104 protein-coding genes and 1 pseudogene (2 of these 105 only partly in view) are annotated in these 113,272 nt (G+C 63.6%); 51 read left to right on the forward strand and 54 right to left on the reverse strand.

What is annotated here, in order from left to right:
* Nucleotides 1-415 carry the 3' portion of a GNAT family N-acetyltransferase gene (locus tag ACR30Z_RS07205; RefSeq protein WP_144648218.1) on the forward strand. It extends 98 nt beyond the left edge of the window, so 415 of the gene's 513 nt are visible here — the last part of the coding sequence; its start codon lies off the left edge, out of view; its stop codon occupies nt 413-415.
* Nucleotides 408-1,745, forward strand: coding sequence for an alpha/beta fold hydrolase (locus ACR30Z_RS07210; RefSeq protein WP_144648217.1), 1,338 nt, complete (start codon nt 408-410; stop codon nt 1,743-1,745). Before ACR30Z_RS07205 ends, ACR30Z_RS07210 begins: the two co-directional genes overlap by 8 nt.
* Here ACR30Z_RS07210 and ACR30Z_RS07215 read toward each other — a convergent pair.
* The 4 genes from ACR30Z_RS07215 to coaE all read right to left on the reverse strand — a co-directional run bounded on the left by ACR30Z_RS07215 (nt 1,742) and on the right by coaE (nt 7,686).
* Nucleotides 1,742-3,094, reverse strand: a complete 1,353-nt coding sequence (locus ACR30Z_RS07215) for an MFS transporter (RefSeq protein ID WP_434371794.1) — start codon at nt 3,092-3,094, stop codon at nt 1,742-1,744. The two genes, ACR30Z_RS07210 and ACR30Z_RS07215, sit on opposite strands and share 4 nt — an antisense overlap.
* Before the next feature lie 28 nt (nt 3,095-3,122).
* A complete protein-coding gene (locus tag ACR30Z_RS07220) occupies nt 3,123-4,151 on the reverse strand; it encodes a TerC family protein (protein ID WP_144648215.1) in 1,029 nt (342 codons plus the stop codon).
* A gap of 167 nt (nt 4,152-4,318) precedes the next feature.
* Complete coding sequence (uvrB, locus tag ACR30Z_RS07225; protein WP_144648214.1) at nt 4,319-6,418, reverse strand: excinuclease ABC subunit UvrB; 2,100 nt, start codon at nt 6,416-6,418, stop codon at nt 4,319-4,321.
* Nucleotides 6,419-6,447: 29 nt separating this feature from the next.
* Nucleotides 6,448-7,686 carry a dephospho-CoA kinase gene (gene coaE / locus ACR30Z_RS07230; protein ID WP_434371795.1) on the reverse strand — a complete coding sequence of 413 codons (1,239 nt, stop codon included), beginning with the start codon at nt 7,684-7,686 and terminating at the stop codon, nt 6,448-6,450.
* 22 nt (nt 7,687-7,708) lie between these two features.
* Here coaE and ACR30Z_RS07235 point away from each other — a divergent pair, with 22 nt between their 5' ends.
* A complete protein-coding gene (locus tag ACR30Z_RS07235) occupies nt 7,709-8,398 on the forward strand; it encodes an IMPACT family protein (protein WP_434371796.1) in 690 nt (229 codons plus the stop codon).
* Between the two features lie 87 nt (nt 8,399-8,485).
* On the opposite strand, the gene rpsA is transcribed toward ACR30Z_RS07235, so the two are convergent.
* The 4 genes from rpsA to polA all read right to left on the reverse strand — a co-directional run bounded on the left by rpsA (nt 8,486) and on the right by polA (nt 15,339).
* Nucleotides 8,486-9,961, reverse strand: a complete 1,476-nt coding sequence (rpsA, locus tag ACR30Z_RS07240; RefSeq protein WP_011774756.1) for a 30S ribosomal protein S1 — start codon at nt 9,959-9,961, stop codon at nt 8,486-8,488.
* 184 nt (nt 9,962-10,145) lie between these two features.
* The gene (locus ACR30Z_RS07245; protein WP_434371798.1) at nt 10,146-11,096 is read right to left on the reverse strand and encodes a polysaccharide deacetylase family protein; all 951 of its coding nucleotides are present in this window, start codon (nt 11,094-11,096) and stop codon (nt 10,146-10,148) included.
* A 61-nt stretch (nt 11,097-11,157) separates the two neighbouring features.
* Entirely contained in the window at nt 11,158-12,471 is a 1,314-nt protein-coding gene (locus ACR30Z_RS07250; protein WP_434371799.1) for a GNAT family N-acetyltransferase, read from the reverse strand.
* An 84-nt stretch (nt 12,472-12,555) separates the two neighbouring features.
* Complete coding sequence (gene polA / locus ACR30Z_RS07255) at nt 12,556-15,339, reverse strand: DNA polymerase I (RefSeq protein ID WP_434371801.1); 2,784 nt, start codon at nt 15,337-15,339, stop codon at nt 12,556-12,558.
* A 19-nt stretch (nt 15,340-15,358) separates the two neighbouring features.
* Here polA and ACR30Z_RS07260 point away from each other — a divergent pair, with 19 nt between their 5' ends.
* Nucleotides 15,359-15,823 (forward strand): hotdog fold thioesterase, encoded by a 465-nt coding sequence (locus tag ACR30Z_RS07260; RefSeq protein ID WP_144648208.1) that lies wholly within the window; start codon nt 15,359-15,361, stop codon nt 15,821-15,823.
* A gap of 28 nt (nt 15,824-15,851) precedes the next feature.
* Here the strand turns inward: ACR30Z_RS07260 and ACR30Z_RS07265 are convergent, their stop codons facing one another.
* From ACR30Z_RS07265 to ACR30Z_RS07290, 6 genes are all read right to left on the reverse strand, one after another.
* Complete coding sequence (locus tag ACR30Z_RS07265) at nt 15,852-16,403, reverse strand: dihydrofolate reductase family protein (protein ID WP_434371803.1); 552 nt, start codon at nt 16,401-16,403, stop codon at nt 15,852-15,854.
* Nucleotides 16,404-16,416: 13 nt separating this feature from the next.
* On the reverse strand, nt 16,417-17,307 hold the full coding sequence (locus ACR30Z_RS07270; RefSeq protein ID WP_434371805.1) for a hypothetical protein: 891 nt from the start codon (nt 17,305-17,307) through the stop codon (nt 16,417-16,419).
* Nucleotides 17,304-18,302: a hypothetical protein gene (locus tag ACR30Z_RS07275; protein WP_434371807.1), complete on the reverse strand. Its 999-nt coding sequence runs from the start codon at nt 18,300-18,302 to the stop codon at nt 17,304-17,306. The genes ACR30Z_RS07270 and ACR30Z_RS07275 overlap by 4 nt, the downstream gene beginning before the upstream one ends.
* Nucleotides 18,303-18,398: 96 nt before the next feature.
* Nucleotides 18,399-18,620: a hypothetical protein gene (locus tag ACR30Z_RS07280; RefSeq protein WP_144648205.1), complete on the reverse strand. Its 222-nt coding sequence runs from the start codon at nt 18,618-18,620 to the stop codon at nt 18,399-18,401.
* Nucleotides 18,617-19,822 (reverse strand): inorganic phosphate transporter, encoded by a 1,206-nt coding sequence (locus tag ACR30Z_RS07285; RefSeq protein ID WP_144648204.1) that lies wholly within the window; start codon nt 19,820-19,822, stop codon nt 18,617-18,619. Before ACR30Z_RS07285 ends, ACR30Z_RS07280 begins: the two co-directional genes overlap by 4 nt.
* A 181-nt stretch (nt 19,823-20,003) precedes the next feature.
* Complete coding sequence (locus ACR30Z_RS07290; protein WP_434371809.1) at nt 20,004-20,522, reverse strand: HAD domain-containing protein; 519 nt, start codon at nt 20,520-20,522, stop codon at nt 20,004-20,006.
* A gap of 109 nt (nt 20,523-20,631) precedes the next feature.
* Here ACR30Z_RS07290 and kynA point away from each other — a divergent pair, with 109 nt between their 5' ends.
* From kynA to ACR30Z_RS07305, 3 genes are read left to right on the forward strand one after another with little or no spacing between them, the layout of a single operon-like run.
* Complete coding sequence (gene kynA / locus ACR30Z_RS07295; protein WP_144648202.1) at nt 20,632-21,501, forward strand: tryptophan 2,3-dioxygenase; 870 nt, start codon at nt 20,632-20,634, stop codon at nt 21,499-21,501.
* A gap of 37 nt (nt 21,502-21,538) precedes the next feature.
* Nucleotides 21,539-22,777, forward strand: coding sequence for a kynureninase (gene kynU / locus ACR30Z_RS07300; RefSeq protein ID WP_144648201.1), 1,239 nt, complete (start codon nt 21,539-21,541; stop codon nt 22,775-22,777).
* On the forward strand, nt 22,774-23,637 hold the full coding sequence (locus tag ACR30Z_RS07305) for a PaaX family transcriptional regulator (protein WP_434371812.1): 864 nt from the start codon (nt 22,774-22,776) through the stop codon (nt 23,635-23,637). The genes kynU and ACR30Z_RS07305 overlap by 4 nt, the downstream gene beginning before the upstream one ends.
* 27 nt (nt 23,638-23,664) lie before the next feature.
* Here the strand turns inward: ACR30Z_RS07305 and ACR30Z_RS07310 are convergent, their stop codons facing one another.
* Nucleotides 23,665-24,396, reverse strand: a complete 732-nt coding sequence (locus tag ACR30Z_RS07310) for a GntR family transcriptional regulator (RefSeq protein ID WP_144648422.1) — start codon at nt 24,394-24,396, stop codon at nt 23,665-23,667.
* Nucleotides 24,397-24,508: 112 nt separating this feature from the next.
* Here ACR30Z_RS07310 and ACR30Z_RS07315 point away from each other — a divergent pair, with 112 nt between their 5' ends.
* From ACR30Z_RS07315 to ACR30Z_RS07345, 7 genes are all read left to right on the forward strand, one after another.
* Nucleotides 24,509-25,939 (forward strand): sugar porter family MFS transporter, encoded by a 1,431-nt coding sequence (locus ACR30Z_RS07315; RefSeq protein WP_434371814.1) that lies wholly within the window; start codon nt 24,509-24,511, stop codon nt 25,937-25,939.
* Nucleotides 25,936-26,844 (forward strand): N-acetylglucosamine kinase, encoded by a 909-nt coding sequence (locus ACR30Z_RS07320; protein ID WP_144648198.1) that lies wholly within the window; start codon nt 25,936-25,938, stop codon nt 26,842-26,844. Before ACR30Z_RS07315 ends, ACR30Z_RS07320 begins: the two co-directional genes overlap by 4 nt.
* Nucleotides 26,845-26,873: 29 nt before the next feature.
* On the forward strand, nt 26,874-27,944 hold the full coding sequence (locus ACR30Z_RS07325) for an SIS domain-containing protein (RefSeq protein WP_434371817.1): 1,071 nt from the start codon (nt 26,874-26,876) through the stop codon (nt 27,942-27,944).
* Nucleotides 27,945-28,073: 129 nt separating this feature from the next.
* A complete protein-coding gene (locus ACR30Z_RS07330; protein WP_434371819.1) occupies nt 28,074-29,210 on the forward strand; it encodes a LolA family protein in 1,137 nt (378 codons plus the stop codon).
* Nucleotides 29,207-30,202: an ABC transporter ATP-binding protein gene (locus tag ACR30Z_RS07335; RefSeq protein ID WP_434371821.1), complete on the forward strand. Its 996-nt coding sequence runs from the start codon at nt 29,207-29,209 to the stop codon at nt 30,200-30,202. Before ACR30Z_RS07330 ends, ACR30Z_RS07335 begins: the two co-directional genes overlap by 4 nt.
* The gene (locus tag ACR30Z_RS07340; RefSeq protein ID WP_434371823.1) at nt 30,192-31,058 is read left to right on the forward strand and encodes an ABC transporter permease; all 867 of its coding nucleotides are present in this window, start codon (nt 30,192-30,194) and stop codon (nt 31,056-31,058) included. Before ACR30Z_RS07335 ends, ACR30Z_RS07340 begins: the two co-directional genes overlap by 11 nt.
* A gap of 20 nt (nt 31,059-31,078) precedes the next feature.
* The gene (locus ACR30Z_RS07345; RefSeq protein ID WP_144648194.1) at nt 31,079-31,699 is read left to right on the forward strand and encodes an L-threonylcarbamoyladenylate synthase; all 621 of its coding nucleotides are present in this window, start codon (nt 31,079-31,081) and stop codon (nt 31,697-31,699) included.
* A gap of 6 nt (nt 31,700-31,705) precedes the next feature.
* Here ACR30Z_RS07345 and ACR30Z_RS07350 read toward each other — a convergent pair whose 3' ends face one another.
* Together ACR30Z_RS07350 and ligD (ACR30Z_RS07355) are read right to left on the reverse strand one after the other, a co-directional pair.
* The gene (locus tag ACR30Z_RS07350) at nt 31,706-32,842 is read right to left on the reverse strand and encodes a serine hydrolase domain-containing protein (protein WP_434371825.1); all 1,137 of its coding nucleotides are present in this window, start codon (nt 32,840-32,842) and stop codon (nt 31,706-31,708) included.
* A gap of 14 nt (nt 32,843-32,856) precedes the next feature.
* Complete coding sequence (ligD, locus tag ACR30Z_RS07355) at nt 32,857-33,882, reverse strand: non-homologous end-joining DNA ligase (RefSeq protein WP_434371827.1); 1,026 nt, start codon at nt 33,880-33,882, stop codon at nt 32,857-32,859.
* A 99-nt stretch (nt 33,883-33,981) separates the two neighbouring features.
* On the opposite strand from ligD (ACR30Z_RS07355), the gene ACR30Z_RS07360 reads away from it, so the two are divergent.
* Nucleotides 33,982-34,647, forward strand: coding sequence for an alpha/beta hydrolase family protein (locus ACR30Z_RS07360; protein WP_434371829.1), 666 nt, complete (start codon nt 33,982-33,984; stop codon nt 34,645-34,647).
* A 3-nt stretch (nt 34,648-34,650) separates the two neighbouring features.
* Here ACR30Z_RS07360 and ACR30Z_RS07365 read toward each other — a convergent pair whose 3' ends face one another.
* The 3 genes from ACR30Z_RS07365 to ACR30Z_RS07375 all read right to left on the reverse strand — a co-directional run bounded on the left by ACR30Z_RS07365 (nt 34,651) and on the right by ACR30Z_RS07375 (nt 38,269).
* Nucleotides 34,651-36,741, reverse strand: a complete 2,091-nt coding sequence (locus ACR30Z_RS07365; RefSeq protein WP_434371831.1) for an elongation factor G-like protein EF-G2 — start codon at nt 36,739-36,741, stop codon at nt 34,651-34,653.
* 101 nt (nt 36,742-36,842) lie between these two features.
* Nucleotides 36,843-37,583 carry a M50 family metallopeptidase gene (locus ACR30Z_RS07370; RefSeq protein ID WP_144648189.1) on the reverse strand — a complete coding sequence of 247 codons (741 nt, stop codon included), beginning with the start codon at nt 37,581-37,583 and terminating at the stop codon, nt 36,843-36,845.
* A gap of 68 nt (nt 37,584-37,651) precedes the next feature.
* Nucleotides 37,652-38,269, reverse strand: coding sequence for a TetR/AcrR family transcriptional regulator C-terminal domain-containing protein (locus tag ACR30Z_RS07375; protein ID WP_144648188.1), 618 nt, complete (start codon nt 38,267-38,269; stop codon nt 37,652-37,654).
* A gap of 159 nt (nt 38,270-38,428) precedes the next feature.
* On the opposite strand from ACR30Z_RS07375, the gene ACR30Z_RS07380 reads away from it, so the two are divergent.
* Nucleotides 38,429-39,886: an APC family permease gene (locus ACR30Z_RS07380; protein WP_434371834.1), complete on the forward strand. Its 1,458-nt coding sequence runs from the start codon at nt 38,429-38,431 to the stop codon at nt 39,884-39,886.
* A complete protein-coding gene (locus tag ACR30Z_RS07385) occupies nt 39,876-41,507 on the forward strand; it encodes an amidohydrolase (protein ID WP_434371836.1) in 1,632 nt (543 codons plus the stop codon). Before ACR30Z_RS07380 ends, ACR30Z_RS07385 begins: the two co-directional genes overlap by 11 nt.
* Nucleotides 41,508-41,517: 10 nt before the next feature.
* On the opposite strand, the gene hrpB is transcribed toward ACR30Z_RS07385, so the two are convergent.
* Nucleotides 41,518-44,289 (reverse strand): ATP-dependent helicase HrpB, encoded by a 2,772-nt coding sequence (hrpB, locus tag ACR30Z_RS07390; RefSeq protein ID WP_434371838.1) that lies wholly within the window; start codon nt 44,287-44,289, stop codon nt 41,518-41,520.
* Nucleotides 44,225-45,268 carry an NAD(P)-dependent alcohol dehydrogenase gene (locus ACR30Z_RS07395; protein WP_434371840.1) on the reverse strand — a complete coding sequence of 348 codons (1,044 nt, stop codon included), beginning with the start codon at nt 45,266-45,268 and terminating at the stop codon, nt 44,225-44,227. The genes hrpB and ACR30Z_RS07395 overlap by 65 nt, the downstream gene beginning before the upstream one ends.
* A 130-nt stretch (nt 45,269-45,398) precedes the next feature.
* Here ACR30Z_RS07395 and ACR30Z_RS07400 point away from each other — a divergent pair, with 130 nt between their 5' ends.
* Together ACR30Z_RS07400 and ACR30Z_RS07405 are read left to right on the forward strand one after the other, a co-directional pair.
* A complete protein-coding gene (locus tag ACR30Z_RS07400) occupies nt 45,399-46,292 on the forward strand; it encodes a helix-turn-helix transcriptional regulator (protein WP_434371842.1) in 894 nt (297 codons plus the stop codon).
* A gap of 132 nt (nt 46,293-46,424) precedes the next feature.
* Nucleotides 46,425-48,110 (forward strand): acyltransferase, encoded by a 1,686-nt coding sequence (locus tag ACR30Z_RS07405; protein WP_434371844.1) that lies wholly within the window; start codon nt 46,425-46,427, stop codon nt 48,108-48,110.
* A 48-nt stretch (nt 48,111-48,158) separates the two neighbouring features.
* Here ACR30Z_RS07405 and ACR30Z_RS07410 read toward each other — a convergent pair whose 3' ends face one another.
* From ACR30Z_RS07410 to ACR30Z_RS07425, 4 genes are all read right to left on the reverse strand, one after another.
* Complete coding sequence (locus ACR30Z_RS07410; protein ID WP_434371846.1) at nt 48,159-49,409, reverse strand: RNA polymerase sigma factor; 1,251 nt, start codon at nt 49,407-49,409, stop codon at nt 48,159-48,161.
* 31 nt (nt 49,410-49,440) lie between these two features.
* A complete protein-coding gene (locus ACR30Z_RS07415) occupies nt 49,441-49,860 on the reverse strand; it encodes a YciI family protein (protein ID WP_144648180.1) in 420 nt (139 codons plus the stop codon).
* 174 nt (nt 49,861-50,034) lie between these two features.
* Nucleotides 50,035-50,592 (reverse strand): Clp protease N-terminal domain-containing protein, encoded by a 558-nt coding sequence (locus tag ACR30Z_RS07420; protein ID WP_434371848.1) that lies wholly within the window; start codon nt 50,590-50,592, stop codon nt 50,035-50,037.
* 158 nt (nt 50,593-50,750) lie between these two features.
* A complete protein-coding gene (locus ACR30Z_RS07425; RefSeq protein ID WP_434371850.1) occupies nt 50,751-51,686 on the reverse strand; it encodes a 5'-3' exonuclease in 936 nt (311 codons plus the stop codon).
* Between the two features lie 184 nt (nt 51,687-51,870).
* Here ACR30Z_RS07425 and ACR30Z_RS07430 point away from each other — a divergent pair, with 184 nt between their 5' ends.
* From ACR30Z_RS07430 to ACR30Z_RS07470, 9 genes are all read left to right on the forward strand, one after another.
* Complete coding sequence (locus ACR30Z_RS07430) at nt 51,871-53,805, forward strand: FAD-binding monooxygenase (RefSeq protein WP_434371852.1); 1,935 nt, start codon at nt 51,871-51,873, stop codon at nt 53,803-53,805.
* Between the two features lie 230 nt (nt 53,806-54,035).
* On the forward strand, nt 54,036-54,890 hold the full coding sequence (locus tag ACR30Z_RS07435; protein WP_434372155.1) for a MurR/RpiR family transcriptional regulator: 855 nt from the start codon (nt 54,036-54,038) through the stop codon (nt 54,888-54,890).
* Nucleotides 54,891-54,947: 57 nt separating this feature from the next.
* Nucleotides 54,948-55,853 carry an NAD(P)-dependent oxidoreductase gene (locus ACR30Z_RS07440; protein ID WP_434371854.1) on the forward strand — a complete coding sequence of 302 codons (906 nt, stop codon included), beginning with the start codon at nt 54,948-54,950 and terminating at the stop codon, nt 55,851-55,853.
* A gap of 26 nt (nt 55,854-55,879) precedes the next feature.
* Nucleotides 55,880-57,427 (forward strand): aldehyde dehydrogenase family protein, encoded by a 1,548-nt coding sequence (locus tag ACR30Z_RS07445; RefSeq protein WP_434371856.1) that lies wholly within the window; start codon nt 55,880-55,882, stop codon nt 57,425-57,427.
* An 11-nt stretch (nt 57,428-57,438) separates the two neighbouring features.
* Nucleotides 57,439-58,662, forward strand: a complete 1,224-nt coding sequence (locus ACR30Z_RS07450) for an amidohydrolase (RefSeq protein WP_434371858.1) — start codon at nt 57,439-57,441, stop codon at nt 58,660-58,662.
* The gene (locus ACR30Z_RS07455; protein WP_434371860.1) at nt 58,659-60,029 is read left to right on the forward strand and encodes a DUF3100 domain-containing protein; all 1,371 of its coding nucleotides are present in this window, start codon (nt 58,659-58,661) and stop codon (nt 60,027-60,029) included. The genes ACR30Z_RS07450 and ACR30Z_RS07455 overlap by 4 nt, the downstream gene beginning before the upstream one ends.
* A 95-nt stretch (nt 60,030-60,124) precedes the next feature.
* Nucleotides 60,125-61,291, forward strand: coding sequence for a glycoside hydrolase family 26 protein (locus tag ACR30Z_RS07460; protein ID WP_434371862.1), 1,167 nt, complete (start codon nt 60,125-60,127; stop codon nt 61,289-61,291).
* A gap of 96 nt (nt 61,292-61,387) precedes the next feature.
* Nucleotides 61,388-62,659: an MFS transporter gene (locus ACR30Z_RS07465; protein WP_434372157.1), complete on the forward strand. Its 1,272-nt coding sequence runs from the start codon at nt 61,388-61,390 to the stop codon at nt 62,657-62,659.
* Nucleotides 62,656-63,195 carry a dihydrofolate reductase family protein gene (locus ACR30Z_RS07470; protein WP_434371864.1) on the forward strand — a complete coding sequence of 180 codons (540 nt, stop codon included), beginning with the start codon at nt 62,656-62,658 and terminating at the stop codon, nt 63,193-63,195. The genes ACR30Z_RS07465 and ACR30Z_RS07470 overlap by 4 nt, the downstream gene beginning before the upstream one ends.
* Nucleotides 63,196-63,210: 15 nt before the next feature.
* Here the strand turns inward: ACR30Z_RS07470 and ACR30Z_RS07475 are convergent, their stop codons facing one another.
* Nucleotides 63,211-63,795 (reverse strand): carboxymuconolactone decarboxylase family protein, encoded by a 585-nt coding sequence (locus ACR30Z_RS07475; protein WP_434371866.1) that lies wholly within the window; start codon nt 63,793-63,795, stop codon nt 63,211-63,213.
* Between the two features lie 105 nt (nt 63,796-63,900).
* On the opposite strand from ACR30Z_RS07475, the gene ACR30Z_RS07480 reads away from it, so the two are divergent.
* Nucleotides 63,901-64,161, forward strand: a complete 261-nt coding sequence (locus ACR30Z_RS07480; protein WP_434371868.1) for a hypothetical protein — start codon at nt 63,901-63,903, stop codon at nt 64,159-64,161.
* Here ACR30Z_RS07480 and ACR30Z_RS07485 read toward each other — a convergent pair whose 3' ends face one another.
* Both ACR30Z_RS07485 and ACR30Z_RS07490 read right to left on the reverse strand, forming a co-directional pair.
* Nucleotides 64,162-64,515, reverse strand: a complete 354-nt coding sequence (locus tag ACR30Z_RS07485; RefSeq protein WP_434371870.1) for a TraR/DksA family transcriptional regulator — start codon at nt 64,513-64,515, stop codon at nt 64,162-64,164.
* Nucleotides 64,516-64,521: 6 nt separating this feature from the next.
* On the reverse strand, nt 64,522-65,004 hold the full coding sequence (locus tag ACR30Z_RS07490) for a pyridoxamine 5'-phosphate oxidase family protein (protein WP_434371871.1): 483 nt from the start codon (nt 65,002-65,004) through the stop codon (nt 64,522-64,524).
* A 233-nt stretch (nt 65,005-65,237) separates the two neighbouring features.
* Between ACR30Z_RS07490 and ACR30Z_RS07495 the strand changes: the two genes are divergently transcribed.
* The gene (locus tag ACR30Z_RS07495; protein WP_434371872.1) at nt 65,238-65,657 is read left to right on the forward strand and encodes a hypothetical protein; all 420 of its coding nucleotides are present in this window, start codon (nt 65,238-65,240) and stop codon (nt 65,655-65,657) included.
* A gap of 34 nt (nt 65,658-65,691) precedes the next feature.
* Here the strand turns inward: ACR30Z_RS07495 and ACR30Z_RS07500 are convergent, their stop codons facing one another.
* The 5 genes from ACR30Z_RS07500 to ACR30Z_RS07520 all read right to left on the reverse strand — a co-directional run bounded on the left by ACR30Z_RS07500 (nt 65,692) and on the right by ACR30Z_RS07520 (nt 70,833).
* Entirely contained in the window at nt 65,692-66,306 is a 615-nt protein-coding gene (locus ACR30Z_RS07500; protein ID WP_434371874.1) for a dihydrofolate reductase family protein, read from the reverse strand.
* Between the two features lie 84 nt (nt 66,307-66,390).
* Nucleotides 66,391-66,786, reverse strand: a complete 396-nt coding sequence (locus tag ACR30Z_RS07505; protein ID WP_144648165.1) for a hypothetical protein — start codon at nt 66,784-66,786, stop codon at nt 66,391-66,393.
* Between the two features lie 48 nt (nt 66,787-66,834).
* Entirely contained in the window at nt 66,835-68,976 is a 2,142-nt protein-coding gene (locus ACR30Z_RS07510; RefSeq protein ID WP_434371875.1) for an iron ABC transporter permease, read from the reverse strand.
* 9 nt (nt 68,977-68,985) lie between these two features.
* Complete coding sequence (locus ACR30Z_RS07515; protein ID WP_144648163.1) at nt 68,986-69,966, reverse strand: ABC transporter substrate-binding protein; 981 nt, start codon at nt 69,964-69,966, stop codon at nt 68,986-68,988.
* A 42-nt stretch (nt 69,967-70,008) separates the two neighbouring features.
* Nucleotides 70,009-70,833: an ABC transporter ATP-binding protein gene (locus ACR30Z_RS07520; protein ID WP_208759920.1), complete on the reverse strand. Its 825-nt coding sequence runs from the start codon at nt 70,831-70,833 to the stop codon at nt 70,009-70,011.
* Between the two features lie 104 nt (nt 70,834-70,937).
* Here ACR30Z_RS07520 and arfB point away from each other — a divergent pair, with 104 nt between their 5' ends.
* Together arfB and ACR30Z_RS07530 are read left to right on the forward strand one after the other, a co-directional pair.
* Nucleotides 70,938-71,357 carry an alternative ribosome rescue aminoacyl-tRNA hydrolase ArfB gene (arfB, locus tag ACR30Z_RS07525; protein WP_144648162.1) on the forward strand — a complete coding sequence of 140 codons (420 nt, stop codon included), beginning with the start codon at nt 70,938-70,940 and terminating at the stop codon, nt 71,355-71,357.
* Nucleotides 71,358-71,403: 46 nt separating this feature from the next.
* Nucleotides 71,404-71,808, forward strand: coding sequence for a RidA family protein (locus ACR30Z_RS07530; RefSeq protein WP_144648161.1), 405 nt, complete (start codon nt 71,404-71,406; stop codon nt 71,806-71,808).
* Here ACR30Z_RS07530 and ACR30Z_RS07535 read toward each other — a convergent pair.
* Nucleotides 71,805-72,191: a nuclear transport factor 2 family protein gene (locus tag ACR30Z_RS07535; protein ID WP_208759919.1), complete on the reverse strand. Its 387-nt coding sequence runs from the start codon at nt 72,189-72,191 to the stop codon at nt 71,805-71,807. The genes ACR30Z_RS07530 and ACR30Z_RS07535 overlap by 4 nt on opposite strands.
* Nucleotides 72,192-72,315: 124 nt before the next feature.
* On the opposite strand from ACR30Z_RS07535, the gene uvrA reads away from it, so the two are divergent.
* A complete protein-coding gene (uvrA, locus tag ACR30Z_RS07540; protein WP_434371878.1) occupies nt 72,316-74,838 on the forward strand; it encodes an excinuclease ABC subunit UvrA in 2,523 nt (840 codons plus the stop codon).
* Nucleotide 74,839: 1 nt separating this feature from the next.
* Here the strand turns inward: uvrA and ACR30Z_RS07545 are convergent, their stop codons facing one another.
* Complete coding sequence (locus tag ACR30Z_RS07545; protein WP_434371880.1) at nt 74,840-76,588, reverse strand: pyruvate dehydrogenase; 1,749 nt, start codon at nt 76,586-76,588, stop codon at nt 74,840-74,842.
* Nucleotides 76,589-77,438: 850 nt separating this feature from the next.
* Here ACR30Z_RS07545 and ligD (ACR30Z_RS07550) point away from each other — a divergent pair.
* From ligD (ACR30Z_RS07550) to ACR30Z_RS07560, 3 genes are all read left to right on the forward strand, one after another.
* A complete protein-coding gene (ligD, locus tag ACR30Z_RS07550; protein WP_434371881.1) occupies nt 77,439-78,677 on the forward strand; it encodes a non-homologous end-joining DNA ligase in 1,239 nt (412 codons plus the stop codon).
* A 153-nt stretch (nt 78,678-78,830) separates the two neighbouring features.
* Nucleotides 78,831-80,042, forward strand: a complete 1,212-nt coding sequence (locus ACR30Z_RS07555) for a cation:proton antiporter (protein WP_434371883.1) — start codon at nt 78,831-78,833, stop codon at nt 80,040-80,042.
* A gap of 133 nt (nt 80,043-80,175) precedes the next feature.
* Nucleotides 80,176-80,379 carry a cold-shock protein gene (locus ACR30Z_RS07560; RefSeq protein WP_144648155.1) on the forward strand — a complete coding sequence of 68 codons (204 nt, stop codon included), beginning with the start codon at nt 80,176-80,178 and terminating at the stop codon, nt 80,377-80,379.
* Between the two features lie 50 nt (nt 80,380-80,429).
* Here the strand turns inward: ACR30Z_RS07560 and ACR30Z_RS07565 are convergent, their stop codons facing one another.
* From ACR30Z_RS07565 to ACR30Z_RS07575, 3 genes are all read right to left on the reverse strand, one after another.
* The gene (locus tag ACR30Z_RS07565) at nt 80,430-81,626 is read right to left on the reverse strand and encodes an NAD(P)/FAD-dependent oxidoreductase (RefSeq protein WP_434371885.1); all 1,197 of its coding nucleotides are present in this window, start codon (nt 81,624-81,626) and stop codon (nt 80,430-80,432) included.
* Nucleotides 81,627-81,630: 4 nt separating this feature from the next.
* Nucleotides 81,631-81,837 (reverse strand): DUF2945 domain-containing protein, encoded by a 207-nt coding sequence (locus tag ACR30Z_RS07570; RefSeq protein WP_144648153.1) that lies wholly within the window; start codon nt 81,835-81,837, stop codon nt 81,631-81,633.
* Between the two features lie 100 nt (nt 81,838-81,937).
* Nucleotides 81,938-82,507 carry a DinB family protein gene (locus ACR30Z_RS07575; protein WP_434371888.1) on the reverse strand — a complete coding sequence of 190 codons (570 nt, stop codon included), beginning with the start codon at nt 82,505-82,507 and terminating at the stop codon, nt 81,938-81,940.
* A gap of 178 nt (nt 82,508-82,685) precedes the next feature.
* Between ACR30Z_RS07575 and ACR30Z_RS07580 the strand changes: the two genes are divergently transcribed.
* The 4 genes from ACR30Z_RS07580 (at nt 82,686) to ACR30Z_RS07595 (ending at nt 86,143) form a co-directional block, all read left to right on the forward strand.
* Nucleotides 82,686-83,498 carry an MBL fold metallo-hydrolase gene (locus ACR30Z_RS07580; protein WP_434371890.1) on the forward strand — a complete coding sequence of 271 codons (813 nt, stop codon included), beginning with the start codon at nt 82,686-82,688 and terminating at the stop codon, nt 83,496-83,498.
* Nucleotides 83,499-83,634: 136 nt separating this feature from the next.
* On the forward strand, nt 83,635-85,071 hold the full coding sequence (locus ACR30Z_RS07585) for an APC family permease (protein WP_434371892.1): 1,437 nt from the start codon (nt 83,635-83,637) through the stop codon (nt 85,069-85,071).
* Between the two features lie 108 nt (nt 85,072-85,179).
* On the forward strand, nt 85,180-85,530 hold the full coding sequence (locus ACR30Z_RS07590) for an ArsR/SmtB family transcription factor (protein WP_434371893.1): 351 nt from the start codon (nt 85,180-85,182) through the stop codon (nt 85,528-85,530).
* Between the two features lie 4 nt (nt 85,531-85,534).
* Nucleotides 85,535-86,143, forward strand: coding sequence for an SRPBCC family protein (locus ACR30Z_RS07595; RefSeq protein WP_434371894.1), 609 nt, complete (start codon nt 85,535-85,537; stop codon nt 86,141-86,143).
* A 46-nt stretch (nt 86,144-86,189) separates the two neighbouring features.
* On the opposite strand, the gene ACR30Z_RS07600 is transcribed toward ACR30Z_RS07595, so the two are convergent.
* From ACR30Z_RS07600 to ACR30Z_RS07610, 3 genes are read right to left on the reverse strand one after another with little or no spacing between them, the layout of a single operon-like run.
* Nucleotides 86,190-87,167, reverse strand: coding sequence for an NAD-dependent epimerase/dehydratase family protein (locus tag ACR30Z_RS07600; RefSeq protein ID WP_434371895.1), 978 nt, complete (start codon nt 87,165-87,167; stop codon nt 86,190-86,192).
* On the reverse strand, nt 87,164-89,824 hold the full coding sequence (locus ACR30Z_RS07605; RefSeq protein WP_144648146.1) for an alpha/beta fold hydrolase: 2,661 nt from the start codon (nt 89,822-89,824) through the stop codon (nt 87,164-87,166). The genes ACR30Z_RS07600 and ACR30Z_RS07605 overlap by 4 nt, the downstream gene beginning before the upstream one ends.
* Nucleotides 89,818-90,870, reverse strand: coding sequence for a 3-oxoacyl-ACP synthase III (locus tag ACR30Z_RS07610; protein WP_144648145.1), 1,053 nt, complete (start codon nt 90,868-90,870; stop codon nt 89,818-89,820). Before ACR30Z_RS07610 ends, ACR30Z_RS07605 begins: the two co-directional genes overlap by 7 nt.
* A gap of 196 nt (nt 90,871-91,066) precedes the next feature.
* Between ACR30Z_RS07610 and ACR30Z_RS07615 the strand changes: the two genes are divergently transcribed.
* The 5 genes and pseudogenes from ACR30Z_RS07615 to ACR30Z_RS07635 all read left to right on the forward strand — a co-directional run bounded on the left by ACR30Z_RS07615 (nt 91,067) and on the right by ACR30Z_RS07635 (nt 94,331).
* Nucleotides 91,067-91,846, forward strand: coding sequence for a type 1 glutamine amidotransferase domain-containing protein (locus ACR30Z_RS07615; RefSeq protein ID WP_144648144.1), 780 nt, complete (start codon nt 91,067-91,069; stop codon nt 91,844-91,846).
* A gap of 146 nt (nt 91,847-91,992) precedes the next feature.
* Nucleotides 91,993-92,205, forward strand: a pseudogene (locus ACR30Z_RS07620) (ATP-binding cassette domain-containing protein); the annotation flags it as partial.
* Complete coding sequence (locus ACR30Z_RS07625; protein WP_434371896.1) at nt 92,165-92,359, forward strand: hypothetical protein; 195 nt, start codon at nt 92,165-92,167, stop codon at nt 92,357-92,359. The pseudogene ACR30Z_RS07620 and the gene ACR30Z_RS07625, both read left to right, overlap by 41 nt.
* Nucleotides 92,360-92,554: 195 nt before the next feature.
* On the forward strand, nt 92,555-92,896 hold the full coding sequence (locus ACR30Z_RS07630; protein WP_434371897.1) for an ABC transporter permease: 342 nt from the start codon (nt 92,555-92,557) through the stop codon (nt 92,894-92,896).
* Nucleotides 92,897-93,221: 325 nt separating this feature from the next.
* Entirely contained in the window at nt 93,222-94,331 is a 1,110-nt protein-coding gene (locus ACR30Z_RS07635; RefSeq protein WP_434371899.1) for a fatty acid desaturase family protein, read from the forward strand.
* A 30-nt stretch (nt 94,332-94,361) separates the two neighbouring features.
* Here the strand turns inward: ACR30Z_RS07635 and ACR30Z_RS07640 are convergent, their stop codons facing one another.
* Entirely contained in the window at nt 94,362-94,787 is a 426-nt protein-coding gene (locus ACR30Z_RS07640) for a ChaB family protein (RefSeq protein ID WP_434371901.1), read from the reverse strand.
* 424 nt (nt 94,788-95,211) lie between these two features.
* Here ACR30Z_RS07640 and ACR30Z_RS07645 point away from each other — a divergent pair, with 424 nt between their 5' ends.
* The gene (locus ACR30Z_RS07645; protein WP_434371903.1) at nt 95,212-95,790 is read left to right on the forward strand and encodes a dihydrofolate reductase family protein; all 579 of its coding nucleotides are present in this window, start codon (nt 95,212-95,214) and stop codon (nt 95,788-95,790) included.
* Between the two features lie 164 nt (nt 95,791-95,954).
* Here ACR30Z_RS07645 and ACR30Z_RS07650 read toward each other — a convergent pair whose 3' ends face one another.
* Nucleotides 95,955-96,203: a hypothetical protein gene (locus ACR30Z_RS07650; protein ID WP_434371905.1), complete on the reverse strand. Its 249-nt coding sequence runs from the start codon at nt 96,201-96,203 to the stop codon at nt 95,955-95,957.
* A gap of 71 nt (nt 96,204-96,274) precedes the next feature.
* Nucleotides 96,275-96,415 (reverse strand): hypothetical protein, encoded by a 141-nt coding sequence (locus ACR30Z_RS07655; protein ID WP_167510403.1) that lies wholly within the window; start codon nt 96,413-96,415, stop codon nt 96,275-96,277.
* 231 nt (nt 96,416-96,646) lie between these two features.
* Here ACR30Z_RS07655 and ACR30Z_RS07660 point away from each other — a divergent pair, with 231 nt between their 5' ends.
* The 3 genes from ACR30Z_RS07660 to ACR30Z_RS07670 are packed head-to-tail and all read left to right on the forward strand — an operon-like array spanning nt 96,647 to nt 99,665.
* Nucleotides 96,647-97,756: a FecCD family ABC transporter permease gene (locus ACR30Z_RS07660; RefSeq protein ID WP_434371907.1), complete on the forward strand. Its 1,110-nt coding sequence runs from the start codon at nt 96,647-96,649 to the stop codon at nt 97,754-97,756.
* The gene (locus ACR30Z_RS07665; protein WP_244296449.1) at nt 97,753-98,580 is read left to right on the forward strand and encodes an ABC transporter ATP-binding protein; all 828 of its coding nucleotides are present in this window, start codon (nt 97,753-97,755) and stop codon (nt 98,578-98,580) included. The genes ACR30Z_RS07660 and ACR30Z_RS07665 overlap by 4 nt, the downstream gene beginning before the upstream one ends.
* Nucleotides 98,581-98,609: 29 nt before the next feature.
* Entirely contained in the window at nt 98,610-99,665 is a 1,056-nt protein-coding gene (locus ACR30Z_RS07670) for an ABC transporter substrate-binding protein (RefSeq protein ID WP_434371910.1), read from the forward strand.
* Nucleotides 99,666-99,737: 72 nt separating this feature from the next.
* Here the strand turns inward: ACR30Z_RS07670 and ACR30Z_RS07675 are convergent, their stop codons facing one another.
* From ACR30Z_RS07675 to amiA, 7 genes are all read right to left on the reverse strand, one after another.
* Nucleotides 99,738-101,396, reverse strand: a complete 1,659-nt coding sequence (locus ACR30Z_RS07675; protein WP_434371912.1) for an amino acid ABC transporter ATP-binding/permease protein — start codon at nt 101,394-101,396, stop codon at nt 99,738-99,740.
* Entirely contained in the window at nt 101,393-103,072 is a 1,680-nt protein-coding gene (locus ACR30Z_RS07680; protein WP_434371914.1) for an ABC transporter ATP-binding protein/permease, read from the reverse strand. Before ACR30Z_RS07680 ends, ACR30Z_RS07675 begins: the two co-directional genes overlap by 4 nt.
* 13 nt (nt 103,073-103,085) lie before the next feature.
* Nucleotides 103,086-104,249 carry a hypothetical protein gene (locus tag ACR30Z_RS07685; RefSeq protein ID WP_434371916.1) on the reverse strand — a complete coding sequence of 388 codons (1,164 nt, stop codon included), beginning with the start codon at nt 104,247-104,249 and terminating at the stop codon, nt 103,086-103,088.
* A 3-nt stretch (nt 104,250-104,252) separates the two neighbouring features.
* Complete coding sequence (locus ACR30Z_RS07690) at nt 104,253-105,644, reverse strand: YcaO-like family protein (protein ID WP_434371918.1); 1,392 nt, start codon at nt 105,642-105,644, stop codon at nt 104,253-104,255.
* Entirely contained in the window at nt 105,641-106,693 is a 1,053-nt protein-coding gene (locus ACR30Z_RS07695; protein ID WP_434371920.1) for a CocE/NonD family hydrolase, read from the reverse strand. The genes ACR30Z_RS07690 and ACR30Z_RS07695 overlap by 4 nt, the downstream gene beginning before the upstream one ends.
* On the reverse strand, nt 106,690-107,424 hold the full coding sequence (locus ACR30Z_RS07700) for a hypothetical protein (RefSeq protein WP_434371922.1): 735 nt from the start codon (nt 107,422-107,424) through the stop codon (nt 106,690-106,692). Before ACR30Z_RS07700 ends, ACR30Z_RS07695 begins: the two co-directional genes overlap by 4 nt.
* An 83-nt stretch (nt 107,425-107,507) precedes the next feature.
* Nucleotides 107,508-107,609: a streptamidine family RiPP gene (amiA, locus tag ACR30Z_RS07705; RefSeq protein ID WP_242703463.1), complete on the reverse strand. Its 102-nt coding sequence runs from the start codon at nt 107,607-107,609 to the stop codon at nt 107,508-107,510.
* 104 nt (nt 107,610-107,713) lie between these two features.
* Between amiA and ACR30Z_RS07710 the strand changes: the two genes are divergently transcribed.
* Together ACR30Z_RS07710 and ACR30Z_RS07715 are read left to right on the forward strand one after the other, a co-directional pair.
* The gene (locus ACR30Z_RS07710) at nt 107,714-108,931 is read left to right on the forward strand and encodes a hypothetical protein (protein WP_434371924.1); all 1,218 of its coding nucleotides are present in this window, start codon (nt 107,714-107,716) and stop codon (nt 108,929-108,931) included.
* Nucleotides 108,928-110,664: a prolyl oligopeptidase family serine peptidase gene (locus ACR30Z_RS07715; RefSeq protein WP_434371925.1), complete on the forward strand. Its 1,737-nt coding sequence runs from the start codon at nt 108,928-108,930 to the stop codon at nt 110,662-110,664. Before ACR30Z_RS07710 ends, ACR30Z_RS07715 begins: the two co-directional genes overlap by 4 nt.
* On the opposite strand, the gene ACR30Z_RS07720 is transcribed toward ACR30Z_RS07715, so the two are convergent.
* The gene (locus tag ACR30Z_RS07720) at nt 110,638-111,672 is read right to left on the reverse strand and encodes an AAA family ATPase (RefSeq protein WP_434371927.1); all 1,035 of its coding nucleotides are present in this window, start codon (nt 111,670-111,672) and stop codon (nt 110,638-110,640) included. The genes ACR30Z_RS07715 and ACR30Z_RS07720 overlap by 27 nt on opposite strands.
* Before the next feature lie 126 nt (nt 111,673-111,798).
* Nucleotides 111,799-113,272, reverse strand: partial view of an ATP-binding cassette domain-containing protein gene (locus tag ACR30Z_RS07725; protein ID WP_434371929.1) — the 3' portion only. Its footprint extends 128 nt past the window's final position; only the last 1,474 of its 1,602 coding nucleotides appear in the window; its start codon lies beyond the right edge, outside the window; it ends in the stop codon at nt 111,799-111,801.

Below are 113,272 nucleotides of genomic sequence, written 5' to 3' on the forward strand. Positions count from 1 at the left end.
AAACACCCCGGAATTGTTGACGGAAGTCCTCTTTGGCGAGAATCCCCGCGTTCATGCCACGATGGCTGAGAATGCCGCCGGGGCCGTCCAGGGTTTTGCGCTGTGGTTCCTGAACTACTCCACGTGGGAAGGAGTCCACGGCATCTACCTGGAGGATCTCTATGTGGTTCCTGACGCCCGAGGCGAGGGCCACGGCAAGGCGCTGTTGCAGCACCTGGCCCAAACCGCCGTCGAACGTGGCTATGCCCGGGTGGAGTGGAGCGTCCTGAACTGGAACGAACCGTCCATCAACTTCTACAAGAACCTCGGGGCCTTCCCCATGGAGGAGTGGTCCACCTTCCGATTGACGGGCCACGCGCTCGAAGCATTCGGAGCGAACGCCGACACCTCGAAGGAAGCGCTTGCCCGTGGCTGAACACGTGACTTCCGGCGACGTACACAGCATCCGGGCACGTCACGAGTTCCGTGGCGTCCGGACTGCTGAGCACTACTTCACAGTTCCTTTGGTGCATGCACCCGAGGTGGACAGCGACACCCCTGAGACGATCACCGTGTTCGCCAGGGAGTACTCCTCCACGGAACACACGGCTGAGGAAGCCGGCAGGCTCCCGTGGCTGCTGTTCCTGCAGGGTGGTCCGGGCGGTCGCGGTAACAGGGTCACGTCACTGTCAGGGTGGATGAAGGCGGCTGCAAAAGATTTTCGTATCCTGATGCTTGACCAGCGTGGCACCGGGCTGTCCACGCCTATTGAACGGCAGTCGTTGGAACTCCAAGGAGACGCCAACGCCCAGGCCGACTACTTGACCCACTTCCGCGCCGATTCGATCGTGGCTGACGCTGAATTCATCCGGGGCGTCCTGGACTCCGGACCGTGGACGGTTCTGGGGCAGAGTTTCGGCGGCTTCTGTGCGCTGACCTACCTTTCGTTCGCACCGGAAGGATTGCGGGAAGTCCTGATCACTGGTGGCCTGGCACCGCTCGAAGGTTCCGCCGAGCGGGTGTACCGCGCAACTTTCCGCCGTGTGGCTGCCCGAAACGCCGAGTACTTCTCGTGGTACCCGGAAGACAGGGAGCTGGTCACCCGGATAGCCCGCCACTTGGAGAAACACGCGGAGTTCCTGGCAAGCGGTGAACGGCTCACACCGGAACGGTTCCAGATGGTGGGGTCGTTCCTGGGTGGCAACACCCGTGTGGACTCATTGCACTACCTTTTGGAGGACGCCTTCATCGACACTCCGTCCGGAGAACGGTTGTCCGAGGCGTTCCTCGAGCAGGTCCGGGCACTGGTGAGCAGGGCAGCCAATCCCCTCTACGCGGTCCTGCACGAGTCAATCTACGGTCAGGGCGAGGCGACCAACTGGGCAGCCTGGCGTGTGCTTGAGGAATACCCGGAGTTCAAGCCTGGGGCTGAGGAGCCCCTTCTGACGGGGGAAATGGTGTACCCCTGGTACTTCGAACAGGACCCGTCCTTGGCTCCCCTGCGCGAGGTGGCAGAGTTGCTGGCTGCGAGGAAGGACTGGAAGCCGCTGTATGACACCGAACGGCTGGCAGCCAACACGATTCCGGTTGCCGCGGCCGTCTACAAGGACGACATCTACGTGGACCACGACCTCTCCCTCGAAACCGCCGCTGCGGTGCGCGGGCTCCAACCATGGGTGACGTCCGACTTCCATCACGACGGCATCGGTGAGGACGGTGAAGGGATTTTCGGCCGACTCTTCGCGATGGTGCGCCCTGCACGCTAGTTTGGTGGCTTGCCCGGGGTCCCTTCCACCGCGTTAGGCGACCTCGGGCGGCTTGCCACCAGGGCTGTCAGGGCGAGCACCGCTGCCGCCATGACACTGGAAGCAACGTTGAGTCCTTGGTATCCGATCCATGCGAGAAGCAGTCCGGAGGTTGCGCCGCCGACTGCTCCGGCGGCCCCCATTAACGTGTCCGAGACGCCTTGGACTGTCACCCGCTGGTCAGGAGCAACGCTTTCGGCCAACAAGGTTGAACCGGCAATGGTTGCTGCCGACCATCCCAGGCCGAGCAGGATCAGGCCAGCAGTTACCAGCACAGGTTCACGCTGCCCGAAACCGGCGATAAAGACAGCTACCAGGAGGAGCCCGTGTCCCATGGCTATGGTCTGCAGGCGCCCGGCCTTGTCCGTCAGCCAGCCCCACACCGGAGACAACGCGAACATGCCGGCAATGTGAAGCGAGATGGTGAGTCCAATGACCACCAGCGCGTCGGTGCTGTCGGTGGTTCCGCCATGGTGGCCTTCGTGGGATCCACCCACCAGCTGTTGCAGGTGCAGTGGCGTCATGGACATCACGGCCACCATCACACCGTGGGCAGCGACCACGGCCGCGAGGGCCAGGATCGCCAGTGGCGAGGAGCGGACCGCCCGCAGGCCGGAACGGATGGTGCCCCGGACGGGCTGCTCGCCTGGGTCGCTGGCACCCTTGGCAGTGGACGCCAGGCGGCGTGCCAGCAGCAACGGGTCTGGCCTTAGCCCGACGAACAGCAGGACGGCCGCCAGGAAAAGCCCTGCCGCGGAAAACACGAACGGCCCTGCAATGGGTGGCAGCCCCAGGGCAGCGCCCACCACTGCGCCAGGTTGAATCAAGTTCGGTCCCGCCACTGCGCCGATGGTGATGGCCCAGACAACGGTGGACAGCGACCTCCCGCGGTGCTCAGGATCGGCGAGGTCGACGGCGGCGAATCTCGCCTGAAGATTCGCCGCGGTGCCAAGCCCGAGGAACGCAGCTCCCAGCAATAGCAAGAGGAAGGATTGCGCCATCACGGCAGCCATGATCAGAAGGGCACCGATCATGGCGGCGACCAGACCAGTAACAAGCCCAACACGGCGTCCACGCACCTCAGCCAACCGTGCCAAGGGAAGGGCGAAGACCGCTGCGGCCAGTGTCAGGATGGTGGTGATGGAACCCGCCCAGGCCTCGGAACCTGATAAGTCCACGGCCAGCAACGACCCGATGGAGAGCGTGGCGCCGTTGCCAACGCCGCTAAGGAGCTGGGCCGAACTGAGCAGGAAAACAGAACGGCGCTGAACCCGTTGGGGGTCCAGCGCCGTTCTTGAAGTGGTAGTCACTTCACGAGACTACAACTTTCTGCGTCAGTTACTCTGCCTCGCTCATGCTCTTCTGCGCGTCTTCTTCCAAACGGGCATCCAGCTTGGCCTGGCGGGCAGCCGGGCTCAGGAGGCTGGCGACAACCGCCACGATGATGGTGCCTACGATCACTGCCAGGGACACGTAGGTGGGGATCTCCGGAGCCCACTCAATGTGGTGGCCGCCGTTGATGAACGGAAGCTCATTGACGTGCATGGCGTGAAGAACCAGTTTGACGCCAATGAACGCCAGGATGACCGACAACGCATGCTTGAGGTAGACCAAGCGGGTCATCAATCCACCGAGCAGGAAGTACAGCTGGCGCAGGCCCATCAGCGCAAAGATGTTGGCGGTGAAAACGATGAACGCGCTTTGGGTCAGCCCGAAGATGGCGGGGATGGAGTCAACTGCGAACAAGAGGTCTGTGAGGCCGATCGTAATGAACACAATCAGCATGGGGGTGAAGACCTTCTTGCCGTCCACTACGGTGCGGATCTTGTTGCCGTCAAACTTCTCGGACATCGGCAGGACTTTACGAAGGCGGGCAATGAGCGGGTTTTCCGCGCCCTCTTCCTCGTCCTCACCGGAATCCTTGGCCTGCTTCCAAGCAGTCCAGAGCAGGAACGCGCCGAAGATGTAGAACACCCAGCTGAACTGTTCGATGACCACGGCGCCAAGGGCGATGAAGATACCCCGAAGGATCAGCGCGATGATGATGCCCACCATCAGCACTTCCTGTTGGTACTTACGGGGTACGGAGAAGCGGGCCATGATGATGATGAACACAAACAGGTTGTCGATACTGAGGCTGTACTCAGTAACCCAACCGGCGACGAACTGTCCGCCGTATTCAGCGCCGGCAAAGAAGAACATGGCGACGGCGAAGACCAGCGCCAGGGCAACATAGAAGCCAACCCAGAGGCCGGCCTCCTTCATGGAAGGTTCGTGGGGACGCTTGACGACCAACAGGAGGTCGATCAGCAGGATGATTCCGAGGACGACAAAGGAGCCGACCTCGAACCAGACGGGAAGCTGCATTAAGGTGCCTTTCGCAGGGTACGGGAAAGCGGTGTAAGTCTCTCCGGCCTGCCAGGGTGCGGTGAATGCAGATGTTGGCGGCCCGCTAGATCCGGCGAGGCATCTGTGCCTTGCGTGCTGACGGATGTAGCGCTTGGGATACTCCCCTACGTGACCTCAACCTTACCTTAGGCGTGCCCGGCGGATTGCATCTGCCGTAACTCGCGCTTCAACTCCTTGACTTCGTCGCGAATGCGGGCTGCTACTTCGAACTGGAGTTCAGCGGCTGCACCATGCATTTGCTCCGTGAGCTGCTCGATGAGGCCCACGAGGTCCTCGGCCGGCGCCGCAGCGAGGCCGTCCTGCCGTACGGTGGCCGCGCCCTTGGCAGCAGACTTGCCACGCTTGCCACCCTTGGCCAGGCGGTTGTTGTTGAGCAGCTCCTGGGTATCGGCGTCTTCCTTGGCCAGCTGATCGGTAATATCGGCGATTTTCTTCCGCAGCGGCTGGGGGTCGATGCCATGGTCGGTGTTGTACTGGACCTGGATGGCGCGGCGGCGATTGGTCTCTTCAATGGCGTGAGCCATGGAATCCGTAATGCGGTCTGCGTACATGTGCACCTGGCCCGAAACGTTACGGGCTGCACGTCCGATGGTCTGGATCAGGGAGGTGGAGGACCGCAGGAAGCCTTCCTTATCCGCGTCCAGGATGCTTACCAAGGAGACTTCCGGCAGGTCCAAGCCTTCCCTGAGCAGGTTAATGCCCACGAGGACATCGAAGACGCCCATGCGGAGTTCCCGCAGCAGTTCGACGCGACGCAGGGTGTCGACGTCGGAGTGGAGGTATTCCACCTTGACGCCGTGACCCACCAGGTAATCGGTGAGATCTTCCGCCATCCGCTTGGTCAGCGTCGTCACGAGGACGCGCTCGTTTTTCTCCGTACGGGTCCTGATCTCCCCCAACAGGTCGTCGATCTGGCCCTTGGTGGGCTTGACCACAACCTCGGGATCGATGAGCCCGGTGGGACGGATGATCTGCTGAACGTAGCCGTCTGCCTTGCCAAGCTCATACTTGCCAGGAGTTGCGGACAGGTAGACCGTCTGGCCGATCCGCTCCAGGAATTCGTCCCACTTCAGGGGCCGGTTGTCCATGGCTGACGGCAACCGGAAGCCGAAGTCCACGAGGTTCCGCTTGCGGGACATGTCACCTTCGTACATGGCGCCGATTTGTGGAATGGTGACATGCGACTCATCCACCACCAGTAGGAAGTCGTCGGGGAAATAGTCGATCAGGCAGTGGGGTGCCGTTCCGGGCTCACGGCCGTCAATGTGCACGGAGTAGTTTTCGATGCCGTTGCAGAAGCCCATCTGCTGCATCATTTCGAGATCATAGGTGGTACGCATACGGAGTCGCTGGGCTTCCACCAGTTTGTTCTGGCTTTCCAGGACCTTCAGGCGGTCGGCGAGTTCGTCTTCGATCCGCTTGATGGCGCGCGCCATGCGCTCAGGACCAGCCACATAGTGCGAGGCGGGGAAAACATACATCTCTTCTTCGTCGCGAAGCACCTCGCCGGTCAGTGGATGGAGGGTCTGGATGTTCTCGATCTCATCGCCGAAGAACTCTATCCTGATGGCGAGTTCCTCGTACATGGGGATGATTTCAACAGTGTCACCGCGAACCCGGAAGGTGCCACGGTGGAAGTCCATGTCGTTGCGGGCGTACTGCATGGACACGAACTTCCGCAGCAAGTGGTCGCGGTTCATCTCCGCGCCCTTCCGCAGGGTGACCATTCCGGCGATGTACTCTTCCGGGGTACCAAGGCCATAGATGCACGACACGGTGGCCACCACGATCACATCGCGTCTGGTGAGCAAGGCGTTGGTGGCGGAGTGGCGGAGCCGTTCGACTTCCTCGTTGATGGAGGAATCCTTCTCGATGAAGGTGTCCGTCTGGGCGACGTAGGCCTCAGGCTGGTAGTAGTCGTAGTAGGAAACGAAGTATTCCACTGCGTTGTTCGGCAGGAGCTCCCTGAATTCATTGGCCAACTGCGCGGCGAGGGTCTTGTTCTGGACCATCACCAAGGTGGGCCGCTGAACCTGCTCGATGAGCCACGCCGTGGTGGCACTCTTGCCCGTACCCGTGGCGCCCAGGAGCACAACATCCTTCTCGCCGTTATTGATGCGTTCAGTCAGTTCGGCGATGGCGGTGGGTTGGTCGCCGGCAGGTTTGTATTCACTGACCACTTCAAAAGGCGCGACGACACGGTTGATTTCCTGGGCAAGGCTCATGAAACCAATCTACCCCTGCCCCAGGACAGCTACTGTCCGCGTTTGCGGACAGCAGAAGAGGAATACGACGGCGGCCTCCAACCAGTGCGGTTGGCCCACTCTTCCACGAGGGGCCACGCGATGTCCGTGAACCACGGCTCCTTGGCATCGGCGTAGGCGGCGGTATCCCGGTCCTCCGCATACCGGCCCGCGAGTTCGCGTTTGTGGCTCTCGTACAGCGCGACCGCTGACGGCTCTGCCCGCAACCAGTCGCGGAACAACAACGCATAGTGCCATCCCGGTGAGCCCGCCACCCGTACGTGCAGGTTGACCGGCCGGCCAGGATCGGCATTGGCATGGAATCGTTTCTGCCAGCCTTCAGGCTCGGGGTGCGAGGGTTTCGGCGTGTCCTGACGGACATGGGGCACTGCAGGGAACCCGGCGGCTGCCAGCAGCGGCGCAATTCGGTCCGCTGTGTCAAGGTCCGCCACGGCCACTTGGAGGTCAAGAACGTCCTTCGCGGCCAACCCCGGCACCGAAGTGGACCCTATGTGGTCCACCGCCATAATCTCTTCGGGCGCTGCTGCCATAAGGCGCTCCGCGAGGCGTGCGGCCTGGGATCCCCAGTGCTCCTTCGATGAGGCCATGACAGGGCCGTCGCTTCGAACTGCCCGGACACCACGCTTGATGTTCTCAGCAAAGGGCACCAGGCGTTGTTCCCAGAGGCCGTCGACGGTGGCGAGCAACTCTTCGCGGGTTGCTGCGTTGTCCAGGATAACGTCGGCAGCGGCGTTCCGGTCCTTACGTGTGGCTTGCGCTGCCATGCGGGAACGAGCATCCTCGGGCGTCATCCCGCGGAGTTCCACCATCCGCTGGACGCGAAGGTCGTCGGGTGCATCAACCACCACCACGAGGTGGAACTTGCTGCCCTGCCCGGTCTCAACCAGGAGGGGGATGTCCTGCACCACGATGTCGCCCGCGCCGGCGCCGGCCATCATTGCTGCCGCAGCCTCGCGAACCAAGGGATGGACGATGCCGTTGAGCACTTCGCGTTGGGAAGGGTCGTGAAAAACAATGGAGCCGAGTTTGGGCCGGTCCAGCCGGCCCTCCTCATCCAGAATGCCGCGACCGAACGCCTCGACAATACGATCCAGTCCTGCAGTTCCAGGCTCTACCACCTGCCGTGCGATAAGGTCCGCATCGATAAGGAGTGCACCCAGTTCCTGCAACCTGGAGGCCACCAGTGATTTCCCCGAGGCGATGCCGCCCGTTAGTCCGATTTTCAGCACTCCTCAACACTAGACTGAAGCGGTGGAATTTGAGGAAGACAGCCGTGCGACCAACTACACGACGCTGACGGCAGGTCCTGACTTTCGCCACGAACTGGAAATCCGCCGGTCCCGTTTCATTACCGTTCTCCGGCGCTCACCGGACGAAGAAACCGCTCGTTCCCTGGTGGCTGACCTGCGACGTGAATTCCACGGTGCCCGCCACCATTGCTCGGCGTTCGTCATAGGACCGGACCGCATGATCCAACGCTCCAGTGATGACGGCGAACCGTCCGGCACGGCGGGCATCCCCATGCTGGAAGCCCTCATTAAACGCGAAACAGCGACTGGGGCGACCGACCTCAGCGACGTCAGTGCCGTCGTCGTCCGCTACTTCGGTGGGATCCTTCTGGGCGCCGGCGGGCTGGTACGCGCCTACTCCGAATCGGTCTCCACCGCCTTGGACCTGGCACCGTTGGTCCACAGGCGCCGCCTGCGGCTGTGCGCTGTTGAGGTCCCCCACGCCGACGCCGGCCGCCTGGAAAATGAACTGCGGGGTGCCGGATACGTCATGGCGGAGACTGCATATGAGGCCCGGCACGCCATTCTGCGCGTGGCGCTGCGGGACCAGCCGGAAGCCATCGCCGAAGCCCGGGCACGGGTAGCTTCGTTGACCGCCGGCAATGCGGAGTTGCGCCCCGAAAGAACCGAGTGGATCGACGTCTCCAGCTGACAGCATGCGTTACAACGCAGAAGGACCCCCGCCCGGAGGCAGGGGTCCTTCTTTGGCTATTCAGCACATCCCGTGAGGGCGGCGGAATTAGTTGCCGGTCAGCTTCTCACGCAGTGCGGCGAGTGCTTCGTCGGACGCCAGGGTGCCGGCGTTGGACTCAGCAGCAGCCGGCTCCGAGGAGTAGCTCGTGGTGCCGGAATCGCTCTCACCGGACGTTGCAGCTGCAGCGTCGTCGGCAGCGTGCTGGGCAACCTGCTTCTTGTGGGCTTCCCAGCGGGTCTGGGCGTCAGCGTACTGCTGCTCCCAAGCGGCGCGCTGCGTCTCGTAGCCTTCGAGCCATTCGTTCGACTCGGGGTCGAAGCCCTCAGGGTACTTGTAGTTGCCCTCTTCGTCGTACTCAGCGGCCATGCCGTACAGAGCGGGATCGAACTCGGTGCTGTCAGCGTCAACGCCCTCGTTAGCCTGCTTGAGGGAGAGGGAGATACGGCGACGCTCGAGGTCGATGTCGATGACCTTGACGAACAGTTCGTCGCCAACGGAGACAACCTGCTCGGCGAGCTCAACGTGGCGGACAGCCAGCTCGGAGATGTGAACGAGGCCTTCGATGCCGTCTTCGACGCGAACGAACGCACCGAACGGAACCAGCTTGGTGACCTTACCCGGAACAACCTGGCCGAGGGCGTGGGTGCGGGCGAAGGTCTGCCACGGATCTTCCTGCGTAGCCTTGAGCGACAGGGAGACACGCTCGCGGTCCAGATCCACCTCGAGGACCTCGACGGTGACTTCCTGGCCAACCTCGACAACCTCGGACGGGTGGTCGATGTGCTTCCAAGACAGCTCGGAAACGTGAACGAGGCCGTCTACGCCGCCCAGGTCCACGAAGGCACCGAAGTTGACGATGGAGGAAACAACGCCCGGACGAACCTGGCCCTTTTCCAGCTTGTTGAGGAACGTGGAGCGAACCTCGGACTGGGTCTGCTCGAGCCATGCACGGCGGGACAGCACAACGTTGTTGCGGTTCTTGTCCAGCTCGATGATCTTGGCTTCGATCTGCTGACCGATGTACGGAGCGAGGTCGCGGACACGACGCATCTCCACGAGCGATGCGGGCAGGAAGCCGCGCAGGCCGATGTCCAGGATGAGGCCACCCTTGACAACCTCGATGACGGTACCGGTAACGACGCCGTCTTCTTCCTTGACCTTCTCGATGTCTCCCCAGGCACGCTCGTACTGAGCACGCTTCTTGGAGAGGATCAGACGGCCTTCTTTGTCTTCCTTGGTGAGAACCAAAGCTTCGACCTGATCGCCAACGGCGACGACGTCACCGGGATCAACATCGTGCTTGATGGAAAGCTCGCGGGAAGGGATGACACCTTCGGTCTTGTAACCGATGTCGAGCAGAACTTCGTCGCGGTCGACCTTGACGACGGTACCTTCGACGAGGTCTCCGTCGTTGAAGTACTTGATGGTGGCGTCGACAGCTGCGAGGAAGTCCTCAGCGGTACCGATGTCGTTAATGGCGACTACGGGGGTACCGGGCTTCTCGGTGGAGGTGATGGTCATGTAGTAGGGGCTCCGTTGTGGATAGATAGTCGGTCAGGCAAACCGCTGCCGCCCGGGTCCGGACGGCAGAACACGGCAAATCGCCGGGTCATCCTGATTTGTGGATTAGTACAAAATGGATGCATGCACGTAGTACACGCCCGTTTATTCTAGTCGCATTGGCAAAGCAGGGTCAAAAGGAGTGTTACGGCGCCAGGATGTCGCCTAGACGTCCGAACGGCACCCCGAGGTCCAAGAGTCGTGGCAGGGCCAGCGCGTAGCCTTCCGCGGTTCCGGATGCCGGCCTGTTGAAGTGTGAAATCACGATGTCGCCAGCTCCCGCCCGCCCCACTTCGGTGGCGACCGTGGCCGCCGGATAGGTGGCGCCGCCGTCGCCGTTGACCGAAAAGTTGACCGGCAACATGCCAAGCCTCCGCGTCATCTCCACTGCGACGTCGTCGTAGAACGCAGTCCCGGGCCGGAAGAAGCGCGGAGGCGTTCCTGTCAGTTGCTGCATGATGGCCTGGTTGCCCATGAGTTCGTCGTACGCCGCGGCCGCATTGGCTGTCCCTGCGATCCCGTAGGCGGACTTCCCGGAGACCGACAACGGGAGGTGCGCGGTTCCATGGTTGGCCAGCTCGAACAGCGGGTCGGCGGCCAACTCCACCGAGAGGGACGGGTTGGCCTGGATCCACCGGCTGTTGATGAACAAGGTGGCCTGGACGCTGAGCTTCCGAAGGGTCTGGAGGAGCCTGTGATCGCAGCCTGTCCCGCCCGGACCGCCGCAGGCATCAAAGGTCAGCGCCACTTTGTGGGACGTTGACCTGTTCACGACGCCCGTAATGTGGAGCCCCCACTCCTTGGGATACCTCCCTGCGAACTCGGCAAGGACCTGCTGCTTGTCAGGCGCGGGAGGCGGTGCGGACGCAGTGGCAGGAGCCAAGGCAGCGGCCGCCTGTTGGCTGGATATGGCGGCAATGGACGGCGGCGGGGTTGCCGGGCCTGTTCGCGGTGCCCCCGATTGCTCCCCCGACATCTCCGGCCGGATGCCCTGCCCGCTGTCCGCGCACGCCGCCAGGGCCGCCGACATCAAGCCGGCCATTCCAAGCAGCACTGATCGCCGGCCGGCCAATGGCCGCCGCTTGGAATCCCCCATGGATGTCCTATCTGGTTGTGACTATGTGTTTGTGGTTGTGGTTGTGGTGTTGTGGAGTGGTCTAGAAATGGGTCAGGCAGTGCGCGGAACGTTCCACCGTAAAGAGCTGCTGGGCCTTGAGTGCAGCGCCCGGCGTCATCTCCCGGATGCGTCCGGCTGCGGTCAACGTCACCGGAGACACCGCACCCAGGTAGATGGACGCGAGATCCGCAACGTCCATGCTGAGGTCTGGCGTCGCACCCGACGCGTCATTGACGACGGCGGCAGCACCGCCGTCGGACTCCAGAACCCAGGTGCCTCCGGCCAAACCCAAGGAATCCGTGACCTCAAGCACCAGTTTTCCAGCAACGGGGAAGCTGCGTGCTTGCAGGGCGGCGGCGGTATCCAGGATCCGGAGCCACAGCATGTCGCGGATCTCAGAGGCATCAATACACCTTGGATCCTCGAGTGCCCACACGAGGGGGTCGTCCACGGGGGCCTCAGCCCAGGTCACTTCGTCAATAAGGTCGATGCTGCCCAGGAAGCGCCAAAGGTCAAGATAGCCTGCGTTCCTTGCGGCCACGAGGTCCACGATTTCCATGGTGTATGGCTTGTGGTCCCAGCCCTTGAAACGGTAGGAAACATAGCCATCCAACGTTCCGGACAGGTCGTAGTGCAGGGCGCAGCGGACGCTGGTGTCCGGCTTGCCGTCGTGGCCTATGGAACCGGAGGCCACCAGGCGGTAGTACTCCTGCCGGTCAATGGAACCGGGTGAAAGCCGCTGGACCCGTTCAAATACCTGTGGCGCCACCGTCAACAGCTCAGAGGGATCGGCGACTTCCACAGTGCCTTCAGGCACTCCCCTGAGGCGGAAGCGTGGACCGGTATCAACCTTGATGCTCCGCTCGAATGTAGCCACCCCGAAGCCGAAGCGGCCGTAGATGGAACCCTCGGAGGCCGTGAGGGCCGCCATGGCCAGTCCATCATCCTTGGCAGCTTCCAGATCTGCGGTGATCATGCCGCGAAGGATTCCGTTCCGGCGGTGGGTACCACGGACGGTCACAGCCGTGACCAGATTCGACTCCAGCTGGCGGCCAAAGCCAACGTTCAAGGCCTTGCGCATGGTGGCGTACGTAGCCACGGGCACGTCGGCCGCCAGCGAATGGTCGGGCACGCCGCCGTTGACGTAGACACCTGTCAGCTCGCGTTGATCTGTTTGGTAAGCCTTCAACGTCTTGGCCAGGTATTCGTCATCGCGCCGTTGCTGGTGGAACCCGTGTGACACCGCCTGCACCCATGTGGTGCACCGGTTGTAATCTGCGGCGGTGGAATCGGCTACGGCAGGGAAACGCTGGACGGAGTATTTTTCAAGGTTTCGTTCATTGGGATCAGCCACGCCCTCGAGCCTAGCCAGACGCCGGAGGGCGCGCCACCATCTCGGCGGCGCGCCCTCCGGCGGTCCTTTGAATCCGTGCCTGGACTAATGTCCGGCCTCGTACCAGCTTGACCCGACGCCGATCTGGACGTCGAGGGGCACTGACAATTCGGCGGCCGAGCCCATCTGTTCGATCACCAGCTTCTCCACTGCTTCGCGTTCCCCGGGCGCAACTTCCAGGACGAGTTCGTCGTGGACCTGCAGCAGCATGCGGGACTTCAGGCCCTGGCTCGCAAGCTCTGCAGAAACTCCCAGCATGGCGCGTTTGATGAGGTCCGCTGCTGAGCCCTGGATGGGTGAGTTCAGCGCAATCCGCTCTGCTGCCTCTCGGGCTTGTCGGTTGGTGCTGGTCAGGTCCGGGAGATAACGGCGTCGGCCTTCGATGGTGGCTGTGTAACCGTCGGTCCTGGCTTGGTCCACAACTCCCCGCAGGTAATCACGTACACCCCCGAAGCGGTCGAAGTAGTCCTTCATGAGTGTCCGCGCTTCATCCACGGAGATTTCCAGCTGCTTGGACAAGCCGAAAGACGTTAGGCCGTAGGCCAAGCCATAGGACATGGCCTTTACCTTGGAGCGCATGGCGCTGGTGACCTCGGCTGGTTCAACGTTGAAGATCCGCGACCCAACGAAGCGGTGCAAGTCCTCCCCGTCGCGGTAAGCCTGGATCAGGGCCTCATCCCCCGAAAGGTGCGCCATGATGCGCATTTCGATCTGTGAGTAGTCGGCGGACAGGAGGCATTCGTAGCCTTCACTGACCACGAAGATTCCACGGACGCGCCGGCCCTCCTCGCTGCGGACCGGGATGTTCTGAAGATTGGGGTTGTTGGACGAGATACGGCCGGTGGCTGCGATGTTCTGCGCGTACGTAGTGTGGATACGGGCGTCGTCAGCCACGGATTTCTTGAGGGTCTCCACCATCTGGGCCAGCTTGGAGGACTCACGGTGCGCCATGAGCTGGACCAGGAATTCGTGACCGGTCTTTTCCAACAGCCCCTTCAAGGAAGCCGCGTCGGTGGTGTAGCCGGACTTGATCTTCTTGGTCTTGGGCAGGCCAAGTTCCTCGAAGAGGACTGTCTGCAGTTGCTTGGGGGATCCAAGGTTCACTTCATGCCCGATTGCCGCAAACGCTTGTTCCTGGGCATTCTGGATCACCTTGGTGAGGTCTGCGAGTTGCTCGTCCATGCGGTCCGTGGAAACGAAAATACCGGTAAGTTCCATCTGCGCCAGGACGCGTGCCACCGGCAGTTCCAACGTTGTCAGCAGGGCGTCAGCCTTGATTTCGGCTAGTTCCGTTTCGAAGTGCTTGCTGAGGGCGTGCACGACGGCGGCATGCTGGACCAGCGATGTAGCGGCAACCTGATCAGTATCACCCGAAAGGTCGAGCTCAAGCTGGCCCGACTGTGCTGCAGCGGCAGCCAGTGAGATCTTCAGGTGAACCTGTGCGAGTTCGGCCAGGTCATAGCTGCGGCGGTCCGGTTGGATCAAGTAGCCGGAAATGGACGTGTCATCCACCACGCCTTCGAGCCCCAAGCCCCGATTGTGCAGGGCCTTGAGCGCCGATTTGAACTCGTGGAGGACCTTGGCTTCCTCGGGGTCCTGCAGCCAGCGCGCGAGGACCGCTTCAGCCGCAGCGTCCAAGCCTGCGAGCTCGATGTAGGCCGCTCCGTTGCTCCGGACAACAGCCAGGGCACTGGCATCGTCACCGATCCGGCCCGGGACGAGCTGAACGGCCAATGCCGAACGCACACCTGAACCTGCGGCGAAGAATGCCTCGAGCCCGGCAGCGTCCGTGAGCACGGAAAATTCAGGGGCCTCGATGGTGTCCGGCGCGGCTCCCGCGGTGTCGTCGCCGTAGAGGTCGAAGAGCCGGGTGCGGAGCGTGCGGAATTCGAGTTCTTCAAAGAGGTCCTCGATCGCCTGGCGGTCCGGACGCGGCTCGTGCAGGTCCGCCAGCGTGATTGGCAGGTCCAGATCGGTCAGCAGCTGGTTGAGCCTGCGGTTGCGCTTGACGTTCTCGAGGTTTTCCTTGAGCGCTCCGCCCACTTTGCCGCCGATGGCATCGAGGTTTTCCAGGATTCCTTCCAGGCCGCCATAGAGGTTGATCCACTTTGCAGCGGTCTTGGGGCCAACGCCTGGTACTCCGGGCAAGTTGTCCGCGGTTTCGCCAACAAGGGCGGCGAGATCCGAGTACAAACCGGGTTTGACGAAGTACTTCTCTTCAATGGCTGCGGCGTCCATTTTGGGGATGTTACTGACCCCCTGCTTGGGGTACAGCACAAAGACGTTGTCGTTGATGAGCTGGAAAGCGTCCCTGTCGCCGGAGACCAGCAACACCTCGAAACCGGCAGCGTCAGCCTGTGCGGCCAGGGTTGCCAGGACGTCGTCCGCTTCGTATCCGGGCATGGCGATGGTCCTGATGCCCCAGGCCTCCATCACCCTTGCAATCAGCCCGATCTGGCCTGCGAATTCCGCCGGGGTCGCGTTGCGGCCGCCCTTGTACTCGCTGTATTCGGCTTTGCGGAATGTGGTGTCGTCAGAGACGTCGAAGGCCACGGCGATATGAGTGGGCTTCTGGTCCTTGATCAGGTTGATCAGCATGGAGGTGAAGCCGTGGACGGCGTTGGTGTACTGGCCCCTGGCCGTGGAGAAATTTTCGGCTGGAAGGGCGTAGAAAGCCCGGAACGCCATGGAGTGGCCGTCCAGGACCAGCAGCCTGGGCCGGCCCTCCCCCGTAGTGCTGGTGGATGCCGTGGCAGAGGGGGTGGGTGCTGTAGCGATGGCAGCAGCTTGGGCCGTTGGAACCTGGTCCGGTTTGGTTGTTTCACTCACAGGTGCCAGCCTAGTTGGCATGATGGACAATTTCACGCCGAACCGGTTTGTCGACCAGCTCAACGAGGCAGGTGTGCCGGAAGAATTCCACGATTGGCTCTCAGCGCACGGCGTCGGTGACCTTGTGGTGAAGATGGGGATCCGCTTTACGGAGATGGGTGCCGAGCGCATGGTGGCCACCATGCCGGTGGAGGGGAACACCCAAGTGGCTGGGATTCTGCACGGCGGAGCACACGTGGTCCTCGCGGAGACACTGGGATCGTTTGCTGCTTCGCTGCACGCCGGGAAGGATCGTCACGCCGTGGGCATCGAGGTGGGCGCTACGCACCACCGCTCGGTTGCCAGCGGCACCGTGACGGGCACGTGCACCGCCATCCACCTCGGTGGAACCCTGGCCACGCACGAAATCGTGATCACCGATGAGAAAGGCCGACGGCTCTCAACTGCCCGGATCACCAACATGATCCGGGACAACCGCCACTGAGTCCCCAGCAGGTCCCGGCGCCGGGCGACTAGTGTGGCCGTTGCGGCAGCCTGTAGTGCAACTCTGCGGCGGCCCCACCCAGGATCTTGGACGAGACCAGCTCAAGTGGCGCCGTCGGGCCGTCCAGCGGCAAAAGCCGCTTACCGGCTCCCAACACCACCGGGATGATGGTGACGATCATTTCGTGGAGCAGGCCCGCATTGGCGAATTGGGCCACGAGGTCGCCTCCGCCCACCAGCCAGACATTCTTGTCTCCTGCGTCCTTGAGCAGGTCCGGCGCGAACTCGCGGACGTCGCCCCGAACAAAGGTGATGTCCGAGCCGGCCGGCGCGGAGTATTCGTGATGGGTGAAGACCCAGCAAGGCGTACCCGGATAGGGCCACTTGCCAGGCTCGTGTTCCATGAGCCACCGATAGGTATCGCCGCCCATGGCGATGCACCCGACCCCGGCCATGAAGGATTTGATGCTCTGGCTGACCCCATCCACCCTGTCGAACTGCAACAGCCAGCCAAGGTCGTCGTCCGGTGATGCGATGAAGCCGTCAATGGTGGAAGCTACGTAGTATTGGAAAGTCCCCATGGACCCAGACTAATCAGTCGGCGGTGGGGTTCCCATACTCCACGCGGACGGTGCCGTTGTCCGGAAGGACCACCACACGCCCCTGGGCCAGGCTCCACCCATCGTTCAGCAAAAAAATCCTGCCGCCACTGACAACCAATAGCCGGAGACCCGTGTAGCGGTACAGCGGAGCCGCTTCGGTGCCGGTCGACTCTTCATGGACGTTGGGGGCACTGACCGCCAGGCGCTCCTTGCTGTAGACAACAGCCGTGGGCAGCAGGCCGGACCTCTCCTGGTAATCGACGGCGGCTCCCCGTCCCAGCGCCTGGGCAAAATCGGATGTTCCCCAAAACAGCAATAGCGTGACAAGGACAAACACCAGCGCTGTTTCAAGGGCGCGGGGCCTTGACCGGACCGGCTTATCGCCGGGCGAAACAGCTCGGCGTCGGACACTGAGGCCCCAGGCCCCTACGACGAGCCCCGCTGCGATGAGGAAGGGCGCATACAGCAGAATCCGCTCCGGCTGCGTCACGACCACCACCCACATCACGGCCGCGTAGGCGAAACCGAGAACCAGCACCACTGTTGCTGTCCTGCGGATGAGACCCCGATGCCGCCCGCCTTCGAGGAGCTGTGACACGGCCCTGTCAAGCATCAGCCACAGCAGCCCGATCACCACCAGCCAGGCCAACGGCTGGAACAAGGACTGGATACTGCGGAGGATGAAGTCCTGGACCGTGTACCCGAAGAGGCTCACATCCAATCCCATGGCCTTTGCCTGGGCATCGGTGCGGGCCCAGCCGAAGTACACCAGAAGCGCCGTAACAACAGTCAACGGCGGACCGACGACGGAGAGCACATCCTTGGTCCTCTGCCAACGGGTGTTGATCAGGCTCTGTTCATCAGGCTCGGGGGAAGCGCTCACGGGGCAGCCGTCGCGGAGGTCCCACTGGACGTAGCAGTGGGCGCCGGGCTGCTGGTCGGCGGCTCCGTGGCAGGGATGCTGCCCCCGGTTTCCGATGGGCTTGGTGAACTGCCGGCCCCACCGGAATCGTCATAGAAGAACGTCACAGTCCCACTGATGTCCACCGTGTCCGTAATGGAGATCCGGATGGTCTCCCTGCCTTCTGCCGGCGGCATACGCAGGAACAGTGTCTCGTAGTCGCCGCCCCCGCCAACGATGTCCGGGACTGCGGGGACGCCGTCAAACAGGACCTCGCCCACCCGCACGTAGTAGCCATCCAGGCGAACAATCGTGCCGCCCGTACGGGGACCGGAAGCCCGGGCCATTCCCGGAACAGGTCGCAATTCCTCGTCGACGACCGTCAGCCCCAGCAGCTGACGCGGGCATGCCTCGCCCTGTCCCGGCTCTACCCGGTAGGCGGCACTTGGGTTGCTGCGGTGTTGGGCCACGAGCGAAGCAGCGGTGGCGGCCACCCTGAACTCAAGGCATTGAGTTTGGGGAATCCTGGGTGTGGCGGCAACAGCGATGGACGCCCGTTGCCAGTCCTGTTGACTGCCCGTTTGCAGCGCCCGGCAAACGGCCGCGCCCGCCTCCCATACGGCAGCGTCATCGGCGCCCTCCACGCTCTGGGACAAGGCGTCGCACTGGAACTGCTGCAGCAGGAGGTACCGCTGGCCCGACGTGGGGTCGTTGGGCCCGATCGGCCCCACCGGAACCCAGCGCACTACGGGTGCCTCAGCCTGTGGCGCGCCAGGACCTGCAGGACCCGCGGGCTGGCCGGCCGTCGGTACGACGGCGGTGGGTTGCGGACGCGCCGACGTTCCCGTGGTGGACGATCCGGGGCCAGGGCTGGGAGAAAGTCCGTCGGAAGAAGGTGGGAGGCAAGCGGAGAGGCCGAGCGTCAGGACCGGAACCAGCGCCAGTCCGATGAGCTGGCTTCGGGATTGGAACTTCATGACAGCCCCACATCTGCCGGATCACGACCACGCAGTTATGTGCATAACTACACTGCTGATTATTCTCCCGAATGGATCTGACTGCCAGAGAGACTTCTACTTTCCGAAGTACGGAACAATCAGGTAAATGCCGAAAAGTACGGCTGCGCCGCAGAAGGCGAAGCATACGTAGGCCAGGGAGCGCACCACGGCGGGCGACTTTTGCCGTGCGTCACCTGCGATGGCCGTAAGCCGCACACCCAAGGAATAGAGGACCACCAGCGTTACGGCTGCCAGGAGGGTCACTCCGGCGACCTGCAGCAATTCCAACCATTTCATCGCTGCACGTCCTCGCTCTGGGTGGTCTTTCGAGACTTCTTTTTCTTCCGGAACCGCACGGCATGGCCGGCTTCTTCGACCTCGACGGCGTTGTGGTGGCCCACGTGGGACCTGCGCGAAACCACGAACATGAACAGGACCGCGGCTGTGCCAACCACTGCTGCAATGACAACACCTACGACGCCGATGCTCACCAGTAGTGCGGTGAGGGCGCCCACAATTGCCGAGGCCGGGAGTGTAAACAACCAGCCCAAGGCAATCTTGCCGGCGGTGCCCCAGCGGACGGACGTTCCCTTGCGCCCGAGGCCGGAGCCGATGACCGATCCCGAGGCGACCTGCGTGGTGGACAGGGCAAAGCCCAAGTGGGACGAGGCCAGGATGGCCGAGGCGGTGCTGGTTTCAGCAGAGAAGCCCTGTGCGGGCTTTACTTCGGTGAGTCCGGAGCCCATGGTGCGGATGATGCGCCATCCGCCGGCATAGGTTCCAATGGCGATGGCAAAGGCACAGGCCGCGATGACCCAGAACTGCGGGCCGCTGCCCGGCGCCTGGGTGCCCCCTGCAATGAGGACCAGGGTGATGATGCCCATGGTCTTCTGGGCATCGTTGGTGCCGTGCGCCAGGGCCACCAGGCTCGAGGTGAAGATCTGCCCCGTGCGGAAACCGCCACGCTTCTGTGTCAGTTTGTCGCCGGTTTCGGGATCATGCCGTGACGTCAGAGCGTAGGCGAGGCGTGTACAGATGTACGCCACAAGGCCAGCAATGAGGGGCGCGAAGATCGCCGGCAGGATAACTTTCTGCAGGACGGTCTCGAAGTTGATGGAATGGAAGCCGATGCCGACTACTGCGGCGCCGATAAGGCCACCGAACAAGGCATGCGAGGAACTGGAGGGCAGTCCCTTGAGCCAGGTGATCATGTTCCACAGCACGGCCCCCATGAGGCCGGCAAAGATGATGTCCGGCGTGATGTGGATGCCGTCGGAACCTTCCCGGATCAGTCCACCGGAGATGGTCTTGGCCACTTCCGTGGAAAGGAACGCACCTACGAGGTTGAGCACCGCGGCCAGTGCGACGGCCGTCTTGGGCTTGATCGCCCCCGTAGCGATAGGCGTGGCCATCGCATTGGCTGTGTCGTGAAACCCGTTGGTGAAGTCAAAGAATAGGGCCAACGCTATTACCAGCGCGACCATGAAGGTGATATCCACCTGTTGCCCAATCTGCAGAGTCGTCGACGTTCAGCAGTTTCACTTCCCCATACCTGCCATCCACAGCATAGTTCAGCAATTGTTCAACTGACTCGACTTGCGGGATTCACTCTGGCGGGCTTGAAACCTTAAGAATCCTACGTGCCATCCCGTGAGCGGACAAACGTACCGGGACCCCGGTTCAGCCCAGGTACGCCCGCACCGCCGCGAGGTCGCGACGGGACAGACCCTTGCGGGGATCCGGTGAGATGCAAAGCACACGGTCTTGCTGGTACTCGGCCCACGAGCGGGCGTCGGACTCGTGGCGGAGTTGGTCGTCGAGCCAGACGATCCGATCGCTGCCGGAGGCGGCCACATCTTTTTGGAGGGCCACCAGTTTCCACCACTCAGGGCCCTCGTCCCAGCCTTGGCTGGACAGTACGGGCCAGTCCTGGCCCTTCAGGCCGATGGCGGGGCAGAGAAACTCAGGGGCGAGGCGCTCCCACGTTGTGAGCCAGACGAAGCGCGCTGCGGGATGGCCTGCAAGATCGTTGAGCTCAGACACTGCCTCGGGCGCGTAGGCAACCTCCAGGATGCCAGCATCGGCAATGGTCCATTCCCCACCCCAGTCGGTGGTTCCCAACGGACTGAAGGGGTTCACCACGCCGTCGACATCCAAGTAGATGGACACCGGCGTCACGGCGCCTCGGACGGAATCCATGGTCGCTCCCCCTTCCCCAAACGGTTGAGGATCAGACTACGGGACCCGAGTGACATCGAGAGGCAAATCAATCTCTTGACGTTCGTCATGGAAGTGATAATCTCGGGATATGGAAAAGCCCGCAGTCCAGTCCGCCCACAGCGTCCGCCCGATTGAGGACACTGTCCGCACCGATTTCCGGCACGCGATGTCGTACGGCGGATATCTGGACCTCGACCACCTGCTCAGCTCTCAACACCCGCTCAGCGAGCCGGAACACCACGACGAACTGCTGTTCATCATTCAGCACCAGACCAGCGAACTCTGGCTCAAGCTGGTCCTGCATGAACTGCTGGAGGCCCGTAGGCTTTTCGACGCCGACAACCTGGGCAAGGCGCTTAAGTGCATCGCCCGTGTCAAGGCCATCCAGCGCACCATGACCGAACAATGGTCCGTCCTCGGAACGCTCACTCCCCGCGAATACGCGCAGTTCAGGGGCTTCCTGGGAAGCTCTTCCGGATTCCAGTCGTACCAGTACCGCGGTGTCGAATTTCTCCTGGGGAATAAGAACCGAGGCATGCTGCGCGTCTTCGAAAGCGAGCCCGAGGCCCACGCCCTGCTCAGTACGCTGTTGGAGGAGCCCACGCTGTACGACGCGTTCCTGGCCGTCCTTGCACGCGCCGGCTACGACATCCCCACCGACATCCTTGAGCGTGACAAGAGCGAGCCATGGACGTTCCGCAAGGACCTCGTCCCGGTCTTCCAGAAGATCTACGAATCCGACGATACGCCGTGGGGTCTCTACGAAGCCTGCGAGGACCTGGTGGATATCGAGGACAACTTCCAGGCGTGGCGGTTCCGCCACCTCAGGACCGTCCAACGCACCATCGGCTTCAAAGTGGGAACCGGCGGCTCATCCGGCGTCGACTTCCTCAAGCGCGCCCTGGACCTGACGTTCTTCCCTGAGCTCTACGCCGTTCGCACCGAGATCGGTAACTAAGCAACCACCCCTGAACCACACTCTCCCAGGAGGAACCATGACCACCGCACAGGAAACCCAGCGGCCAACGTCGGCCGCACTGGATGCCGCCGATCCGCTCGCCGCCCAGCGTGACGCCTTCTATGCGCCCGACGCCGACCAACTCACCTCCTATTTGGACGGCAACTCATTGGGGCGCCCGCTGAAGGCAACGGCCGGAAATCTCGCTTCGTTCGTTCATGACGCTTGGGGCAGCCGCCTTATCCGCGGCTGGGACGAGCAGTGGATGGACGAGCCCACGGCTGTGGGCGACCGCATCGGCGAAGTGGCCCTCGGCGCAGCCCCTGGCCAAACCACCGTTGGCGACTCCACTTCCGTGATGCTCTACAAGATGATCCGCGCAGCCGTGGACGCCCAGCCGGGCCGGGACGAAATCATCATCGACCGCGACAACTTCCCCACGGACCGCTTTATCATCGAGGGCATCGCCAAGGAGCGCGGGGCCAGCATCAGGTGGATCGCCGCCAACCCTGCCAGCGGTGTACGCGAAGCCGACCTGGACGGACTGCTCGGCGAGCGGACCGCCGTCGTCGTTCTCAGCCATGTTGCGTACCGTTCAGGGTTCCTGGCGGACGCCAAGGGTATCACCGCCAAGGTGCATCAAGCCGGTGCCCTCATGCTCTGGGACCTCTGCCACTCTGTTGGTTCCGTGCCCTTGGAACTGGACGCCTGGGACGTGGACCTCGCAGTCGGCTGCACGTACAAGTATCTCAACGGCGGACCGGGATCACCCGCTTTCGGCTACGTGAATGCTTCGCAGCAGGATCGTTTGCAACAGCCGATCTGGGGGTGGATGGGCGCCGACAACCCCTTCGGCATGACCGACTCCTATCGTCCTGCACAGGGTATGCGTCGGTTCATCACAGGAACGCCGCCCGTGTTGGCCATGCAGCCCCTCAAGGACATGGTTGAGCTGATTGCCTCCGTGGGCATGGACGCCGTGCGCGAGAAATCAATCAAGCTCACTGAGTACGCCATTGCACTCTCCGAGGAGCTTTTGGTACCGCTCGGCGTGAAGATCGTGAGCCCGCGGGATCCTGCTGAGCGTGGCTCGCACATCACCGTGGACCACCCGCTCTTCGCTGACGTCACGGCCAAACTCTGGGAGAAGGGGGTCATCCCCGACTTCCGTCCTCCGCATGGCCTGCGCATTGGGCTGTCCCCGCTGAGCACGAGCTACGCCGAGGTTGAGCTGGGAGTGGCAGCCATTCGCGACGCCCTCTCCGAACTGCTGTGAGCGCCGTCCTTGACGACATGGACTCCCGTCCCGGGAGCACAACGTCGTTGCTGCGAACGGTCATCGGCCTGTATCTGCGGGACGCTGGCGGATGGATGTCGGCCAAGGACATCGTTGCTCTGATGGCGGCCCTGGGCACGTCCGGGACAGTGTCCCGGACGGCCCTGGGGCGCCTGCGCAAGAAGGACGTTGTGATGCAGGAGGTCCGCAATGGCGTCCCAGGCTTCACCCTCACCGACGGGGCCTCCGCCATGCTGGCCCGTGGCGACCGCAGAGTCTACCACCCACGGAGCATGTCGGCTTCGGATCCCTGGTGCCTGATCTCTTTCTCCATCCCGGAGACGGAGCGGGAGAAGCGCCATCAGCTGCGCCGCAGGCTCCACTGGATTGGCTGTGGGACGGTGGCGGCCGGCCTCTGGATCTGCCCGGACTCGTTGCGTGTTGAGGTCGAGGAAATCCTGTCGGACCTGGAGTTGCGGGACATGGCAACGATTTTCGTGACTGACACCCCGCTGGTGGGTGGCAGCCTCCGGGATGCCGCTTCCAAGTGGTGGGACCTGGACGCAGTGGCCGAATTGCACAGCGACTTTATCCGGGAGCACGGCGCAGCCGGCGCCGCGCGTGCCGGTGCGGCCGTGCACTCTTCTCCCGATGCCTTTGCCACCTATGTCCAGTGCATTGACCGGTGGCGAATCATTCCGTACCTCGATCCAGGCCTCCCGTCCGCGTTCCTGCCTGAGGACTGGCCCGGGGGCGAAGGCGCGGATCTGTTCCGCCGGATCGTGGCCGCCTATGCGGAGCCGAGCGCGGAGTTCGTTCGCCGTACTTTGAAGGAAACAGCAGGGGTTACGGCTTCCTGACGGCGGTCACCGGCAGGAAAGGGGCGGTCAACCTCCGGCCTTCACTCGCGATACAAACCGGAACCTGTCCCCGCGAAACGCGCTGCGGGTCCACTCCACTGGGGCGCCAGCGGCGTCACGGGCCAAGCGATGGACCACCAGCAAGGGTGCCCCCATTTCGATTCCCAGCAGCCTGACATCGGCTGGACCGGCCAGTGCGGTCTCCACCGTGTCCTCAACGTCGGCGATATTGATGGCGTAGGCATCGGCCAACACTGCATAGAGCGAACCAGCCTTGGCGAGATTCGACTTGAATCGTGGCAGCTTGCCGGGCAGCCAGGCTGTCTCGTGCGCCAACGGCTCCCCCTCTATCAAGCGGATGCGCTCAAGCCGGGTCACCGGATCTCCTTGGTTTAGCCCCAGATGGCCTGCGACGTCGGCGTCAGACTTGACGACATCGAGGGCGATCAACCGGGAGTCCGGCCGCAGCCCCTGCGTTCGGGCATCATCCGAGAACGATGTCAGCTGCCGGACGTGGGTCACTTTCGGCGGAGCCACGAAGGTTCCGTGCCCTTGGATGCGGCCCAGCCTTCCCTCCGCCACGAGCTCACTGATGGCCTGCCGGACCGTGGTACGGGATGTCGAATACTTCTCCGCCAGGGCACGCTCCGTGGGGATCAGCGTGCCCGGCTGCAGCCCGGCTATGAGTCCCAGCACCTCGGTCTTGAGGAGATAGTACTTTGGGGTCGCTGGCGCGGCATCTGCGGACATATTGGACATCCTACTTGTAGACAACATGATTGGTCTATGCCAATCTTGTGCAGGTTGGTCTAAACCAATTCCGGAAATCCTCCGGCAAGACCCTACTTTTCCACAGATTCAAGGGACAAAGATGTCGATCCTGCACGACCTACGGCAAACACCCCGGCTCGGGCTCCTGGTGGGCGGCGCTGCCGCCACCATTGGCGTGATCTACGGCTACGACACGTCGAACATCGCCGGTGCCCTGCTGTTCATTACGAAGCAGTTCGACCTCACCACCTCCCAGCAGGAACTGGTCACCACCGCCGTGGTTGCTGGCGAAGTCCTCGGGGCCCTGGTGGGTGGCTGGCTATCCAACCGATTGGGCCGCAAGGCCTGCATGGTGGGGCTCGCCGTGGGGTACGCGCTCTTCGCCATCCTCAGCGCGATGTCCAACGACGTTCCCACCCTGCTGATCGCACGCCTCCTCCTTGGCTTGACCATCGGTGTCTCCGTGGTGGTGGTTCCGGTCTTCGTAGCAGAGTCGGCTCCGGCAAAAGTCCGTGGAGCGCTGCTGGTTGCCTACCAGGTGGCCACGGTCATCGGCATCATCGTCGGATACGTCGCCGCCTACGCCCTGGCGGGCACCGGCTCCTGGCGATGGATGCTGGGCCTGGCCGCGGTTCCCGCGGTGATTGTCCTGGCCATCGTCATCAAGCTCCCTGACACCGCGCGGTGGTACATGATGCGAGGCAGGACCGCAGACGCCAGGAAGACACTCAGCGCCATCGAGCCGGACACCGACGTGGAGGCTGAACTTGCCGAGATGCAGCGCGCCATCCGCGAAGAACGCGGTGGCGGAATTCGTGAAATGCTGCGCACCCCCTACCTGAGGGCCACCGTGTTTGTTGTGGGCTTGGGCTTCTTCATCCAAATCACCGGCATCAACGCCGTGGTCTATTACAGCCCCAGAATCTTCGAAGCTATGGGCTTCAGTGGCAACGCAGCGCTTTTGCTCCTCCCGGCCGCGGTTCAGGTTGCCGCACTTGCGGCCGTCTTCGTCTCTCTGTCTCTGGTGGACCGGCTGGGCCGCCGCCCGGTGCTCCTGACCGGCATCGGCATGATGGTCGTGGCCAACGTCCTGTTGGTGGGCGTCTTCATCGCTGGCCAGGACTTCGGCGGGCTCCTCACCGTGCTGGGCTTCCTCGGGGTCCTGCTGTTCACCGTTGGATTCACTTTCGGCTTCGGTGCCTTGGTGTGGGTTTACGCCGGTGAGAGTTTCCCGTCACGGCTGCGATCACTCGGGGCGAGCGCCATGCTGACGTCCGATTTGGTGGCCAACGTGCTGGTGGCGGCATTCTTCCTCACGATGCTTCAGCGACTTGGCGGTGCGGGAACCTTCGCTGTGTTCGGCGTACTGGCTATCCTCGGCTTTATGTTTGTCCGCAAGTTCGCACCCGAAACGAAGGGACGTCAGTTGGAAGAAATACAGCAGTTCTGGGAAAACGGCGGGAAGTGGCCTGAGGCTGAGGCCGGCAAGACGCCATTGGGCGAGATCACCGAACCGGCGGCAGTCCGGTGACGCCGGCGGTTCTGGGCCTCCACATCGGGGGCTCCAAGACACACGCCGTGCGGTGGGACGACCGGCAGCCGAACACAGCGCCCCCAGGTGGTTCCGGCGTCGAAATTACCGAAGCCAGCGCCAACCTGTCGTCGGTGGGCCACCAAGGAGCCGACGCCGTGCTGCGCCGGATCGCTACGAGCGTCGGCGGCGGAATTGAAGCCGTCTGCGTCGGTGCCGCCGGCGCGGACACCCCGGCGAGCCGGGCTGTCCTGTCCGCCCTGCTGACGGAACACTTCCCCGGTGCCAGGATCGACGTCGTCCATGACACGCGCATAGTCCTGGCTGCAGCAGGCCTGGACGCCGGCGCCGTGGTGGTGGCGGGCACCGGCTCCGTGGCATGGGGAAGGAGCCGTGACGGACGCGAAGCCCGCAGCGGAGGTTACGGCTACCTGCTGGGTGACGAAGGTGGCGGTTACTCCGTGGTCCGGGACGCTGTTCGCGAGGCTCTCCGCGAGTATTACGCCGGCTTGGAGCCCGGCACGCTGGTCCGGGCACTGATGGCGGCCACCGCAAGCGCTGACGCTTTGCAGCTCATGGATTCGTTCTACGCCAAGCCAGAGCCGGACCATTGGGCGGGATTGGCCCCACTGGTCCTGGACCTGGCAGCCGAGGGCGATCCCGCGGCTTTGAGGATCCAGGCCGAAGCCGCCCACTCGCTGGCCACTTTGGCCCGGCAGGTGATGGGTGAACTGGGCTTGGACCTGCCCTTGGTCATGGCCGGCGCCCTCTTGGTGAACCAAAGCCAACTCGCCGGGGCCGTTGCCCGCAAACTCTCCCTGGAAGATCCGTCGTCCATCCGGATCCTGACGCAGGCACCCGTCCACGGTGCGGTGGAACTGGCCCGCCAGCTGATCCAGGACTGATTCCCACCCTCCTACCCAGACAGGAACCCATGACCATCATTTCCGACTCCCCCGCACCCATGGAGGCCGCTCCCGGCTTCCTGATGGCCAGCGAAATCGGCGAACAGCCGCAGGTGCTTGCCGGACTGCTCGATTCCGGCCTGCACCAGTTCAGCGCCATGGCCCACATCATCAAGAAGGCCGCCCCGCGTTTTGTCCTGCTGGCCGCACGCGGAACCAGCGACCACGCCGCGCTTTACGCGAAGTACCTCATCGAAATCAAGCTTGGGCTGCCGGTGGGCCTCGCGTCGCCGTCGACCCTCACCGCTTACGGTGCCGCTCCGACGTTGGACGGTGTCCTCTGGCTGGCAGTGAGCCAGTCCGGCGGCTCCCCGGACCTGGTGGAGTCGACGGCGGCAGCCCGCCGCCTGGGCGCCCTCACTGTGGCTGTGACCAACTCGCCGGATTCGCCGCTGGCCGGCGCCGCCGAACACCATCTGGACATTCAGGCCGGAAAAGAATCCGCCGTGGCGGCCACCAAGAGCTACACCGCGCAACTCCTGGCGCTGTGGTTGCTGATCGAAGCCTGGGGTGGTGGTTCGGCTGACGACGCCAGGCGGCTTCCGGAGTGGGCGGCGACAGTGCTGGAAGACGACGCCGTCGTGGACATTGCGGGCAAGTACCGGTTTGCCGACCGCATCATCACCACGGGGCGCGGCTACTCCTACCCCACGGCCCGGGAAGGTGCACTCAAGCTCATGGAGACTTCCTACCTTCCTGCACAGGCCTTCTCCGGTGCGGATTTGCTGCATGGTCCGTTCGCCATGATCGATTCCCAGCACCCCGTCGTCGCAGTGGTCCCCGAAGGCATCGGTGGGGCGGCCATGCGTCCTGTGCTGGAACGGCTGGCTGACCGGGGCGCGCATGTGTGCGTCGTGGGTGATCCCGCTGCTGCACTGCGGGACGGACTGGTGCTGCCGTTGCCGACGGGTGTGCCGGAGGAGCTTTCTCCCATCCTGCAGATCCTGCCCCTTCAATTGCTCGCACTCCAGCTTTCGGTGGCACGTGGCAATGATCCCGACGCCCCGCGCGGCCTGCTGAAGGTCACGCAAACCTGGTAGCCGCCCTTCGCGGATTGGGTACGGTTCGGCGCATCCAGCCTGGACCGTATCCAGCCGCTGGCGGGGTGGTGCCCGCAGGTATCCGGAGTAATCTGGATTTATGCCTTTCACATGCGGTGGTTGGTAGCAATGGCACGGGCCAGGCAGCGTTGGCTGCCAGCTCTCCTGATTCCACTTGCCTTGGCGGTGGCAGTCCTCTTCGGTTCAGTCCAAGCAGGCGCCACTGTATCCCTTCCACCCAAGACAGCTGACGAAGTCCTCGCCATGATCGCGCGGACCGAGGTGCGCGCCCTGTCCGGCACGGTGGAACAGGCGTCTGAGCTGGGACTTCCCGAAGTTCCAGCTGTTGGTCCTGGTATCGCCCCCGGTACTGCGTCTGCGCTGGAGCTCCTGACAGGCTCCCATACGGCCCGGGTTTACGTGGACGGTCCGTTCAAGGCGCGGGTGCAAATCCTGGATCCGATGGCTGAACGTGACCTCGTGGTCAACGGTGGGGATGCCTGGTTCTACAACTCGGCGGACAACAGCGCCACCCACCTGAGCGTCCCGGTGCCGTCAAGGGCCGAACTCAGGGAGTCTCTTCCTTCCGCGTCTCCACGGCCGGATATGCCCACTCCGGAGGCCATGGCGAAACGCTTCCTCGCAGCCATTGATGCCACCACCGAGGTGACTGTGGGAGGCTCGTCATCGGTCGCTGGCAGGAGCGCCTACCGCCTGAGCCTCAACCCTCGCAGTTCCGAAACGTTGGTTGATACGGTGGATATCTACGTGGATGCAGAGACGGGGCTCCCCTTGGGCGTCCAAGTGCGGGCCAATGGACAAGACGAGCCTGCCTACTCCCTGGCGTTTACGGAACTGAATCTATCCACTCCGGACGCCGGGCTGTTCAACTTCACGCCCCCGCCCGGCGCGACGGTCACTGAGAAAGCGCTGCCCGCCAAACCGGTACCATCCATGCCAGCACCGGAGCCCGACTCCGCGGTCCCCGGGCCTGATGCCACGCCGGAAGCCTTCGGCCAGGCGGACCCTAAACAGCATGGGGCCACGGTCTCCGGCGAAGGCTGGGGCGCCGTTGTCGCATTGCCGGCAGGTTCTGCTCCGGCTGAGCTCATGTCCAGTCCCCAGCTCGCCCAGATGCTTCAGCCCGTTTCCGGCGGTAAGGCATTGACATCGTCTCTGCTGAGCGTTCTCATTCTCGACGACGGCCGCATCTTTGTGGGCATGGTCCCTCTGGATCGGCTTCAGTCAGCCGCTGCCGCCCAGTGAAGGCAACCGACCCCCACGAGCCCGGGCCGCCAGTCGCGGCCGGCCTTGCCATAGAAACCCGGGGCCTGGTCAAACGCTTCGGTCACCGGGCGGCTGTGGACGACATCGACCTTTCGGTGCCGCGCGGTTCGGTCTTCGGCTTCCTGGGGCCGAATGGTTCCGGGAAGACCACCACCATCCGGCTGCTGTTGGGCTTAGCGACACCCAACAGCGGTGACATCAGCGTCCTTGGTCGGGAGATGCCGCGTGCCTTGGCTTCGGTGCTGCCTGATGTTGGCGCTTTGGTGGAGGGCCCGGGCTTCTACCCTTTTCTTTCGGGCGCGGGCAACCTCCTCCGCCTGGACTCCGCCGACCGCCACGCACCGTCAGCCACGAGGCGGCAACGGGTCCACGACGCCTTGGACCGGGTAGGACTCAGCCACGCTGCCGGGAAGAAGGTCCGGGCGTATTCCTTGGGCATGAAACAAAGGCTGGGCTTGGCGAACGCGATGCTGAGGCCACGGGAACTGCTGGTCCTCGACGAACCAACCAACGGGCTGGACCCCCAAGGCACCCGCGAGGTCCGGGGCCTGGTTCGTTCCTTGGCCGCCGGTGGGACAACCGTTTTTGTCTCCAGCCACCTGTTGGCCGAAGTTGAGCAAATGTGCACCCACGTTGGCGTCATGAGCGCCGGCCGGTTGGTAGCCCAAGGGCCGCTGGACGAACTGCGGTCCTCCGGGCAGGCTCACGTCCTCATCCAAACGCCCGACGTCGAACGTGCTGCCCGCGTCCTGGCACGCCTGGGGCTGGTCCCCGGCGAGGCTCCGGGCCCAGGTAGTCCACGGGAGGCCACGGCGCTGTTGGGCACCGGGCTCAATGGGGTGGAACCGGAGTCGATCGTGGCTGCCTTGGTGGCAGATGGCGTCCGGGTCCGTGGCTTCACCGTGGAAAACGCAAGCTTGGAAGATCGCTTTGTGTCGTTGACCGGAGAGGGGTTCGACGTTGTCGGCTGAAACTGCGGGGATTTCGTCCGTTGCCACCGCCGGCCCCGGGGCCGGGTGGGCACTCCTCGCCTCGGAATTGTCTGTGCTTTTCCGCCGGCTCCGCACCTGGGCCATGCTGATCGCCCTCGCTGCCGTTCCCATCCTGATTGCCGTCGCCGTGAAGTTATCGTCCCGGCCCGCTACGCCCGGACGCGGTCCACTGTTCCTGGACCGCATCACGCAAAACGGCCTGTTTGTGGCAGTGACGGCCTTGGTGGTGTGCGTGCCGTTGTTCCTGCCCCTCACCATCGGGGTGGTGGCCGGAGACACCATCGCCGGAGAGGCCAACCTCGGGACCTTGCGATATCTGCTGCTGGCGCCTGCCGGGCGGGTGCGCCTGCTGCTGGTGAAGTATGCCGGGGCCGTCGCATTCTGTTTCGCCGCTACGGCGACGGTGGCAGCGTCAGGTGCCTTGGCCGGCGTCGTGCTTTTTCCCGTGGGGCCGGTGACACTGCTGTCAGGTGACACCATCAGCGTGGGCGAGTCGGCCCTGAGATCGCTGCTGATCGCCGCGTACATTACCGTTTCCCTGCTGGGGTTGTCCGCGATCGGACTCCTGATCTCAACGTTCACGGATGTGCCGGTGGGGGCAATGGCTGCGACGATTGTCCTTTCCGTGGTCTCACAGGTCCTGGACAACCTGCCGCAGCTGGAATGGTTGCATCCATGGCTGTTCAGCCACCACTGGCTGGGGTTCGCCGATCTGCTTCGGCAGCCGATCGCCTGGACGTCGTTTGGTGAGAACGCGCTGCTGCAGGCCGGATACATCGCTGTCTGCGGCGCGCTGGCCTACGCGAAATTCTCCAACAAGGACGTCTTGTCATAGCTTTGTCGTAGGCTCTTCCCATGGCCAGATTCTTTGACGTCCACCCGGAAGATCCCCAACCGCGCGCCATTGGCCAAGTGGTCCATATGCTGCAGGACGGCGGCTTGATCGCCTACCCCACCGACTCCTGCTACGCGCTCGGCGCGCAGATTGGCAACAGGGAAGCGCTGGACCGCATCCGGACCATCCGCCACCTGGACGACAAACACCACTTCACGTTGGTGTGCAAGGACTTCGCCCAGATGGGGCAGTTCGTCATGATCGACAACGACGTGTTCCGGAGCATCAAAGCCGTCACTCCGGGCAGCTACACGTTTATCCTCCCGGCCACGCGGGAAGTTCCCAAGCGACTCCTCCATCCCAAGAAGAAAACTGTGGGGGTTCGCATTCCGGATCACAAGGTGGTTCAGGCACTCCTCGCCGAATTGGGCGAACCATTGCTCTCCAGCACCCTCCTGCTGCCGGACCAGGAGGAGCCCTTGACCCAGGGCTGGGAAATCAAGGAACGGTTGGACAACGAGGTGGACGCCGTCATCGATTCCGGCGATACCGGCTCTGAGCCCACCACGGTGATCGATTTCTCCAGCGGCGTCGCAGAAGTGGTCCGACGCGGAACCGGCGATCCTTCGCGCTTCGAATAGAGTCCCTCAGCGGAACTGGAACCGGCAGACGGTGTTCAAGGCAACTTGCGCCACCCCTGTCATCTCCAAGGCGAGGGCCGAGGGCTGCTGTGCTGCAGGCAGTGGCGGATAGGCCATGAAAATGGCCAGTTGGCGGTTACCGTCCGCACTGCTGATGGCGATGCTCCCGTACCCGGGAACGTCGCCGGCGTGACCGAAGTAGGTCCCGTTGGTGCAGCGGTCGTCCCAATGGTCCAGGCCCAGTCCGTAGTCGGCGAACACCGTGCCTTTCATATCGATGAGGCTCTGTGGGGACATCAACTGTCCGTTCAACAGCGCGGCCTGGAACCTGGTGATGTCCTCCACCGAGGACATCAGGCCAGCGGACGCAGCACTGCCCGGCGTGCCAGGGCTGGTCACATCCACCGTGTCGGATCCTATCCGGACGTAGCCGTGGACCAAGTCGTCGGGCACGCCGGTGTTGGCCCCCAGCAGCCCCGTCGAACCGAGGTTCAGCGGCGCCAGAATGTCCGTTCGGAGCACAGCGTCCAGCGGTGCCCCGCGAAGATGCTCCACCACCTGTGCCAGCAGGGCATCTGCCTGGGCTCCAGGCAGGTCCACCCTGTTTCCCAGGAGCTGGCGGATGGTCACCGGATTCGTTGCCGGGACGATGGCCGCGGGCAGATGCGTGGTGATGGCGTCGTCCAAACGCAACCGTCCCTCGTCGACGAGCTTCATCACAGAGACAGCGATCATGGTCCGGACCTGGCCACCTACTTGGAAGCGGTCACCGGGTTGGGCGGCGACACGTCCGTCGCGGCTCCTGACACCGGCGGCATGCGTCCACTCCTGGCTGCCGACCTTGGCCTTGACCAGGATCGCTGAGGCGCCTTCCTGCAGTTTCTCCCGGCTGAAGAGCTCCAGGGTCGCGCGAAGTTCCTGGAAGGCCGGTGTTGATGCAGTCTCCGTCGGAGTTGCCACGGTGGGTGTCGGGACCGCAGGCGGGGCGGGCGTCACTACGTCCGGCGGAGTGGTTGCCGTCGTCGTCGGCACGGCTGTGGTCGACTCAGGCGGCAGCGGCACCGGCTCGTCGGTGCAACCACTGACCAGCAGGCCGCACGCCAGTGCGGCTGACAGGATCCCCCGCCCCGGACTTCCTCGCACATGGGCTCCTGGGTCTACTCCTCCGGCTTGCGGGCCCGGCTCGGCTGCACGCGCATGGGCTCGCCCGGCATCTTGGGAAATTCGGGCGGGAAAGGCATCTCGCCCTGTCCGTTCCGGACGTCGCGGTCCCACCACGTAAGCAGTACGTCGATGTCGCCGTGCTGTTGGTGCATGCCAGCCCAAGGGTCGCCGATGGTCTTCAGGCGGTCGGGAACCGTTGAGATGGTGTATTTTGCAGGGTCGGCGCTCTCCAGTTCGTCCCATGAAAGCGGGCAGGATACCTGCGCCGTGGGCACGGCACGGGGGCTGTACGCCCCGGCGATGGTCCTGTCCCGGTTGGCTTGGTTGAAGTCCACGAAGATCCTCGATCCGCGTTCTTCCTTCCACCATGCAGTGGTGACCTTTTCCGGCATGCGGCGCTCCAACTCTCGTCCAGCGGCGATCACTGCGTGGCGTACGTCCAGGAACTCGTGCTTGGGGTGGATGGGCGCGTACACGTGCAGTCCACGGTTGCCGGAAGTCTTGATGAAGGCCGTCAGCCCAGCCTCCTCCAACACGGATCGGAGTTCCAGCGCGGCCGGAATGGCGTCATCGAAGTCCGTCCCCGGCTGCGGGTCGAGATCGATGCGAAGCTGGTCAGGGTTGTCGGGATCATCGGCCCGCGACGCCCACGGGTGGAACACCACCGTGTTCATTTGGGCTGCCCAGACAGCGGCAGCCGGTTCGTCGATGACCAGTTGTGGATGCGAACGCGCGCTGGGATAGGTCACCGGAACAGACCGGACGTACTCCGGGGCGCCTTTGGGTGGATTCTTGGAGAAGAACATCTCCCCTTCGATGTTGCCCGAATAGCGTTGGAGGCTGATGGGCCTGTTGCCGTTCGCCGTAACGAAGGCTTCCCCGACGTCGATGAGGTAGTTGGCCAGGTCCAGTTTGGTCAGTCCTGCCTCAGGCCACATCACACGGCTGGGACTGGAGATTCGAACCTCCCGGGGGCCGTGGGGACCGGGCACGGTAACAGTGGTTGCTTCGCTCGCCATGGGCACAAGCTACCCCGAAGTGGCGGCCCGCGTCAGCACCCGCCACTGCATTTGTGCCGCGCGTCCCAAGCACGCCGGTGACTGCAGCATGATGGATACATGCCAAAACCAGAAACATCCGTCACCATTGCCGTCGGCGAGACCGAAGTATCGGGCCTTCATATCCGGCCGGAACAGCCTCTTGCCACCTTGGTGGTGGCCCACGGGGCAGGCGCCGGGATGGAACACCCGTTCCTGCGCGGATTCGCCGAAGCCATGGCCGACGAAGGTGTGGCCACGCTGCGCTTCAATTTTCCCTACCGCGAAGCAGGCAGGCGCTTCCCGGACCGTCCACCGCTGGCCATCGCCACGTGGCGGGCCGTGATGGACAAAGCCGCGGAACTATCCGATACCGAGCCTGTCTGGGCCGCCGGCAAGTCCTTCGGCGGGCGCATGGCATCCATGGCAGTGGCCGAAGGCATGCCCGCCCGCGGGCTGGTGTACCTCGGCTATCCGTTGCACGCTCCCGGTAAGCCAGAGAAGTTGCGCGATGAACACCTGTACGGTGTCACGGCGCCCATGCTCTTCCTTCAAGGCACTCGGGATACCTTCGCCACGCCTTCACTGTTGGAAGGCGTGGTGGAAAAGATAGGCCCGACGGCGACACTTCAGTGGAGCGAGGGCGGCGACCATTCGTTCGCGGTCAAGGGCGTGAAGCGCACCCCGGCCGAAGTGGGCGCGTCGCTCGCTCCCGCGGTGGCCGCTTTCCTGCGGACACACTCCTAGGGGCTATCTAGGAACGGGGTCATGGCGGAGGTAGGAACGCCGGAACCGGCCGGTCCCTGCTGTCAGCGCCCGAAGTTCGATGGCGTAGCGCAGGAGCTCCTGGTCCGGCACTTCTGCGCTGATCTCCGTTCCACCGCCCTCATCCGCGGTGGTTCCGGTGACGCGTCCCCGCCGCCCGGACAAGTCACTCATCACGGCCCCGACATGCTCATCGGGGACACTGACGACCACCGAGGACACAGGTTCCAGGAGCTGGATCTTCGCCGCCGCAGCCGCTTCCCTCAGCGCCAGCGCCCCCGCTGCCTGGAACGCGGCATCGGACGAGTCAACGCTGTGGGTCTTTCCACCCAGCAGCGTCACTTTGATGTCCACCACGGGGAATCCTGCTGACACCCCTTTGAGCATCTGTGAGCGCACGCCTTTCTCCACGGACGTGACGAAGGTTCCCGGGATGACGCCGCCCACGATTTTGTCCGTGAACGTGAATCCCTCGCCGCGGGCCAACGGTTCCACCTCGATGTCGCAGATGGCGAACTGGCCATGGCCGCCGGATTGCTTGACGTGGCGGCCGTGGCCCGTCGCCTTGGTGGCAAACGTTTCGCGGAGAGGAGTGATCACGTCCACGGTCTGGAGCTTGACTCCTTGCCCGCGGAGCCTGTCCAGCACCACGTCCGCGTGGGCCTCGCCCATGCACCAGAGGATGAGCTGATGGGTGTCCTGGTTTCGCTCCAGCCGAAGCGTAGGATCGGCTGCCGCCACTTTTCCAATGCTCTTGGCAAGGGCATCCTCATCACTGCGCGAGGCACCTTCAATGGCGATCGGCATGAGGGGCTCCGGCATGTTCCATGTTTCGATCAGCAGCGGCGTTTCCCGATCGGAGACGGTGTCCCCCGTTTCGGCACTGGTGAGTTTGCTGATGGCGCAGATATCCCCCGCAATGCACTGTGGAACGGCCTTCAGGCTGGAGCCCACAGGTGAGTAGAGGTGCGTCAGGCGCTCATCGGCGTCGTGGTCCTCGTGCCCCCTGTTTGCCAGTCCCCTGCCGCCGATATGGATGGATGAATCCTCACGCAGGGTCCCCGAAAAGACGCGGACCAGGCACACGCGGCCAAGAAAGGGATCCACGGTGGTCCGAACAACTTCTGCGGCGAGACGTCCTGTCGGATCGCAATCCAGCGCTTTCAGGGAGGAGCCATCGAGTTTCATGGCTGCCGGAGGAGTACGTTCCAACGGTGACGGCAACGCATCGGTCATCAGGGCCATGAGTTCGGGGAGGCCGAGGCCTGTTTCGGCCGATGTCGGCATGACAGGGAAGAAGCTGCCCCGCGCCACGGCCGTTTCCAGATCGGTGATCAGGTCCGCCAATGGCAGTTCCTCCCCGCCAAGGTAACGGTCCAGGAGCGTTTCGTCCTCGCTCTCGGCAATGATCCCCTCGATCAACGGCCCCCTTGCTTCCTCAACAGCCTCGTGGTCGCTGCCGCTGTGCAGGACCCCCATAAGACCCTGGTTGCCTTCAGCCGGAAGGTAGAGCGGGAGGACGCCGTCGCCGAAGGCTTCCTGGCAACGCACGACGGCGGCACTGAAGTCGGCCCTCGGATGGTCCAGTTTGCTGACCACCACCGTGCGCGGCATGCGGATCTTTTCGCACTCGCCCCAGAGGGCGATGGTGGCACCATCGATGCCGTCATTTCCGGAGACAACAAAAAGGGCCGCATCGGCGGCCCTCAAGCCAGCGCGCAGTTCGCCGGTGAAGTCAGTGTAGCCGGGGGTGTCGATCAGGTTGACCTTGATGTCCCCTACGAGGATCGGTGCCACTGACAACGTCACGGAACGTTGTTGATGGATGGCGGACGGATCGGAGTCGCTGACGGTGGTGCCTTCACTGATGGATCCCATCCTGGTGATGGCTCCGGTTGCAGCCAGCAGAGCCTCCACCAGCATCGACTTGCCGACGCCGGAATGCCCTACCAGCGCAACGTTGCGAATCTTCGCAGGATCGCTTGCGGCCAGTACCGATCCGTTGTCACTTCGTCGGGCCTCGGGTGTGCCCGACCCTGTGGCCTTGGCAGTTTCGCGCGTGCCCTTCACGGACATGGGCACCTCCTGGTGGTGTATCCCAGTATGGAGTCCGAACGTCGAAGAGGTTCGAACGTTAAAGAGGATTGGACACCCTCAAGGGACCACAGGGCAAGGGCTCAACTGCTGGAGGAAAGCATGCCCCACAACAACCAGGCAGAGACTGCAGCACAGCCGGCGATCACCACGGTGAAGCCTGCCAGCCAAACGAACGCCGGGACGCCCGTGGTACGGCCAAGAATGAAGGCATCGGACGCTGCCAGCCTGTCGCGGCGGCGGGTGTGAACACCCGCGAGCTTCATCAGGTCGCGGACGCCGCCCACGGAAAGCGCAATTCCAAGCGCCAGCACCACATAGTTGACCGTAGTGGGAGTCGCAAACAGGATCAGGGCCTGGGCAACGCCGGCACTGAGGACGGCCACCAGGATCCCGGTGAGGTTCCTGAGGAAGATCAGGGAGACGAGCAGGACCACGGCTCCCACGGACATGGCCGCGCCGGATCGGCCTAAGGCAAATGCGGCGATCAGGGCCAGCCCGACGACAGCAGGCGCCGGGTAACCCCAAAAGCCGGACCATGCTGCGCCGAAAGCACTCCTTCCGCTGCTGACGAGGCGTCCCGAATGGTCAAGCCCTATTCTGAGGCCGTGGACGAAACGTCCGGTCATGAGTGCAGCGTAGGCGTGGCCGAGCTCGTGGACGAACGTGACATACAGGCCGAACCATCGCCAGGTAACGCGGGGAATGCTCAGGATCACAGCGCATGCGAGGATAGCCAGCAGGGCAGGTAAAGGGACCTCCGTGGTGTGCGTATCCGTAAATCCTCGGACCACTGCGTCCCACCAGGTCTGTGCGAAATTCACAGTTTGGATGTCATTCACAGTTTCGACGTCATTCACAGGACCGACGTAGTTCACAGCACTGTGGTCGATCACAGCACTGTCGTCTGCAGGCGGGAACGCAGCCCCGCGACGAGTATTTCCAGTCCGAAGTCGAAGGCGGCTTCGCCGCGCTCCCCGGACGGTCCTGCGTCCGCCAAAGCGCGGGTGAGCATGGGATAACCCTGTGCTGGTGGGGCCCACACAACGTCCGGCGCTGCGAGGTCAAGTGCGAAGCCCAAGGCGAAACTGTCAATGGTGGAGATCGCCGAAACCACGTCTTGGCCACGGAAGCCGGCCCCTTCGAGTGCCACCGCCAGATTTTCGTAGAGCGCCAGGACCTGGTCATCCTGGACGGTTTGGAGCACCAGCAGGGGCGCGAGTTTGGGATGGCGGGCGAAGGCGTCACGATAGCTGCGGACGATGGCGCGCAGGGCCGCCTCCCAGTCCTCTCCGTCTTTGAGGGCGTAGGGGCTTTCGGAGATAATCCGGCCCCGCATCAGCTCAAGGATCTCTTCCCGGCCACTGACGTGGTTGTAGATGGAGGACTGGCTGACCCCGATGCGTTTTGCGAGCTTTGGCAGGCTGAAGTCCCCCGCTTCATCCACCAGTTCCAGGGCGGCAGTGACGAGGGCATCGATGGATATCAGCGGGACCAGCGGGCGTGCCATACGGGTGTCTCCATTCAAGGTTGTTGTTACGACTCTAGCCAGAACTTTGCGTCAAGGTATTGTGCCGCCGGTCACAAGGACCTACCATAAACGAAAGCCTTTCGCTAAGCGCTCGGCTCATTGTGAAGACTTCCCTCCCCATGAACTCAGAGGACCCCCATGCCTGACCTCGAAACCCGACCTCCAGCAGCGGATGCTGGAAATGGACTCAAACGGAACGCGATCGGCACCGGTGGCATCGCCTTCCTGGTGATCTCCGCAGCAGCGCCCTTGACCGTGATGGCCGGCGTGGCGCCTGTAGCCATTGGCATCGGGGGCATCGGCGCCCCCATGGGCTACATCATTGCCGGCGCGGTCCTGCTCGTCTTTGCCATTTCCTTCATGGCGATGACCAAGCATGTGAAAGCGGCCGGCGGCTTTTACACCTACATCACGCTGGCCATGGGCAAGACAGTGGGACTGGCCGCGGCGGTCCTGGCCATCGTTTCCTACAACTGCCTGCAAATCGGCGTCTATGGTCTGTTCGCCGTCCAAACCCAGGCCATGCTGCTGACACTGTTCGGCCTGGACGTGCCATGGCCGGCCGTCGCCTTGGTGGCTATTGCCGCCGTCTGGCTCCTTGGTTACCGCGGCATCGACGTCGGAGCCAAAGTCCTGGGGATTCTGCTCATCGCCGAGACGGCGATCCTTGCCATCATGGGCGTCGGAATCCTGGCGCGAGGTGGCGCGGAAGGCATCAGCTTCGGATCGTTCGCCCCGGAGCACGCTTTCACCCCTGGCGTCCTCGCGATCCTGGCCATTTGCTTCGCGGCCTTCATGGGATTCGAATCAACGGTGCTGTACCGCCAGGAAGCACGTAATCCGGACAAGTCCGTCCCCAGAGCAACCTACATCGCCATTGGTTTCATGTCCGTGTTCTACGCCTTCATCGTTTGGACCGTTATCCAGGCCTATGGCGACGGCAACGTGGTGAGTGCAGCGGGAGAGCTCGCCGACGGGATGTTCTTCGCCACCATCAGCCAGTACGTGGGCCCGTGGGCCGAGGTGGTCATGTATGTGCTCATCGTGACCAGCGTGTACGCCTCCCAGTTGGCTTTCCACAACGCCATCAACCGCTACGTCTACATGCTCGCCAAGGATGGGATCCTACCGGCGTTCCTCGGCAGGACCCACCCCAAGTACAAGTCGCCGCACCGTGCCGGGCAGATCCAGACTGTCCTGGCCGCCATCGTCATCATGATCTGCGCCATTGCCGGCGCCGACCCCTACAAGCACCTGCTGATCTGGGTCAACACCCCAGGCATCGTAGGGATCGTGGCGCTGCAAGGGCTGGTGTCCGTCGCAGCGTTCATCTACCTGCGCCGCAATGCAGCTGCGGTCACCAACCGGTTCCTCATACCCGTCAGCGCAGCCTCGGCCGTCCTCTTGTTCGGGGTGGTGGCGTTGATCGCCGTCAATATCGAGCTCCTGACCTTCGCGGACGCGCTGACCAACACCATCCTTCTCCTGGTGGCGCCCACCGTTTTCCTGGTAGGGCTGCTCCTCGCCCGAAGGCTGCGCGCCAACCGTCCCAACGACTTCGCCCGAATTGGAAGCTTCGAAACCCATGACTCCTGACCTCATCGTCCTTGCTGACACCATCCACACGCTGGACAGCCACCATGCCCATCCCCTCCAAGCAGTCGCCGTCAGCGGTGGGGTGGTAGCCGCCGTCGGAAGCCGCCAGGACGCACTGGACTGGCAGGCCACCGGCACGCGCGTGGTGGACCTCGGCAGCGCAACCCTGACGCCGGGCCTGGTGGACTGCCACATCCACCCAGTGTTCGGATTGGACCTCACTATCGGCGTGGACCTCTCCAGCGCGTCGACGCTGGAGGAAGTCCGTGCGCTCCTGCGGACAGAAGCAGCGCGCGACGTCGACTGGTTGCGCGGGTGGGGACTGAACCCGAACGCTTTCGGTACAGTGCCTCTGCACCGCAACGTGCTGGACGACGTCAGCGACGGTAAGCCCGCATTCATCCGGCTGTTCGACGGGCACTCGGCGGTGGCCAACAGTCGTGCACTGGCCGTGGCCGGAATCCACGGCCGGTACGAATTCGAGCAAGCGTCGGAAGTGGTGTGCGATAGTGACGGCGTCCCCACCGGATTCCTCATCGAAGCCGCCGCGATGGAGCTGGTCCAAAGCCACATACCCAAGGAACCATTCGACGAGCGCAAGAGCCGGCTCGGCGCGCTCCTGCGTGACTTTGCCCGCTCGGGCCTGACCGGTGGCCATGTCATGGACCACAGTGACGAATCGTCGGCGCTCTTGCAGGCACTTGAAGACGACGGCGAACTGCCGCTACGGCTGCGTACGGCACCGTGGTGCATGCCGGGCAGCGGCGAAGGCGAGTGGAAAGAACTTGCCCGGACCATTGGCACCGGAGGCCGACGCTGGTCCATTGAAGCCATCAAGCTGTTCGTCGATGGAACCGTGGATAATGGCACCGCCTGGCTCTACGAACCGGACCTGTATGGCCAGTCCACGGCACCGTTCTGGCCACGGCCGGAGGAATACACGGGCGCTGTCCAGTATTTCGCTTCCCGCGGCATCCCCACGGCGACGCATGCGATTGGTGATGCAGGAGTGGAACACGTGTTGGATGCCTTGGAATCACTGCGGGGTCTTGTGCCGGCAGACATTCTGCGCGGGACCGTCCACAGGATCGAGCACCTGGAGACCGTGCCGGATGATCTCGTGGACCGTTTCAAGGGAACGGGTGTGGTCGCCAGCATGCAGCCGACGCATTGCACGCATTACTCCCTCGCCGACCACAGCGATAACTGGTCCACGCGTCTCGGGGCGGAGCGTGCCGACCGGGCGTGGCGGTGCCGGGATCTTCGCGAGGCCGGAGTGACCCTGGGCATTGGCTCTGACTGGCCGATCGCTCCCTATGAGCCCCTGCCGATCATGGCCGATGCCCAGCTGCGGCGCCGTTCCGGAGCGCCAGAGCAGGAACCCATCGCGCCGTCACAGGCCCTTAGTGCACTCCAAGCCCTTGAGGGCTACACCTCGCACGCGGCCAAGGCCGCCGGGCTCTGGGACGTCTCAGGCTCGATCACAGTAGGGAAGCGCGCAGACTTCACTGCGTTCGAACTCGATCCCTTGACCGCGGATCCGGACGAGTTCGCCGCCAGCAGCGTGCTGGGGACCTTCGTGGACGGCGAAATTCAGTTCCTGCTGGAACGTCTGGCGTAGCCGGAAGGAACTACATACGGTTCTTGGTCTTGGCCGTAGCAGGCGCAGTCCACGGGTCTTCGGGCCAGGGATGCCTGGGGTAGCGCCCACGCATCTCGGCCTTGACCTGCGCATAGGGCCCGGACCAGAACGACGCGAGGTCGTCCGTGATGGCCAGCGGCCTGCCTGCCGGGGACAGCAGATGGAACAGCACCGGCACCCTGCCGTCCACCACATGAGGGGTGCTGTCCCAGCCGAAACACTCCTGGAGCTTAACCGCCACCACAGGCCGGCCGCCGTCGGGCTGACCGCTGCCATCGGAAGCCTCCGGGTAGTCGATCCGCACGCGAGAACCGCTGGGCACCGCCAAGCGTTCAGGCACCAGGTCGTCCAGGCGGGTGGCCTCCGGCCAAGGCAGAAGGCGCCGCAGTGGGTCCGTGAGGTTGATGGATCGTGCGGGGGTGCCCGTGGCCATGGCCTCCAGTTCAGGGGCAAGCCACTCCTCCAGCCTGGCCAACAGACTCGATTCACTCACGTCGGGCCACGGTGGGCCGAGCTCACGATGCAACAGCGCGAGCCGCCGCCGCAGGGCATCAGCGGAGGTTGACCAGCCGATCATGGACAGTCCGGACTTTCCGAGTGCCTCGGCGACGGCATGGCGTCCTGCCTCCGGGGTGGCGCGAACGGGCGTGGATGAGAGGACGATCGCTCCCAAGCGTCGCTCCAGTCGGGCAGTCACCCGTCCCTGCCCAAAGGCCGCTTGCACACTTTCTTCCAGCAGCCCCGGCGCTGCAGCTTCCGCCAGTTCAGCAGACAATGGGGCCGCCGCACGGATGACCGCCCCGGTTCCGGCAGCGTCCCGGCCTTGGGCGCGCGACACTTCGGCGATGGCGAGCCAATCCTGGCCGGACAACGGGCTTCCTGCCGGCAAGCCGGCCCGCGTCCCCGACGACAACAGGTACGTGGTGGTTCCATCGCCTGGAACACGACGAGCCACGCGGTCCGGGAAGGCCAAGGCCACTACAAGTCCAGCAGCCTCCACCGCGGTGACGTCAGTGACCAAGGACTGACGCTCGACGGCGGCCGCTTCCTGCCGCACTATCGACTCCATGCGCTTCACCTCCTCAGTGAAACGCCGCCTGCCGGGGTCGGAACCGGAACGAAGGGACGCCAGCAGCTTGGTCAGGTCAGCCCCGGGTGCCCGATGGTCACCTGCCACGAGAGCGACGATTTCCGCCGCTGCGCGCTGGCCCACCACCGCGGCTCCGTCGATCAGGGCGCGGGCAAGCCGGGGGTCGGCAGGGACCCGCGCCAAGGTTTTGCCCAAGGCGGTGGCTACCCCATCGTCAGCGACGGCACCCAACTCCCGGAGGACCTCAACGGCATCGTCCATGGCCGTCCGGGGCGGTGTGTCAGGAAGCGAAAGGCCACGGCCTCCCGGTGCGCCCCAGCAGGCAAGAACCAAGGCAGCACCGGTCAGGTCCGCGACCGAAATTTCGGGGGTTTGATGTGCGGGAGCAGCGGCAAAAGCCTGTTGGTCGTAACAGCGAACTACCGTACCGGGTCCTTGTCGCGCAGCGCGGCCCGCCCGCTGATCAGCGGATGCGCGGGAACAGGAGACCGTTACCAGGCCCGTCATCCCCCGCCCCGCATCGCGGCGGGGTTCGCGGGAAAGCCCGGAATCTATCACCAGCCGCACCCCCGGGACAGTGAGCGAGGATTCCGCCAACGACGTGGACACGATGATCCGTGGCGGGCCTCCCGGTTCCCGGCCGGAGATGGCGCGGTCCTGGGCCTCCGGGCCGATCTGGCCATGCAATTCAAGTACCTCAACGCCCCCTTGCACCTGCGCGCGGAGGCGGCTGGCGACGTCGGATACTTCACGCGCGCCCGGAAGGAACACCAAGGCGTCCACATCGGGGTTCAGCAGCAACGCTGACGCGTGGGCCGCGGCCGCCGTGCGGGCGACGTGATCGAGGAAGGCCCGTGCCAATCCCCTGCCATCCAGCCTCTGTTCCCTGCCCGGAACCCATGCCACTTCCAAGGGGTGCAACGCTGAGGGACAGTCGACAACGGGAGCCGGCCCGCCGCCGTCGTGGGTGCTTCCTCCCAACAGCGCGGCGAAACGCGGTGCGTCAAGGGTGGCCGACATGGCGACGAGCATGAGGTCGCCGCGAAGTTCGTGGACTTCGGCGAGCATGCCCACCAGCAGATCTGTTTCGAGTCCACGCTCATGCACCTCGTCAAGGACCACGGCGTGGATGTCCTCAAGTCCGGGGTCGGCGAGGAGTCGTCGGAGGAGTATGCCTGGTGTGACGAATTCAACCACCGTGTCCTGGCTGGTTTTGCTTTCCCCGCGGACGGTATAACCCACTCGGTCGCCAAGGCGGCTGCCGTCCAGCAAGGCAAGGCGACGTGCGGCTGAACGGGCCGCAACACGTCGGGGTTGGGTGACGACGACACGGGGCCGAACACCTTGCCGCTGGTCCAGGAGATTGGCAAGCAGCGGCGGCACCAACGTGGTCTTGCCCGTGCCGGGCGGCGCCTGCACCACTGCCGTGCCGCCGTCGCCCTGTTCTGTCAGGGCCGCAGCCAGGTCCTTGAGGGAATCAGCAAAGACCAGCCCCGTCCCCATGGTGTCCAGTCTGAAAGTCACCTGTCCATTGTCCCTGTTGCGCGGCACCGAAAAGGCCGCGACCCCGTGAGGGAGCGCGGCCTGATCGGTGGTGCCGTGGCTTCTAGCCGATGGTGGAGGCGTCAATGACGAAGCGGTAGCGGACGTCCGAGGCGAGCACACGCTCATAGGCCTCGTTGATCTTGCTGGCCGGAATGACCTCGATCTCGGCACCCAGGCCGTGCTCCGCGCAGAAGTTCAACATCTCCTGCGTTTCGCGGATGCCGCCAATCGCAGAACCGGCAAAACGGCGACGACCGGTGATCAATGAAAAAACGTTCACCGGCAACGGCTCCGCCGGAGCACCAACGTTGACAAGCGTGCCATCCAGCGTCAGCAGCTGCAGGTAGGCGCTGATGTCGATGGACGCACTGACCGTGTTGATGATGAGGTCGAACGTCCCGCCGAGCTGTTCGAACGTGGACGGATCGCTGGTGGCGTAGTAGTGGTCCGCGCCCAGCTGGAGACCGTCCTCCATTTTCTTCAAGGATTGTGAGAGGACTGTCACCTCCGCGCCCATGGCGTGGGCGAGCTTCACGGCCATGTGGCCAAGGCCGCCAAGACCAACAACGGCAACCTTTTTGCCGGGGCCGGCACCCCAGTGGTGCAGGGGTGAGTAGGTGGTAATACCGGCACACAGCAGCGGCGCGGCGACGTCCAGGTCCAGGCCTTCCGGGATCGTGACAACAAAGTCTTCGTTCACCACGACGTGGCTGGTGTAGCCGCCTTGAGTGATGGTGCCGTCACGGTCAACGGACCCATATGTACCGACGTTTCCGTTGAGGCAGTATTGTTCTTCCCCGGCCAGGCAATGCTTGCATTCCTTGCACGAGTTGACCAGGCAGCCAACGCCAACCCGGTCGCCCACCTTGTGTTTGGAGACATCCGAGCCAACTTCGGTGACGATGCCCGCGATTTCGTGGCCGGGCGCCAGCGGATACTGCTGTGGGCCCCAATCGCCCCGCACAGTGTGGATGTCAGAGTGGCAAATGCCGGCGAACTTGATGTCGATGCTGACGTCGTTGGGGCCGACGTGGCGGCGTTCGATAGTGGTGAGGGTCAGGTCGCCCGTAGCCGAGGGGGCAGCGTAAGCGTTAGCGGTAGGCATGTTTCTCCTGCGTGGTGAACGTTGTGGATGCTTTCCATCTAACCCTCTTTCCCTGGGTGAAAGGAGTTACTGCTGTTAGGGGTAATGGCAGGGACTCCCTCAGCAGGTCAAAACGCCTACATTTGGAAGCATGGACAACCGGACTGAGACGCGCGACTTCCTGGCCACTCGGCGGGCCAAGATCACTCCCGAACAAGCGGGGCTCGCCGCCTACGGTGGGAATAGGCGCGTGCCGGGGCTACGACGCGGTGAGGTAGCCATGCTTGCTGGTGTGAGCGTGGAGTATTACACGCGTCTTGAGCGCGGTAACCTCTCAGGCGTTTCGGAAAGCGTCCTGGAGTCACTGGCTGGCGCGTTGCAACTGGATGACGCAGAACGGGCGCATTTGTACGACCTCGCCCGGGCAGCGAGCGACGGCGGCAGAGCACGGCGGCGACCGGTGCGGAAGCAAGCCATTCGACCTGGAGTGCAACTCACGCTGGACGCGATCACGCAGTCACCGGCGTTTGTCCGAAATGGACGCTTGGACATTCTGGCCACCAACGCCTTGGGACGGGCACTCTACGCCGATATCCATGACAGCCCCGCCGGTCCGCCCAACCACGCCCGCTTCCTGTTCCTCGACCCCCGCAGCCACGACTTCTACACGGACTGGGAACGAGCGGCCAACGACACTGTGGCCATCATGCGTACAGAGGCAGGCCGAGATCCCTACGACCGCGGACTCAGCGACCTGGTGGGCGAACTTTCCACCCGCAGCGAGGAATTCAGGGTCCGCTGGGCCTCCCACAACGTCCGGCTGCACTACACCGGGAAGAAGCACTTCCGGCACCGGATCGTGGGAGACCTGCATTTACTCTATGAAGCCCTTGAACTATCGGCCGACTCCGGCTTGACCCTCACGGTCTACAACGCTGAGCCCGGCACGGGCACCGCTGATGCCCTGACTCTGCTTGCCAGTTGGGCGGCAACCCAGCTGACTCCGCAGTCCTCAGAAGACGTGCGCCAGAACCTTCGCCAGTGACCACCCGGCCCTTTCAGTTCTGATCGTTTAGCGGCCAGGCGTTGACCGGGCTTGTAGGCCAGCCAATAATGATGGCAAGCGCTTTCCCGTTCCAGCCATGTGGCCCCTATCCCTGATTGCGGAGACAACAACGTGAATCCCCGGCACGATCTTAAGTACGACTATTCGCCCTGGACGTTCTGGGGCTCAGCCGCGGATTCCGAGCGCGAGGCGCAGCTCGAGTACCAAGAGGGCATTGCTGAACGGCTGGGCATCCTCCTTGGAGAGCGGGCCTTCCTGTCCCCACTGGCCAATCTTGATACAGACACACTCTCGATCGGCGTCGGCTCGTTCATCGCCGCCCATGCATACGTCACTGGCTCCATCACCATTGGCGACGACTGCACGATCAATGCCTTCACGGTGGTCCGTGGGAATATCACCATGGGCGACGGTGTCCGGATTGGCGCACACACATCCATCCTGGGCTTCAACCATTCCATGGACCCGTCCGAGCCTGTGTTCAGGCAGCCGCTCACCAGCAAAGGCATCACCATTGGAGACGACGTCTGGATCGGTTCCAACGTCGTGATCCTTGATGGCGTCACCGTTGGGTCACACGCCGTCCTCGCCGCGGGTGCCGTAGTCACCAAAAACGTTCCGGAGTGGTCCGTGGTGGGTGGTAATCCCGCGCGTAGGATCCGGGACCGGCGGGATACCTCCGGTGCCAAGCCAGCCGCCCAACCACCAGCAGCTGACGACAGGATGCGCTCCGCGCTTGCGGCCTTCGCCAATACGGCGCGCGCCGACGCCCCAACGATTCTCGCGCGCAGCTGGAGGCCCGCTGCCGATGGTCAGTTCCTGGACCGACCCGGCGTGGAACCCACAGTAAGGGCACATTGCGACGCGATTGAGATCGCGGACCTGCTCCTGGGCTCTGTTCCTCCGCAACTTTCGCGGGAAGAACACGTGCGTCGACTCCAAGGCCTTCAGGATCACGTGACTGGCCTCGTGCCGGAACTCGGGCTTGATGGGCCGGCCTCCGCTGGAGGTCTTCGATTCGGCGCTGGCCCGGCGACCTACCATGTGCTTTCCGTAGGGTATGCCCTGGACCTGGCAGGAAGCCGGTTCGTGCACCCGATTCACGCGGTGGCGGAAACCGACCCTGCGTCGCTGGTGGCTCAGATGGACTCCCTTCCCTGGCGAAAGGAAGCGTGGGAAGCAGGTGCGTGGGTTGATGCATGGGGAACCGCTGCCTATTGGAACCTCACACAGAACCACGGCAGTTCTCCGGGGTCACTGAATACCTTGTTCGGTTGGTTGATGACCCATGCCAATCCGCTTGCCGGGACGTGGGGCACTCCCACGGACGACACCCGCCTCAAGGTGGTCAACGGCTACTACCGCCTGACGCGTGGCACTTTCGCTCAGTTTGGGTTGCCTGTGCCGTACGTCGAACGGCTCGTGGACACCGTGCTGGAGCACTCGGCGGATCCGCGGTACTTCGGCCCGGGTAGGCAAAATGCCTGCAACGTCCTGGATGTTGCCCATCCCCTGTGGCTCGCGGCCAAGCAGTCCAATCATCGCCGGGACGAGGCGAACGCCTGGGCACGGGGCCAGCTCAGCCAGGCGCTGGGTTGGTGGCGTGCTGGGGAAGGGATGGCCTTCAGCATCGCGCCGGAAAGCGGAAACCAACACCTGTCAACGCTACAAGGCACAGAGATGTGGCTCGCCATCATCTGGTACCTCGCCGACCTTCTCGGAGGCGCCGAAGCCCTGGGCTACCGCCCCCGCGGAGTTCACCGCCCTGAGCCTGCCCACTATCTGCCGACGCTGTAAACGGAGACAACAAGCCAGTGTTTTCCACATAGGTGAATCCGTGACCTACTACTCGGACAAGTGGGCGATCTTGCGTTCCAGCGATGTGCGTTCGGCGGCATTCGAGCAGAGGTCCAAGGCTTCAGCCAGGGCCTCCCTCGCCTCGCTGTAGCGGCCAAGCCGGGACAGCAACTCACCCCGCACTGTCGGCACGAGGTGGGAACCGTCCAGCTCACCCCTGACCTGAAGCGCATCCAGGAGTTCCAAGCCCGAGGCTGGGCCCGAAGCCATGGCCACTGCCACGGCGCGGTTCAATTCGATGATGGGCGACGGCGTCAGTCGGCCAAGTGCTTCGTACAGGATCACAATCCGCTGCCAGTCCGTCTCCCCCGCCGTACGCGCCACGTCATGGCATTCAGCAATCGAGGCCTGCAGTCCATAGGCGCCGAGACCCCGGCCCGCCGCCACGGCCGTCGCAAGCGCCGCCCTGCCTCGCCGTATGGCGGACTGGTCCCACCGCCGTCGATCCTGGTCTTCCAGAAGCACTGGCAGTCCAGCAGCGTCGAGCCTCGCCGGGAAGCGGGCCGCAGTCAATTCCATCAACGCCAACAGCCCGAACACCTCGGGCTCAGGGGCCAGCCGCACCAACACACGGGCAAGTCGGCGGGCCTCATTGGCCAGCTCTGTCCGCATCCAAGTATCACCGCCGGAGGCGAACGAACCCTCGGTGAAAATCAGGTAGACCACTTGCAGAACGGACCCCAGCCGCTCAGGAATCTCGCCTGTTTCCGGCACGCCAAACGGGACGTGGGCCGCCGCAAGCGTCTTCTTGGCACGCGTAATGCGCGCCTGAATAGTTGGAACGGGGACCAGAAAGGCCTTGGCAATCTCCTCGGTACCCATGCCACCAACCACCCGAAGCGTCAGGGCGATTCGAGCTTCCTTGGACAACACCGGGTGGCAGGAAATGAACATGAGTGCCAGCACGTCGTCGTCGATGGCGTCAGGGTTGAACAAAGTGTCCACGCCCGGTGCCTCCTCGGACAGGTCGTGCGCCAGTAGGGCGTACTTTTCATCACGGAGGGCACGCCTCCGGAACGAGTCGATGGCACGCCGCCGGCCGGTGGTCAGGAGCCAACCCGCCGGCTCAGCCGGAATGCCGCTCACCGACCATGACACCAACGCTTCCGCGAGTGCCTCCTGCGCAAGGTCCTCGGCCAGCGGGAAGTCCCCCGTGTAGCGGGCGAGGGCGCCGACGATGCGGGCAGATTCACTACGCCACACAGCTTCGACGGCGGCCCTTGCCTCATTGCGGCTCACTTCGGCTGCTGCCTACGGCTGTTCAGTGGGCCTAGAGTTGCCCGGTCTGCTCGCGCCACGCGCGTTCCTTTTGGATCCATTCGTTGTCCTGGGGGAACTCGTCGATGCTGGTGACGCGCCTGATCTCGGTCTTGGTTCCCGAGGTCATCGGTGCCCGCTTAGCCCATTCGATCGCTTCCTGCTGGGACGCGACATCCAGGATGTAATAACCGCCGAACAGTTCTTTTGTTTCACCGTAGGGGCCGTCAGTGACAACGGGAGTTTCGCCGGTGAAGTCGACCACCACGCCATCTTTGGCGTCGTCCAGCCCTTCAGCTGCGAGGAGGACGCCGGCGCGGATCAGTTCGTCGTTGAACTTTCCCATGGCTTCGAGGATCTCGTTGAAGTCGATGTCTTGGAACTTGGCGTATGAGTCGTCGTCTGCCCGCATGATCAGCATGTACTTGGCCATTTGGATCAATCTCCTGTGTTGTGGAAGGTCGCCTTTCGACCTTCTCATCCATAGGTCGAACAGTGCGAGGACAAATCGACAACACCCTGGAAAAGTTTCCGGCAGTGATGAACAGGGATCCCCCGGGCGTACCCTGAGGATCCCTTTTCATCCGTTACGGCCGTGGGTGGCGTCCTACCGGCCGCCTCCTCCGATGACTCCCGCTTCAACTGCCTTCGTCACAGCATCGGCTTCGGCTTGGGTCAGCTTGCCGTCCGTGACGGCCTTATCGAGTCGCGTCTTCAGCGCAGCAGCGCGTTGGGCCTGGCTGTCGGCACGGATTTCCTCCAGGGCCGTCGTCACCTTGGCCTCGTCAACGCCGAGCGCTTCGGCCAGCGACTTGGCGAGGGCTGCGTCCTGCGCCGAACGGTCCGGCTTGGTACCCACCACGCCCCCGGTTGGCGGCGTGGTGGGCTTGTTGGCCTCACGGAAGGCCTTGAGGGCCTCGGTCACTTTGGCTTCGTCAACGCCGAGCTTGGTGGCCAGCTCAGTGGCAATCTGGCCACCGTCACGACCATGTCCGTGGCCGCCTGGCTTGCCGCCGCGATCGGAAGGGGTGGTTGCATCTGCTGACGAGGTAGCGCTGGGCGACGGGGTGGTGGCCGCTGTGGCCATACTGGTTACGCCCATTCCTGCACCCAACGCCAGCGCTCCTGCTGCAACGCCCAGCGTAATTCTCTTGGTTTTCGACATGTACCTCTCCTCAATGAGCCGTTAGGTACGGCTGGTGTCTGAGGGACGGTCGGTGGTGCCGTCCTCTTATCACCATGAGAGGGCCACCCCAGTCCACGCTGTTGCGAACCTTTGATTGTGCTGTGAATGCAAAGGAGGGGCTGTGAAATGGAGCTTTTTCAGTGAACGCGGTCCAAGGCATCGAGGAGGCGCTTGACCGATCCGCCCAGGTTCCAGTCGACGGCCAGCTGCTCCAGTTCCGCCCGCGCCTCGCCAGCGACGGGACGCAGTTCGGCGCCCGCGTCCTCGAGCGTGGGGACCTTCAGGTCCCGCACAACGTTGACGACGGCGGGCGCCACCTTAAGGTAGTCCGCCGCCGCTGAAAGTTTGGCTCGGACGGTAGCCGACAACCCGCCGTCGGGGTCTTCAGCCGCTTCCAGCAGGGCATCCAGCGAACCGTACTCGCCGAGGAGGGACGCTGCTGTCTTCTCGCCGATCCCGGCCACGCCGGGGAGACCGTCCGAAGCATCCCCTCGGAGTGTGGCAAAGTCTGCATACTGTTGCGGAAGGACGCGGTACTTCCCCACCACTGCAACCTCGGTGAGTACCTCCAGGTTCTTCATGCCGCGGGCGGTGTAGATGACCCTGACGTCACGGTCGTCGTCTACGAGCTGGAAGAGGTCGCGGTCACCTGTCACCACATCGGTGGGGATGCGGGCATGGGTTGCGTAGGTACCCACGACGTCGTCCGCTTCATGCTCATCAACACCCACCACCGCGATGCCAGCGAGAGCCAGTACGCGTCGGATCATGGGAATCTGCGCCTCCAACGGATCGGGGACTACCTCGACGTCGGGTCCGTCCGCCACGATCTCGGCCACCCGGTGTGACTTGTAACTGGGGATCAGGTCCACCCGCCATTGCGGGCGCCAATCGTTGTCCCAGCAGGCGACGACGTGCGTTGCCTCGTAGTCGGTGGTGAGGCGGGCAATCATGTCCATCAGTCCGCGAACGGCGTTGACCGGCGTTCCGTCCGGCCGACGGATGGTATCCGGCACGCCATAGAAAGCACGGAAATACAACGAAGCGGTGTCCAGGAGCATCAGTCGCGGCATACCCCCGATCCTGACACGCCGACCGTCCATTACGAAGGAACCAACCCGATTCAGTCGGAACAGGGCGCCAAGACTTGAACACCGATGTGAGCAGGATTACCATTGTGTGAGCGATAATAGAACACCATGTTCTATTATCGAACAACTTGGCGATTGTCAGCCCACAAAGAAGTGAGGAAAGCCCGTGCAGTTCCACCATCACGGATACGTATCCGGTGACCCCCGAGTCGAACCGGGGGCCGGCGTCGGAATCGACCGCCCAGCCGATCTTCCAGACGAAGTTGACGTCCTCATCGTGGGCAGTGGTCCGGCTGGGATGCTGGCCGCGGCGCAGCTGTCGCAGTTCCCTGACGTCACCACCCGGATCATTGAGCGTCGCCCCGGAAGGCTCGCTATTGGCCAAGCCGACGGCATCCAGGCTCGCAGCGTCGAGACATTCCAGGCCTTCGGGTTCGCCGAGCGCATCACCGCAGAGGCCTACCGTATTACCGAGATGGCCTTCTGGAAGCCGGACCCCGCTGACCACTCCCGCATCGTGCGCGCCGCCCGGGCTGTTGACGATCCCGCGGGCATCAGCGAGTTCCCGCACCTGATCGTCAACCAGGCTCGCGTGCTGGACTACTTCGCCGAATTCATGGCCAACTCCCCCACACGCATGACTCCTGACTACGGCTACGAATTCCACAGCCTTGAGGTCACGGGTGCGGGCGAATATCCCGTCACGGTAACGCTGGTCCATACGTCCGGGCCAAACGAAGGTCAGGCCCGCACCATCCGTGCCAAGTACGTCGTGGGCGCGGACGGTGCGCGGAGCAGGGTCCGTGAATCAATCGGCTGCCACTTGGCGGGAGACCAAGCCAACCACGCGTGGGGCGTTATGGACGTCCTGGCCGTCACCGACTTCCCGGACATCCGCACCAAATGCGCCATCCAATCCGGCAGCGGCGGCAGTATCCTCCTGATTCCCCGCGAAGGCGGCCACCTGTTCCGCATGTATGTGGACCTGGGCGAAGTAGCGGCCGATGATCACGGGGCCGTCCGGAAAACCACCATTGAGCAGATCATCCAGAAGGCCAACGACATCCTCCACCCCTACACCCTGGACGTCCGCAACGTGGCGTGGCACAGCGTGTACGAGGTCGGCCACCGCCTCACGGACAGGTTCGACGACGTTCTGCCGGAGGAGCGCGGGACCCGCACCCCGCGGGTGTTCATCACCGGCGACGCGTGCCACACCCACAGTGCGAAGGCCGGCCAGGGAATGAACGTCTCCATGCAGGACGGCTTTAACATTGGCTGGAAGCTCGGACACGTCCTTGAAGGCCGCAGCCCCGAAAGCCTGCTGGATACGTACTCTGCGGAGCGCCAAGTGGTAGCGAAAAACCTTATCGACTTCGACAAACAATGGTCCTCCCTTATGGCCAAGAAGCCCGAAGAGTTTGAAGACCCCGCGGAACTGGAGAACTTCTACACCAGCACCGCCGAGTTCCCCGCGGGCTTCATGACGCAGTACGCCCCTTCCATCCTGGTCGCTGAGCCGCAGCACCAGGGACTCGCAACGGGCTTCCCCATCGGAAAGCGTTTCAAGTCTGCGCCGGTGCTCCGTGTCTGCGATACCAACCCGATGCACCTGGGCCACCATGCCAAAGCCGACGGCCGATGGCGTATCTACGTCTTCGCCGACTCCGCGAAGGCCGGCGCCCCAGGCGCGGTAGCGGACTTGGCCGAGTGGATAGCGAACTCGCCGGACTCCCCGCTGGCCGCAACGCCGTCGAACCTTGACAGGGATGCCTGGTTCGACGTCAAGGTGATCTACCAGCAGGACCACACCAACGTGGACATCAACGCCGTTCCGGCGGCCTTCAAACCCACCGTCGGGCCCTTCAAGCTCACCTACCTGGAGAAGGTATTCGGCGCAGATCCGGCGAACGACATCTTCGAACTGCGCGGCCTCAGTCGTGACGGCGTGGTGGTGGTTGTCCGCCCTGACCAGTACGTGGCCAACGTGCTGCCGTTGACGGCGACGGCGGAACTCGGCTCGTTCTTCGCACCTCTGCATTCCGCTCGGCGCATTGAAGCAGCGCAGGCGAATAAAGGCCTGGTGAGCAACCAAGCCTAGGCGTCCAACAGGTGCCGGGAACCCCACAGGGGTTTCCCGGCACCTGTCGTTTAACGCGGTGCCATGACATTTCGGCCTACAGGCGGAAGGTTTACACGGCTGTAACGCAAACCACTAGCCGCAAACAGAATTGCAGAGTATGTTAATTGCAATCCAGTTTGCCGAGTGATGTGCATTACAAGGAGTTTGAGACCGTGACAAGCAAGCAAGAAGAGGCGGGCACCGCACCCATGGCGCGGGAAGCCGTGGACCACGCGTGGCTGGGAGACGCGCTCCCCGAGATTGCGCTGTCCAAGTCGCAGGCGAGGGTTGTGGAAGTCATTGCCCGAAATCCGCAGCTTTCTTCATATGCGGACATCGCAGAAATCGCCCAACGCTCCGACGTCAACAATTCCACCGTTGTCCGTACCGCCCAGCGCCTGGGCTACCGCGGCTGGCCCGACCTCCAGCGCGAGCTTCGCTCTCGGTACCTGGTGATGATCTCCACCGAAGACACCCTTCTCGAGCACGGCGAGCACCGCAGCCCGCTCCACGACGCACTGACTCACGACATCGAGAACCTGCGGCTCACCCTCGACTCAAACACTGCCGAAGACGTCGAGGCCGCCATCGCCGCCCTCGCCTCAGCGCAGTCCATCACCACCATTGGCATCGGCTCCTTCGCTGGACCGGCAAGCGTCATGGCGCACTTAGGGTCCACCATGGGATACCCCATCACGCTGGAAAACCGGGGCGGCGTCCACTTGGCCTCGGCAGCCAACAGCCTCGGCCCCGGTGACGTCCTGGTGGTGGTCAATATGTGGCGGTCAGTCCAACAGATCATCGTCACTGCAGAAGCCGCCAAGCAGTCCGGTGCCACCGTCGTGGCCATCAGCGATATGCGCCGTGGACGCCTTGCTGCAGCCGCGGACCACCTGCTGATCGTCGCCTCGGAAGGAATCTCCTTCTTCCAGTCCGTGACCGCGGCCAATTCCATGGTTTACGGCCTGCTGGCCGGCATGGAAGCAGCCCACCCGGAGCGCAGCCGAACTGCCATCCGGCGAACCCAGCAACTCTGGAAAGACCTGGACATCTACCTGGACTGACGCGGGCTGTTGGCCACCACAGTCTTCCTCCGTCAAGATCCCCACTTAGGAGTACTCATGAGCAACAACCGCCGCATAGCCGTCATCGGCCTCGGATCCATGGGAGGCGCGATGGCGTCAACCCTGCACAGTGCGGGCTGGGACGTCACAGGCTTCGACCCCTCGGAAGCTGCACGCAACGCCGCTGCCGGGGCTGGAATCTCCACCACGGCAGAACTACGCGACCTCGCCGGCGTCCCGTACGTCGTCCTGTCCTTGCCCTCAGCCAAAATAGTCGAGGCAACCGTACCGGTGCTCCTCTCAGCGCCCGGGACCCTCGCAATTATTGACACCACCACCTCCGAACCAAGCACCAGCACGTCCATGGGGACCCTGGCGGACTCCCACGGCGCAGCGTTCGTGGATGCGCCGGTTTCCGGCGGGCGCGACGGCGCAGCAACCGGAACACTCAGTGCCTTCGTCGGAGCAACAGACACCGCCGTGGCGGCTGCCCAGCCCGTCCTCGACGCGCTCACCGGCGGAAGGTACGCCCACATCGGCGGACCCGGCAGCGGAAACGTCGTCAAACTGTTGAACAACGTCCTTGCCGCCGCCAACCTCGTCTCCGTGGGAGAAGCCCTCGGCGTGGCGAAGGCCTATGGAATCGATCCGGCCGTGGCTGCCGCCAGCATCAGCAACGCCTCCGGAGGCAGCAAAGTCTCCGCCGCGATGTACCCCAACTGGGTTTTGTCCGGCACCCACGACTCCGGTTTTTCCCTCGGCCTGATGGCACGGGATGCTGCCCTCGCCATCGACATGGCACGGCAGGTCGGCGAGCACCCCGAACTTTTGGCAGCCGCGGCCGAACAGTGGCAGGAAGCACTGGCTGCCCTTGGGCCGGCCGCAGATTTCACCGAGATCGCCAGGACAGTTGCGCCCGCTGTAACTCCCGCCGGCGCCCCCAAAACCACGCACGTCGCGTAGCCATCCAGTAACAAAAGGACAGTATTTTGAACATCACTACAGCCCCTCCTGCCTCCTCCGCGAAGACAGCCCGCGATGTCCTGGGCGCAGCCTTTCCTACGGGCCTGGGCGCTTTCGTCGACGGAAGGGTGCTCCCTGGATCAGGCAGCAATGTCACTCTGACGTCTGCGGCCACGGGTGAAGCCTTTGCCACGTATGCCGATCCCGGCACTGAAGGTGCCGACGCCATTCTGGAGAGCTCCGTTCGCGGCGCTGCAGCATGGGGCTCCCTGAACGGCTTCGACCGCGCTGCCATCCTCCGTAACGTCAGCAGGGTGGTCGAAGCCCACACCGAGGAATTGGCGATCCTCGAATCGGCCACCACTGGAAAGCCCATCCGTGATGCCCGCGTTGAAGCATCCAAAGTGGCCGAAATGTTCGGCTATTACGCAGGCTGGGCGGACAAGCTCACTGGCCAGACCATTCCCGTGCCGGGCCCGTGGCACACGTACACAGAGCGGGTCCCGTGGGGAGTCGTGGTGGCGATTACTCCTTGGAATGCCCCGCTGTTCACGGCCGGCTGGAACTCGGCGGCGCCACTCGCAGCCGGCAACGCCGTCATCATCAAGCCCAGCGAATTCACACCTGCCACAACCGTCCGTCTCGCCCAACTGGCCCACGAAGCCGGACTCCCCGACGGCGTTTTCAACGTAGCCGTGGGGCTCGGGCAGACTGTGGGAGCCACCCTCACGTCCGATCGCCGGGTCAACAAAGTCAGCTTCATCGGTTCCGTCCCCACGGGCCGACGGGTTGCCGTAGCCGCTGCGGAAGCCGGAATTCCAGCCTTGTTGGAGCTTGGCGGCAAGAGTGCCAACATCGTCTTCGCCGACGCCGACCTCGAGCGCGCCGCCGACGGCGCCATCTCCGCCATCTTCTCCGGTGCCGGGCAATCCTGCGTGGCCGGGTCGCGCCTGCTGGTGGAACGCAGTGTTCACGCCCGGTTTATTGAAATGGTGGCCGAACGTGCTGCCCGGCTCCGGGTCGGGGATCCGCTGGACGCCGCCACCGAGGTGGGGCCGATTATCACCGCGCCACAGTTCGCGACCGTCACTGCGCTGATTGAGGCCGGGATGCACGACGGCGGACGTCGGCTAACGGGGGGAACATTGCCCGAGTCGTTGGCTGGCTCCCCTTTGGCCGGCGGTCATTGGGTCATGCCAACGCTGTTGGACGGCGTGACTCCCGCCAACCGTCTGGAGACAACGGAAGTCTTCGGACCCGTGGTGGGTGCGGACGCCTTCGACACCGAAGCTGAAGCGATCGCCCGTGCCAACAACACCAACTTTGGCTTGGCCGGCGCCGTGTGGACCTCCAACGTTTCCCGCGCCCACCACATCGCCCGTGAGGTGAAGGCCGGGACGTTCTGGATCAACTCGTACAAAACCATCCACGTAGCTGTTCCCTTTGGCGGCTTCGGTGATTCCGGCCACGGCCGCTCCTCCGGACCCGGTGTGTTGGACGAGTACACGCAGACCAAGGCAGTCTGGGTGCCCACACGGGCAGCCGGATCTCCCTTCCCGTCCCTGTCCTACTAACAGGAAGAATCATGGAATTCACCAATACAGCCTCCTCACTTGTGCTGCGTCAAGCCTTGGCGGAAGGCGTCACGTCATGGAAACCCCGGGTTCAGTCCCTGTCGGAGGACCTGCACGCCAACCCAGAGATCTCCTTCCAGGAAGTCCGGGCCGCAGAATCGATTACCTCCCTGCTCGCCGAAGGTGGCTTTGAGGTCACCCAGGGAACGGCCGACCTTCCGACAGCCTTCACCGCTACCGCGGGAACCGGAGATCTCACGGTTGCCCTGTGCGTGGAATACGATGCCTTGCCGTCGGTGGGGCACGCCTGCGGACATAACCTCATCGCTGGAGCCTCGGTGGCTGCTGCGCTGGCGCTCCTTCCCCATGTGGATGACCTTGGCATCACGTTGAAGGCGATCGGCACGCCAGCCGAGGAGCATGGAGGCGGTAAAGTGCTGATGCTGGAGCGGGGTGCCTTCGACGGCGTAGGCCTGGCATTGATGGTCCACCCGGTCCAGGACGGCGTGACGTACAACCCTGCGGGCACCACGGCCCAGGCTGTGGGCCGCTACGAGGCCGTCTTTACCGGCAAGGCCGCCCACGCGGCCGCCGCCCCACATATGGGCGTCAACGCCGGGGACGCGGCCGTGCTCAGCCAAGTTGCCATTGGCTTGCTCCGCCAGCAGATTCCCGGCGACCACCGTGTTGCCTGCTACGTGGCGGAGGCGGGCCACGTCACCAACATTATTCCGGATCATGCCGTGGTTCCCTTCGAATGCCGTGCCTTCACCCTCCCGGAGTACGAGGCACTGCTCGAACGGGTCAAGCACTGCTTTGAAGGCGCGGCTCTCGCCACGGGCACAACGCTCCAGATCGCTGCCGCGGAACCGCTCTACGAGCCGCTGGTCCAAGACGTTGAACTCGCCGCCCACTGGACCGAAGCCATGGATGCTTTCGGCAAAGACACATCCCCGGCGGCGGGAATGGGAGGGGGCTCCACGGACATGGGCAACATCTCCCAAGTCATTCCTTCCCTGCATCCGTGGTTGAGCATTCCCGGCGCCAACGTCCCCATCCATTCGCACGGCTTTGCAGCTCTTGCGAACACTCCCGAGGCATACGCCGTGATGTTCGAGGCAGCTACTGCGCTGGCTTGGACTGTGGCGGGTGCCGCAACAAATCCCCAGCAGAGAGAACGCTTCGTCAAGGCGGCCTACCGCCGTGAAGCCCTTATCCAGAAGGCAACATCATGAGCACCAGCACCGAAACCGCGCGGACAGACAAGGCCGGAACGCGGCTGACTCTTCCGATTGCCGCCCTGGCGTTTGTCATCGCCCTTGCGGTCCAGTTCATCGGCCAGGCCAAGATTGATCTCGGCATTGGAGCGATCATCATCTTCCCCATGGTCTGGGGCTTGATTCTTGGCCTATTGGTCTCCATCCAAAAGTTCAAGCCGCTCGGCCTGGATCTCCAGCGCGTGGCAGCGGCCCTTGTTGGTGTCGCCGTCCTGCTCCTGGTGGCCAGGCTTGCCTTCAACATTGGGCCCAGCCTGCCGAGCCTCATTAAGGCCGGCCCCGCGCTGCTCCTGCAAGAGGTGGGCCACTTGTTGGGAACCATCGTGTTGGCACTGCCATTGGCTGTCCTGCTGCGGATGGGCAAAGCCACCGTGGGCGCCACGTTCTCCCTGGACCGTGAACCGTCGTTCGCCATGGTCTCGGAGAAGTATGGTCCGGACTCCGATCAGTACCGCGGCGTCCTGGCAATGTACGTTTTCGGCACCCTGTTCGGCGCCATCTTCATCACACTGCTGACGTCGCTGGTTGCCAATTGGAAGATCTTTGATCCCCTGGCTTTGGCCATGGGGGCGGGCGTTGGTTCGGGCTCCATGATGGCTGCCTCAGCGGCGAGCATCATTGCCGCCTACCCGGCAGACCAGGAAGCCATCCTGGGCATGGCCGCCGTCTCCAACCTCATCACCACCATCCTGGGCGTCTATGTAGGCATCTACATCGCCTTGCCCGTGGCAGACCGGTTCTACAAGGTGCTCACCCGCAACAAGGAATCTCAGAAGGTTGCTGCCGGCACGGCTCCCCAGGCCCGCACCGCGGCTGAGTTGGAACAGGACGAGGTCCAGGCCGAGGAGAACCGCCGCTTCCGGGAAGAGGTGGCAAAGTCCTCTGCGGCGATGAAGTTGCCCCTGTGGCTTTCCTTGTCAGTCTTGACCGTATTGGGTGTTGGAACCGCCGCGGTGGCCGCGAAGGGCCTGAGCTGGTCCATCCTTGCCGGCTACGGCATCATGCTGGCCTTGGTCCTCGTCAGCCTGTTCCTGGCAAAGATCACCAGGAAGATCTCTGCCATCGTCTTCATCACCACCATCGGCGCGTACATTTCCAGCCCGTGGTTCTTCGGAGCCGGCGTTTTGAACGAGGCCGTCAAGACTGTGGACTTCCTGTCCATCGCCACGGTGATGCTGACTTTGGCCGGCCTTTCCCTTGGCAAGGACATTCCGTTGCTGCGGAATATCGGTTGGAAGATCATTCCCGTAGGTCTCGTGGCCATTACCGCGTCCTTCCTGCTTTCCACAGTCATTGCGGAGTTTGCCCTGGGCCTCTGGCACTGACAAACCACCTGGCTGCGGCCCGGACGCCCATCACGTGCGGGCATCCGGGCCGTTTCTGCTGCTGAACAACACGTCAAGATGGTTAGATTGGTGGCATGTTCAGGCGAAGCGCTGGGGGCGCAGTCATCGTTTCTGTTGGCTTGGCCTTGACAGGATGTGGCGCGCCGCAGCCTGCAGCGGCTCCTGAATGCGTGGTGGAGACCAACCTCGCACCAGAGACCGGAATCCTGTCAGGGGTGAACCTGGACTGGGAACACGAGACGCTGGCCGAGTACACGGCCAACCTCGGGAGGCGACCCGCCGTCGTCGTCAGCTTTTCGCCTTTCCCGATGTCGGACACAGACAACCGCAACGTCGAGGCCGCCGTCGAACAGGTCAGGGGCAATGGCGGCACCCTGCTCCTGACGCTGGAACCCCACGAGGGACTTGGGGAAGTCACCAAGGAGCGGGCTGGGGAACTTGCCATGCGGCTTGACGGTTACAACAAAGCCGGTGTTCCGGTGATCGTGAGGTTTGCCCACGAGATGAATGGTTCCTGGTACCAATGGGGACAGAAACCTGCCGACTATGTAGCGGCATTCAAGGTCGTGGCGGACGCCGTGCACCAATTCGCTCCTGGCAGCGACATGATGTGGGCACCCAACTACGGCGGTGGGTACCCCTTCAGTGGCGGCCAGTACCAAGCTGCGGCGGGTACCGCGGACGCTGTGGCGCTGGATACCGACGGCGACGGAAAAGTCAGTGCGGCGGACGACCCCTACCAGCCCTACTATCCCGGCGACGATGCCGTGGACTGGGTAGGCATGTCCCTCTACCACTGGGGCAACACCTATCCGTGGGGTGCCAATGTGCTGCCTGAGGAGGGCAAATTCCTGCAGCAACTCACGGGAACGTATAACGGCGCCGGCGGAAACGACCTCGGTGTTCCGGACTTCTACACGGAATACGGCGAAGCGCGGAGCAAGCCGGTCGCCATCCCTGAAACCGCTGCCCTCAGCATTCGCTCGCGCGACGGCGCGGATCCCCTATCCATCAAACAAGCCTGGTGGAGGCAACTGTTCGATCCCGCAATCCCCCGGGACTTCCCCGAATTGAAGATGATCAACTGGTTCGAGTGGGACAAGCTGGAGGTGGAGGTCAAAGCCGACGTCGACTGGACTGTCGCACAGGACACCTCGGTCCGTGACGCCTACATCGCGGACTTGCCCACGTGGTTCGTGGGTGCCGACGAGCCGAAAGCCTGCACCCCCCGGGCTTCCTAGGCAGGCCAGCACCATCGCGGGAGTCTGGCGGAGGACGGTAAACGGGACGAGAATGAGCTGGTGGTCCCTCCTCGATCCAACGGGGGCGGCGACACCATGAACGACGCCGCCCGGAAAATCCAACGCGTCTACCTCACGCTGACGCTGGGCAATACAGTGGCGGCGTCCTTCATTTGGGGCATCAACACGCTTTTCCTGCTGGACGCTGGCCTGAGCAACCTGGAGGCGTTCGCGGCCAACGCGTTCTTCACAGCCGGCATGGTTCTGTTCGAGGTGCCCACCGGGGTGATTGCGGATGGTTGGGGACGGCGTGTGTCGTTCCTGCTCGGCACCGTGACGCTGGCCGCCTCCACGTACCTGTACTACGTGCTCTGGCAGATCTCCGCGCCGTTCTGGATGTGGGCGGTGGTCTCAGTCCTGTTGGGCCTGGGCTTTACGTTCTTCTCCGGCGCCGTTGAAGCGTGGCTCGTAGATGCGTTGCGCTTCTCGGGCTACGAGGGCGGTCTGGAGTCTGTCCTTGGGCGCGGTCAGATGGTGCAGGGTGTGGCCATGTTGTTGGGCTCGGTGGCCGGCGGTGTGATTGCCCAAGCCACCAACCTTGGGGTGCCGTTCCTCCTGCGCGTGCTGGTATTGCTCGCCATGTTTGCGGTCGCTTTTGGCCTCATGCACGACGTCGGTTTCTCGCCTGAGCGCTCGACGCACCCCCTCCGCGCTACCCGCGCGGTGCTGTCCGCATCGGTCGAGAACGGTTTGAAAAACCCGCCCGTCCGCTACGTGATGCTCGCCGCCCCCTTCAGCGCCGGCGTCGGGATCTACGTTTTCTACGCACTGCAGCCGTTCCTGTTGGATCTGTACGGCGACCAAAAAGCGTACTCCATTGCTGGCCTGGCTGCGGCTATCGTTGCAGGCTCGCAGATCCTGGGAGGTTGGCTCGCTCCGCACGCCCGGCGACTGTTCCACAAACGAACCTCCGTCCTGATCCTCGGCGGCGTGGTGGGCGGCGTGATCCTGCTGATCCTCGGATCCACGCGGATCTTCTGGTTGGCATTGGTGCTGCTGGCACTATGGGCCGTGGTGGGGTCCGCGGCGACCCCCGTGCGGCAGGCTTATGTGAACGACATGATCCCGTCCAAGCAGCGCGCCACCGTCCTGAGCTTTGATTCGCTCATGGGTTCAAGTGGTGGCGTGGTGATCCAACCGGCCCTGGGGCGGGGAGCCGACCTTTACGGCTACCCGGCGTCGTTGGCGATGGCGGGCGTCATTGAGCTCGTCGCTGTGCCCTTCCTGCTGGCGAGCAGGAAGCAGGGTGCGCCAGCGGACCGTGCCACTACGTCCGAAACCGAAACAGACCAGGAAACCCGACCTTGAGCACCGTATTCGGTGGAATGGCCGCAAGCCTCGACGGCTTCATCGCGTCGGAAAACGGCGATCTGGCGTGGCTGAACGACGCCATGGCCAAGGACGAAGACTACGGTTTTGAAGCGACCGAGCGCAGGACCGGGGCCTATGTGATGGGCGCCAATACCTACCGCGACGTGTCACGGATGGGCGGCGGTGGATCACGGATCCCCACCTATGTGGTGACCCACGATCCAACTCTGGTGGCCACAGGCAACACCGAACTCTTTTCCGGCGATCTTGGGGAGCTTGTCTCCCGGATCAGGAAGTCAATACCGGAGGACAAAGACATCTGTCTCTTCGGCGGCGGTGAACTGGTCACGCAGTTCGTCGAGCATGGCCTGATCGATGAACTGGGCGTTTCTGTGATCCCCGTGATCCTGGGCGGCGGAGTTCCGTTCTTCGGCCGCCTCGGCCAGCGGAGAAAGCTGGAGTTGTTGGAGTGCCGCCATTACCCATCAGGGATCGTGCTGCTCAACTACAGGGTGCGGGCCCAAGGGGCCTGAAAGCGCGACGACGACTCACTCACCTGCAGTGGGCAGGGGCGACAAAAGGGCCTCCTGGAGTTCCGGGCTGACCCCTGGTGGAACGTCGAGTTCCACGTTCAAGGCCAGGAGCGCCCTGCTGAAGTAGTTCCTGGCCGCGGCAGCCAGGGTGATGTCCGCAATCTCGCGGTCGCTGAAGCCGGCATCCCTGAGCCTTTGAGAATCGTCGTCGCTCATTCCGGCGGCATCGGTGCTGAGCTTCACGGCGTAATCCATGATGGCCACGTCTTCAGGGGGCAGCCCGGCGTCACGGTAGTTCCGGGCGATGGCCTGCAGTTGCTCCTGGTCGATGATGGTCAGTGTCTTCTTGCCGTGGGCCAGTCGGCAGTGCGACGATCCGATGGCCTGGGCCGCGGCCAAGGTCACCAACTCGTAGCGCCGGAGGCCCAGGGACGAACTGATGGCCTGGGTGAGTGACTCCCAGATCTGGTACGCCTCGGGGTTCAGGCTCATGGCCTTGGTGTGGCTGGGGACGTAGCCCATGGAACGGGTATCGGCATCGTAAATTTCAGCCGTCATGCCGGTGGCCTCGGCTTCGGACGGCACCTTGAGGATTGACATGGGGGCAATTGTGGCCCTGCCACTGCTTGTTGTAAATGCCCGAAGCCACGTTAGCGGCCCACATAGGCAAGACTGGGAACACCCACTACTGAAAGCGGTTGGCACGTGATCTCCCTGCAGCAGGACCCCCAAGGCTCTATCCGAATGAACAGGCACTTTCCCGCCGGCATTTCCATAGCCGTCATCTTTGCCGACGGAACCCAGGAAGTTTTCACTGGGAAACGCCTCAACGAGATCTACGACGAAGCGCTGGCAGCGTACCGCGCCGGGAACCACCTGGACGCCAAGGGATTTAGCCGGGGCCCCAAGAAAAAGGTCCAGCAGCGCATTGAGTTCGTGCCGGTCTCGCCGGGAATGGCAGGATAGCTAGCTTTTCCCGGAGGCGTGGTCCACGCAGAATGGCGTCCATGGCCGGGCTTCGAGCCGCCCCTCCGGAATGGTTACCGAGCAGACTTCGCACCGGCCATAACTCCCCGCGGCAATCCGCTGCAGAGCGGCGTTGATCTGCTCCAGCCCCCCACGGCTTTGGTCGAGGAGTGCCGACGCCTGGGACAGCTCGAACGCAATGGTGCTGCCCTCGGGATCATGTTCATCGTCCACATTGGAATCCTGTCGGGCAAGGTTCACCGAACTGATGTCGCTTCGCAACGCCTTCAGCAGTTCGAGCTTGCGATCACGCTCCTCCTCAAGGAGGCGTTGAAACCGTTCCACGTCAATCACGGCGGATCATAATTCCACCGTGCCACTCTCGCCAACGCTGAACCGGGTATGGGTGACCTTGGACTTGACCCATTGCAGTACGGTTGCGGCCGTTCCACCGGGGCTGGTCCAATACTCGGCCGACTCCGAATCGACCCGCAGCAGGCAAACCTCCGGGGTATCCGGGCCGTCAGGGAACCAGGCCTCCACAACCTGGTTCCACATCCCGCGGATCTTTTCCCGGTCTGTGACGACCTCCGCCGTACCTGCCACGGAGACCCATTCAGTGTTCTTGCCGAAGGAAACATTGACTCGAGGGTCCAAGCGCACCTGGGCTACCTGGGAAGTTCCCAGCCCCGTAAAGAACCACATATCGCCGTCGTCCTTCACTTCCTGAACGGCCAGCGGTCGGCTGACCAGGGCGCCCTCTTGGTTAATGGTGGTCAGCATTCCGATCTTGGAGTCGTTAATGATGCCAACAACCTTGCTGATTCCCTGCTCTTCAGTCATTCCTCGCCTCACTCCTCTAAGTACCGGGGGCCTTCCCCCAAACGGCCAGCCTAATAGTAAGCCTACTGATTTACTAGGAGGACAAGGAATGTCGCTTTCAGGCCAGGATGGAATGAGACCGGCTTCTCGGGGAATCATGCCGCTCCCTTGTCCGTTCTCTTTGGTAGTGACAGCCGACGGCGGTCAGGCCTGCCCATGGGCAAGCGAAAGCGACGGGAAGTTTGGGGACTGCCATGACGTTGAATGAAACAATCGCCCGCATTCGGGCCGCGCACCTGATGGTCCGCGACGTGAAGGAGTGGGACGGCCTTTCCGCCGGCCTGCTGCAGGCCTATGACACCAACGACGAAGACCTCATAGAACAGTTGCAGCCACCCTTCCTCCAATCTTGGCGGACCGTCACACGGTACGTACTCCGCGACACTTTCGATCAGGCCGGCATCTCGGTCACCGATCCGAGCGATCCATGGGGAATCGCCATCCTGACGTCGGACGGGAGAAGCGTGGAGCCCATGGTCTGCATTGCGTCCCCAGAAGGTCTGCAAAAGACGGACTCAGCCGGGCTGGACGGCCGACGCCTCCTGACCTTCTCGGAGACCATGACGCATTACTCCGATTGCCTGACGCCCTTCTTCGCCAAGCAAAGCGCATAGCCGAACCCCCGCTGGATCAATCCCGCCCGCTAAATCAATCCCGCCTCAAGGGGGCATCGATGACGCGGGGAACATACTCAAGCAACTGGAGCCGGCCGTCAAACGTCCGGCTGTCCACCATGTCCAAGGCGACGTCCGGATACCCGTCGTAGATGCGCTCACGCCCGGTCTTGCCGGTGATCACAGGAAAAACAACCAGCCGATATCTGTCCACCAGTCCAGCTGCCACCAAGGACCGGCAGAGGCTCAAGCTGCCCAGCGTGCTGAGGGTGCCGGTGCGTGTCCGCTTCATCTCCCGCACGGCTTCAACCGCGTCCCCGGACACCAACTCCGAGTTGGGCCACACAAGGGGTTCTTTCAAAGTAGAGGAAAAGATGACCTTGGGCATGGCTGCCAGGCCACCCAGGCTGGCGCCTTCTTCCTCCGAGAAACCTGAATCGCCGTCGGCAGCCTGCTCCGAGAGGCCAGCCATGACCCGGTACGTGTTGGCGCCCATGAGGGTGGTGAAGTCCTTCTTTCCCTCTTCTTCGAGCCACGCGAGGTATTCCGGACCCTCCAGCCCCCACCAGCCAGGCCACCCTTCGGCGGACGCGTAGCCGTCCAGGGAAATGATCAAGTCCACCATCAGGGTTGCGGCTGTCTCGCCCATAGCAGTCTCCTCGGTTTAGCCGTGCGGATTGGCCGTGCGCGGAAATGCTAGCCCCGGACCGACCGGGCGTTCAAGAGCTCCACGCTAGAGCAGGAGGAGGACGAATCCCCCGAGGGTGCTCAGAATCCCAACACCGGTGAGGATCCAGCCAAGGATCAGCACCGTATTGTCGTGGCGCGGTGGCTGGAGCGAGCATCGGGAGGGATGGCAGACGTCGTAGTGGACCACAACGGACCGCGAATCCACGCTCCCGTCCCGGGCAGCGACGTCCAGCAGGACTTTTTGTTCCTCGTTCGCCTGATCCACCCACTGGAGTCCCAGGAATCCCCCGGCGGCAAACTGTTCGGCGTCCGCGGTGGCCCACTGGCACCGGCGCTTGGCTATGATCCAGGCGCTCACCAGGAGAGGCACGCCCGGGACGAACCCCACCCACGTCATCATTTCCAGGATGGGGCCAAGAACATCCAGGGAACCGGCCATGAGTTGATCCTAAACGCAAGAGGTGAATGCCCGGCAGGTGACGTGGAGTCAGACGGTACGGTCCACCCGTGAACGCCACAGTAAGTACACAAAGTACGGAGCGCCCACCAGCGCCGTCATGATGCCGGCAGGTATCTGGGCCGGTGCGATGACCGTGCGGCCGATGACGTCGGCCAGCACCACGGTGCAGGCGCCAATGAGCGCGGCGACCGGAAGGACACGGGAGTGCCGTGCGCCCACCAGCGTGCGGGCTGCATGCGGGGCCACCAAGCCAACGAAGGCAATGACGCCCACCGAAGAGACAGCACCGGCGGTCAGCAGCACCGCGACGGCCAGGAGGAGGAGCCTGGATCCGGAGAGCCGGATGCCCAGGACGCGGGGAGAATCGTCGTCCACTGCGATCAGGTCCAGATCCCGCCTCATGCCGGCCAGCACCGGCAAGGCCAGCACCAGGGCCAGCAACGGAGGCAGAACGGAGGCGAAATTTCGGCCATAGGTGGAACCCGACAGCCAGGTGAGTGCCTTGGTTTGGTTGAACGGGTCGGTGGTCACCAAAAGAACAGTGATAGCCGCCGCCAGCCCCGCCGAAACACCTATACCGATCAACACCAACTTGTTCTGTTGAAGTCCGCCACGGAAAGCAAGCCCGAAGACCAGCACCGCGGACAGGGCCGCTCCCCCAAGGGCTGAGCCGGTTACGACCCACGAACCAGCCGTCGGGACAGTGGTGATGACGATGATCGCCGCCAGGCCACCACCGCCTGAGACGCCGAGGATGCCCGGTTCGGCCAGCGAGTTCCGGGACACCGCTTGGATCAGCGCTCCGGCGAGAGCCAGGGCCGCACCGGCGAGGACCGCTGCCAGCACACGGGGCATACGTGTACCCAAGACGGCGCTGACACGGTTTCCTGACTGGCCAGTGAGCCAGTTGACGAGATCACCGAGCAGTAGTTTGGCATCGCCCAGCAAAGCTCCCGCCACCAGCAAGCCCGTGAGCAGGACCAGGAGCCCGATCAATACAGTGATGAAGAACCGGCGGGAGCGCAGCCGGGCCAGGGCATCTCCGGCGACACTCAAGCCGGCGTCAGACATCCGCATGGCCAGGATCACCAGGAAGACGGCACCGAAGACCGTGGTGACAGCACCGGTGGGAACTTCCACGCCAGCCTGCGCACCGAAAAGTCCACGAACCAGGACATCGGCGCCGACAACTACGATGGCGCCGGCCAGCCCAGAGATGGGCAGCAACGCACGGTGACGTCCAAGTCCACGGAGTCGCGACGCCAAGAGGCGCACGATCGCAGGAGCGCAGAGCCCCACGAATCCGATCGGACCGGCGATCGTCACCGCTGCGGCGGACAGGACAACGGCAAGTACGACGGCGCCAACCCGGGCAAGGCGCGGATCCGCGCCTGCCAGCCGGGACGCGTCGTCGCCCAATCCCAGCAGGTCCAGCCTTCGGGCGAGGAGCAAGAGCCCGGCGATGGCCAAGAGAACTACGGGCGTGAACTGAACCAGCTCATCGGTGCGGGACTGGGCCAGGCTCCCTTGGCCCCAGGCATACAAGCCGGTAGTTTCCTGGCTGAACAGGAGGAGCAGCGCGCTGGTGGCCGAATGCAGGCCCAATGCCAGTGCGGTACCCGCCAGGACCAGACGAATCGGGCCGCCGTTCCCATTGGCGCCTCCGCCTGACAAAGCAAGCACGAGTACGGCCGCAGCGAGGCCACCGATGAAGGCGACACCACCGGAAAGCAGTGATGGAAGGGACAGTCCAAACGCAGCAATGGCTACGATCGCAAAGTGAGCCCCGGCATTGACCGCCAGGGTGTCGGGAGAAGCAAGGACGTTGCGGGTGGCCGACTGCATTGCTGCGCCGGCCACCCCCAAGGCGACGCCGACCAACAGGCCAGCGAAAAGTCGGGGAACGCGCGAGGCGACCAACACTGCGGTTTCCTGGTCGGAACCGCTGCCGGTGAGCAGCCCCAGCAACTGGAGGGGGCCGACGTCGGCCGTTCCTTGCGTGAGGTGGATCAACGAGAACAGTGCCAGCAGGACCACCCCCGAGCCAGCCACCAGGACTGGGCCGGAACGACGGCCGGCCGCTGGTCCAGCAGCCGGAGCGGCGGGCACGGGAGCACCCGCCACGGCCGTGGGTACGGTCATGGCGGGCCTCTTCACAGTGTCGGTCATGCCGTGGGACTACTTGGTCAGGGACGCAACGATTGCGTCAACGTACTGCGTCATCGAGGCAGGCCCGCCGAACATCCAGATGCCGTCGGAGAGGCGGTGCACCTTGCCGGCTGCCACGAACGGAAGCGACTTCCAGACGGCGTTATCCGTCAACTGTTCGGTGAAATCGCCATCGGCGCTGTTGGTGATGTAGACGAAGTGGTCGGCGTTGACGGCCGTCAGGCCCTCGATGTCGGTGGAACCAAGGCCGTAAGCCGGGTCGCCTTCAACTGTCCAAGGGTTGACGAGTCCCAGTTCGGTGTTGATGTCAGCGAGCAGGGATCCCTTGGTAAAGGGCCGGATGGAGACCTTGCCGTCAGCAACCCAGCCGTCAGCGAACGCCACGCGGGAACCATCCAGGCCGGCCTTCTCAAGGTCGGCCTTGCCCTCTGCAACAGCGGCGTCGAAGGCGGCGATGGCTTCGTCGGCCTTCTTCTCGGTGCCTGTGGCCTTTGCCACGAGCTTGAGGTTGTCCTCAGCCTGGGCGATCTGGCGGCTGCCATCAGCGGACTTTACGACTACCACGGGGGCCAGTTCTTCAAGCTGCTTGATGACGGGCTCGGCGAGGTCGGTGGTGGCGACAATCAGGTCCGGATCCAGGGAAGCAATGGTGTCAAAGCTGGGCTCGTTGCGCGTTCCGATGTCGGTGGGGGTGCTGTCCAGCTTCCCGGCGGTGACCCAGGCGCTGTAGCCCTTGACGTCCGCCACGCCGACAGGCATGACACCCAGAGTGGTGAGGTTCTCCACCACATTCCACTCCGTACCAACCACGCGCTTGGCGGGGCCGTCAAGCTTGACCTCCGTGCCGCGGGCATCCGTTACCGTGATGGCTTCACCCGTGCCGGCGCCGTTTGAGGCGGAGCTCGCGGGGCCTTCCGTGGTGCCGCACCCGGTGAGGAGGACTGCCAGGGCAGCGGTGGCAGCCAGTGCTTTGTGGATCTTCATGGACACAGTGGTCCCTTTCGTAGTGTGGGGGTGATGTATTTCCGGGGTCTAGCTGTTGCTGTGCCGTCCGACCGCGCGGGTGCGCAGCCGTCCGGTCAGCGGATCGGTATGGGTAACGATGGGGATTGAGTAGACATCGCTGAGCAGTTCCGCATCGAGTGCCTCATGGGCGGGCCCGGCGGCGGCAATACGGCCTTCGGACAGGACAACCACATGGTCAGCAAGCGCAGCTGCCTCGTCGAGGTCGTGAAGGACCACGCCGATTGCCACTCCGTGGACGCGCGCGAGGTCGTGCACCAGATCGAAGATCTCCACCTTGTACCGGAGGTCCAAATGGTTGGTTGGTTCGTCGAGCAGCAGCACCGACGTGTCCTGCGCAAGGCAGCTCGCCAGCCACACGCGCTGCAGTTGCCCGCCGGAGAGTTCGTGGACGCCCCGGGCGGCAAGCTCGGCAACGCCGGTCAGTTCCATGGCACGGTCGACGGCGGCGGGACCCTCGGGATCGGCAGCGCGCCACCGTCCCCGGTAGGGATGGCGCCCGAACTCGACCACGTCGCGGACACTGAGGCCATGCGGCACGGGACGGCTCTGCGAGAGCAGTGTCACGTGGCGTGCAAAGTCGCTGCGCTTCATCATCAAGGCATCTGCCGGCGTACCGTGAGGCGGGCTCACAGTAACAGTTCCCGACGACGCCTCATGCAGCCGCGCGAGCGCGCGAAGCAGCGTGGACTTGCCGCTGCCGTTCGGACCCACCAAGGCAACAATGCGGCCCGGCTCCAGCCGGATTCCAGCGCCATGGACCACGTCCTTGTCCCCGTAGCGGAGGACCAGGTCAGTGGCCTCGAGCCCGGAGAGTTCGCTCAGTTCAATCACAAAATGAAAGATTAGCTTAGGCTTACCTAATTACTCCAAAAGTGTCCGCGAATGTCATCGTGAGCCTGCCCACAGGGGCGTCAGGGACATGCGAGGCTTGTTGCATGGACCTGGAAATCTCGCCCTCGCTGACTATTCCCGCGTCGGAACTCAGCTGGCGGTTCTCCCGGTCCTCAGGGCCGGGCGGACAACACGTCAATACCACCGACAGCCGCGCCGAATTGTTGTGGAACCTGGCCGACTCCGCGGTCCTGACGGACGAGCAACGGCAACTGCTGCTCAAACGCCTCGGACGTCGCCTGGTGGCCGGCGTGATCTCAGTGACGGCTTCCGAGGAGCGGTCCCAGCTTCGCAACCGGGAGCTTGCCCTTGCCAAGCTCGCCCGTCTCATCACGGCAGGCCTTGTCCCGGAATCCGTCCGCCGCGCCTCCAAACCCACGCGCGGGTCCGCCCGCCGTCACCGCGTGGCGAAGGAACAGCGTTCGGCAACCAAACAGCAACGACGACGACCTGCCGCCGAGTAGCGCCGATCCCCTGTTGGCAGGCGGCCGTCGGTGGGACCATACATCCATGGCACCCATTCAACGCATCAGTCCAGAGGGGCTGGTCTCCAGCCCCGCCTTCAGCCACGTCGCGGTCGTTCCACCCGGCGCGACCATGATCTATATCGGTGGACAAAACGCCGTGGACGCCGGCGGGACCCTGATTGGCGAAGGCGATGCAGCCGTTCAATCCGCCCGCGCCCTGGACAACGCCGCAACTGCCCTGAAAGCCGCGGGAGCAAGCCTCGGAGATGTCATTCAGTGGAACGTGCTTTTTGTCGACGGCGCCGACCTCGCCGCGGGATACGGGGCTATCGCCTCCAAGCTCGCCTCCGACGAGCCGCCCCTGGTGACGGCGGCCTTTGTCACAGGTCTGGGGGTGCAGGGCGCTTTGGTGGAGATCAGTGCGGTAGCCGCCGTTGAGCGCGACTAAGGGCCGCTGATTTCGACCCATTCCGAACGCCACTGTGGGGCTTGGAAGGATTCGCTCCAGTAAGCCGTTTCCTTGGCGATCCGGCCGTCCCGGAATTCGAAAATGAACACCGTCTCGTACGTCGGCCCGCCGTAGTCCAACGATGCCTCGGCCACTACAAGGTTCCCGCCGCTGAGCAGCCGGCGAGGCGTGATGGTGGGCAGCTGGGGGAAGGCGTTGTAGATTCCCCGTCGGTTCTCGGCGCCGCGCACGATCTCCCCGGATTGGGGCCAATGCATCACGGCGTCGTCGTGGAACAGCTCATCCATGACCTCGACATGGCGATCATTGATGCAGGCGATCAGCCGTTTGACCACGTTCTCGTTGACGTTTTCCTGAGCCATGATCCGCATTGTCCTCCTGGGCGTCGGATTGCACCACCGCTGAGGCGGTGAAGCCGTCCGCCGGACCTCCCGTTCCTGGGGGGAACGCACGTGGGCGTACGTGAACGCCGATAGAGTCATATGAATGGACAGCAAACTGATTGTTTCCCGGCGTCCCGGACCCATCCGGCCGACTCCACCCTTTGCAGAGGCCGACGACGGCTTCGTCAGGGTCCGGGGGGCCCGCGAAAACAACTTGCACAACGTAGACGTCGATGTGCCCCGGGATTCGATCGTCGCCTTCACGGGAGTGTCCGGATCTGGAAAATCATCGCTGGCCTTCGGCACCATCTTTGCCGAAGCCCAGCGCCGCTACTTCGAATCCGTCGCGCCGTACGCCCGCCGCCTCATACAACAGGGACACAACCCCAAGGTCGACGCGATCACGGGGCTGCCACCCGCCGTCGCACTTCAACAACGTCGAGGCACGGCGACGGCGCGCTCCAGCGTCGGCACGGTGACCACGCTGTCCAACTCCCTGAGGATGCTGTTCTCGCGAGCCGGAAGCTATCCGGACGGCGCCAAGCAGCTGGATTCTGACGCCTTCTCCCCCAACACAGCTGCAGGAGCCTGCCCTGAATGCCACGGCTTGGGTGTGGCCCACACCGTCACCGAAGGATCCTTGGTTCCCGACCCTTCGCTAAGCATCCGGGACGGCGCCATTGCCGCGTGGCCCGGAGCCTGGCAAGGCAAGAACCTGCGCGACATCCTCACCCACTTGGGCTACGACGTCGATACGCCATGGAAGAAGCTTCCCAAGAAGGACCGCGACTGGATCCTCTTCACCGATGAGCAGCCCGTGGTGGAAGTGACACCACAGCGGGACCGGGTGGCCAAGCCTTATAAAGGCCGCTTTTGGAGCGCCAAAAGCTACGTGCTTCACACGCTCGCAGATTCCAAAAGCACCACCATGCGCGACCGCGTACTTCGCTTCATGGAGACCGGCCAATGCCCTCGCTGTGGCGGCAGCGGACTAAGGCCGGATGCACTGGCCGTCACCTTCGCCGGCAAGACCATTTCCGAACTGAACGCGATGCCAATGACCGAATTGGCCGCCGTCATCAGGCCCACGGCCGAACTGACATCCGCCGGGACGGCCTCGCGTACACAAACGTCCGGGGAAGCCAACGAGGTTGCCGTGGCCATCACCCGCGACCTCCTCGCCCGGGTCACAGTGCTCCTGGACCTGGGCCTGGGATACCTCGCCCTGGGGCGACCGACGCCCACCCTCTCCCCCGGCGAAATGCAGCGGCTTCGGATCGCAACGCAACTGCGCTCTGGCCTCTTCGGAGTGATCTACGTGCTGGACGAACCGTCAGCCGGGCTCCATCCGGCCGATGCCGAACCGCTCCTGGCCGTCCTTGAACAGCTCAAAACCTCCGGAAACTCCGTCTTCGTGGTGGAGCACAACATGGACTTTGTGCAGGCGGCCGATTGGATCGTCGATGTTGGCCCACACGCGGGTGAGGGCGGTGGGCGGGTCCTCTACAGCGGTCCGGTGGCAGGGCTGGAAGGCGTTCAAGACTCAGTCACGCGGCCGTTCCTCTTCCCTGCCGGGACCCGCAGCGAACCGGGGAATCCCCGGGAGGCGAAGGAGTGGCTCACTCTTCAGGGAATCACCCGGCACAATCTCCGCGATCTTGAGACTGAATTCCCGCTGGGTGTGCTCACTGCAGTCACAGGCGTCTCCGGCTCGGGTAAGTCCACCCTTGTCAGCCATGTTCTGGCTGAAGTGGTCGCAGCGGAGCTGCATCCTGACAACGCCGACACCGTGAGCCGCGACCTGCCCAAGGGCCTGGGGTTGGTATCGGGCCTCCACCACCTGGACCGGCTGGTCACGGTTGATCAGAAGCCCATCGGCCGGACACCACGATCCAACCTGGCAACGTACACGGGGCTCTTCGACGGCGTCAGAAAAGAATTCGCCGCTACGCAAGCCGCCCGCTCCCGGGGCTTCGGAGCCGGCCGCTTCTCCTTCAACGTGGCCGGCGGCCGCTGCGAAACCTGCCAGGGAGAAGGGTTCGTGGCCGTGGAACTCCTGTTCCTGCCCGGGAGCTACGGCCCGTGCCCCGAATGCAACGGCTCGCGATTCAACCCCGAAACACTGGAAGTGACCTACCGCGACCGGAACATCGCCGAAGTCCTGGGCATGACCGTCACCACCGCCGCCGAGTTCCTGTCAGACCTCCCTTCGGTGTCACGCAGCCTGCAAACCCTGCTCGAAGTCGGCCTGGGCTACCTCCGGCTGGGTCAGCCCGCCACCGAGCTTTCCGGCGGCGAAGCCCAACGCATCAAGCTGGCCACTGAACTCCAACGCATCCAACGAGGTCACACTCTCTACCTCTTGGACGAGCCCACCACCGGTCTGCACCCAGCCGATGTCCATCTCCTGATGGCCCAACTCCGCAGGCTCGTCGATGCCGGCAACACGGTGATCGTGGTGGAGCACGAAATGGACGTCGTCGCGGGCGCCGACTGGGTCATCGACTTGGGGCCAGGTGGCGGCGACGCCGGCGGCGAGATCATGGTCGCAGGCCCGCCCGCCGTCGTCGCGCGTTCCACCACAAGCCGAACCGCTCCCTACCTCGCCGCTGCCCTCGGGCGGTGACCTACCGTCGGGGAATGTTGCGCAGGTTGCTGCGCGCCATGCTGACCGCCTCCCCGGCACCTCGGTTCAGGACAACCTTGGACATGGCCGTGGCGAACCCAATGACTTGGGATCCGGAGATCTTTGGCGGGATGGACAGCGCATTGGGGTCGGTGATGAGTTCCACCAGCGAAGGACCGGGGTGCGCGAAGGCCGCACGGTAAGCCGCCTCGATGTCGGCCGGATCGGTGACTCGCACAGCGTGGAAGCCCAATGCCTTGGCCACAGCGGCATAGTTGGCATCCGGTACGTCCACACCGAAGTCGGGAAGGCCGTCCACCAACATTTCGAGCTTGACCATGCCCAGGGTGGAGTTGTTGAACACCACCACGTTCACCGGCAACTTGTGAGCGGCAACGGTGATGAGCTCCCCCAGCAGCATTGACAGGCCACCGTCCCCGGAGACAGACACTACCTGCCGACCGGGATAGGCCACCTGCGCGCCGATGGCGTGCGGCAGGGCGTTGGCCATGGAACCGTGGAGGAAGGAACCGATCAAACGCCGAGTGCCCAAAGGATTGATGTAGCGTGCGGTCCAGACATTGCACATGCCTGTGTCCGCGGTGAAGATGGCGTCCTCCGCCGCGACCTGATCCAGCAGTGACGCCGCGTACTCCGGATGGATGGGCTGCTTCTTCTCAACCTTGCGCGTGTAAGCGCCCACGGCCTTGTTCATCAGCCGGTCGTGCTTCTTCAACATATGGTCCAGGAAGCGGCGGTTCTTATTCTGCTGCACCAGCGGCAGCAGCGCGGTCAAGGTCGGCTGTACGTCGCCATGGACAGCGATATCGACGTCGGTGCGACGCCCCAGCCGCTGGGCGGCCCGGTCTACCTGGGCTGTCCGAGTGTCGGGGAGGAATTGATCGTACGGGAAGTCCGTACCGAGAAGGATCAGCAGATCAGCGTCTTCAATGCCTTCGGCAGCTGCGCCGTACCCCAGCAACCCGGTCATGCCGATGTCGAAGGGGTTGTCGTACTGGACGAAGTCCTTGCCCCGCAGTGAGTGCCCAATGGGTGCGTTGATCAGTTCAGCCAAGGCGATCAGCTCGTTGTGCGCCCCCGCGACGCCGGCACCCGCGAAAATGGCGACCTTGCCGGCCTCGTTGATGGCGTCGGCCAAGTCCTGGACGCTCGCAGGATCGGGCACCAGGCTGGCGGGCCGGAACGTGGCGGGAAGCGGCGTAGGCGCCGTCGCCTCAAGGCCGGCGATGTCACCTGGCAGGGTGACCACCGCGACTCCGCCAAGGCCAACGGCATTCTGGATGGCGCTGTGCATGACCCTGGGAGCTTGTTCGGCCGTGCTGACGAGTTCCGAGTACACAGAGCACTCGTTGAAGAGACGGTCGGGGTGCGTTTCCTGGAAGAAGCCGCTGCCGATTTGCTTGCTGGGAATGTGCGAGGCGATGGCGAGCACAGGCGCACCCGTGCGGTTGGCGTCGTACAGGCCGTTGATCAGGTGCAGGTTGCCGGGGCCACATGATCCCGCGCAGACGGCCAGTTTGCCGGTCAATTGCGCCTCTGCAGCCGCAGCGAACGCGGCCGCCTCCTCATGGCGTACGTGGATCCAGTCGATGCCTCCTTGGCTTGAACCCCCGGTTTGACGGACGGCGTCAACGATCGGGTTGAGGCTGTCGCCAACGATTCCATAGATCCGCTGCACGCCGGCAGCCTGGAGTTGTTCAATGAGCTGGGTGGCAAGTTCCTTGGCCATGATGTGCAGACTCCCGCAGTTTGGTGGTGGGCTGACATGGCCAAATATAGTCGGCCCACCTTGCGGGGAGACCAAGGTTGTCTGTCTTCCTACGCGGCAAGGGCGGTATCAAAGAGGCATTCGGCCAACCGGAGCGGGTGGCCAGGGACGTCTTTGTCCCTGCCGTTCTTGCTGTGGCCGAGGAACACCGCCGTTCCACTCACAGATCCTTTAAAGGGGATGCCGGCCTGGCGGATCAGAACCTCCGCTCTGCGGTTAAGTGGCAGGGGAATCTATTTGGCGCGACGGAATAATGAGCGCATTTCATAACTGACTCACAAGCGCTCCCACAATCCTTACAGACCATTTCTTACATTGACGATACTGCGAACGGAAGAGTGAATAATGCAGACCTTGAAATGGACAGCACAGTGAGAAATATATAAACTTCGCGGCGGCCGTATGCGGCAGCCTTTCGTAGTCGTGAGCCCACAAAAGGCTGCCGCGGAACACCGGGAACGCTGCGCAGACGGCGGGTTCAGTGGTACCGCTATCTCTGGTTCTTCCGTGGCTTTGAGAACAGGTTCTCGCCGCTTTCCGCCTTGGCCCGTTTTTCGGCACGCTTTTCCAGAATTGACTTGCCGGCCTTCTTTGCATTGGGAGTGTTGGGGGACTTTTTCGACATTCTTGCCCATCCTTTCCATGTCGCTATGACAACACCATACCCAGTTTTATTATTTAAGCCAGTCGGCAAGTTTTATGCGCTTTTTTGTTTAAAATTCTCGGCTGCAGCCCCCAGCCCTCCATGTCGGGCGGGTTGTTTCGGTCCAAAACTCTGGCTGGAACGGCTGTTCGTTGCTAGCGTGACCGCATGAGCCCCGCCAAGCCCCCGGCTGTGATCCTCGATGTTGCCGGCCACGAGGTTCGCATCTCGAATCCGGACAAAGTAGTGTTCCCCGAGCCTGGTCTGTCCAAGCTTGATGTAGTCAACTACTACCTCACCGTGGCAGAGGGGGCGCTGCGGGGCGCCGGCGGGCGGCCCATGGTGCTCAAGCGCTTCCCAAAGGGCATTGACGCGGAGCCGTTTTTCCAAAAGCGAGTGCCCGAAAACCACCCAGGGTTCATCCACACAGCAACACTGCACTATTCGTCGGGGACTTCGGCCGAAGAGACCGTCATTCGAGATGCTGCGGGGCTGGCGTGGGTCGTGAACCTGGGATGCCTGGACCTCAATCCCCACCCCGTGCGCGCAGAGGACCTCGACCATCCCGACGAACTGCGGGTGGACCTCGACCCCATGCCCGGGGTGGACTGGTCGCAGATTGTCGACACCGCTTACGTCGCACAGGAGGTGCTGGACAACGTTGGGCTGGTTGGCTGGCCCAAGACAAGCGGCTCACGCGGGCTGCACATCCTGGTACGCATTGCTCCACGATGGTCCTACCGGGACGTGCGGCTTGCCGCCGAAACCCTCGCCCGCGAGGTGGAGAACCGTGCACCCGGCCTTGCCACCGCCCGATGGTGGAAGGAAGAACGTGGTGAGAGCGTCTTCGTCGACTTCAACCAAAACGCCAAGGACCGCACTGTGGCTTCTGCCTACTCCGTCCGGTCACGGCCCGATGCCCGCGTCTCAACCCCTCTGAGTTGGGACGAAGTGCGATCCGCCCGGCCGGAACAGTTCACGGTGCGTACCGTGCCGGATCGCTTCGAGGACCTCGGAGACCCGCACTCCGGCATCGACCACGCCGCCGGTTCGCTCGACGGGCTGCTGTCCTTGGCCGCTGAAATGGGCCCAGCCGAGAAGGCACCACGATCAGGAGACGGCTCCGGCCGCCGGATGTCCACCATGCCGCTTATCGAGATTGCCCGCACCAAGACGAAGCCCGAGGCACACGCTGCCCTTGAGGAATGGAAGGCGCGGCATAAGGAGGTGGTCCCCGATTTGCATCCCTCCGATGTGTTGGTTGACGGTATGCGTGGATCGAGCTCCCTCTGGTACCGGGTCCGAGTCAACCTACAGCATGTTGCCGAAGCCAAGCGGCCACAGCAAGAGGTGCTTATTGCGGACTACGACCCGTGGGCCGGCAAGCAGTGGCCGGGACGCACCTGAGACTCCAGTCCCCGTTGGACCGCCCGCTTTGGTTGTATGCGACTCCTGCAGCGGGCCGGGAACCCGGCGTTGGTTCTATAGCGCGGGCGCAGAGGTGGCGGTAGCTTTGGAATACTTTTCGTGGAAGCAGCCGAGCTACCGGAGGCACCCCTGATGCAAGGCTTATCTGTGTCGCTGGTTCTCATCGCTGTCCTGGCCGTCGCGGCTCCGCTCGCTGCCCGTTCACTCGAGCGCGTGGTGAAGGTGCCCATCGTGGTCTTCGAGATTGTCCTGGGAATGTTGCTGGGACCCAGCCTCCTGGGCTGGGTCCAATCCACACAGTTCACCGACACCTTGGCTGACTTCGGGCTGGCCATGCTGTTCTTCGTCGCCGGCAACGAGATCGACTTCACGACCATTCGGGGCCGGCCCATCAGCCGCGCATCCGCTGGTTGGCTCATCTCCCTGGTTGCCGGCATCGGTGCTGGATTCGCCTTGGCCCCCGCACCGGAAGCGGCCGTCATCATCGGTGTCGCCTTGTGTTCCACGGCACTTGGCACCTTGCTGCCCATCCTCCGCGATGCGGGCGAAGCAAAGTCTCCCATCGGCATCGCGGTGACTGCCGTGGGCGCTGTCGGTGAGTTCGGTCCCCTGATTGCCATCTCGCTGTTCTTCAGCGGTCGGCAACTGGGAACTGCCTCAGGCGTACTTTTCGGATTTGTCCTTCTCACGGGCCTGGCGATCTACCTTGCTTCCCAGGCACGGCACACGATGTTTCATGCCCAGGTCACGCGGACCCTCCACACCAGCGCGCAGTTCGCCATGCGGACCATCATGTTGATACTCAGCGCCCTTGTTGTACTGAGCATGGTGCTGGGACTTGACATGCTGCTTGGTGCATTCGCTGCCGGAGTACTTTGGAAGGTTGCCATCGCACGAGCTCCGGAAGAAGACCGGAAAGTCATCGAAACGAAGATCGATGCTGTCGCATTTGGCTTTCTGGTGCCCATTTTCTTTATCGATACCGGGATTGACTTCGAGCTTGGCGCACTCGTCGCAAGCCCCGCGACCCTGGCGATGGTCCCCTTGTTCCTGGTCCTGCTGCTGGTCATCCGGGGACTTCCTTCGCTGCTTGCTGCTCCCCCACGCTCCGCTTCGGCGGCCAAGCGGGCCATGGTCCTCTTCGGTGCCACAGGGCTGCCCATCATCGTGGCCGTGACTGCCATTGGCCGTGACCACGGGCTGATCACCAGCGGCATCTCGTCCGCTCTGGTTGGGGCCGGTATGCTCTCCGTGCTGCTGTTCCCGTTACTGGCGCTCCGTCAAATTCATCCAGCACAAATTCATCCCAATACGAATTCATCCCAATACGAAGCGGGCCCGTAAGTAAGACGCTTTGCGGCATGGGCGCCAGAAAGTGTTGCCCCGCCGGAGGCCAGCCCATAGGGTCAATTACGTGAGTGGCGGGGACGGCAATCCGATGAGCGGGACCGACCAGCTACCCGTGAAGGAAACAGGCATGGCAACAGGTACAGTCAAGTGGTTCAACGCCGAAAAGGGTTTCGGATTCATCGCACCCGACGATGGAGGCCCCGACGTGTTCGCGCACTATTCAGCCATCACTTCGAGCGGATACCGCTCGCTGGACGAGAACCAAAAGGTCCAGTTCGATATCACGCAGGGCCCTAAGGGTCCACAGGCCGAGAACATCCAACCGCTCTAGGTCCGCGCCACAGGGACCGGTCGGCTACACGCCGGCCGGTCCCGTGTCGGTTACGCCCGGCCTTTGAGGATCAGATGCCAATAGACCTTCGGGAACATGTCCCGGTCAACCCACCACGAAAGCCTGCTTTCCTTCCACGTGGGAACCATCGGGATGGTGGGTTTAGGCCGGTACTGGTCATCGAACTCGGCAAAGACCACCGTGTTGCGCGAAACAGTGAAGGGGCACACGGAGTATCCGTCGTACCTGTGGGTGGGCGCTTTGCCCTGACGGGCAGACACCAGGTTCTTGGCGAGCACCTTGGTCTGCTTGCGCAACGCCCCGCCGGCCTTGGAGTTGGACGTGGCGGCAGCGTCCCCCAGGGACCAGACGTTGGGGTAGCGCACGTGCCGCAGGGTCTGCGTGTCAACCTCAACGAAACCGCCCTCGTCACCTGACGCCGGCAGGTCCGTGGCCCGAAGCCAATCAGGAGCAGCTTGGGGTGGAACGGCGTTGAGGACGTCGTAGGACACTTCTTCCATAGTGCCAGTGGCATTGTTCCGGATAGTGGCTTTCCGGCTCCCAGGGCTGACGGCCACGAGCTCACTGTTTGTCCTTAGCTCAATGCCATATTCAGCAAGCTTGCGTTCAAGCTCCCGGTCCACTTCCGGGATGCCAAACACAGTGGGGTACGGCTGGACCATCACCACCCTGATGTGGTCGAGGACGCCTTGCTCCTTCCAATAGTCACAGGCCAGGTACATCGGTTTCTGACTGGCGCCGCCACACTTGATGGGCCCGGCAGGCATGGTAAAGATGGCCGTGCCGGACCTCAGGCCGCTCAAGAGGGTCCACGCTTTGGGGGCAAGCTCGAATTCGTAATGGGATGCACCGTAGGGAGAGTGCACCGCCTCAGCCAAACCCGGCACGTCATCCCAGCGATATTGCAGCCCCGGGCACACCACGAGCTGCACGTAAGCCACTGTTGACCCCGAAGCCAGCCTCACGGTATTGGCGTTGGCGTCCACGCCCACCGCTTTGTCCTTGATCCAGTGGACGCCCTTGGGCATCACCGCTTCCTGGCTCCGTACGGCTTCCTTGACCTGCGCGCGGCCTCCAGCGATATGGGAGAACAGCGGTTGGTAGAAATGGTGGTCTTTGGGTTCGATGAGGGCTATGTCTTTGACCCCGTACCGAACCAAGCGGGCCGCCAGCGACACCCCTGCGTTGCCACCGCCGATGATCACAACTTCGTGCTGCCGGGCCATGCCGCTACTTCTTTTCAGTCAGCGCGGAACCCTTGTGCGCGGCCCGGGCACCCGTTTTGTCAGATTCCACCACGTACTGCGGCTCATCCTCGCTGGCACGATGCGTGTTGCCGTCCAGCACAAAGTCGCTGGTCTTCTTTTCCACGATCCTTCCGTGCGTCTTGCCCTGCGAGGTGTTCCACTCCACGTGCGTTCCCTTGCTTAGTGCCATGTCCGCTCCTAGCTATGGTGCCCTCTCCAACTTCCGGGGCTTCCCAATAGTAAGCATGATGACCTTTTTGCGGTACCGCAGGTCGGCAACGAGGGCCGCATCAGGCCCGAGTTGGCGGGTCCTGACCCACCAGGCCGTCCACGGATTCGCGGAGGAGATCGGCATGCCCGTTATGGCGGGCGTATTCCTCGATCATGTTCAGCAGGATGTATCGCAGGCTGGGCAACTCGATGTCCGGATTGGAGGCAGTGCTTCCCTGTCGGCCTGGGCCGCCGTCCGCCAGTGCCTCGGCGAACAGGAGCCGGGACCGGGCCACTGCCGCGCGCCATCTCCCGTAGAGTGCTTCCGGAGTCTCCTCGTCGGCCGAAATCCAGTCCCAATCGGGGTCGGTATCCCAGTCCACGCTATTCCACGGGGGAAGTTGCGGGCAGCCATGCAGCCACTCGGTGGACATATCGTCCTCAAAGCGGGCCAGGTGGTTGAGCAGGCCACCCAACGTCATGGCAGACGGCGCCAGCCTTGCGCGAAGGCCGGCCGAGTCGAGGTCACCTGTTTTCCAGGCGAATGTTGCCCGCTGCCGTTCCAGAAATCCCAGCAGTGTGGCGGTCTCATCGCCGGCAGGTGGCGGCTCTGGAGTGTTCTGTTGGGCTTGGTCCGGTGTACCGCTCACCGCAGGCCTCCTCGTCAGTTGGCGTGTCTTCCAGTTTGGCGTGCCGCGGATGCTCGGACAAGATCAAGCCCGTAGCAGCTGGCCTGCCCTTCCTTGGCTGCTTGGCCGTGCCATAGTCTGGGCCTGTGAGCGTACGCAGCGCGCTGCAGGGACGCCCGAGGCCACGAAAGGACCGCCCATGCTGATCTGCGCAACGTGCGCCGTCGAATATGGCGAACCCGTTCCCGAACTCTGCCCCATCTGTACCGACGAACGCCAGTACGTGCCGGAAGACGGACAAAAGTGGCTCACCAGGGATGGCTTGGAAGGGACCGGCCAGCAGATCACGTTGACGGAGAACGAGCCGGGTCTCATCGGAATCAGAACCGAACCGAAAGTCGGAATCGGCCAGACCGCCCAGCTGGTGGTGACTCCGCAGGGCTCGCTGCTGTGGGATCCAGTGGGCTACGTCGACGACACCGCCGTCGAGGCAGTGCTGGACCGAGGTCCGGTCCTGGCCATTGCCGCCAGCCATCCCCACATGTTCGGCGTTCAAGTTGAATGGTCCCGTCGACTCGGCAACGTCCCGGTTCTGGTGGCCGAGGCAGACCGTGGATGGTTAGGGAGGATGGATCCGATCATTTCCACCTGGTCCGGCAGCTTGTCGATCACCGATGGCTTGGACCTTCATCAAACCGGCGGTCATTTTCCAGGCAGCGCGGTGGCGCATTGGGCAGCCGGAGCCAGCGGCAAAGGAGTCCTGCTGACCGGTGACAGCGTTTTCCCCAACCCCGACCGCCGCAGTATTGCCTTCATGCGCAGTTACCCGAACCATCTGCCGCTTTCCGGGGCCGTGGCGTTACGAATCGCCGCGCAATTGGGTGAACTCGAATTCGATCGGATCTACGGCAACTTCAACAATGCCATCGACTCCGATGCCCAGCGGGTCCTTCGCCTCTCGGCTCAACGGCATGCGGCGTGGGCGCGGGGCGACTTCGACCACCTGACCTGACCAGGACCTGGGCTGGACGTGATCCCGTGGATGATCAACCGGTGGTGTTGCCAAACTCCGCCCAGAGGATCACAGTGAAGTAGGCCACACAAGGCCGTCGTTTCCAGGAGCCGTGCACCCGCCGTGGAGGTCAACCATGAGCACCACGTCCGACGAAGTCCTCAACCCCATGCCCGCCGGCCAAGAGCCGGAGCTCAAGCGGGTCTTGGGTCCCAAGCTCCTGCTCCTCTTCATCGTCGGCGATATCCTGGGCGCCGGCGTTTACGCGGTGACCGGGACGATGGCCGGAACAGTCGGTGGCATCGTCTGGCTGCCGTTCCTCCTAGCGTTCATTGTCGCGACCCTCACAGCGCTTTCGTACCTGGAGTTGGTGACCCAGTACCCACAGGCAGCAGGTGCGGCGCTCTACACCCACAAGGCCTTCGGAATCCATTTCGTCACCTTCCTCGTGGCGTTCGCCGTGGTGTGCTCCGGCATCACCAGTGCCTCGACGTCCGCGAACGTCCTTGCCCAAAACCTCTTCGGCGGGTTGGAGATCAATGGCTGGATGGACAAGCCGGACCGCAGTGTGATTACCGCAGTCGCGTTGGCATTCATGTTGTTACTGGCGGCGATCAACCTGCGCGGCGTGGGTGAGAGCGTCAAGTTCAACGTTGTGCTGACACTGGTGGAGGTACTCGCCCTGTGCATCGTGATCGGGGTTGGCTTCTTCGTGATGGCCCAAGGCACGGGAAATTTCCAGGAGATCCTCGTCTTCACGGACCAGCAGGACAAGGGATTGTTCCTCGCTGTCACGGCGGCCACGTCAATTGCCTTCTTTGCAATGGTGGGCTTCGAGGACTCCGTCAACATGGTGGAGGAGACCAAGGACCCGGAGAAGATATTTCCGCGAACGATGCTCACCGGGCTCGGGATCGCGGTGCTTCTCTACATGCTGGTTGCCATTTCGGTTGTCAGCGTCCTTTCGCCCACAGAGCTCGGCGAGATCAGGGAAGCGGAGGGCGCAGCGCTGCTGGAAGTCGTGCACAAGGGCTCGCCCGACTTTCCCATCGACAGGATCTTTCCGTTCCTCGCGGTCTTCGCAGTGGCCAACACAGCGCTGATCAACATGCTGATGGCGAGCCGCCTGATCTACGGCATGGCCCGTCAGCACGTCCTGCCGAGCGGCTTGGGGAAGGTGCTGCCCGGTCGCCGTTCACCGTGGGCGGGGATCACGTTCTCCACCGTGTTGGCGCTGGGATTGATCTGGTACGTCAGCAGTGATCCTGACAGCAACATCGTGGCCAATCTTTCAGGTACCACTGCCTTCCTTCTGCTGTGCGTGTTCACCGTAGTCAATGTGGTGTGCGTTGTACTTCGCCGTAAACGGGACCCGAACCGCAAGGTCTTCTTCACCTCACCGGGGCAACTGCCCTTGGTAGCGGCCCTGTTGTGCGCCTTCCTCGCGGGCCCCTGGGTTGGTCGCAACGTCATCCAGTACCAGGTAGCCGGCGGCCTGATGGCCATCGGCATCGTATTGTGGTTCATCACGTGGCTGCTCACCAGGAAGAGCAACGCCCGCCGCAGGACATGAACTTCTCCGCACCCGACGCAACAGTTGCTCGACGGCGACCTCCCGCCGTCGAGCCGTCAATTATATAAGTATTGACTTATATAAGAAACTGCTGATATTTTGCGGAATGTGCACGCTTTTGACGTCCTGGGTGACCCGGTCCGACGCAGAATCCTAGAGCTCTTGATGGACGACGAACAGTCATCGGGCGCACTGTCTGCCGTGATCAGCCAAGAGTTCGGCATTTCCCAACCCGGCGTATCGCAGCATCTGAGGGTGCTGCGGGAGAACGGTTTCGTCCAGGTGCGCCCGGTTGGCACACGCCGGCTGTACGCCGTCGACGCAACGCCTTTCGAGGACGTGGATCAGTGGCTGCAGCCATTTCGGGACTTCTGGACGCAACGCCTGGATGCGCTCGACACCGAGCTGGCCAGGGGACGACGCGATCGACGTGCACGAAAATCGACAGACAAGGAATGATCACATGTTTGACATGCTCCAAGAGCTCGCGGAAATTCACCGATCAGTAGCCAGGAATAAAGCTGCTGAAACCGTATCGGTACGGGTCAGCCGCGCCTACGACGCAGAGCCGGAAGATGTTTGGTCAGCCCTGACCGAACCCGAGCGGCTGCTCCGCTGGTTCTATCCGATCACGGGTGACCTGCGCCCCGGTGGGAGCTTTCAGTTGGAGGGCAACGCAGGCGGCGAGATCCGGCGCTGCGAACCGCCAGTAACCTTGCAGGTCACCTTTGGGGGCCCGGAAAGCATCGTCGATGTCACCCTGACGGAGACGGCGGGGAAGACCACTGTCGAACTCACGCACACCGTTCCGTTGTCCATGGCCGGCAGCGGAGCGGGAGCACTGTTCGTGGGGCCCGGCTGGGACGGGGCCATGCTGGGCCTTGGCCTGTACTTGCGCGGTGCGGCGGTGGACGACCCCATCGAGATGGCCAACTCGCCCGAAGTGGTGGAGTTCAGTCGTGGATCGATCAGCCGCTGGACGCACAGCGTAGAAGCCTCCGGAACCGCAACCTCCGACGAAATCGCCGGCGGAGCAGCGGCTGCGTCCGCACAGTACACACCCGGGGCTTAGTCGGGAGGAGGCACCGCACAGGAACTGCCCTCTCAGGCACATACCGCTATGGCTGCCTGGAACCGTAATAGGTGGCCAGCCGCGCCAGTCCTTCATCGAGAGAAACGCCGGGGGTCCAATCGAGGAGCTCCCGGGTTACGCGCTGGTCGAACCAGTGGGCTGTGGAGAGCTGCTCTGCAAGGAACCTCGTCATCGGCGGCTCCTCTTTGCGACCTGCCAGGATCCAGAGTTTCTCCACCACCATTCCAGCCGTCCGCGCCATGGCACCAGGGATAGTCCACGACGGCGCCGCAACATCCCCCGCCGCGCAGATGCCTGCCAACAATTCCCCGATGGGACGGGGCTCGCCGTTGCTCACCACAAGTGCCCGGCCATGGACGTAGTCCATGCGGTGCAGCGCGGCGACGATCGCGGAGGCTGCGTTGTCCACGTAGGTGGTGTCGATGAGGGCCGCACCGGCGTCGAGGAGAGGCAGCCGGCTTCGGCTTGCCCGCGCCAGGACACGCTCCACCAGTTGGGTGTCGCCCGGGCCCCAGACGATGTGGGGACGCACTGCTGCCACCCGGAATTCGGGGGTGTCGGCTGCCAGCGCCAGCAACTCCGCCTCCGCTTTGGTGCGGGAGTAGTGCCCATGCGCGCGCTTCGGGTCAGCCGGCTCAGCGCCCAACCCGACGATGGCGGCGCCGGAGTTGGCCACGGACGGGGAAGAGACGAACACGACATCCCGCACTCCTGCGGCCCGGGCGCTACGGACCAGGCGGCGGGTCCCTTCGACGTTCACTTCGGCGAACTCAGCGGCGCGACCGGTGAAGGATACTTTCGCGGCGAGGTGGATGACGCCGTCGGCCCCTTCCACCGCCCGCCGAAGCGCGGCGTCGTCCGTAATGGACCCGCGGATGTCTGTCGCGCCGTCGACTCCGGACGGTCGGCGCTGGAACGTGGACACTGTATGGCCTTGGCGGACCAGCAGCCGGGCCACTTCACTTCCCAGCAGCCCACTGGCTCCGGTGACCAGGACCTTCATGGCTTTCCCGGCCGGCCACCGGCCAGCACATGCGAAGCCCAGGCGGACAGGCGGGTGCGGTCGATTTTGGCGTTGTGCCTGATGTCGGTGGGCTGTGCGGGGACAGCCAGGACGGCGGAGACACCGACGCCGGCTTCCAGCGCGGCCCTGCGAACTCGGCCCGCGAGCTCCGGCGCAGCAGGACCGGCCTTACGGTACGGCGTCACCGTTTCGACGACGGCCACAACCGCCTGTGTCCCGGCCGGCCCCACCCCGGCAACAGCGGCCAGCCGGACCTCCTCCAGCCGTTCGATGGCCTGTTCGGCGCCAACGGGCGTCACGACGCCCCCGGGCGCTGTCACCACGTGGGCGAGGCGTCCCTCCACCCACAGCCGACCAGCGGCGTCGAAGTGCCCTACGTCACCGGTGCGGTGCCATCCGGGCAGGCCGGCGCTCTCGCACTGGGTCAGCCAGAGCCTGTCATAGGCTTCTTTGACGTGCGGTGCCCTGACCAGGATCTCGCCGGTTACTCCGGCTTCGGTGGAGAACGCGGACCCTGGTGCGGTTCCGTCCCCAGCCAAGGGGATTACCGCCAGGCGGGCGCCGTGCACGGGCTCCCCCACGCACACTCCGTTCCCTGCTCCCTTGACAGTCCCCGCAGCAGATTCGGCCGCTGCGGCCTGAATCTGCTCCAGGCTGATGTCCGTGACCGGGAGCGCCTCCGTCATCCCGTACGGAGTATGAAGCGACGCCCGAGGCAGCAGTTGCTGCACCTCAAGAAGCAGCGGCTCGGGGACGGGGGCGCCCGCCGAAAGCAGCAACTCGACGCCGTTCAGGGCTTCATGCCCTGCACCATTGACAGCATCACTGGTGGCAACGACGTTGGCCAACGCCGCCGGTGAAGCGAAGACCACCGTGGCGTCGATGGCTGCGGCGGCCTCCGCCAGGGCGCGCGACGTCAATGTTCGTGGGGCAGTGACGTCCATGGCAGGCGTCACCGAAACCGCTCCAAGCGCCGGGCCCAGCAAGGCAAACGGAGCGAAGCCTGCCACGAGCCGGGAACCGGGCCGGATCCCAAACGTTCTGGACACTGTGTCCCTCATGGCGGCCAGTTGTCGATGCGTGTACAGCACGCCTTTGGCTGGACCAGTGGAGCCGGACGTGAACAGCACAGCGGCCGGGGCATCTGCGTCCACAGCGTGCGCCGGCAACGCAGAACCGGCCCCCCGCCTGGCCAGGGCCGCGAGGGACGTTTCGACGCCGAGGATTCGACGGCGGGCAGCTGGCAGATCCTGCACGCTGACCCGGCGTCCGGGCCAGCCGAGTACCGCAGCAGCCGTCAGGGCCTTGTCGATTCCGATGAGGAAATCGGCGGTGGCGCCCTTCACTGCGCGACTCAGGCCTCTGGTTCCCAGACCCGCGTCGGCCACCACCACCACAGCGCCCAGCCGCAGGCAGGCATAGAGCGCTACGGTCAGGTCCGCGCCAGGCGGAACCATCAAGCTGACCCGGCTCCCCTTCTTGACGCCGACTTCCCGCAACCCCGCGGCGAGATCCAGGATGCCGCGGTCCAACTGCTGCCAGCTCAGCGAGCGGCTGATACTGCCGTCCGGCGCCATTTCGGCAACAGCGGTATCTCCCTTGGCCTGTCCCTGTGCCTGCTTGCCGAGCGAGTCCCACAGAGGGCGAAATGCTGCTTCCTCACGCTCGGCGCTATCGCCCAGGCCGTGGCCTCCGATGGCCGCAGCTTCGGTGTTCCCGGCGAGCCACTGGAAGATTGGCGTCGCGATGTCCCGGTCTTCCGCCACGAGGTGTCCGGCGCCTTCGAAGCGATGCACGTCCGCGTGCGGGAGCCGGCCGACAAGATCCTTCAGGTACCGGTCGGAAAAGATAGGATCCCGCGGGCCCCAGAGCATCAGAGCCGGGACTTTCAGGCCGCGCAACCCTTCAGAGACCCCTTGGAGCGCGGAATAGCTTGGATGGGACGCGTCTGCCGGAATATCCGCCACAAAGTTGCCCACCCCGGACCTGCGCCCGGCACCACGGTAGGGGGCCATGTAGGCCCTGCGGATATCGGCGGGCAACGGTGGTTCCGCCAGCGAGTGCGTCACTCGGAGAAAGGCATCCGACGTCGTTGTCCCCCACCGATGCACGGCGGGATGCAAGGCCAGCCGGAGGGCCGGCGGGAGCGCGGTGTCGGACGGGTGGTGGACCGCTGTGTTCGTCAACACCACGCCGGTGACGTGACGCGGGTGCGCCAATGCCCACCCCAGGCTGATGACGCCGCCCCAGTCATGCCCCACCGTCACCACCGGACCCTTCAGGCCCAAAGCGTCCGTGAGGTCGCCGAGGTCATTGATTCGGTCCGCCAGGCGTCGGAAAGTGCCGCTGCGCTCCGAGTAGCCCATGTCCAGCTGGTCTACGGCTACAACCCGCCACGGGTGTGCAGGATCGGATCCGGCAGTCAGCAGCGTCCGCCACAAATACGACCACGTCGGGTTGCCGTGCACGCACAGCAGCGTGCCGACGGGTTGCAGTCCGCGGCGGGCGAGCTGGGCTCCGTTGTCCAACAGGTGCCAACGGCGCGTTGTGCCGGGCGTATCGACGGTCGAGGTGGACTCCACCCGGATGGTTCGTGACCATTCGGGGTCCACCCCCGGCCAGGAGGCGATTACCAAACGATTTCCACCATTCCTGCATTGAGCCCGGATCCTACCCCCATACACAAGACCCGATCTCCGGCGTTCAAGGACTGAGCCTCGGCGGCAAGCGTCATGGGAAGGGAGGCAGGCCCTACGTTGCCCCAGTGCGGGAACGTTATGGGTACTTTGTCCGGGTCCAGGTCAATGGCTTTGATGATTGCCTGGGTGTAGGCATTGCTCACTTGGTGGGTGACGTAGCGGTCCATGGCGGCCCAGTCCCAGTCCGGCTGGGCTTCGTGCCAGGCGTCGACCACCAACTGAAGTCCGCCGTCGAGCAAGCCCTTCGTGTCCGTCGTCATGCCATCGATGCCGCCCACGCACAATTCGTGGTGTTCGGTGCCCGCACGCATCACGCCGCCCACCAGCCGGTGCGCCCCCGGGTATTCGTCCGCGGGTCCCAGAACCGCTGCGGCCGCCCCGGACCCGAGCGTCAGCGTGGCGAACTCCCGACTGAAGTCTTCCCTGGTGGTCTCAGGCCGCTGCAGTCGTGCCAGCGTGGCTTCCTGCGTCACCTGGGCATCTTCACCGTTGACGATCACTGCGTACTTGATTTGGCCGGAATCGATCATGTTGGCGGCCAGTATCAAGCCATTGACGAAACCGAGGCAGGCGTTGGCCAGGTCAAAATTCATGGCCGACGACGGCAGGCCCAGTTCGTGATGGATCTTGACCGCCACAGATGGTTCAAGATTGCGCCTGGTGACCGAGGTGTTGATCAGCAGGCCGACTTCCGATGCCCCGACGCCGGCCTCGGCCAAGGCTTTGGCGCCCGCTTCTACCGCCGCATCGTCGAACGATGTCCCGGCGGCCCACCAGCGGCGGTGCGTGATACCCGCGACGCGCTCCAGCAATCGCGGCGGGAACTTCAGCCGTTTGAGGGTCGAGGCCAACCTGTGGTCGAAGTCCTTGGAACTGACGATCATCGGAGCCTCAACACTGCTCACCGAGAGCAGCGCTGTGTTGCTGTGCCGGAAGGTTGCATTCCCTGCCAAGTCAAGCCCCTGTTCGTTTCTGTCCTGCATTCATGCGGTGACTGTACCCATTTGTGCAAGCCCAAGACGTTAACTATGCCGGTGCGAGGCGGATACTGCATATTTCAGGGCCGTTGCAGCGTGTTAATTCCGTCACTGTTTGGGCCGGAAATGGTTGGCCCCTTGAGGAGAATGACGCCCAAAAGTGGCTGGGCGTAGGGTGGGAGGTGGACGAAAGGAGCATCTCATGAAGAAAATCCTCATGGTTTTGACCAGCGTTTCCGAGATTGGCGCTACGGGAGAGAAGACCGGCTACAACGTTGCCGAAGCTGCACATCCTTGGAAGGTCTTCAAGGATTCCGGTCACTTCGTCGACTTTGCATCCATCAAGGGCGGCCAGCCTCCGCGCGACGAGGTGGATCAGGATGATCCCATCCAGGTTGCCTTCACCGAGGACGAGACGACGCGCGCAGGGCTCTACAACACCGCCCGTGTGGAGGTCGTTGATCCCGGACAGTATGACGCCGTCTACCTCGTGGGAGGCCATGGCACGATGTGGGACTTCCCGGACAGCGAGGGCCTTCAGAACCTCGTAGCCAGTGTCTACAACGCAGGCGGCTTGGTAGGGGCCGTCTGCCACGGACCGGCGGGCCTCTTGAACGTGGAACTGGATAATGGCTTCCGCCTGGTCCAAGGCCGAACGGTGGCCGCCTTCACCAATGACGAAGAGGTAGCCGCAGGGAAGGACAAGGTCATTCCGTTCTTCCTGGCAGACCGTCTCGTGGAACAGGGCGCCACCCATGCCTCCGCCCCCGTGTTCGAGGAGAAGGTCGTGGTGGACGAACGGCTGGTGACTGGACAGAACCCAGCCTCAGCCGCTGGCGTCGCCAAGGAAATGGAAAAGCTGTTCGCGGATGTCATCCATCAGGAAAAGGCCGAAGAACAACACGAGGCTGAAGCGCTCCGAGCCGAGAAAGATGCTGAAAAGAGCGCCAAGAAGCAGGCAGCAGCAGAAGCCGGGCACTAACACTGCCACTGGACGGGTAATAGCGAAGGCGCGCCGCGTCGCCGGCCGCCGGGCGGAGGGGTGGGGACGGGCCCACCCCTCCCCTGCGGTTACAGTGTCTCGAACTTTCAAATCATGACGCATAAATCCTCAAAAGCTTTTGTAGTGTGAAGTTATGTCTGCAGGGGGCGCGGCCATGGAGCCGCTGGTGCACATCAAGGACCTTCGGATTTCTGGGCAGTAAGGGCTCCGGCAAGACCACCACCCTGCGGGCGCTGTTGGGCATCTACCAGCCCACCGCTGGCACCCTGCACATCGACGGGAAACCCTTCGAACCCAGTGACGGCGCCCGGCTGGGGTACCTGCCGGAAGAACGCGGCTACCTACGAAGCCGTCGCCAAGCAACTCCTGGCCGTCGCAGCACAGACCACCATCAACTCACGGCTGCCGCGGGCGGCGAAGTCAAGGTCCACACAGAGACCTTCCGTGGCGGGCAAGCATCCGGCGGCTTCGGCTCCGCCATTCTTCCGTTGATGTTCCTTCTGCTGTTCTATGTGGTCATCCTCCTGCTCTCCAACCAGATGCTGAGCAGCACCCTTGAGGAGAACGAGAACAGGGTCACCGAAATGATCCTGACAACCCTGAACCCGACCACGCATCATCGGGGCGCTCCTCCTGCTGAGCGGTTTCACACTTTTCACCGCCGCCCTGGTTGCCATCGGCGCGGTCATGCCCACCGCCAAGGAAGCCGGCATCATCTTCGGGCCCATGATGGCGCTGATCTTTGTCCCGTTCTACGCCATCAGCCTCATCCTGTCCGATCCCTCAGCGCCGATAGTCCAAGTGTTCACTTACTTCCCACTCTCAGCACCTGTCACCGCCATGTTGCGCAACGGTTTCGGCACGCTTGGAACCGGAGAGGCGATCTTCATCATCGCCATGCTCTTCATCCTGGGCGTCCTCATATTGCGCCTTGCGGTCCACCTGTTCCGCTATGGGTCCATTCAGTACTCCAGCAAGCTCTCCATCAAGACCCTCCGCCGCAGGCCAGCCGAGCACGCGGGAAAGTGACCATCCAAACCGGTGAGCCGCCGTCGGGAGTCATCACCGCCGGCGGGTTTACCCCTCGGCAATCTGTAGGCCGTGTTCCTGCAGCAACTGCCCATCGATGCCACAAGAAATCGCCCTGGACATGGGATTCACATCAGTGCACGACGTCGCCGAAAGCATCGTCACACGCGCCCTGAAGATCCAACCCTTGGCTGGGTGACTGCGTCCTAACGGATCTACCCGCAGGGTCCTTTTCCTATGGACTCTCACCGCCCTTCGTGCCTACGCTGGTGTTGTTGCCCCAGACCTCGGCAGCGCATAACCAGCGCACACGAGGAGGCAACAATTGTCACTGGCCAACCAGCCCATTCCGGTGGTTCTCACGCCAGCACCTCAGCAGGCAACCACCGGCATTCGGATCAATAAGGTCACCAGCAGCTACGCAAATCTCTTGATGTCGGTCAAGGAAGCCGGACTGCTGGAACGCTGCCGCCGCTTTTACCTCCTGCTGTTGACGCTCCTGGTGATTGCCGGGATAGGCGTCTGGGGGGTGTTCTTGTTCCTTGGCGACACGTGGCTCCAACTGGTCGTCGCGGCCGCGCTCGGCGTCGTTTTCACGCAGTTCGCCTTGGTGGGACATGAAGCGGCGCATCTTCAGGTGTTCAAGACCAGGTCCGCCAACGAGTGGGTTGCACGGCTGATCGCCACGCTGTTGGTGGGAATGAGTTATGCATACTGGACCGATAAGCACTCCAGGCATCACGCCCGGCCGAACGTCGTGAACAAGGATCCGGATATTGCACCCGGCGCAGTGGTCTTCCACAACCAACTGCCGACCAATCGTGGACGGCTCTCCCGGGCCTTCGGCAAGCGGCAGGGTTATCTGCTCTTTCCGCTGCTTTTGTTCCTCGGATGGACATTGCACATTGATTCGCTGAAGTACTTGCTGCGTCGCGGCCCTGTGAAGTTCCGGTGGCTGGAGCTTGGCTTACTGGGCCTCCGCTTTGGCACCTACCTCGGACTGCTCTTCGTGGTCCTGTCCCCTGGCGTTGCCGCCGCCTTTGTCGGGGTGCAGATCGCCGTTTTTGGGCTGTATATGGGCGGAACGTTTGCACCGAACCATAAAGGAATGCCCATACTCCCCGAGCACAGCAGGGCCGACTTCCTTAGCCGGCAGGTCCTCACGTCCCGCAATATCACCGGCGGACGCTTCGTGACGTTCTTGATGGGTGGACTCAACTACCAGATCGAACACCATCTGTTTCCAGACATGCCTCGCCGGCATCTGCGCGACGCAAGCCATCTGGTCAAGGCACATTGCCTTCTTGCAGGAATCCCTTACACGGAGACCCGGCTGATGAGCTCATACGCCATCGTGATCCGGTACCTCAACGCGGTGGGACTCAGGGCAGCAGACCCGTTTACTTGCCCCTTGGCCGGTCAACATCGGCCATAGCACGACGGGGCCATTTCCGGAGTGACGGCGTCAGCCTTCCCGCGCCCTTCTCGTTGCGGCGTCGTTGGCCTTCTGAAGTGCCCGGACAAGCTCTTCCTTGTCCATGGTGGATCGACCCTCGATATCCAGCTCCCGCGCACGCTCATAGAGATGCTTCTTGGGGGCGTTGGCGTCCACTCCTCCAGCTGTTGGGTGGCGTGAATTGACTCCCTCTTCTGCATGCTGGTCGGACGGCCCCGGTTCGTCTTTTGCTTCCCAGTGGTCCCCCACCTTTTCGTAGCTGTGCTTCAACGCCGCGAAAGCGGTACGGGCGGCTCGGCTTTCATCCTTGCCGTACGACGCCATGGCGGAATCGTAAGTTTTGGCGAAGGTGTCCTGGGCCTTCTGTTCGGAGCGCTGCAGAGTCGATGGAAGCTCGTCTTTGCGGGCATGATCGTCCTTGCCGGTCTTGGGCATAGTGGCCGCCTCCTTCATCAGAAGTGCTCATCGCGGTGTTGGACAAGTCTAGCGATGGACGATTCGGCTGAGGAAGGACTCAATCTCGCGGCTCGGGGTGTCATGATCGAGCAAGGGCCGGACGAACGATACTTGGTATCCTTGCCCGGCCCCGCCCGGCGGAGACCGTTGGCTGCAACCTGGCAACGCTGGGGGTTCGTACCGGCTGCATTGGCTCCGCTGCGTTCAGTCAAGTCCATCGGCAGCCGTTGTTCACGAGTAGTCACTACTCGTCTTTTGCACCTCCGGCGGGAAGTGGCTACTTGGATCGCGCCTGGACGGTCCGGTAGTGCAAGTTCCAGAAGCGCGTCGGATGTAGGGCCTGTTCGCGCCTTTCACGGCTCAGTAGGCTTGCCGTCACCACCGCGCATCCCGGGAGAACTTCATGTCAACGACCTACACCTTCGACGTCTTTTCCAGTCTCGACGGCTTCGGCACGGCAAGCGGCAACTGGACCGGGTACTGGGGCAAGCAAGGCCCCGAACTGCTGGCGCACCGCCTGGCCCAGTACAGCCAAAACCAGCGAATGGTTTTCGGAGCCAACACTCTTAGGGCGTTCGTGGAGATGCTGTCCTCCAGCGGCGAGGAATCGGAGGTCAGAGATCCGTGGGTCACCCGGATGATCAACCTCCCGGCCACGGTTATCTCCGACACCCTGCATGACCTTCCAGCCTGGCCTGATGCGACCCTGGTGAGCGGCGACGCCGTCGATGTCATCGCACGGCTGAAGGCAGAATCCGATGTGCCATTGCGCTCACATGGAAGCCTGGCAATGAACCGGGCATTGATGGCTGCGGGATTGGTGGACGACGTCCAAGTGACAATTTTTCCCGTCATCAAGGGTCTGAGCGGAACGAGCCCGATCTTTCACGGCGCCAAAGACTTCGACCTTGAACTGATGGAGACCCGGACACTCGACGGCCGCACGCAAGAGCTGGTCTACCGGCCCACCCTGCACACCTGACACCATCTGGATGCGTGTGCTTCATCGGGTGCGTGGCCGTTTGAGGCTGCCTCCGGACAGCTCCACGGTCAACGAGGGCGAATTGCCCAGGATCCTTTGGCGGCCAGTATCACGGCGGGGCGTTCGCCGGCCATGGCAAGTGCCCCTGCAGTCCGTCCACGGACTCACCGAGCCCCCGCTCCCCTGCAGCGTCCACCAAAGAAACGCAGGTCATCGAGCGAACGTCCGCGGATCAGCGAGGGGTTCGGCTGGAAATGGGGCCACAGCGCAAAAACGCGGATGTGATCCAACCCGAGGCCTGCCACAGTGTCGAGATCGCGCCTGATCTCATCCAGGGTGAAATCCAGCCAGTGGTGGAACCATCCCCGCGAAGGTGTGTAGTTGACCCCATACCTGGCTTGCTCCGTGGTCATGCGCCTGCTTGTGTGCTGAAGGGAGTGCCTGACATCCTGACGTGCGGAAGGAACGGGTGAGCTGACTAACTTTAGTCCGCTTCGCCGGCGGTCGTTTCACCTTTTTCGGCCCCCGGGTCCTTGGCGGCGTCCGGGTCGTCGTGGACTTTCTTGGGGATCTTGCCCTCAACGTCAGCAGGTACGGGAGGGTCTTTCTCTTCATCAGTCGACATGGGCCAAGGATAAGCTACGCACGGTCAGGGTCGGTCGCTGCGGCAGCGAGAACCACGGGAATTGATGGGTCTCGAACTCGATGCCCGGGCGGCACGCTTTTCGCAAATCCCCGCACAGGTTCAACAGTCGCCACATCTGCCCGGAGGTTCCCTCACAGAGGATGCAGTCCGCTTCATTATGAGAATCATTCTCAATTAAGCTAGCATCGGGGATGTGATCGGACTCTCTTCATGACAGCTGACGTTTTACCCGCAGCCGGCCGGAACCGCCCCTCCGTTTCCATTGCCCCACGAAGGTCAGTGCTCGAACGGTTGCTGGCGCCTGCACTGGGGCTCGCCATCCTGGGACTCCTGGTGGTGTCGGGGAGCACCGGCCCCCTGCAAACCTCGCTGGTGGAATCCCTTCAGATCATCGGTGGTCACTTGATGCCCGGCATGCCTTGGATGACCGACGGTTCCTTGAGCGTCTCCCAGGACCAGGCCGTATGGAGTTTCCGGATTCCACGGGCCCTGCTGGCGGGCATAGCCGGGGCAAGCCTCGCCCTGGCCGGGGCACTGCTGCAGGCGAACGTCCGCAACCCCTTGGCCGAGCCGTACATCCTGGGAGTTTCGGCCGGCGCCGGCGTCGGCGCGGTGCTCGCCATCGTGGCCGGCTCGACGGCGGTGGGCGGGCTTGGCCTCAACGCTTCGGCCTTCGCCGGGGCCGCCGCCGCTACGGCGCTGGTGTACCTCTTGGCCAAACAGGACGGGGTGATTGCACCATCCCGGCTGATTCTGGCAGGTGTGGCTTTGGGCTCCCTCCTGGCGGCGATCACCAACTTCCTCACCATCACCACGGATGCCCAGAATGTTTACAGCGTCCTGTTCTTTCTCTTGGGCAGTGTCTCCGCGGCAAGCTACCCCCAACTGCTACTTCCAGGGGTTGCCCTCGCAGCCGTAGGTACGTTCGCGATGTTCCGCTCGCGCGCGCTCAATGCCTTCCTGGCCGGCGACGAAACGGCTACCGCGTTGGGCGTCAATGTGGAATCGCTGCGACGGACGCTTCTCCTGGCCACGGCACTGCTGACGGCCACGACGGTGGCGGTCTGCGGTGGCATCGGCTTTGTGGGGCTGGTGGTTCCGCACGCGGCCCGGATCCTGGTGGGTTCGGACCATCGCAGGATGCTGCCGGTGACAATCTTGGGCGGAGCCTTCTTCCTGATGCTCACGGATCTGCTGGCCCGCACGGTGGCCCAACCGGCCGAAATCCCGTTGGGCATCCTCACCGCCACGGTGGGCGCCCCCTTTTTCCTATGGCTCATGCGCGGCAACGGTGCTGTGCGGGGAGGTATCAAACGGTGAAAGTCGCCTTCCAGAACGTCTGTATCGCCCTGGGCGGCACACCGATCGTCCACGATGTCAGCTTCACCGCTCCCAGTGGATCCGTGGTGGGAATCCTTGGCCCCAATGGCTGCGGTAAGTCGACGCTGCTGCGTTCCCTGTACCGGGTTAACAAACCGACGTCAGGCTCTGTCACGCTGGACGGCGACGATGTCCGGAAGTTGACCTCCCGGCAGGCGGCACTCCGTGTGGCCGTGATGGCGCAGGAATCGAGCCAGGACTTTCCCATGACAGCCCGGGAGGTGGTGATGCTGGGACGGGCGCCGCACCAGCGCGGCTTTGGCGCCGACTCGGACCGGGACCATCATTTGGTTCACCACGCACTGCTCGACGTCGGCGCCTCCTCGCTCGCGAACCGCTTCTTTGGAGGATTGTCGGGTGGCGAAAAGCAACGCATACTGCTGGCCCGGGCCCTCGTCCAGGAGGCCCCCGTGCTTGTCCTGGACGAACCCACCAACCACGTGGACGTGGCCTTCCAGTTGGAACTCATGCAGTTGGTGACCTCCCGGGGCAGAACAGTTCTTGCTGCCCTGCATGACATGAACCTGGCTGCTGAGTTCTGCGACCACGTGGCGGTCCTTCAATCCGGCCGGTTGCGGGCCTTTGGACCTCCCTCGAGCACGCTGGACCACGAGCTCATCCGGCGGTGTTTCGGAGTGGAGTCCCGCAAACTTGAGCACCCCCTTACTGGCAAGGCCTTGATCGCCGTCGCCGCCACCCGCGCCTCAACGAACCGGCAGAAGGCAGCGGGCACGCCGCCGAATCCGTCAGCAGTCCATCACTGAAAACACACCACTCAACCGGAGGCATATCCATGAATCGATCCGCCCTACCCAAAGCCGCCCTGCCCAAATCCGCCCTGCCCAAATCCGCTCCGACCCTGGGCGCCATGGCGCTCGCGGCGCTCTTGATGGCCGGCTGTGGCCAGGCCGTCAGCCAGTCGCCGGCTACCCAGAAGGCCGGGACCGCACCCGCATCTGCATCCGCCGGCAGCATCGAAAACTGCGGCCGCACCCTGACATTCGACGCTGCACCGGACCGGGTGGTTGCCATGACCCCTGGCCAATCGGAATTGCTGGTGAAGCTCGGCTTGGCCCACAAGGTGGTGGCCGAGGCACAGACCAAAGGCAGGGAGTTGCAACCGGAGCTGAAGGCTCGCGGGGACGTGAAGCAACTCAGCGACCAGATGCCGCCGTCCCGGGAAGTACTGCTGGGAGCAAATCCGGATTTTGTGTACTCACCCACGGCTTACGAATTCACTGCCGAGCAAGGCTTCGCCAGCATCGAACAGCTGAAGCAAGCGGGCGCGGAAGCGTACATCGCCACGGCGGGCTGCCAGGAGCGCCGAAGCAAGGCAGAAGTCACGGACATCCTCACCGACATCGACAAGATCGGCGCCGTTTTTGGAGCAGGAGCAAAAACCACGGCTGTCCGGGACGAGGCAGCCACCGCATTGAGCGCCGTCAACAAAGCTGTTGCCGGAAAGCAAAAGCCCACAGTGGTTGAGTTGTTCGTCGAGGGAAATTCGATCGCGGCCATTGGTGCAGGCCTGGAGTACGACATGATCAAGACCGCAGGCGGGGACAATCTCTTCAGCCCGTCCGATGAAGCATTCGCGACCTTTTTCTCTGCGCTTATTTCCCCGGAGACCCTGGTGCAGAAGAACCCGGAGGTCATCGTCTTCACCACCCTGGACAAGGCGCACGAAGAAGCAACCCGCACGTTCCTGAAGGAGAAGTTCCCGCAGGTCGCCGCTGTAAAGAGTGACCGCCTGGTTGCAGTGAACTCGGACGATGTGATGCCCGGTACTTGGGGCAACATCCGCGCCGTAGAGCAGATAGCCAAGGGCCTCCACCCGGAAGCCTTCTAGATCAGAAAGCAGGTGGCGCCAAGGTTCGTGAGAACCTTGGCGCCACCTGCATGTGGGAAAGCCACGACTAAGTCAAACCCCCAACTGCACCCTCCGATCACAGGCCGCCAACGTCGACTCCCGGTGCGAGATGGTGATGACCGTGGTCTCTCCGGCCAGTCTGGAGACGGCGTCCAGCAGCGCGCGCTCAGAGGCAGCATCAAGGCTGGCGGTGGTCTCATCCAGCACCAGGAGTTTCGGTTTCAGCAGGAGCGCCCTGGCCAGGCAGAAGCGGGCGCGCTCTCCCCCGGACAGGCTCATTCCCTGTTCACCGATGAGTGTGTCCACGCCGGAAGTCCACCGTTTCCCGCCCAGAGGGAGCCCGGCCCGGTCCAGCGCGTCCAGGACATCCTCCTCCGTGGCGGCCGGATCCGCCAAGTGCATGTTATCCAGTACCGAACCGTGGAAGACCGGGGAATCCTGCTCCACAAGGGTGACCATTCGGCGGAAGGAAGGCTCCGGTAGCGCCCATGAATCCACCGTCCTGCCATCTCCGGAAGCGAACGTGATAGTCCCGGAGTCCGGCACCCATAGGCGCAGCAGGAGCCGGGCCAAGGTCGTCTTTCCAGCCCCCGATGGACCGCTGATTCCCACATGCTCGCCAGGTGCTACGGAAAGCGAGGTACGCCGCAAAGCCGGTGTCCCGCCGTCGTACGTGAACTCGACGTCCCGGACGTCAACGCCCAACGGTCCGCTCGGGTTGAACGCCACCGGCGCTTCCACCTCCGGAACAGTAGCGGCGAGGCTGATTCCCTCCAGCACCCGCAGGGCACTCGCGCGGTGGGGTTGGAGCTGTGTGACGGTTGCGACGCCTTCGGCGACTGGTGCCAGCAGGGTGAGCGTCCCCGCGACGAGTGCCGGAATCCACACAGGGTCCACACCCGGCTTTGAGACAGCGGCGAGAAATACCGCGACGACGGTTCCCAGCACGCACAATTCCCGCGCTGACGAGCCAAGTGCCAAGAATGCGCTCAGCTTCCGCTGCACCGAATCCACGGCCCGGCTCCGTTCGGCCAACTGCGCCTGTGCCTGTGGGATGAGTCCGAAGCCCAAAATTTCGCGGGTTCCAGACAGCAGGTCCACTGCCAGGACGGACACAGCGGCCTTCGCATCCTGGACCTGGGCACCCAACTCCGCTCCTCGCCTCAGACCAGGCAACGTCACAGCGATGAGCGCCACGAACCCGGACAACAGGGCAACGGCCACGTCCAGGCCCAACGGAACCAGCAACCCAACACCGGCCACGAAAAGGACAGACGATCCGGCCAGCTGGGCAACGGTGTGGGCATAGAAGAACTCGAGCTTCTCCACATCTCCCATGGCCGTCGCTGCCAGCTTCCCCGTGTGCTGCCCCGGCCGTCGGGCCGGAACACCCCGGGCGAAACCATCGAAAAGTGCCATTCTCAGCGCAGCCAGGATTCGGTAGGCAATGCTGTGGGAGATATCCATCTCGTGCCATGTAAGGACTGCCCGGAGAATGACGGCAACGATTCCGGCCGCCCACCATCCCGGCGCCGCGACATCCTGCCGCAGAACCGCCAGTGCCACCACGTACGAACCAACGACGGCCAGGAAAATGAGCGCCAGGTTATTGAGGATACCCACGACGGCGGTCCACGCCATCCCGGACCACTCACCAGCCATGTGGGGAACCAGGCCCAGAAGGGGGTTATGGCGGATGCTGGCGATCATAGCTGTGCTGCTTTCGGTTGGTTGGACGGGTACAAAGTGCCGGCGTCCATCCGGAGGACGGTGTCCGCTGCGGCCAAGGCTTCCGGGCGGTGGGCGATCATGAGAACGATCCTGTCCCGGGCCACCTCCCTCAGCCCGGTGAGGACGTGTGCGGCCAGCTGCTGGTTGAGGGCCGACGTAGGCTCATCCAGCAGGAGGACCGGCCTGTCCACCAAGAGAGCCCGGGCAATGGCCAGCCGCTGGAGTTGTCCGCCGGAGACGGATCCTCCCGCTTCGGCCAGCCGCGTGTCCAACCCGTCGGGTTGCAGTTCCCCTGCGAGACCGACGGCAGCAAGGACGTGCTGCATCCGTCCTTCGGTTGCGGCGGGGGCAACCATGCTGAAGTTCTCCCTGACGGTTCCTGGGAACAGGTAGCTGCGTTGGGAGACCACGCTGATGTCGGCCGGCACAAGGGGCCGTCCGTCCATGGTGATGCTGCCGGAGTCGGGGTTCAGGAAGCCGAGCAGCAGGTCAAACAGTGTGCTTTTGCCGGAGCCGGACGGGCCTGCGAGCGCGATGAGGCTGCCCCGGTGGAACTCAGCAGAGGCGTTGTGAAGGACCCAGGGGTCTTCACTGGAGTACCGGAAACTCACGTCCTCAAGACGCAGGCTTTCGGGAAGCCCGACGGCGGCACCTGGCTCATGGCGGGAGGGAGCCTTGCGTGCCGGAGTGGTCTGGCTTGTACCTCCGGCCGCGTCGATGCTCCCCAGTGCGGAGAGGCCCAGATAGCCGGCATGCCATTGGCGGGCGAGGTCCCGGACCGGGCGGAACACCTCACCGGCGAGCATGAGCAGGAAGTAGGTCATCGCTGGCGTCGCAGCCGGGGTGCTGCCGGGATTGAGGACTGAGTAGGCCGCCAATGCCGCCGCGGCCAACATACCTGCCTGGATACCCAAGTCCGCCAGTGCCGTGTCCACCAGGGAGGTGCGCATGGTGGACACTGTGGCGCGGTGCAGCTCCTGGGAACGGCGGTTGAGCTTGTCCCGGATACGCGGAACGGCATGCAGGATCTTCAGTGTTCGCATTCCTTGGAGTGCCTCCAGGAAGTCGGCACTCAGGGCTTCGTAACTGTCCCAGTGGCGCTGTCCTCGCGCAGAAAGGACTTTGCCCCATAGCTTCGGCGCACCAACCGCGACAGCCACGGCCAAGAACAGGGCTCCCGCCAACATCGGATTGAACCACGCAATCCAGAGCAGGAGCAGTGGCACTACAAGCTGCAGTTGGAAGGCGTGGGGAATGTAGTTGCTGATGTAGTTGTCCACCCCGTCGACGCCTTCGCTGAGTGCCAGGCGGCGGGCTCCTGACCTGTCGGAGGTGTCCCGCAAGCGGTCGGGCTGCAGCAGTCGCTCCGCCAGCGAGCGCCGCAGTTCGAGCCGCACCGCCGAACCGAGCGTGCCCGCCAGCCGTGCATGGAATTGCAGCAGGACAAGGCGGGCCATACCGCAGGCCAGGACGCCTGCAAGGGGCGTCAGCAGCGGGCCGCCGGGGCCGCCGTCGGGGTTTGCCGTTCCTTGCATGAGCCCCACCAGTGCCGCGAGGGCGTGGGCAAGGAACCATGCTTGCACCCAGTAGCTTGCGGTGGCGGTGAACAGCAGCGCCGTGACTCCCGCAAGCCGGACCCTGTTTCCCTTGGTCAATTGAAGGAGTCTTTTATTGACCAGCATGCACGGCCCTTTCGTTCGTGTGGTGGGTGTGTTGGTGCAGCATTCCGAGTCCGTGCAGGGCAGTCCAGCCGCCCCGGGCACTGGTCCAGCCGCCGACCGGCCGGAAGTCGATCGCAACGTCCGTACCCAGTGCGGTGTAGAGGCAATGCGCGGCTGTTGCTGATGCCCACCACATCGCGTCGAGATCGGGCAGCGTCTCCGTCTCGAAGATCAGCAAAGCGTCGAGGTTCCGGATCCAGTGCTGGCCTGCGCAGTGTTGGGCCAGGAGTGGATCATCGAGTCCCGCATCATCGATCAAGCGCATGCGGCAGGACGCTGGCTTCGGCGGTACGATCCCTCGCTCGGCCGCTGCGACCATGCTGCGGACGTCAAGAGCCGGGGACATGCGTGGCGTTGTGCGCGGCGCGAAGACATCGGCGCTGCGGCGCCGGGCCAACTGATGTGTTGACACCCCCGCGACTCCCGTTGCCGGGACTGACGTACCCAGCGCCACGCATGCCAAGGCGGTCTCCTGTGGGAATGCCGTCCATGGCCCGGGGCTCAGGATCTTCCAGTTGGCACCTACCGACAGTGCGCTCGCATGGTGCACCAGGGCGAGGGCCGCGTAGGCTGCGTCGGCTATCAGCAACGGACCGGTTCGGTGGTGGTACTTCGCCGCGGTGCGCTGCGGCAGCACAGTGAGGACGACGACGGCGCCCACCTCGGGCGGCTGTCCGGACGTGCCGCGGTAATTGCCGACGCCTTGGCGGCTGCCGGCACCGTGGTGAACTTCGTCGCAGTGAACTTCGTCGTCGTAGGCCAGACGTCGCAGCCCGCCGGTGCTGCTGCTGATGACATACCTCCCCTTCGGAACATCGCAACCGTCACCGCAGAGAACATGGAGCTGCACCGGGTAACAGCCCCCGGCGGAGGGCACAGGCCGTTTCCGTACTTTGCCTGGCTGGCCAGTGGCGGGATTGAGGTGGAAGTCACCGCTCCACCACACTGCGCGCATCAGGGCCGCTATGGGTATCCCGGAGGACCCGGGACGTTCTTCCTTGGCACCAGGAGCAGGACTGTGCCGGGGACCCGGGGATTGCATGGGACCGGGCACTTCGGGGGCCCAGGCGCGGGCGAAACTTTCGGGTGCCAAATACTCGGGTAAGTTCATGGGTTACATGTGGGGTGGTGGGGTGAGCGTGAAGTGCTGCGGCAGTTCCGGGGCCGTGGACCTCCACCCGCGTTGAAGGGCTGCCGTTCCGATCCGGGGACATCCCAGGTAGGCAAACGCCGCGGGAGCGTTGGGGACCAGCCCGCCAACCACGGCACGAACCACGCTGAGGCCCGTGACCGCAACATCCGAGGTGGTCAGGTCGCGGGTATAGACGGTATGGCCGGCAGCTTCGAGTCGGCTGTACAGCTCCGGCATGGAAACATAGGGCACGGCGTCGATGTCCACCATTCCGCAAGCCGGCTCAGTAAACCGTTGGGCGAGGTGGTGCGTTCGCGGATCCAGCCACACCTGGACATGTGCTCCCAAATCGCGGACAAACTCGAAGTCCGGCCCCACGGAGTCCAAATATCTTCGGTCTTCGCGGTGCTCCAAGTAGAGACCCTTGGCCATAAGTCCAGCCTCTACAGCCTGGAAAACCCATCCGTCGGCGTCCTTGGCGCCTTGCGAGTAGATCCACGTATGGACGGCTTCGAGGACGGCTTTGCGTGCGGCCTCGATCGGATCGTTCTTGCATGAGAAACCGGCCGCATAGAGGCCGGTCTCGGGGTCGTAGACCAGCGCTGCCATACAGGGTGCGAATTCGCTGGGCATTTCAACCACCCAGTACTCCAGCCGGCATCCGGCCATGTCGTTGGCGAGTCCGGGGATGCTCTCAGTCCGGATCCCGCGGGTCGGTCCGTCCAGGTGCCACCATAGTTCCAGGGCGTCGCGTTCGATGGTTTCCAACACTGCCCGGTCCTTCGCGTCAGCGCGCCCCTGGCCCGTTGCAATACCTGCATAGTTCAGATGATGGATGCGGGGCAGGTCCCGGAATCGCTGCTGCCGCCAGTTGAGCAGGGTGAGGCTGGCCGGTAGCCACGCCTCGGCCTGGTCCGACTCCCGCCGGCATGCGGTCCATAGCGTCTGTGTGTGCGGCTGGAGGTTCCGGTAGGGAAAGTCCTTGCGCGACTCTTGCCAGGGTGCGAAGTGCGGCAGTTCATGGAGTCCGACGGCGGCACGTCCGGACGCTTCCAGCTCATCCCGGGTTCCGGCGAAGTACTCATGCGCGGGGAGGTCAGCTGGAATGAAATTGCCACAGTAACGTTCCATGCCCTCCGCGACAGCTGCAATCCACGCCTGCCGGGGGTCACCGAACGTGGTGCCCAGGCTCACCCGGTCTGCTGGCCAATCGCCGAGCCACCGCGCGTTGGATACCTCTGCCGTCATGGACGTGTACGCAGGCGGCGCGTTCTCCGGAGTCAGTACCGACCGTACCCGCCGGATGATTCCCGTTTGTTCGTCGACGAGGGTGTGCAAGGGCAGAAGGCCCAGGGTTTCAGCTGTTGCGGTCATGGTTCTCCGTGGCGTCGTAGGTGTTCGGTAGTGGTAGGCCACCAAGCCCAGGTGGGGTGGACTGGGGACTGTCCCCATAGCCAGGCCGTGCGGGAATTGTCAGGTGCCGTTGATGCGACACCCGCGAGGAACGCCTCAATGCGGGCCATCAGTCCGCCCTCCCTGCGGAACGCGACGGCGGTTTCGGCATTGAGGTCGTTGGACAGGCGGTGGCCCCAGGGCCCCCAGAGCGTTTCAACCCGGGTCCCGGTGGCCGTGCTGCCCCACGCTTCTGCCAAGCTCAACGCCTCGGCAGTAAAGAAGTCTTCGTTCCCCGAGATGACCAACAACGGCGATGTCAGGTTTCCGTAGCGGGCGGTCAGATCGAGCGGCGGCGCCTCCCAGAGCCTCCGCCACTTGGCCGCGGAACCACTGCCGTACTCGGAGTCTTTGACCAGGCTTTCCCTGACCCATTCCATGCCTGAACTCCTGGCCAGCAGATGCCGGCGGCGCAGTTCGGTCTTGGCAAGGGGTGGGCGGGATTCTCCGGCGAAGCCGTGTTGATGCCACCAGCCGATCCTGTCCAGGAGGCGTGGGCGACCATCCGGGGCATGGGCTGTCTCGTACAGGCCCAAGGCCGGGACCATCGCCAGCACGGCGAAAGGCGTAACGGCCCGCTGTCCATTCATGGTCCGCGCCGCTTCCAGTGCCCGCGCGCACTCCACGGCGCAGTGTGCGTCATAGGAGGCGCCCGCCAGGATCAACGGCCCCGACAGTACCCCGTGGTCGGCCAGACGGTGCACCACCGCCGCCCCGTCACTGCCCTCGGAGTCATAGGGTTCCCAATCGCCCTCCGAGTCGTATCGGCCACGGACGTCCTGCACCAGGACTGAGTATCCGGCGCGCAGCCAAGCCCGTGCTTGCCCGGAACAGCCGCCCCGGCCATAGGGCGTTCGAATCAGCACCGTTCCCAGGGCAGACCCATCCGGTCCAGTGCGGTAGTGGTCCGTGGCAAGCCGAACGCCGTCGTCCGTGGTCACGGCCAGCAGTTCCGGCGCGGCTTCAGTCATCGCCGCGGCAGCGGCAAGCCGCCAGCCAGAAAGGCGGGTTCGGGAAAGGGTAGGACCGGGTGTTCGCTGGCCGCCAGCGTTCGCGTGTCCAGCCGCCACAGTGTCCGCCTGAGGGGTTGAAGCGCGGCGGATTCAGACTGCCATGCCTTGACGGTGCCCAGCACCCGGGCGATGACCATGCTCCACGCCGTGTCCGGCAGTGAAAGTTCCGTTGCTGCCGCGGGCGTCTGGAGCCAGGCTTTCAACTCGGCTGCGGCAGCGGATGCTGCAAGCCTGCGGCGGAGAACCTGTGTGCTCGAAGGATCCCGGGGGCTAAGTGCCAGTGGATCGAGGAACACCAGTTCGCCTTCCGCGTAACAGCGCAGCACAGCGGTTCCGGCGGCGGGGAGGTGATCGAAACGCGTCCGCTCTGCCGGCGAGGAAGGGAGATGAATCAGCAGGCCTGGAACAGCAGGATCCTGGGCGTCGTCCCACGGAGTGGCCAGCACGCCGGCCGCCTCAAGGGCACCAACCACCCCACCTGCTCCCGGCCCCGCAACGCTGACACGTTCCCGGCCGGCCGCGGGACGTTGCCCGGCCAAGCGTCGTTCCAGCAGCTCCGCCCGTATCCTGTCAGCGGCCCCGCCATTCGTTCCCGGGGTGCTTCCTCCGGGTACCCGGAAGAAGATGCCGTCACCGCTGCGGACCGTGATCCGTCCGTCAACGTCGAAAGTGTCTACTGCGTGTTCCATGGTCCTCCGGATGGGTCTGGCCGCCGGCGGTGGCAAAACTAAGGGGGCGGGCTCGCCGGCGCGCCCGCCCCCTGGCTTAGTGACTAGTCGAAGGGGTTTTCGACCAGTGCGTTCGAGTGCGTCGCCGACAGGTGCGCCAGCTGCTCGGTCTCTTCAACTTCAACCAGAACCGTGGTCTTCTCCATGGTTGGTCTCCTTTCGATGGTGTTGGTCGACACCGCTGTTGCGGCGACATCGCCACACTATAGTTAATGAGAATGATTCTCAAATTAACGACAAGGGAGCACTTTTGAGAGACGAAATCCTGATGGTCGCAGACCAGAACGCGGCATCCGTGGCATTCATGGACCCGACCAGTGGCACCATTCACCGCAGCCTCGATTCCGTAGTCCTGGCAGAACATGCGGGCATCCTGCCCCTGGGCTCCGGGAAGTGCGCCTTCGTCGACGACGCCGGCGGTGCTCTGGTGATCGTGGATGGATTCACTGATACGAGTCACCTACTCTTCCCGGTGGCCATTCCGGGTGAACACCTGGCCTGCGATCCGACAGGCCGGTACGTCGCTGTCACCACCGGCCTCGGCCTCTCATGGGAACCGTGGAGCGACCTGCTCACCATCGTTGACCTGAAGTCAGACGGCGGCCCTGCCTCCCGCCGTATCCGCACCCGGGTTGGGGAACCGGGAGTAGTGGTGGGTGAAACGCCCGACGGTCCGGTCGCCGTCGTACGCCACCGCGAACCGGGTGCCATCGAGTCCTTCAGCGTCGAACGCATCCTGGCCGAAGGGATCCATTGCCCACCCCTGCAGGGCCTGAAGGTCGGAGTCTCCTCCGATGGACACGGCGACGCCTTCGATCCCCTCACCGGCACCATGTTCGTGGCCACAGGACCAGGGTTGGAACGCTTCGATATCCGTAAACCGCAACCGAAGACCCTGCCAACCGTGCCGTGGGGCATCGCCGGAAGGGCCTACTTCCTCAGGTTCTGCCCTGAAAAGCGAATCGTGGTGGCCGTCCTGCGCAATGGTGGAGAGGAACCGCGCAACTGGACCGCATGGTCAAACGCGCTATGGGTGCACCATGTGGATACAGGACTGACACGCACCGCCCCGCTGGGACCGGGGCTGGTCTTCAGGTTCGCGCTCACCGCCACAGGCATTGCCGCCGCGCGGATCCACCCGGACGGCGACGAACTCACCATGCATGAGCTGCGCTCATCCGAGAAACTGGAGCTTCGCGCCATCTGGCGTCTCCCGGCGATGGACGGCGCCCCCAGGCCGGGCCACGAGCCGTGGGACAACGCCGAGCGGAGGGCCATCGCAGCCTCGCCTGATTCCGAGCTTGTCGCCGTGACCCGTGGAGGCCACGGCGAGCTCCATCTCGTGGACACCCTGATGCCCGGAGCGCCCCTGATAACGCACCACCTTGATACACCATTGCACGACGGCGGGCACCTCGCCTGGCTCTCTACGGCGCGCAACCTCCCCGGCGACACGGTTGGGCGGTGAGCGGCGTGGACACCACCCCCGGAGGGAGCATCCCGGGCTTCGAGCTGAAGGACCGGTTCCGCGCATTGCTGGAACGGTGGGATTCATCTCCACGGCAAGGCCTGCCCCAGGTCCAATCCGGGCGAGCAGCGTACACCTGGCGCGGTTTCGGTGAAGCCTTCCCGTCCTTGCATGTGGCATCCGAGCCCGAGCTCCGTGCAGCTTGGAAGGTCCGGGACATCGTGTCCCGGGTCGGCGTCAGATTGCCGGCACCGCCAGGATCTGTGGTCCGCGGATTCACGCTGTCGCCCGATGGCCTCACCGTCGCTGCCCTGCTGAGCACTCCCCGGACAGAGCTCGCCGGGCTGTGGATCCTTGCCGAAGACACCGCCCCTGTCCGGATTCCAGGCATCTCGGCATGGTGTTCGGCACCGGTTTGGGAACCCAACGGAGCCGCTCTGTGGATCCTCTCCGGTAAGCCACCCCAGCAGAGAATCACCTCCGCAGACCTTAGAACCGGTGGACGGACGGAGATTCCCCTTCCTGGGACGCTTGAATCCGAGGGCAGCGGGTCGCGCCTCTCCCTGTCACTTCGGGAGGGAATGCTTCGAATCACCGCAGCAACGCCCGGCAGGGACAGCAGATCATGGCAGTGGCGGGACGAAACATGGGTTGACGCTCCGGCCCCCGTTCCCAGCCGACTCACGCTGGCGGAGTCCTGCAGGGGCACGACAGTTCTACTGGATGGGACACCCGTACACCGACTTTCCCCCGCGGAACATGTGACATCCTTCGCTGTCCATGCGGCATCTGGTAACGACGTCCTGTGGATGCATTCAGCATCACCGGAACGGCCATCCGGCGTGTACTGTCTCGAGCTGCCCCCAGCCGAGGTCCCCTTGCCGCTCCACCCCCAGCGCTTCGTTCACCGACGCCTCTTCGCAAAGGGGCGTGACGGCGTCGACATCCCCCTCACCGTGTCCGTACGCGCGGCGGACCTTGCTGCCGACGGCCTGCCGCTCCGTCCCCTGCCGCTCATCCTCACCTGCTACGGCGGGTTCGGCGTCAAGCATCGCACCGAAGCCGAGCCGAGCGTGCCGGCCTGGCTGGAAAGCGGCGGCGTGTATGTTGCGGCGCATCTGCGCGGCGGCGGAGAACTCGGCGACGCCTGGCATGACGCCGGCCGCGGCCCCCGCAAGCTGCGTACCGTCCTCGACCTGGTGGACGTTGCCGAGTTTCTCGCCGCGGCCGGGTGGACCACGCCAGCTCAGACGGTAGCGTTCGGGGCCTCGCATGGTGGCCTCGTTGTGACATCGGCTGCCCTGCTATCACCGGCTTCCTTTGGTGGCGTGGTGGCCGTGGCACCCCTGTTGGATACGGTGAATCTTGACCGCCACGGGTTGGGAACGCAATGGCTCCACGAGTTCGGTGCCGACGGTGAGTGCTCCCAGCAGGAAAGGGCACTCTACTCTCCGCTGCAAGTGGCGGCGGGACTGCAGTCCCCGGCGGGCACACCTCCCATTCTCTGCTGCGTCCTGGGCCGCGACGAGCGTGTGGACAACCATGCCGCCGTCGACTTCGTGGACGCTGTCCGCCGCCACGGTGGATCCGCGTGGCTGCTCTCAGAACACGACGGCGGTCACGGCCAGCGCGCGGCGACGGACGTGATGGAATTTTCAGCCACCGTCCTCGCCTTCGCGGCCCGCGTCTCCGGCATGTTGGTCAGGTCAGGCCAACCAGCGCCACCAGCGTGACGGTTCCGGTTCCGGCGTCGGTTCCGGCTCCGGTTCCTCACCCAAAGCGAGGGCCGCCTCGACGATGTCATCTGCGGTAAGCGTCATGACGGCCTCGCGGTCGAGGTCGTCGAGACTTCGTTCCTCGTCGAGCGAAAGACGCAGCGCCTGGCGGTTGAGCGCCTGTTCGAACAGCGTGCGGGCAAAGCGTGCGTTGCCGGAGTCCTCACTCGCGTGGAGCCCGGCGAGGATACGGCGCAGCATCTGGTCCGCACCAGGCTCCAGCGTGTACTCGTGCTGGTCCAACATCTGGCGGAAGATCGTCTGGAGTTCGTCGACGGAGTAGTCGGGGAACGTGATCTCGCGGGCGAATCGGGAGCGCAGGCCGGGGTTGGAGAGCAAGAAGGATTCCATCAGGCGCGGATACCCTGCCACGATCACCACCAGACGGTGGCGGTGGTCCTCCATCCGCTTGAGCAGGACCTCGATGGCCGCGGGGCCGAAATCCATGCGGCCGTCCTCCGGGGCCAGCGCGTAAGCTTCGTCGATAAACAGGACTCCGTCCAGGGCGCGCCGGATCACCCGATCCGTCTTGATGGCGGTCGCCCCGACATACTGCCCCACCAGGCCCGAGCGGTCGACCTCCACCAGGTGACCTTTCTGCAGCAGACCGACCGCGCGGTACATTTCGGCCAGGAGCCGCGCCACGGTGGTCTTGCCCGTACCCGGGTTTCCGAGGAACACCAGATGCTGCGATGTGGCCACCTCCGGCAGGCCGTGGGCTTTACGGCGGGCCTGGACCTGCAGCAAGGCGACGAGGGCCCGCACCTGTTCCTTCACGGTTTCCAGTCCCACCAGCGCATCGAGATCGGCCTGCACCTCGGACAGCGGCCGGGCGGGCCCGGGCCTTGCACCGATGAGATCGCCCACCAGGTCGTCAACACGCTCCGAACCGGGCAGCTTGAGCTGATTGGCCAGATGGCCGATTGTTTCTCGCAGGTCATCGAGCGGATTGCGGCTGGCAGCCATACATCAACTGTAGACCTGGTGGCTGCGGCGGCACTCACATCCACAACCTGAGCGGAGTCTTGGGATGAGGACTTTCGGCGACGACGTTTGCCACGTCAAACCGGATAAGCACCACCCCGGGTCCGGTTAAGGCAGGGCCCGCATCTTCTTCAAGTGCAGCCCTCGGCAGGGAATCGCCGCTGACACGAGGTCCTTGCTGTGCTGATGCTGCGGATCGGCGAAAAACCCGGGCGTGTCGGTGAGCTCCACCAAACGGCCTTGGAACAGGACGGCGACACGTTGGCACATATGCCGCACCACGTCCATGTCGTGGGTGATGACGACGAGGGTCATTCCCCGCTCCCGGTGGAGGCGCTGAAGCAGGTCAAGAACGGTTCGCTGGGTCAGGGCATCCAGGGCGGAGGTCGCTTCGTCGCAGATGAGCACTTCGGGTTCCATCAGCAGTGCCCTGGCGATCGTGGCACGCTGCAACTGGCCGCCGGAACATTGGCTGGGGCGCCTGTCCAAGAGGTCAGGATCCAGCTCAACTTCCAGCATGGCCTCGTTGAGCCTGCGGGATCGGTCAGCGGGGCTCAGTCCCTTGCGGGCCCGGAGCGGTGCTTCCAGGCTGGCGCGGAGCGTCATCCGGGGGTCGAAGGAATCGTGTGGTTCCTGGAAGACCAGCTGCACAGCAGTGTGAGGACTCGTTGCCCCGGCCGCGAGCGTCCTGTCGATGCTCCCGCTGCTGATTCCTTCCAGCCCGACGATGGCGCGGGCCAGCGTGCTCTTCCCTGAGCCGGATTGGCCAAGGACGCCCAAGATCTCTCCCTGCTTCACTGCGAGTGAGATCGAGTCCAAAGCCGGGCGGTTACCGCTTCCACGGCCCCATCGCTTTCCGGAGCCGAAGTGCTTCACCACATTTGTCAGTGTCAGGACGTTGCGCTCGGAGGTTGGGGCTTCCGTGGTGCGGGTGGGCGCCAGGTTGGACGCCTCAAGCAGCCTGCGCGTGCACTCAGTCCTGGGAGTCCCCAGGACAGCTTCGGTGGTGCCGGCTTCCACAATCACTCCTGCCTCCATCACCAACACCCGGTCAGCGAAGGCGGCCACGGAGGCAAGATTGTGCGTAATGTAAAGGATCCCCAGGCCACGTTGGATCCGTTGCCTATCGAGCAATTCCAGAATTTGCTGCTCCAGGACCTTGTCCAGCGCGGAGGTTGGCTCGTCAGCCAAGAGGATCTCCGGCCGGCCGGCCAAGGCCATGGCTGTCATGGCCCGCTGCGCCATTCCACCGGACAACTGGTGCGGGTACGCCCGCGCACCCCACGCGGGGTCTTCAAAGCCGACGTCGACCAACAACTCGTAGACTTTCGCATCGGCAGCCCTGCCTCGAAGGCCTCCATGCAGGTTCAGCGGTTCCTTCAGATGCTTACCGATGGTTCTGTTCGGGTTGAACATCCTTTTGGGCTGCTGGAACAACATCCCCAGACGACCGCCCCGGATACGGTTCAGCTCTGCTTCCGGCGCGCTGGTTACGTCCACGGAGCCGAGCCTGATTGAACCGGATGCGATCTGCAGTTGCTCAGGCAATATCCGCAGGATGGATTTGGCCGTCATGGTTTTG

It is taken from the genome of Paenarthrobacter sp. FR1 (assembly GCF_051106045.1).
In the GTDB taxonomy this organism is placed as follows: Bacteria; Actinomycetota; Actinomycetes; order Actinomycetales; family Micrococcaceae; genus Arthrobacter; species Arthrobacter nitroguajacolicus_A.

What these genes read in the sequence shown, in the direction of transcription:
- ACR30Z_RS07220 (WP_144648215.1), bottom strand. Translation starts at nt 4,151, where the DNA reads ATGCAGCTTCCCGTCTGGTTCGAGGTCGGCTCCTTTGTCGTCCTCGGA.
- uvrB (WP_144648214.1), bottom strand. Translation starts at nt 6,418, where the DNA reads ATGAGCCTTGCCCAGGAAATCAACCGTGTCGTCGCGCCTTTTGAAGTG.
- rpsA (WP_011774756.1), bottom strand. Translation starts at nt 9,961, where the DNA reads ATGACCATCACCTCCACCGAGAAGCCCGGTACCCCCGTAGTCGCCATT.
- ACR30Z_RS07245 (WP_434371798.1), bottom strand. Translation starts at nt 11,096, where the DNA reads ATGGGGGATTCCAAGCGGCGGCCATTGGCCGGCCGGCGATCAGTGCTG.
- ACR30Z_RS07260 (WP_144648208.1), top strand. Translation starts at nt 15,359, where the DNA reads ATGATGGACAATTTCACGCCGAACCGGTTTGTCGACCAGCTCAACGAG.
- ACR30Z_RS07265 (WP_434371803.1), bottom strand. Translation starts at nt 16,403, where the DNA reads ATGGGGACTTTCCAATACTACGTAGCTTCCACCATTGACGGCTTCATC.
- ACR30Z_RS07275 (WP_434371807.1), bottom strand. Translation starts at nt 18,302, where the DNA reads ATGAAGTTCCAATCCCGAAGCCAGCTCATCGGACTGGCGCTGGTTCCG.
- ACR30Z_RS07280 (WP_144648205.1), bottom strand. Translation starts at nt 18,620, where the DNA reads ATGAAATGGTTGGAATTGCTGCAGGTCGCCGGAGTGACCCTCCTGGCA.
- ACR30Z_RS07290 (WP_434371809.1), bottom strand. Translation starts at nt 20,522, where the DNA reads ATGGATTCCGTCCGAGGCGCCGTGACGCCGGTGTCCATCTACTTGGAT.
- kynA (WP_144648202.1), top strand. Translation starts at nt 20,632, where the DNA reads ATGGAAAAGCCCGCAGTCCAGTCCGCCCACAGCGTCCGCCCGATTGAG.
- kynU (WP_144648201.1), top strand. Translation starts at nt 21,539, where the DNA reads ATGACCACCGCACAGGAAACCCAGCGGCCAACGTCGGCCGCACTGGAT.
- ACR30Z_RS07310 (WP_144648422.1), bottom strand. Translation starts at nt 24,396, where the DNA reads ATGTCCAATATGTCCGCAGATGCCGCGCCAGCGACCCCAAAGTACTAT.
- ACR30Z_RS07315 (WP_434371814.1), top strand. Translation starts at nt 24,509, where the DNA reads ATGTCGATCCTGCACGACCTACGGCAAACACCCCGGCTCGGGCTCCTG.
- ACR30Z_RS07325 (WP_434371817.1), top strand. Translation starts at nt 26,874, where the DNA reads ATGACCATCATTTCCGACTCCCCCGCACCCATGGAGGCCGCTCCCGGC.
- ACR30Z_RS07330 (WP_434371819.1), top strand. Translation starts at nt 28,074, where the DNA reads ATGGCACGGGCCAGGCAGCGTTGGCTGCCAGCTCTCCTGATTCCACTT.
- ACR30Z_RS07345 (WP_144648194.1), top strand. Translation starts at nt 31,079, where the DNA reads ATGGCCAGATTCTTTGACGTCCACCCGGAAGATCCCCAACCGCGCGCC.
- ligD (WP_434371827.1), bottom strand. Translation starts at nt 33,882, where the DNA reads ATGGCGAGCGAAGCAACCACTGTTACCGTGCCCGGTCCCCACGGCCCC.
- ACR30Z_RS07360 (WP_434371829.1), top strand. Translation starts at nt 33,982, where the DNA reads ATGCCAAAACCAGAAACATCCGTCACCATTGCCGTCGGCGAGACCGAA.
- ACR30Z_RS07365 (WP_434371831.1), bottom strand. Translation starts at nt 36,741, where the DNA reads ATGTCCGTGAAGGGCACGCGCGAAACTGCCAAGGCCACAGGGTCGGGC.
- ACR30Z_RS07375 (WP_144648188.1), bottom strand. Translation starts at nt 38,269, where the DNA reads ATGGCACGCCCGCTGGTCCCGCTGATATCCATCGATGCCCTCGTCACT.
- ACR30Z_RS07380 (WP_434371834.1), top strand. Translation starts at nt 38,429, where the DNA reads ATGCCTGACCTCGAAACCCGACCTCCAGCAGCGGATGCTGGAAATGGA.
- ACR30Z_RS07385 (WP_434371836.1), top strand. Translation starts at nt 39,876, where the DNA reads ATGACTCCTGACCTCATCGTCCTTGCTGACACCATCCACACGCTGGAC.
- hrpB (WP_434371838.1), bottom strand. Translation starts at nt 44,289, where the DNA reads ATGAGCGTGTGCTCGCCTCGGACGTCCGCTACCGCTTCGTCATTGACG.
- ACR30Z_RS07395 (WP_434371840.1), bottom strand. Translation starts at nt 45,268, where the DNA reads ATGCCTACCGCTAACGCTTACGCTGCCCCCTCGGCTACGGGCGACCTG.
- ACR30Z_RS07400 (WP_434371842.1), top strand. Translation starts at nt 45,399, where the DNA reads ATGGACAACCGGACTGAGACGCGCGACTTCCTGGCCACTCGGCGGGCC.
- ACR30Z_RS07415 (WP_144648180.1), bottom strand. Translation starts at nt 49,860, where the DNA reads ATGGCCAAGTACATGCTGATCATGCGGGCAGACGACGACTCATACGCC.
- ACR30Z_RS07420 (WP_434371848.1), bottom strand. Translation starts at nt 50,592, where the DNA reads ATGTCGAAAACCAAGAGAATTACGCTGGGCGTTGCAGCAGGAGCGCTG.
- ACR30Z_RS07425 (WP_434371850.1), bottom strand. Translation starts at nt 51,686, where the DNA reads ATGCCGCGACTGATGCTCCTGGACACCGCTTCGTTGTATTTCCGTGCT.
- ACR30Z_RS07435 (WP_434372155.1), top strand. Translation starts at nt 54,036, where the DNA reads ATGGCGCGGGAAGCCGTGGACCACGCGTGGCTGGGAGACGCGCTCCCC.
- ACR30Z_RS07440 (WP_434371854.1), top strand. Translation starts at nt 54,948, where the DNA reads ATGAGCAACAACCGCCGCATAGCCGTCATCGGCCTCGGATCCATGGGA.
- ACR30Z_RS07450 (WP_434371858.1), top strand. Translation starts at nt 57,439, where the DNA reads ATGGAATTCACCAATACAGCCTCCTCACTTGTGCTGCGTCAAGCCTTG.
- ACR30Z_RS07455 (WP_434371860.1), top strand. Translation starts at nt 58,659, where the DNA reads ATGAGCACCAGCACCGAAACCGCGCGGACAGACAAGGCCGGAACGCGG.
- ACR30Z_RS07460 (WP_434371862.1), top strand. Translation starts at nt 60,125, where the DNA reads ATGTTCAGGCGAAGCGCTGGGGGCGCAGTCATCGTTTCTGTTGGCTTG.
- ACR30Z_RS07465 (WP_434372157.1), top strand. Translation starts at nt 61,388, where the DNA reads ATGAACGACGCCGCCCGGAAAATCCAACGCGTCTACCTCACGCTGACG.
- ACR30Z_RS07475 (WP_434371866.1), bottom strand. Translation starts at nt 63,795, where the DNA reads ATGTCAATCCTCAAGGTGCCGTCCGAAGCCGAGGCCACCGGCATGACG.
- ACR30Z_RS07490 (WP_434371871.1), bottom strand. Translation starts at nt 65,004, where the DNA reads ATGACTGAAGAGCAGGGAATCAGCAAGGTTGTTGGCATCATTAACGAC.
- ACR30Z_RS07495 (WP_434371872.1), top strand. Translation starts at nt 65,238, where the DNA reads ATGACGTTGAATGAAACAATCGCCCGCATTCGGGCCGCGCACCTGATG.
- ACR30Z_RS07500 (WP_434371874.1), bottom strand. Translation starts at nt 66,306, where the DNA reads ATGGGCGAGACAGCCGCAACCCTGATGGTGGACTTGATCATTTCCCTG.
- ACR30Z_RS07505 (WP_144648165.1), bottom strand. Translation starts at nt 66,786, where the DNA reads ATGGCCGGTTCCCTGGATGTTCTTGGCCCCATCCTGGAAATGATGACG.
- ACR30Z_RS07510 (WP_434371875.1), bottom strand. Translation starts at nt 68,976, where the DNA reads ATGACCGACACTGTGAAGAGGCCCGCCATGACCGTACCCACGGCCGTG.
- arfB (WP_144648162.1), top strand. Translation starts at nt 70,938, where the DNA reads ATGGACCTGGAAATCTCGCCCTCGCTGACTATTCCCGCGTCGGAACTC.
- ACR30Z_RS07530 (WP_144648161.1), top strand. Translation starts at nt 71,404, where the DNA reads ATGGCACCCATTCAACGCATCAGTCCAGAGGGGCTGGTCTCCAGCCCC.
- ACR30Z_RS07535 (WP_208759919.1), bottom strand. Translation starts at nt 72,191, where the DNA reads ATGGCTCAGGAAAACGTCAACGAGAACGTGGTCAAACGGCTGATCGCC.
- uvrA (WP_434371878.1), top strand. Translation starts at nt 72,316, where the DNA reads ATGGACAGCAAACTGATTGTTTCCCGGCGTCCCGGACCCATCCGGCCG.
- ACR30Z_RS07545 (WP_434371880.1), bottom strand. Translation starts at nt 76,588, where the DNA reads ATGGCCAAGGAACTTGCCACCCAGCTCATTGAACAACTCCAGGCTGCC.
- ligD (WP_434371881.1), top strand. Translation starts at nt 77,439, where the DNA reads ATGAGCCCCGCCAAGCCCCCGGCTGTGATCCTCGATGTTGCCGGCCAC.
- ACR30Z_RS07555 (WP_434371883.1), top strand. Translation starts at nt 78,831, where the DNA reads ATGCAAGGCTTATCTGTGTCGCTGGTTCTCATCGCTGTCCTGGCCGTC.
- ACR30Z_RS07560 (WP_144648155.1), top strand. Translation starts at nt 80,176, where the DNA reads ATGGCAACAGGTACAGTCAAGTGGTTCAACGCCGAAAAGGGTTTCGGA.
- ACR30Z_RS07565 (WP_434371885.1), bottom strand. Translation starts at nt 81,626, where the DNA reads ATGGCCCGGCAGCACGAAGTTGTGATCATCGGCGGTGGCAACGCAGGG.
- ACR30Z_RS07570 (WP_144648153.1), bottom strand. Translation starts at nt 81,837, where the DNA reads ATGGCACTAAGCAAGGGAACGCACGTGGAGTGGAACACCTCGCAGGGC.
- ACR30Z_RS07580 (WP_434371890.1), top strand. Translation starts at nt 82,686, where the DNA reads ATGCTGATCTGCGCAACGTGCGCCGTCGAATATGGCGAACCCGTTCCC.
- ACR30Z_RS07585 (WP_434371892.1), top strand. Translation starts at nt 83,635, where the DNA reads ATGAGCACCACGTCCGACGAAGTCCTCAACCCCATGCCCGCCGGCCAA.
- ACR30Z_RS07595 (WP_434371894.1), top strand. Translation starts at nt 85,535, where the DNA reads ATGTTTGACATGCTCCAAGAGCTCGCGGAAATTCACCGATCAGTAGCC.
- ACR30Z_RS07600 (WP_434371895.1), bottom strand. Translation starts at nt 87,167, where the DNA reads ATGAAGGTCCTGGTCACCGGAGCCAGTGGGCTGCTGGGAAGTGAAGTG.
- ACR30Z_RS07610 (WP_144648145.1), bottom strand. Translation starts at nt 90,870, where the DNA reads ATGCAGGACAGAAACGAACAGGGGCTTGACTTGGCAGGGAATGCAACC.
- ACR30Z_RS07615 (WP_144648144.1), top strand. Translation starts at nt 91,067, where the DNA reads ATGAAGAAAATCCTCATGGTTTTGACCAGCGTTTCCGAGATTGGCGCT.
- ACR30Z_RS07630 (WP_434371897.1), top strand. Translation starts at nt 92,555, where the DNA reads ATGCCCACCGCCAAGGAAGCCGGCATCATCTTCGGGCCCATGATGGCG.
- ACR30Z_RS07640 (WP_434371901.1), bottom strand. Translation starts at nt 94,787, where the DNA reads ATGCCCAAGACCGGCAAGGACGATCATGCCCGCAAAGACGAGCTTCCA.
- ACR30Z_RS07645 (WP_434371903.1), top strand. Translation starts at nt 95,212, where the DNA reads ATGTCAACGACCTACACCTTCGACGTCTTTTCCAGTCTCGACGGCTTC.
- ACR30Z_RS07650 (WP_434371905.1), bottom strand. Translation starts at nt 96,203, where the DNA reads ATGACCACGGAGCAAGCCAGGTATGGGGTCAACTACACACCTTCGCGG.
- ACR30Z_RS07655 (WP_167510403.1), bottom strand. Translation starts at nt 96,415, where the DNA reads ATGTCGACTGATGAAGAGAAAGACCCTCCCGTACCTGCTGACGTTGAG.
- ACR30Z_RS07660 (WP_434371907.1), top strand. Translation starts at nt 96,647, where the DNA reads ATGACAGCTGACGTTTTACCCGCAGCCGGCCGGAACCGCCCCTCCGTT.
- ACR30Z_RS07670 (WP_434371910.1), top strand. Translation starts at nt 98,610, where the DNA reads ATGAATCGATCCGCCCTACCCAAAGCCGCCCTGCCCAAATCCGCCCTG.
- ACR30Z_RS07675 (WP_434371912.1), bottom strand. Translation starts at nt 101,396, where the DNA reads ATGATCGCCAGCATCCGCCATAACCCCCTTCTGGGCCTGGTTCCCCAC.
- ACR30Z_RS07685 (WP_434371916.1), bottom strand. Translation starts at nt 104,249, where the DNA reads ATGAACTTACCCGAGTATTTGGCACCCGAAAGTTTCGCCCGCGCCTGG.
- ACR30Z_RS07690 (WP_434371918.1), bottom strand. Translation starts at nt 105,644, where the DNA reads ATGACCGCAACAGCTGAAACCCTGGGCCTTCTGCCCTTGCACACCCTC.
- ACR30Z_RS07695 (WP_434371920.1), bottom strand. Translation starts at nt 106,693, where the DNA reads ATGACTGAAGCCGCGCCGGAACTGCTGGCCGTGACCACGGACGACGGC.
- ACR30Z_RS07700 (WP_434371922.1), bottom strand. Translation starts at nt 107,424, where the DNA reads ATGGAACACGCAGTAGACACTTTCGACGTTGACGGACGGATCACGGTC.
- amiA (WP_242703463.1), bottom strand. Translation starts at nt 107,609, where the DNA reads ATGGAGAAGACCACGGTTCTGGTTGAAGTTGAAGAGACCGAGCAGCTG.
- ACR30Z_RS07720 (WP_434371927.1), bottom strand. Translation starts at nt 111,672, where the DNA reads ATGGCTGCCAGCCGCAATCCGCTCGATGACCTGCGAGAAACAATCGGC.